At 47.0% G+C, this 115,343-nt stretch carries 104 protein-coding genes, 1 tRNA gene, 1 other RNA gene, 2 pseudogenes and 1 riboswitch (1 of these 109 running past the window's edge); of the genes and pseudogenes, 53 read left to right on the forward strand and 55 right to left on the reverse strand.

Annotation, left to right across the window (positions count from 1 at the left end):
• Positions 1-80 precede the first annotated feature (80 nt).
• From T325_RS05575 to T325_RS12340, 3 genes are all read right to left on the reverse strand, one after another.
• Complete coding sequence (locus T325_RS05575) at positions 81-1,136, reverse strand: alpha/beta hydrolase (RefSeq protein WP_143058355.1); 1,056 nt, start codon at positions 1,134-1,136, stop codon at positions 81-83.
• Positions 1,137-1,667: 531 nt separating this feature from the next.
• Entirely contained in the window at positions 1,668-2,423 is a 756-nt protein-coding gene (locus T325_RS05580) for an ABC transporter permease (RefSeq protein ID WP_036911265.1), read from the reverse strand.
• Between the two features lie 16 nt (positions 2,424-2,439).
• Positions 2,440-3,030, reverse strand: a complete 591-nt coding sequence (locus T325_RS12340; protein ID WP_051949729.1) for an ATP-binding cassette domain-containing protein — start codon at positions 3,028-3,030, stop codon at positions 2,440-2,442.
• Positions 3,031-3,115: 85 nt separating this feature from the next.
• Here T325_RS12340 and T325_RS05590 point away from each other — a divergent pair, with 85 nt between their 5' ends.
• From T325_RS05590 to T325_RS05600, 3 genes are read left to right on the forward strand one after another with little or no spacing between them, the layout of a single operon-like run.
• A complete protein-coding gene (locus tag T325_RS05590; RefSeq protein ID WP_036911267.1) occupies positions 3,116-4,090 on the forward strand; it encodes an agmatine deiminase family protein in 975 nt (324 codons plus the stop codon).
• Positions 4,087-4,971: a carbon-nitrogen hydrolase gene (locus tag T325_RS05595; protein ID WP_036911269.1), complete on the forward strand. Its 885-nt coding sequence runs from the start codon at positions 4,087-4,089 to the stop codon at positions 4,969-4,971. Before T325_RS05590 ends, T325_RS05595 begins: the two co-directional genes overlap by 4 nt.
• Positions 4,972-4,996: 25 nt before the next feature.
• Positions 4,997-7,189, forward strand: a complete 2,193-nt coding sequence (locus T325_RS05600; protein WP_036911271.1) for a glutamine synthetase III family protein — start codon at positions 4,997-4,999, stop codon at positions 7,187-7,189.
• A gap of 60 nt (positions 7,190-7,249) precedes the next feature.
• Here T325_RS05600 and T325_RS05605 read toward each other — a convergent pair whose 3' ends face one another.
• From T325_RS05605 to T325_RS05690, 18 genes are all read right to left on the reverse strand, one after another.
• Positions 7,250-8,371, reverse strand: coding sequence for an MraY family glycosyltransferase (locus tag T325_RS05605; protein WP_231622194.1), 1,122 nt, complete (start codon positions 8,369-8,371; stop codon positions 7,250-7,252).
• Complete coding sequence (locus tag T325_RS05610) at positions 8,359-9,483, reverse strand: MraY family glycosyltransferase (RefSeq protein ID WP_081911063.1); 1,125 nt, start codon at positions 9,481-9,483, stop codon at positions 8,359-8,361. The genes T325_RS05605 and T325_RS05610 overlap by 13 nt, the downstream gene beginning before the upstream one ends.
• Entirely contained in the window at positions 9,484-10,242 is a 759-nt protein-coding gene (locus T325_RS05615; protein ID WP_036911273.1) for a glycosyltransferase family 2 protein, read from the reverse strand.
• 16 nt (positions 10,243-10,258) lie between these two features.
• A complete protein-coding gene (locus tag T325_RS05620; RefSeq protein ID WP_036911275.1) occupies positions 10,259-10,954 on the reverse strand; it encodes a glycosyltransferase family 2 protein in 696 nt (231 codons plus the stop codon).
• A 5-nt stretch (positions 10,955-10,959) separates the two neighbouring features.
• Complete coding sequence (locus T325_RS05625; protein WP_197051320.1) at positions 10,960-11,661, reverse strand: glycosyltransferase; 702 nt, start codon at positions 11,659-11,661, stop codon at positions 10,960-10,962.
• Between the two features lie 61 nt (positions 11,662-11,722).
• Positions 11,723-12,919 (reverse strand): hypothetical protein, encoded by a 1,197-nt coding sequence (locus T325_RS05630; protein WP_103915155.1) that lies wholly within the window; start codon positions 12,917-12,919, stop codon positions 11,723-11,725.
• A complete protein-coding gene (locus T325_RS05635) occupies positions 12,897-13,766 on the reverse strand; it encodes a glycosyltransferase family 2 protein (RefSeq protein WP_081911064.1) in 870 nt (289 codons plus the stop codon). The genes T325_RS05630 and T325_RS05635 overlap by 23 nt, the downstream gene beginning before the upstream one ends.
• Positions 13,767-13,778: 12 nt before the next feature.
• On the reverse strand, positions 13,779-14,762 hold the full coding sequence (locus tag T325_RS05640; protein ID WP_051949732.1) for a glycosyltransferase family 2 protein: 984 nt from the start codon (positions 14,760-14,762) through the stop codon (positions 13,779-13,781).
• Entirely contained in the window at positions 14,759-16,255 is a 1,497-nt protein-coding gene (locus tag T325_RS05645) for a capsular polysaccharide export protein, LipB/KpsS family (protein ID WP_036911280.1), read from the reverse strand. Before T325_RS05645 ends, T325_RS05640 begins: the two co-directional genes overlap by 4 nt.
• A 13-nt stretch (positions 16,256-16,268) precedes the next feature.
• Positions 16,269-17,687 (reverse strand): lipopolysaccharide biosynthesis protein, encoded by a 1,419-nt coding sequence (locus T325_RS05650; protein WP_081911065.1) that lies wholly within the window; start codon positions 17,685-17,687, stop codon positions 16,269-16,271.
• Positions 17,688-17,689: 2 nt separating this feature from the next.
• Entirely contained in the window at positions 17,690-18,970 is a 1,281-nt protein-coding gene (locus tag T325_RS05655; protein WP_036911520.1) for a DUF4910 domain-containing protein, read from the reverse strand.
• 6 nt (positions 18,971-18,976) lie between these two features.
• Positions 18,977-19,603, reverse strand: coding sequence for a hypothetical protein (locus T325_RS05660; protein WP_036911284.1), 627 nt, complete (start codon positions 19,601-19,603; stop codon positions 18,977-18,979).
• On the reverse strand, positions 19,576-20,169 hold the full coding sequence (locus tag T325_RS05665) for a YdcF family protein (protein ID WP_036911286.1): 594 nt from the start codon (positions 20,167-20,169) through the stop codon (positions 19,576-19,578). The genes T325_RS05660 and T325_RS05665 overlap by 28 nt, the downstream gene beginning before the upstream one ends.
• Positions 20,170-20,172: 3 nt before the next feature.
• Positions 20,173-21,234 (reverse strand): N-acetylneuraminate synthase family protein, encoded by a 1,062-nt coding sequence (locus T325_RS05670; protein ID WP_036911288.1) that lies wholly within the window; start codon positions 21,232-21,234, stop codon positions 20,173-20,175.
• A gap of 14 nt (positions 21,235-21,248) precedes the next feature.
• Positions 21,249-21,986: a cytidylyltransferase domain-containing protein gene (locus tag T325_RS05675; RefSeq protein ID WP_197051321.1), complete on the reverse strand. Its 738-nt coding sequence runs from the start codon at positions 21,984-21,986 to the stop codon at positions 21,249-21,251.
• Positions 21,980-22,762: an SDR family oxidoreductase gene (locus tag T325_RS05680; RefSeq protein WP_036911292.1), complete on the reverse strand. Its 783-nt coding sequence runs from the start codon at positions 22,760-22,762 to the stop codon at positions 21,980-21,982. The genes T325_RS05675 and T325_RS05680 overlap by 7 nt, the downstream gene beginning before the upstream one ends.
• Before the next feature lie 11 nt (positions 22,763-22,773).
• The gene (locus T325_RS05685; protein ID WP_036911294.1) at positions 22,774-23,865 is read right to left on the reverse strand and encodes a hypothetical protein; all 1,092 of its coding nucleotides are present in this window, start codon (positions 23,863-23,865) and stop codon (positions 22,774-22,776) included.
• A gap of 32 nt (positions 23,866-23,897) precedes the next feature.
• Complete coding sequence (locus T325_RS05690) at positions 23,898-24,428, reverse strand: UpxY family transcription antiterminator (protein WP_177172066.1); 531 nt, start codon at positions 24,426-24,428, stop codon at positions 23,898-23,900.
• Between the two features lie 652 nt (positions 24,429-25,080).
• Between T325_RS05690 and T325_RS05695 the strand changes: the two genes are divergently transcribed.
• Positions 25,081-25,488 (forward strand): energy transducer TonB, encoded by a 408-nt coding sequence (locus tag T325_RS05695; protein ID WP_036911298.1) that lies wholly within the window; start codon positions 25,081-25,083, stop codon positions 25,486-25,488.
• A complete protein-coding gene (locus T325_RS05700) occupies positions 25,488-27,038 on the forward strand; it encodes a tetratricopeptide repeat protein (protein ID WP_036911300.1) in 1,551 nt (516 codons plus the stop codon). Before T325_RS05695 ends, T325_RS05700 begins: the two co-directional genes overlap by 1 nt.
• Here the strand turns inward: T325_RS05700 and T325_RS05705 are convergent, their stop codons facing one another.
• On the reverse strand, positions 27,039-28,973 hold the full coding sequence (locus T325_RS05705; RefSeq protein ID WP_231622196.1) for an ATP-binding protein: 1,935 nt from the start codon (positions 28,971-28,973) through the stop codon (positions 27,039-27,041).
• Complete coding sequence (locus T325_RS05710; RefSeq protein WP_036911304.1) at positions 28,939-30,447, reverse strand: HAMP domain-containing protein; 1,509 nt, start codon at positions 30,445-30,447, stop codon at positions 28,939-28,941. Before T325_RS05710 ends, T325_RS05705 begins: the two co-directional genes overlap by 35 nt.
• Before the next feature lie 120 nt (positions 30,448-30,567).
• On the opposite strand from T325_RS05710, the gene T325_RS05715 reads away from it, so the two are divergent.
• Positions 30,568-32,676 carry a prolyl oligopeptidase family serine peptidase gene (locus T325_RS05715; protein WP_036911305.1) on the forward strand — a complete coding sequence of 703 codons (2,109 nt, stop codon included), beginning with the start codon at positions 30,568-30,570 and terminating at the stop codon, positions 32,674-32,676.
• A 141-nt stretch (positions 32,677-32,817) separates the two neighbouring features.
• Positions 32,818-35,193, forward strand: a complete 2,376-nt coding sequence (locus T325_RS05720) for an ABC transporter permease (protein WP_036911306.1) — start codon at positions 32,818-32,820, stop codon at positions 35,191-35,193.
• On the opposite strand, the gene T325_RS05725 is transcribed toward T325_RS05720, so the two are convergent.
• Entirely contained in the window at positions 35,180-36,199 is a 1,020-nt protein-coding gene (locus T325_RS05725; protein WP_051949733.1) for a TerC family protein, read from the reverse strand. The genes T325_RS05720 and T325_RS05725 overlap by 14 nt on opposite strands.
• Positions 36,200-36,332: 133 nt before the next feature.
• Between T325_RS05725 and T325_RS05730 the strand changes: the two genes are divergently transcribed.
• Both T325_RS05730 and T325_RS05735 read left to right on the forward strand, forming a co-directional pair.
• A complete protein-coding gene (locus tag T325_RS05730; RefSeq protein ID WP_036911308.1) occupies positions 36,333-36,950 on the forward strand; it encodes a CatA-like O-acetyltransferase, family 2 in 618 nt (205 codons plus the stop codon).
• A gap of 95 nt (positions 36,951-37,045) precedes the next feature.
• The gene (locus T325_RS05735) at positions 37,046-37,702 is read left to right on the forward strand and encodes a porin family protein (protein ID WP_036911309.1); all 657 of its coding nucleotides are present in this window, start codon (positions 37,046-37,048) and stop codon (positions 37,700-37,702) included.
• A 23-nt stretch (positions 37,703-37,725) separates the two neighbouring features.
• Here T325_RS05735 and T325_RS05740 read toward each other — a convergent pair whose 3' ends face one another.
• A complete protein-coding gene (locus tag T325_RS05740; protein WP_051949734.1) occupies positions 37,726-38,733 on the reverse strand; it encodes a S66 peptidase family protein in 1,008 nt (335 codons plus the stop codon).
• 245 nt (positions 38,734-38,978) lie between these two features.
• Here T325_RS05740 and cysK point away from each other — a divergent pair, with 245 nt between their 5' ends.
• Positions 38,979-39,926: a cysteine synthase A gene (gene cysK / locus T325_RS05745; protein WP_036911310.1), complete on the forward strand. Its 948-nt coding sequence runs from the start codon at positions 38,979-38,981 to the stop codon at positions 39,924-39,926.
• Here cysK and T325_RS05750 read toward each other — a convergent pair.
• On the reverse strand, positions 39,914-40,642 hold the full coding sequence (locus T325_RS05750) for a tRNA threonylcarbamoyladenosine dehydratase (protein ID WP_036911525.1): 729 nt from the start codon (positions 40,640-40,642) through the stop codon (positions 39,914-39,916). The genes cysK and T325_RS05750 overlap by 13 nt on opposite strands.
• Positions 40,643-40,948: 306 nt before the next feature.
• Positions 40,949-41,135, reverse strand: a riboswitch (cobalamin riboswitch).
• 227 nt (positions 41,136-41,362) lie between these two features.
• Between T325_RS05750 and T325_RS05755 the strand changes: the two genes are divergently transcribed.
• The 3 genes from T325_RS05755 to T325_RS05765 all read left to right on the forward strand — a co-directional run bounded on the left by T325_RS05755 (position 41,363) and on the right by T325_RS05765 (position 42,919).
• Positions 41,363-41,746 (forward strand): DUF2023 family protein, encoded by a 384-nt coding sequence (locus tag T325_RS05755; protein WP_036911311.1) that lies wholly within the window; start codon positions 41,363-41,365, stop codon positions 41,744-41,746.
• 26 nt (positions 41,747-41,772) lie between these two features.
• Positions 41,773-42,267, forward strand: a complete 495-nt coding sequence (gene fldA / locus T325_RS05760) for a flavodoxin FldA (RefSeq protein ID WP_036911313.1) — start codon at positions 41,773-41,775, stop codon at positions 42,265-42,267.
• A gap of 103 nt (positions 42,268-42,370) precedes the next feature.
• Positions 42,371-42,919, forward strand: a complete 549-nt coding sequence (locus T325_RS05765; protein WP_036911315.1) for an MptD family putative ECF transporter S component — start codon at positions 42,371-42,373, stop codon at positions 42,917-42,919.
• On the opposite strand, the gene T325_RS05770 is transcribed toward T325_RS05765, so the two are convergent.
• Positions 42,887-43,822 carry a bile acid:sodium symporter family protein gene (locus tag T325_RS05770; RefSeq protein ID WP_036911527.1) on the reverse strand — a complete coding sequence of 312 codons (936 nt, stop codon included), beginning with the start codon at positions 43,820-43,822 and terminating at the stop codon, positions 42,887-42,889. The genes T325_RS05765 and T325_RS05770 overlap by 33 nt on opposite strands.
• 162 nt (positions 43,823-43,984) lie before the next feature.
• The gene (locus T325_RS05775) at positions 43,985-44,440 is read right to left on the reverse strand and encodes a hypothetical protein (RefSeq protein WP_051949735.1); all 456 of its coding nucleotides are present in this window, start codon (positions 44,438-44,440) and stop codon (positions 43,985-43,987) included.
• A 254-nt stretch (positions 44,441-44,694) separates the two neighbouring features.
• On the opposite strand from T325_RS05775, the gene T325_RS05780 reads away from it, so the two are divergent.
• Together T325_RS05780 and T325_RS05785 are read left to right on the forward strand one after the other, a co-directional pair.
• Positions 44,695-45,081: a RidA family protein gene (locus T325_RS05780; protein WP_036911531.1), complete on the forward strand. Its 387-nt coding sequence runs from the start codon at positions 44,695-44,697 to the stop codon at positions 45,079-45,081.
• 9 nt (positions 45,082-45,090) lie between these two features.
• Positions 45,091-45,291 carry a DUF4250 domain-containing protein gene (locus T325_RS05785; protein WP_036911317.1) on the forward strand — a complete coding sequence of 67 codons (201 nt, stop codon included), beginning with the start codon at positions 45,091-45,093 and terminating at the stop codon, positions 45,289-45,291.
• A 100-nt stretch (positions 45,292-45,391) separates the two neighbouring features.
• Here the strand turns inward: T325_RS05785 and T325_RS12690 are convergent, their stop codons facing one another.
• Together T325_RS12690 and T325_RS05790 are read right to left on the reverse strand one after the other, a co-directional pair.
• Entirely contained in the window at positions 45,392-45,499 is a 108-nt protein-coding gene (locus tag T325_RS12690; RefSeq protein WP_156097647.1) for a smalltalk protein, read from the reverse strand.
• Between the two features lie 91 nt (positions 45,500-45,590).
• Positions 45,591-46,058, reverse strand: coding sequence for an HU family DNA-binding protein (locus tag T325_RS05790; RefSeq protein WP_036911319.1), 468 nt, complete (start codon positions 46,056-46,058; stop codon positions 45,591-45,593).
• Positions 46,059-46,797: 739 nt separating this feature from the next.
• Here T325_RS05790 and T325_RS05795 point away from each other — a divergent pair.
• The 12 genes and pseudogenes from T325_RS05795 (at position 46,798) to T325_RS05845 (ending at position 58,047) form a co-directional block, all read left to right on the forward strand.
• The gene (locus T325_RS05795) at positions 46,798-47,781 is read left to right on the forward strand and encodes a DNA adenine methylase (protein WP_051949736.1); all 984 of its coding nucleotides are present in this window, start codon (positions 46,798-46,800) and stop codon (positions 47,779-47,781) included.
• Positions 47,782-47,801: 20 nt separating this feature from the next.
• Positions 47,802-48,506: a MutH/Sau3AI family endonuclease gene (locus T325_RS05800; RefSeq protein ID WP_081911067.1), complete on the forward strand. Its 705-nt coding sequence runs from the start codon at positions 47,802-47,804 to the stop codon at positions 48,504-48,506.
• Positions 48,507-48,513: 7 nt separating this feature from the next.
• Complete coding sequence (locus T325_RS05805) at positions 48,514-49,845, forward strand: hypothetical protein (RefSeq protein WP_036911323.1); 1,332 nt, start codon at positions 48,514-48,516, stop codon at positions 49,843-49,845.
• A gap of 3 nt (positions 49,846-49,848) precedes the next feature.
• Positions 49,849-50,718: pseudogene (locus T325_RS12915) on the forward strand (site-specific DNA-methyltransferase); the annotation flags it as partial.
• A gap of 417 nt (positions 50,719-51,135) precedes the next feature.
• Entirely contained in the window at positions 51,136-51,879 is a 744-nt protein-coding gene (locus T325_RS05815) for a hypothetical protein (RefSeq protein ID WP_036911325.1), read from the forward strand.
• Positions 51,876-52,580: a hypothetical protein gene (locus T325_RS05820; protein WP_036911328.1), complete on the forward strand. Its 705-nt coding sequence runs from the start codon at positions 51,876-51,878 to the stop codon at positions 52,578-52,580. Before T325_RS05815 ends, T325_RS05820 begins: the two co-directional genes overlap by 4 nt.
• A gap of 24 nt (positions 52,581-52,604) precedes the next feature.
• Positions 52,605-52,859: pseudogene (locus tag T325_RS12920) on the forward strand (ATP cone domain-containing protein); the annotation flags it as partial.
• 950 nt (positions 52,860-53,809) lie between these two features.
• Complete coding sequence (locus tag T325_RS05830) at positions 53,810-54,268, forward strand: hypothetical protein (RefSeq protein ID WP_036911332.1); 459 nt, start codon at positions 53,810-53,812, stop codon at positions 54,266-54,268.
• 203 nt (positions 54,269-54,471) lie between these two features.
• Positions 54,472-54,612: a hypothetical protein gene (locus T325_RS12695; RefSeq protein ID WP_156097648.1), complete on the forward strand. Its 141-nt coding sequence runs from the start codon at positions 54,472-54,474 to the stop codon at positions 54,610-54,612.
• A 172-nt stretch (positions 54,613-54,784) separates the two neighbouring features.
• Positions 54,785-55,231: a hypothetical protein gene (locus T325_RS05835; protein WP_156097649.1), complete on the forward strand. Its 447-nt coding sequence runs from the start codon at positions 54,785-54,787 to the stop codon at positions 55,229-55,231.
• Positions 55,222-57,540 (forward strand): YfjI family protein, encoded by a 2,319-nt coding sequence (locus T325_RS12345; RefSeq protein ID WP_051949737.1) that lies wholly within the window; start codon positions 55,222-55,224, stop codon positions 57,538-57,540. The genes T325_RS05835 and T325_RS12345 overlap by 10 nt, the downstream gene beginning before the upstream one ends.
• Before the next feature lie 60 nt (positions 57,541-57,600).
• Positions 57,601-58,047 (forward strand): DUF5675 family protein, encoded by a 447-nt coding sequence (locus tag T325_RS05845; RefSeq protein ID WP_036911336.1) that lies wholly within the window; start codon positions 57,601-57,603, stop codon positions 58,045-58,047.
• Positions 58,048-58,331: 284 nt separating this feature from the next.
• On the opposite strand, the gene T325_RS05850 is transcribed toward T325_RS05845, so the two are convergent.
• Positions 58,332-58,862, reverse strand: a complete 531-nt coding sequence (locus T325_RS05850; protein WP_036911338.1) for a flavin reductase family protein — start codon at positions 58,860-58,862, stop codon at positions 58,332-58,334.
• Between the two features lie 153 nt (positions 58,863-59,015).
• Here T325_RS05850 and T325_RS05855 point away from each other — a divergent pair, with 153 nt between their 5' ends.
• The gene (locus tag T325_RS05855) at positions 59,016-59,489 is read left to right on the forward strand and encodes a GNAT family N-acetyltransferase (protein WP_051949738.1); all 474 of its coding nucleotides are present in this window, start codon (positions 59,016-59,018) and stop codon (positions 59,487-59,489) included.
• Between the two features lie 112 nt (positions 59,490-59,601).
• Here the strand turns inward: T325_RS05855 and T325_RS05860 are convergent.
• Positions 59,602-59,675 (reverse strand) — tRNA-His (locus T325_RS05860).
• A 198-nt stretch (positions 59,676-59,873) separates the two neighbouring features.
• Here T325_RS05860 and T325_RS13010 point away from each other — a divergent pair.
• Positions 59,874-59,936, forward strand: a complete 63-nt coding sequence (locus T325_RS13010; RefSeq protein ID WP_369794038.1) for a DUF6486 family protein — start codon at positions 59,874-59,876, stop codon at positions 59,934-59,936.
• Between the two features lie 86 nt (positions 59,937-60,022).
• Here the strand turns inward: T325_RS13010 and secG are convergent, their stop codons facing one another.
• The 7 genes from secG to rlmN all read right to left on the reverse strand — a co-directional run bounded on the left by secG (position 60,023) and on the right by rlmN (position 66,248).
• Positions 60,023-60,424 (reverse strand): preprotein translocase subunit SecG, encoded by a 402-nt coding sequence (secG, locus tag T325_RS05865; protein ID WP_036911340.1) that lies wholly within the window; start codon positions 60,422-60,424, stop codon positions 60,023-60,025.
• 5 nt (positions 60,425-60,429) lie between these two features.
• Positions 60,430-61,191, reverse strand: coding sequence for a hypothetical protein (locus tag T325_RS05870; RefSeq protein ID WP_036911342.1), 762 nt, complete (start codon positions 61,189-61,191; stop codon positions 60,430-60,432).
• A gap of 6 nt (positions 61,192-61,197) precedes the next feature.
• Positions 61,198-61,731, reverse strand: a complete 534-nt coding sequence (locus T325_RS05875) for an LptE family protein (protein ID WP_051949752.1) — start codon at positions 61,729-61,731, stop codon at positions 61,198-61,200.
• 58 nt (positions 61,732-61,789) lie between these two features.
• Positions 61,790-63,031 (reverse strand): sigma-54 interaction domain-containing protein, encoded by a 1,242-nt coding sequence (locus T325_RS05880; protein ID WP_036911344.1) that lies wholly within the window; start codon positions 63,029-63,031, stop codon positions 61,790-61,792.
• A 66-nt stretch (positions 63,032-63,097) separates the two neighbouring features.
• Positions 63,098-64,102: a lysylphosphatidylglycerol synthase transmembrane domain-containing protein gene (locus tag T325_RS05885; protein ID WP_036911346.1), complete on the reverse strand. Its 1,005-nt coding sequence runs from the start codon at positions 64,100-64,102 to the stop codon at positions 63,098-63,100.
• Positions 64,099-65,184 carry a PdxA family dehydrogenase gene (locus T325_RS05890; protein WP_036911348.1) on the reverse strand — a complete coding sequence of 362 codons (1,086 nt, stop codon included), beginning with the start codon at positions 65,182-65,184 and terminating at the stop codon, positions 64,099-64,101. The genes T325_RS05885 and T325_RS05890 overlap by 4 nt, the downstream gene beginning before the upstream one ends.
• A 20-nt stretch (positions 65,185-65,204) precedes the next feature.
• Positions 65,205-66,248 carry a dual-specificity RNA methyltransferase RlmN gene (rlmN, locus tag T325_RS05895; RefSeq protein WP_036911350.1) on the reverse strand — a complete coding sequence of 348 codons (1,044 nt, stop codon included), beginning with the start codon at positions 66,246-66,248 and terminating at the stop codon, positions 65,205-65,207.
• 135 nt (positions 66,249-66,383) lie between these two features.
• On the opposite strand from rlmN, the gene T325_RS12570 reads away from it, so the two are divergent.
• Positions 66,384-70,070, forward strand: a complete 3,687-nt coding sequence (locus T325_RS12570) for a DUF4922 domain-containing protein (RefSeq protein WP_081911071.1) — start codon at positions 66,384-66,386, stop codon at positions 70,068-70,070.
• A complete protein-coding gene (locus T325_RS05905) occupies positions 70,063-71,334 on the forward strand; it encodes an MFS transporter (RefSeq protein WP_036911352.1) in 1,272 nt (423 codons plus the stop codon). Before T325_RS12570 ends, T325_RS05905 begins: the two co-directional genes overlap by 8 nt.
• A 45-nt stretch (positions 71,335-71,379) precedes the next feature.
• Here T325_RS05905 and T325_RS05910 read toward each other — a convergent pair whose 3' ends face one another.
• Both T325_RS05910 and T325_RS05915 read right to left on the reverse strand, forming a co-directional pair.
• A complete protein-coding gene (locus tag T325_RS05910) occupies positions 71,380-72,300 on the reverse strand; it encodes a serine O-acetyltransferase (RefSeq protein WP_036911355.1) in 921 nt (306 codons plus the stop codon).
• 74 nt (positions 72,301-72,374) lie between these two features.
• Entirely contained in the window at positions 72,375-73,241 is an 867-nt protein-coding gene (locus T325_RS05915) for a hypothetical protein (RefSeq protein WP_143058352.1), read from the reverse strand.
• Between the two features lie 366 nt (positions 73,242-73,607).
• Here T325_RS05915 and T325_RS13015 point away from each other — a divergent pair, with 366 nt between their 5' ends.
• Entirely contained in the window at positions 73,608-74,669 is a 1,062-nt protein-coding gene (locus T325_RS13015) for a rhodanese-like domain-containing protein (protein ID WP_091767993.1), read from the forward strand.
• A gap of 87 nt (positions 74,670-74,756) precedes the next feature.
• Here T325_RS13015 and ssrA read toward each other — a convergent pair.
• Positions 74,757-75,157: a transfer-messenger RNA gene (gene ssrA / locus T325_RS12575) on the reverse strand.
• 169 nt (positions 75,158-75,326) lie between these two features.
• Between ssrA and T325_RS05930 the strand changes: the two genes are divergently transcribed.
• Genes T325_RS05930 through T325_RS05965 form a run of 8 tightly spaced genes read left to right on the forward strand, consistent with a single transcriptional unit; the run spans position 75,327 to position 83,293 of the window.
• Positions 75,327-76,115, forward strand: coding sequence for a polysaccharide biosynthesis/export family protein (locus T325_RS05930; RefSeq protein WP_036911360.1), 789 nt, complete (start codon positions 75,327-75,329; stop codon positions 76,113-76,115).
• An 8-nt stretch (positions 76,116-76,123) separates the two neighbouring features.
• A complete protein-coding gene (locus T325_RS05935; RefSeq protein WP_081911072.1) occupies positions 76,124-77,689 on the forward strand; it encodes a GumC family protein in 1,566 nt (521 codons plus the stop codon).
• An 18-nt stretch (positions 77,690-77,707) separates the two neighbouring features.
• Positions 77,708-78,856, forward strand: a complete 1,149-nt coding sequence (locus tag T325_RS05940) for an EpsG family protein (RefSeq protein WP_036911363.1) — start codon at positions 77,708-77,710, stop codon at positions 78,854-78,856.
• Between the two features lie 53 nt (positions 78,857-78,909).
• Positions 78,910-80,166, forward strand: coding sequence for an oligosaccharide flippase family protein (locus T325_RS05945; RefSeq protein ID WP_231622198.1), 1,257 nt, complete (start codon positions 78,910-78,912; stop codon positions 80,164-80,166).
• Positions 80,153-80,917, forward strand: a complete 765-nt coding sequence (locus T325_RS12355; RefSeq protein ID WP_051949740.1) for a glycosyltransferase family 2 protein — start codon at positions 80,153-80,155, stop codon at positions 80,915-80,917. The genes T325_RS05945 and T325_RS12355 overlap by 14 nt, the downstream gene beginning before the upstream one ends.
• Positions 80,914-81,786 (forward strand): alpha-1,2-fucosyltransferase, encoded by an 873-nt coding sequence (locus T325_RS05955; RefSeq protein ID WP_036911365.1) that lies wholly within the window; start codon positions 80,914-80,916, stop codon positions 81,784-81,786. The genes T325_RS12355 and T325_RS05955 overlap by 4 nt, the downstream gene beginning before the upstream one ends.
• Positions 81,787-81,797: 11 nt before the next feature.
• Positions 81,798-82,610: a glycosyltransferase family 2 protein gene (locus T325_RS05960; RefSeq protein ID WP_036911368.1), complete on the forward strand. Its 813-nt coding sequence runs from the start codon at positions 81,798-81,800 to the stop codon at positions 82,608-82,610.
• 56 nt (positions 82,611-82,666) lie between these two features.
• Entirely contained in the window at positions 82,667-83,293 is a 627-nt protein-coding gene (locus T325_RS05965; protein WP_036911370.1) for a sugar transferase, read from the forward strand.
• Here T325_RS05965 and T325_RS05970 read toward each other — a convergent pair.
• The gene (locus T325_RS05970) at positions 83,290-83,757 is read right to left on the reverse strand and encodes a lipocalin-like domain-containing protein (RefSeq protein ID WP_036911372.1); all 468 of its coding nucleotides are present in this window, start codon (positions 83,755-83,757) and stop codon (positions 83,290-83,292) included. The two genes, T325_RS05965 and T325_RS05970, sit on opposite strands and share 4 nt — an antisense overlap.
• Positions 83,757-85,238 carry a capsule assembly Wzi family protein gene (locus T325_RS05975; RefSeq protein ID WP_036911374.1) on the reverse strand — a complete coding sequence of 494 codons (1,482 nt, stop codon included), beginning with the start codon at positions 85,236-85,238 and terminating at the stop codon, positions 83,757-83,759. The genes T325_RS05970 and T325_RS05975 overlap by 1 nt, the downstream gene beginning before the upstream one ends.
• Positions 85,239-85,907: 669 nt before the next feature.
• Here T325_RS05975 and T325_RS05980 point away from each other — a divergent pair.
• Positions 85,908-86,792, forward strand: a complete 885-nt coding sequence (locus T325_RS05980; RefSeq protein WP_036911550.1) for a hypothetical protein — start codon at positions 85,908-85,910, stop codon at positions 86,790-86,792.
• Positions 86,793-86,798: 6 nt separating this feature from the next.
• On the opposite strand, the gene T325_RS05985 is transcribed toward T325_RS05980, so the two are convergent.
• The gene (locus T325_RS05985) at positions 86,799-87,305 is read right to left on the reverse strand and encodes a histidine phosphatase family protein (protein ID WP_036911376.1); all 507 of its coding nucleotides are present in this window, start codon (positions 87,303-87,305) and stop codon (positions 86,799-86,801) included.
• A gap of 95 nt (positions 87,306-87,400) precedes the next feature.
• Between T325_RS05985 and T325_RS05990 the strand changes: the two genes are divergently transcribed.
• Complete coding sequence (locus tag T325_RS05990) at positions 87,401-88,093, forward strand: HdeD family acid-resistance protein (protein WP_036911378.1); 693 nt, start codon at positions 87,401-87,403, stop codon at positions 88,091-88,093.
• 4 nt (positions 88,094-88,097) lie between these two features.
• Here T325_RS05990 and udk read toward each other — a convergent pair whose 3' ends face one another.
• Both udk and T325_RS06000 read right to left on the reverse strand, forming a co-directional pair.
• Positions 88,098-88,712: a uridine kinase gene (gene udk, locus T325_RS05995; protein WP_036911381.1), complete on the reverse strand. Its 615-nt coding sequence runs from the start codon at positions 88,710-88,712 to the stop codon at positions 88,098-88,100.
• A 19-nt stretch (positions 88,713-88,731) separates the two neighbouring features.
• Positions 88,732-89,754, reverse strand: a complete 1,023-nt coding sequence (locus T325_RS06000; protein ID WP_036911383.1) for an endonuclease/exonuclease/phosphatase family protein — start codon at positions 89,752-89,754, stop codon at positions 88,732-88,734.
• A gap of 181 nt (positions 89,755-89,935) precedes the next feature.
• On the opposite strand from T325_RS06000, the gene T325_RS06005 reads away from it, so the two are divergent.
• From T325_RS06005 to T325_RS06025, 5 genes are all read left to right on the forward strand, one after another.
• Entirely contained in the window at positions 89,936-90,190 is a 255-nt protein-coding gene (locus tag T325_RS06005; protein WP_013064062.1) for a type B 50S ribosomal protein L31, read from the forward strand.
• A gap of 84 nt (positions 90,191-90,274) precedes the next feature.
• A complete protein-coding gene (locus T325_RS06010) occupies positions 90,275-91,192 on the forward strand; it encodes a DNA/RNA non-specific endonuclease (protein WP_036911384.1) in 918 nt (305 codons plus the stop codon).
• Between the two features lie 145 nt (positions 91,193-91,337).
• On the forward strand, positions 91,338-91,889 hold the full coding sequence (locus T325_RS06015; RefSeq protein ID WP_036911386.1) for a glutathione peroxidase: 552 nt from the start codon (positions 91,338-91,340) through the stop codon (positions 91,887-91,889).
• 1 nt (position 91,890) lies between these two features.
• The gene (trxB, locus tag T325_RS06020) at positions 91,891-92,823 is read left to right on the forward strand and encodes a thioredoxin-disulfide reductase (protein ID WP_036911388.1); all 933 of its coding nucleotides are present in this window, start codon (positions 91,891-91,893) and stop codon (positions 92,821-92,823) included.
• A gap of 416 nt (positions 92,824-93,239) precedes the next feature.
• Positions 93,240-94,823 carry a hybrid sensor histidine kinase/response regulator transcription factor gene (locus T325_RS06025; RefSeq protein ID WP_051949743.1) on the forward strand — a complete coding sequence of 528 codons (1,584 nt, stop codon included), beginning with the start codon at positions 93,240-93,242 and terminating at the stop codon, positions 94,821-94,823.
• Here the strand turns inward: T325_RS06025 and T325_RS06030 are convergent.
• A complete protein-coding gene (locus tag T325_RS06030; protein ID WP_036911390.1) occupies positions 94,753-96,177 on the reverse strand; it encodes a sodium:solute symporter in 1,425 nt (474 codons plus the stop codon). The genes T325_RS06025 and T325_RS06030 overlap by 71 nt on opposite strands.
• A gap of 101 nt (positions 96,178-96,278) precedes the next feature.
• Between T325_RS06030 and T325_RS06035 the strand changes: the two genes are divergently transcribed.
• From T325_RS06035 to T325_RS06055, 5 genes are all read left to right on the forward strand, one after another.
• A complete protein-coding gene (locus tag T325_RS06035; protein ID WP_036911392.1) occupies positions 96,279-97,640 on the forward strand; it encodes a TrpB-like pyridoxal phosphate-dependent enzyme in 1,362 nt (453 codons plus the stop codon).
• A 55-nt stretch (positions 97,641-97,695) separates the two neighbouring features.
• A complete protein-coding gene (locus tag T325_RS06040) occupies positions 97,696-98,250 on the forward strand; it encodes an RNA polymerase sigma-70 factor (RefSeq protein ID WP_036911394.1) in 555 nt (184 codons plus the stop codon).
• Between the two features lie 39 nt (positions 98,251-98,289).
• Complete coding sequence (locus tag T325_RS06045) at positions 98,290-99,279, forward strand: FecR family protein (protein ID WP_036911397.1); 990 nt, start codon at positions 98,290-98,292, stop codon at positions 99,277-99,279.
• Between the two features lie 109 nt (positions 99,280-99,388).
• The gene (locus tag T325_RS06050; protein WP_081911074.1) at positions 99,389-102,754 is read left to right on the forward strand and encodes a TonB-dependent receptor; all 3,366 of its coding nucleotides are present in this window, start codon (positions 99,389-99,391) and stop codon (positions 102,752-102,754) included.
• Between the two features lie 36 nt (positions 102,755-102,790).
• Complete coding sequence (locus T325_RS06055; RefSeq protein ID WP_081911075.1) at positions 102,791-104,356, forward strand: RagB/SusD family nutrient uptake outer membrane protein; 1,566 nt, start codon at positions 102,791-102,793, stop codon at positions 104,354-104,356.
• 120 nt (positions 104,357-104,476) lie between these two features.
• Here T325_RS06055 and T325_RS12365 read toward each other — a convergent pair whose 3' ends face one another.
• From T325_RS12365 to mfd, 7 genes are all read right to left on the reverse strand, one after another.
• A complete protein-coding gene (locus T325_RS12365) occupies positions 104,477-105,091 on the reverse strand; it encodes a formate/nitrite transporter family protein (protein WP_051949744.1) in 615 nt (204 codons plus the stop codon).
• A gap of 419 nt (positions 105,092-105,510) precedes the next feature.
• A complete protein-coding gene (locus tag T325_RS06065) occupies positions 105,511-106,293 on the reverse strand; it encodes a uroporphyrinogen-III synthase (protein WP_036911402.1) in 783 nt (260 codons plus the stop codon).
• The gene (locus tag T325_RS06070; protein WP_036911404.1) at positions 106,287-107,513 is read right to left on the reverse strand and encodes an MFS transporter; all 1,227 of its coding nucleotides are present in this window, start codon (positions 107,511-107,513) and stop codon (positions 106,287-106,289) included. Before T325_RS06070 ends, T325_RS06065 begins: the two co-directional genes overlap by 7 nt.
• A gap of 15 nt (positions 107,514-107,528) precedes the next feature.
• Positions 107,529-109,628, reverse strand: coding sequence for a TonB-dependent receptor (locus T325_RS06075; protein ID WP_036911405.1), 2,100 nt, complete (start codon positions 109,626-109,628; stop codon positions 107,529-107,531).
• Between the two features lie 21 nt (positions 109,629-109,649).
• Positions 109,650-110,669 carry a uroporphyrinogen decarboxylase family protein gene (locus T325_RS06080; protein ID WP_036911407.1) on the reverse strand — a complete coding sequence of 340 codons (1,020 nt, stop codon included), beginning with the start codon at positions 110,667-110,669 and terminating at the stop codon, positions 109,650-109,652.
• 148 nt (positions 110,670-110,817) lie between these two features.
• The gene (locus tag T325_RS06085) at positions 110,818-111,243 is read right to left on the reverse strand and encodes an Hsp20/alpha crystallin family protein (protein WP_036911409.1); all 426 of its coding nucleotides are present in this window, start codon (positions 111,241-111,243) and stop codon (positions 110,818-110,820) included.
• A 109-nt stretch (positions 111,244-111,352) separates the two neighbouring features.
• Entirely contained in the window at positions 111,353-114,754 is a 3,402-nt protein-coding gene (mfd, locus tag T325_RS06090; protein WP_036911411.1) for a transcription-repair coupling factor, read from the reverse strand.
• A gap of 116 nt (positions 114,755-114,870) precedes the next feature.
• Between mfd and T325_RS06095 the strand changes: the two genes are divergently transcribed.
• Positions 114,871-115,343, forward strand: partial view of a polyprenol monophosphomannose synthase gene (locus tag T325_RS06095; RefSeq protein ID WP_036911414.1) — the 5' portion only. It continues 274 nt past the right edge of the window; 473 of the gene's 747 nt are visible here — the first part of the coding sequence; its start codon is at positions 114,871-114,873; the stop codon falls past the right edge of the window.

The following is a 115,343-nucleotide window of genomic DNA, read 5'->3' on the forward strand; positions in this document are numbered from 1 at the left end:
CCCTGCCCCTGACAAGCCGTAAAGCTTACCATCAGAGCCAGCATCAATATTATGTTTCTTCTCTTTCGCATTGCCTGTTATCAGAAGTTCTTGCGGACGCCTTGCCATTCTGGGAACTTCAGCTTCAGATAGTCATCATCGAGGAAGAGAGCCGACTGACCAACAAGTCCCTTCAACTGCCAGTCGAGCCACTTCACGACAGCCTTGGCATAATTGCCGCCAAACTTCTCGTAGTAGGTGCCGCTGTGGCCGTCCTTCGAGTTAAGCATCACCACAGGTATGTTATCAGCTATACGCTCATAGTCTTTCTGGGCATTTGCATAAGCAATGTCGCCAGGACCACCAATCATATAGAACATGGGCTGATGCAGATTCTTCAGATTCTCCTTCGTAGAACCCATCATCTCCATATCGCCGATACCTGAGTTAAGCATCACGCAGGTCTTGATACGGGGGTCGTATGCCACGCCCAATACTTGAGCGCCACCACACGACTGGCCCATGGCAGCCACGCGCTGCAAATCGAGGCAATGATAGTACTCTGAGCCTTGAGCAGCATTCTGCTCTGTCAGCCAGTCGAGCACCTCAAGCAGCATTTTGGGATATGTGCGGAACTGTGGAACTGCGGGCTGCTGTTTCTTGGCTTTCTTGGCGGCCTTGGCAGCCAGCTCGCGCTGACGGGCCTGCTCCTCCTGACGGGCCTTCAACTCCTCAGGCGTCAGGGGCAGAATTTTCTCACCATTGGCCATCACCACCTCACCTTTTGTTTCAGGATAGGCCGACTTGAGCACGCCACGCCACTGGGCCATCACATCTTCCTCATCATAGGGACCGATAGCTGCAGCCACATAACCATAAGAGGCCACCTCGCTGAGCAACAGACGCATCTCGACGTTGTTATTGAAGCAGGCGCCGTTGGCATATACAATCACAGGCAGGGCACCCTGACGGGCCACCACATCCTTCAGGTTCTGGGGACGATAAACGGTGAAGCCTGGGCATGAAGCGTCGCCTACAACCTCAGACTTGAAAGGACCTGTACCGCCCTCTTCTACCACTTGCTTCTGAACGGTCTGAGCATCCATCAGCCCCACACTCATAGCGATCATCATCGCTGATAAAAAAAGTTTCTTCATTTTCGTAATATTTTAATTCAGTTTTTTTATTGGGTTTATAATTAATTCGTTTAGTTTGCAAAGTTACTAATAAGCAAACAAATATCCAAATAATATCTGTTTTTTTTGAGCAAGCTCCCACTTCGAGCGCAACTCGACATTTCCGAGCAGGATGATTCTCCGATGCGAAAACTCCAGACAAAGCAACGCTCATAACTCGCGCAAAAGTCAGAAAGCAATCAATCGGTCGCAAATACGCGAGTTTTGAGCTGTTTTGTATCTGCCTGAATACATGGTTGTTACAAAATATTGTCAGGATATCATACTGGGAAAACCCTTAAAATGCCCGATTTTCGACCTTTTTTCACCCTAAAAAGCCACAGCTTCAGACCGACTAAAGTGGGACTTTACTCCGAGCAAACCCCTACTTTACTTACTTGAAACTCCTACTTAGTCGTAATACAACTCCAAAACGCCCTAAAAAGCCTCCCAGTTTCTCTAGATTAAGAAAACTGGGAGGTAGTTTTTCTGACATATATTCTTTACAATCTGCTATAGGTTTTCGCTAAAAGACCACACTTTCTTATCTGTCAAGAGAATGGTAAGTCCCAAGACAAGCACGGAAGCTGAGATGCAACCTATCGTCATAAAGAGCATCATCGCGAAAGCGTTGACAGGAGTGAGACCGCCCAACAGCAGACCCACCAGCAGCAAAGGCATTGAGGCGAGAGCGAGCTGAGAGAGATTTACCATCGTGGGCTGAACAACAGCCAACAGAGCGCTACGCATAAAGGGCTGGAGAGCCTTAAAATGGGGAGTACCATTGCCACGTAGGAACTCGTAGTGCTCTTTATCTGTTTGGATGGCAGAGAGATAGGTGCTGAGTCCACGAACAAGCATCGAGACAGAGTGGCCCATCAGAAGCGACATCACGGGTACGAACCAACGGACATCAAAAGCTTTAACGGGCAGAACGACAGCTAACAGCCACATGCCTACCAGAAAAACGCCTAGGAACAAACCTAATGCCACAGCAGGCAGCATAGCCCTACCCTTCAGCTCACATCGTTTCAGCACGAGCCACGATCCTCCCAAAGCCATTGCCACAAGCCAAGCCATAGACAACCAGACGCTGTCGACCCTTATCAGCACCCACACCAGAAGGCAGAGCGCCAGCAACTGGGCTGCCATACGGCCAATAACCATCAGGAATCTGACAAGTTTCTTGGGCTCAAAAAAATAGAGCGCCCCAGCAGGAATCAGCAACAGCAGAAGGGCGAGAAAAGTATGTAATATCAATATCTTCATTATATTTATATAGGTCTTATAATCTTACAATCATATCTGCATATTCTATCATCTGAGGATGACGGCTTGCAACGAGCACCGTCTTGCCCATCGCTGCCTGCGCCTTTAGCAGTTGAATCATACGCATCGACAGTTCTGGCGTAAGAAGGGCCGTTGGTTCGTCAGCTATCACAATAGGCTTATTCTCTGCGTCTCTCAGCGTCTGTTCTGCCAGCAGCATGATTTCTTCTGCGCTAAGAGGTTTTGGAGCAATAGCTTTGTCTGCTGAAGGCAAGACGGCGTTCCAAACGGCATATTCGTCTGCGGTTTGTTCTTCAACAGGCTCAGATTCCGTGATAGCATGCGCCAGAAGCTGCATCTGCTGGGGCAGATAGACCATCATCTTGCGGAAGGCATGGGCAGACAAGACTGTCAACAGCTCACCATCGACGCTCACAAAGCCCTCTTTTACTGGCTGAAAGCCCATCAGCGCACGCAGCAACGTAGTCTTGCCAGAACCCTCAGGCCCTGTGACACAGGTCAGCTCGCCATCTTTGGCAATCAGCGAAAGCCGTTCCACCAGCACTCGCTCGCCCACTTCGATTGTGGCATCCTTAAATTCCAGCATGCTTAATATTTTCTGCAAAGATACACATTTTTCACTATTCACTATCTACTATTCACCAAAAAAGTTGTACCTTTGCACCAAATTAATGATAATGGACGTAAAAGCCGATACAAAGAAGTGGCGCTTACCAGCAGAATGGGAGCCTCAGTGGGGTGTGCAGCTTACTTGGCCGCACGCAGGAACAGACTGGGCTCCGATGCTCGAAGAGATAACAGCCACCTACAAGGAGATGGCCTGCGAGATTGAAAAACGCGAAGAACTGCTAATTGTCGGTGAACCATCTAACGACACTTGGGCTAGAGATCACGGGTTCATCACCCTCGTTGATGACGAAGGCCACGCCCGTCTGCTCGACTTCTGCTTTAACGGCTGGGGCGAGAAGTTCGCCGCTGAACTAGACAACGCCATCAATCGCAGACTTTATGACGAAGGAAAACTGAAAGGCGAATATGTGGACTGTCTCGACTTCGTGCTCGAAGGCGGTTCTATTGAGAGCGACGGCAAGGGCACGGTGTTCACCACTACGGGCTGTCTGCTGGCACCTCATCGCAACCAACCTCTTAGCAAAGAACAGATAGAAGAGCGATTGAAACGTGAACTCCACGCGAAACGCATACTCTGGATAGACTACGGCAACCTGACGGGCGACGACACCGACGGGCATATCGATACATTAGTACGCATCTGTCCAGAAGACACCTTATTATATATGGGGTGTGACGATCCTGACGACGAACAGTATGAGGACCTGAGACTGATGGAGGAACAACTGAAGACCTTCCGCACGCTTGAAGGCAAGCCATATCGTCTGATGAAACTGCCAATGCCCCGCCCTATCATCTTTGATGGCGAGAGACTGCCCGCCACGTATGCCAACTTCCTTGTAGTGAACGGAGCAGTGCTCTGTCCCACCTATGCACAGCCCGACCTCGATGCAGAGGCCCTTCGGGTGACTGGCCAGGCATTCCCTGACAGAGAGATTGTGGGCATCGATTGTAGAAGTATCATTAAGCAGCATGGCTCGCTCCATTGCTGCACCATGCAATACCCCAAAATATGAAAGAACTGAAGATTGGATTTCTACAGCAGCACAACACGGCTGACACGCAGAATAACATACTGCGTCTTGCAGAAGGAGTTAGCGACCTTGCCAAGCGAGGCGCCCAGTTGATTGTATTGCAGGAGCTGCACAACTCGCTCTACTTCTGTCAGACGGAGAGTGTTGACAATTTCGACTATGCAGAGCCCATCCCAGGCCCTTCAACCAAGCTCTTTGGCGAGATAGCCAAGCAGTTTGGGGTGGTTATCGTGACCTCGCTCTTCGAGAAACGGGCATCAGGGCTCTATCATAACACGGCTGTTGTCATTGAAAAAGACGGCTCGATAGCCGGCATTTATCGGAAGATGCACATTCCCGACGATCCAGCCTACTACGAGAAGTTCTACTTCACTCCTGGCGATTTGGGATTCCATCCTATACAGACCTCAGTTGGAAAACTGGGTGTACTTGTCTGTTGGGACCAGTGGTATCCGGAGGCAGCACGTCTGATGGCCCTACAGGGCGCCGACATGCTGATTTATCCTACAGCCATCGGCTATGAGTCGAGCGACACGCCCGAGGAACAGCAACGCCAGAGAATGGCTTGGCAGACAGTTCAGAGAGGACATGCCGTTGCTAACGGCCTGCCCGTCATTACCGTCAATCGTGTAGGCCATGAGCCCGATCCTTCTAGTCAGACAAACGGTATCCAGTTCTGGGGTACATCGTTCGTAGCAGGCCCTCAGGGCGAAATCATCTACGAAGCCTCTACCGATGAGGAAGAGAGTATCATCGTGGAGCTCGACCTCGACCACTCAGAACAAGTACGTCGCTGGTGGCCATTCCTCCGCGACCGCCGCATCGACAAATACAGCGACATCACCCGCCGTTTTATAGACTGAAATATTTAAGAACTAAATCATAATTATGAGCAATCAACTAAGATTCCAAGTTGTAGAAGAAGCTTTCAAAAAGAAGGCCCTTGAGGTGGCTACACCTTCTGAGCGCCCATCAGAATACTTCGGGAAATATGTATTCAACCGCCAGAAGATGTATAAATACCTGCCTGCTGATGTGTATAACAAGCTCATCGACGTTATAGACAATGGTGCCCGTCTAGACCGCAGTATTGCCGACGCCGTTGCTTTAGGTATGAAGCAGTGGGCACAGGAAATGGGAGTCACCCACTATACTCACTGGTTCCAGCCCTTAACGGAGGGAACGGCCGAAAAGCACGATGCCTTCGTGGAGCACGACGGAAAAGGCGGTATGGTAGAGAACTTCAGCGGAAAGTTGCTTGTTCAGCAAGAGCCCGATGCCTCATCATTCCCAAACGGCGGCATTCGTAATACCTTCGAGGCTAGAGGCTACTCTGCATGGGATCCGACATCGCCCGTATTCATTATCGACGACACACTCTGTATCCCAACGATTTTCATTTCATATACAGGCGAAGCACTCGATTATAAAGCCCCGCTTCTGCGTTCGCTCCACGCTGTAGGAAAGGCAGCGACCAACACTTGCAAGTATTTCTATGATGACGTCAAGAAGGTGCAGGTGAACCTAGGTTGGGAGCAAGAGTACTTCCTTGTTGACGAAGGTCTCTACTCTGCCCGTCCTGACCTAGTAATGACAGGTCGTACGCTAATGGGACACGAAAGCGCAAAGAACCAGCAGATGGACGACCACTACTTCGGCACAATACCTGATCGCGTACAGGCCTTTATGAAGGATCTGGAAATTCAGGCCTTGGAACTCGCCATCCCTTGTAAGACCAGACATAACGAGGTGGCTCCTAACCAATTTGAACTCGCACCAATTTTCGAAGAGTGTAATCTGGCCGTCGACCACAACATGCTGCTTATGTCGCTCATGAAACGTGTAGCCCGCAATCATGGTTTTCGCGTCTTGCTCCACGAAAAGCCCTTCGACGGCGTCAACGGCTCGGGTAAGCACAACAACTGGAGCCTATCTGCTGATAATGGTATCCTGCTCCATGCACCAGGCAAGACACCTGAAGAGAATCTGCGTTTCGTGACCTTCATCGTAGAAACCCTAATGGGTGTATATCGCCATAACGGACTGTTGAAAGCCTCCATCATGAGTGCAACCAATGCCCATCGTTTAGGGGGTAATGAAGCACCTCCATCCATCATCAGCAGTTTCCTTGGCAAACAGCTGACGGAGTTGCTTGACCACATCGAACTCTCAGACAAGGAAGAACTCTTTGCGCTGAAAGGCAAGCAGGGCATGGAAATCGATATTCCACAGATTCCTGATCTGATTATCGATAACACCGATCGCAACCGCACATCGCCTTTTGCATTTACTGGCAATCGATTTGAGTTCCGTGCTCCAGGGTCTTCAGCCAACTGCGCCTCAGCCATGATTGCTCTGAACTCTGCAATGGCAGAGGCCCTGAACTCTTTCAATAAGCGAGTTGACAAGCGTATCGCTAAAGGCGAGAATAAATTGTCAGCCATCGTTGACGTGCTTCGCGAAGACATTAAGACATGTAAGCCCATACGTTTCGACGGCAACGGCTACAGTGATGAATGGATAAGAGAAGCTGCCCGTCGTGGACTTGATGTAGAGAAGTCATGTCCCAAAATCTTTGAGCACTATCTCGATGACTCAAGCATCAAGATGTTTGAATCGACAAAGGTTATGAACCGCAAGGAGCTTGAGGCTCGCAATGAGGTAAAATGGGAGACATACGTGAAGACTGTACAGATTGAAGCTCGCGTCATGGGCGACATGTCGATGAATCATATTATCCCTGTATCTACTCATTACCAATCACAACTCATCAAGAACGTTCAGGGCATGAAAGACGTATTTCCAACTGATCAGGCTAATCGTCTCTCGGCACGTAACATGAAACTTATCCAGGAGATTGCTGAACGTACTGAACGCATTGAGCAACTTGTAGAGGATCTGACCGATGCTCGCCGAGTGGCTAACCGTATATACAACATACACGAGCGTGCTATCTCATACCACGATACGGTATGTCCGAAAATGGATGCTATCCGCTATGAAATCGATCATCTAGAGATGATTGTAGAAGACGGACTCTGGTCACTCCCCAAATACCGTGAACTACTCTTCATCAGATAATAAGAAATCCCGCTCCAAAAGAGCGGGATTTCTTATTTTACTAGAATACTGTAGGTAATCCTATTCATATATCTTTCGATGGTTCTTATGAATGAAATAGTTAATCGTATAATCGAAAATTAACCATACACCTAAGTCAATCAGAAATATCCATGTACTTCCCAGGTGTAACCATACACCCAACATCGTCACAAGAACAATGAGCAGAGATGTCATAATGAGCACAGCCATGACCCAACGGGCACTTAATCCTGTACGAAGTAGTTTATGATGTATATGATTCTTGTCTGGCAAGAACGGATTATGGTGATTCTTCATTCTTGCAATAACCACCCTTACTATATCAAACATAGGAAGAAGCATCGTTGAAAGACCGATAATCAAGATATCACGAGGGAACGCTTTGCCCGACTCACTTGCCATTGAGATCAGAAGGAAACTAACAAGATAGCCTAAAGTCAAGCTACCTGTATCACCCATAAATATCTTATGTCCTTTTTGTATGTTACCATAGACATTATAGACCCAGAAAGGCAACAGGATTCCCAACATACCAAAAGCAAACAGGATGAAAAGACATTGACCTGTTACCGCAGCCGCCAAACCAAACGTACTAAGGGATATCGCACAGATGCCTGCAGCCAAGCCATCAATACCATCAATCAAATTGATAGCGTTAGTAACATAAACAACTGCGAATACCGTTAACAAAATACCTATGCATGCTGGTATCTCATTTATCCAGAAAAGTCCAGCCAAATCGTGAATCCATACACCTGACAGAGGAAAGAGCAAAGCACATACAATCTGAACTAGGAACTTTGCTTTATACGTGACACCTATCAGATCATCAACAACACCCACAAGGAAGAGCATCATCATGCCAACAAAGAGCAAGACAAAACGAATGAATACGATATCGAGATGTACTATTTTATAAGGAATGCCTAGCATCACCCAACAACCAACTATCAAGCAGACACATATTAGGAGAATAGGAAGAAAAGTAATGCCTCCCAAACGTGGAACAGGCGTATCATGCATTTTGCGAAAGTCTGGGATATCAAATAACCGTTTACGGTGACTCAATATCAATACTCTTGGGATAAACAGCCATCCCAATACAGCCGACAGCAACAAAGGTGCTGCCACCGACAACAATGTCATCATCATATCATCCATTCCTGCTCTACCCAACTATCACGATTTTTATTCTTAAAATAACTAATCACCACTTGCAGCACAAGCCAGCAAGCTACGTTTCCTACCAACAACAAGGACAGGTTCCAGTCAAGCCATACACCTACAACATTCAACACGATAAAGAATGCCGATACCAGCAGAATGGTGATAAGGACATTAAACGGTCCCATTCCTCCCATCATCAGACGATGATGAATATGATTGTTGTCACGAGAAAATACACTACGATGATTTACCGTACGCATTACAGCAACGCGTAATACATCAAACATTGGAATCAGCAAAGTGCCAAAACACACCATAATTATACCTTCAGGCAGGGTATAACCGCCTTGACGACTTAGTGCTATCACGACAAAACTCAGCATGTAGCCAATGGTCAGGCCACCAGTATCACCCAAATAGATGTTACGCCAACCGATACGCCAACCCATCACGTTACGGAAAAAGAATGGGAATAGCATACCTACCATTGCTGAACAAATCATTAACAAAAATGGCATATCTGCAATCAGTGACAACGCGCCCAATACAGAAAAGGCTATCATAGCCATACCAGATGCTAGACCATCGACATCATCCAACATCGGAATTGCATTAGTAATAAACATCACCGTCATCACCGTTCCAAATAGGCCTATCCAATAGGGAAGTTCATATATACCCAATAAACCATGCAAATCATCTAACCACAATCCCGATAATGGTATCAGCAATGCAGCCAAGAACTCAATAACCAACTTAGACACTAATGATACCCCTATAAGGTCATCCATCACACCCAACAGATACATAGTTGTGAGCCCTGCTATAGCAAAAGTAAACTGTACAAATGTGTCTTCATCTTCGCCAGATAACAATGTACGCCAATCGAACATCAAACACGATACAGCCGCCAAGCCAACACTAACAACCAAAATAGGGAATAGCGACACACCACCTAAACGGGGTACATTTCGATGCCCTTTATCTGTATAGCGAGGGGGGAGGTTCAAATCCTTTTTCACACTAACCACCAAAATACGCGGTATGATATACATTGCTAAACCAATAGATAGTAGCAATGGAACAAAAAGTGATAGATATAACATTTAGTTCTTGATAAATTCGTGAAGTTTATATATATAACGAAGACTCAGTAGGAAGATGTTGGAGTGAACACCATGTGCGCGCAATGCGCGCAGATGTTCTTGCATAATCTTTTTACGACTACTAATACCCGCAGTTGAGACTCCTCCCGTACGCATGGTAACAAAGTCTTTCTTGATATATTTTATTTTGATACGATGGATGAATATCAGTCTTAGCAGATTCTCAAAATCCGCAGCAATACTATATGAAGTGTCAAAACACCCATACTTCTCATAAATAGACTTACTACAATAGAAAGAAGGGTGAGCTGGCATCAATCCAAAACGCATAAGAGGGCGACGAAAGACAGATGATGAATAGTAACGAACACACTTTGTCACATCGTCGCTCTTCACATAATGGATATCAGCATAAACTGCATCCTGTTCTCCCAACAAAAAATTTCCCGCAATGGTTTGAAGTACATCTACAGAGGTATAGAAATCATCAGAATTCAGAATGCCAATAATGTCACCTGTTGCCATAGAAAAGCCTTTGTTCATCGCATCATAAATGCCACGATCCGGTTCACTGACATATTTCATTTTTCCTTCAAACCTAGGCTCATATTCTTTTATGATATCTAATGTACCATCAGTCGAGGCGCCATCAACCACAATATATTCATAACCTTGCCATGTCTGGCGAAGGATACTCTCCATTGTGTCTCTTAAAGTAGCCTCACTATTATAAGTAGCTGTTATTATTGATATTTTCATAAATAAGGTGTCTTAACTATATATGTATCAAATCGCAGATTATATGCCATCTGAAGTCCAATTTCTGCCAAAAGGAATAAGGACTCGAGGCAGAGGCTGTAGAGGCATTATCGCCATGACGGTTATAATGCATCAATTTATCAGGGATAAAACAAACCGAATATTTGAATGCAGCCACATTACCAATCCATATATCGTGCATAGGAATATCAGCAGGAAACGGTAGAGAAGCTTCCAGAACATTTCTACGAAAAGCCATACAACAGCCAAGATAACCGTTTTTAAGCAGCAGATTATACCATTTCCCAGAACGGGTACGATTTACTGTATAGAAAGAATTACAGATAACATTATCATCAGCATCTACTATCATATTATCACTAACCACGCAATCATATTTCTGCAGATAGTTCATGGTAACAGCCACCTTTTCCGGCATCCAAACATCATCTTGATCTGCTAGGAAAATATACTCACCCTTTGCCTGTTCCAAAGCTCTCTCAAAATTCCAAATTGGAGAATGCCGATGAGCACCCTCAACCACCCGAAGTCGAGAATCATTTAAACGCTTCAAGATTGCCAAAGTGTTGTCTGTAGAGCCGTCATCAGCGATTACAATCTCATCCTCTGAACCTAACTGGTTCAAGATAGAAATTATTTGGCGTTCAATAAAGCGTTCACCATTATAAGTAGCAATGCATACTGATATCATTGATATTATTTTATCAAATATTTAATAAACATAAAACTCTTGGTGCGAACTGTCAAAGCCAAAGTATGTCTTAGCACCTCCACGTCCACCATTTTTTTTATATGGTGGTTCTTACGAGCAGCACGTGCACCCTCGATATAAAACTGATACCTCCTGAACAACTTGCCAGTCTCCGTCTCATCATTTGAAAAGGACTGATGAGCGACACTTCCTACCCTATAAAAGGAATCTGACACAAGCCCCAATCTGGAGAAAAAATCAAAATCTGCAAAATCAAGCCGAATGTCCGCATTATAACCTCCAACCTGTTCAAATGCCGATAACCGTATACAAGCACCACTGTTGACTGGCAGGTAGTCATCTAATTTGTAGACACCTTCCGGAAGTTTCTCCCAGCGTTTCCAACGGAATCCCCGACGAATCGGAGAAAAGGGCAGACTGCAAGCATAAAGAATCTGAGGAACAAACAGACTGATATCCGAATGGGCACTCAAAGCCATCTGTAATATGCTAATATAATCTGCTTCAAACTTCGTATCCTCATCTAACAATAACACTGCATCAATATCGCTCAAGTGTTTGGCGATCGATGCTCCATAGTTATAGGCAGCAGACACGCCTCCGTTTTGAGAATCGTGATAATAGCAGACCACATCACTCTCATAGCACTTATTCTGAGGTATTGGAGAATTCTCGTATAGCAACACTCTCAGTTTGGGGTAATGACTTAAGAGCGTACGATATACATTCGACTCATGAAAGTCAACATTATACAGAACTACTATCGGAAAGATATTCATCTTGTGAGAGTCTACAACAAATAACTAATGCCAATATAACCACCGTCATTCCTATGGGATTATTGACATACGAGTTAAAACATGACTGGAGGTATATCATAAGTGTTGCGGTCACCCAGAAATCAACCGTTTCCTTGAATCTAGCAGGAACAGACTTAGCCAACGAAAGAATCATGACCAACAGCGATCCCCAAAAAGCCAGGCCAAGAATTCCCTGCTTATGGAATATCTCCATATAAGCCACCTCCATGTGAACAGAACGCTCGTCTACACCATGACCAAAACCGTGACCAATAAATATAGACCATGGCGTCACTTCATCCATAACCTGATGGAAGGTCACAATACGGGTCACGTCTGATTCTTCACGATTCTCCTGAAACATTTCCAAGAAAGAGAACAGGTCCATAACCTCAGCCACCTCGTATAACAAGAACAAAATCAATATTCCTGCTACAATTTTAGTCATATCTATATGATGAGTCTTGAGATAATATACTAACATTCCGAATGCCAATAGTACATAGAAGCCGCGTACATAGGTTAAGACGATTGCCAGAATCGTCAACGCCATCCAGATGTATTTTTTCTCTTTATAGAAACCCACTGCTGCTATCGGAAGAAATATGAATCCTTTATAGAAAATGGCACATCCAATTCCACGAAAAGAGAAAGAGTCATTCTGCAGAGTAATATATGCCACCTCATAGCTGACGATCCCCGTCACATCTGTCAGAAACAGATAGAACAGATAGAATATCGTCATAATTTTGCCAGCCAAAAGAAGTAGTTTGAATGCCCTATTCATCATCTTCTCGGTGGATAACACATAATAATAGAACAGAATTATATAGAAATATATTAGAGGTTTGATATCATCCATAATGGCCTCGTTCTCAGAGCCCATCATTAAAGCCCAGAAAAACGAGAAGACTAATACACCCGTAAACAATAGTAAAGACCAAAGAATGGCCTTGGGGAAATCATCTGACCTAATAACGAAGAATATACTGATTGTTACAGCAATCAGATAGTTTACCATTCTCATGGTCAAAAAGCCCGCCACTGGCAACAACTGTCCACTACCCATCAGGAAGAGTTCCATCAGGACAATGTAACAAAACACACGCAGATATCTATTATCAGTTATTTGCTTTTCTTCCATTTCTCTTTATGAAACCAATAAGATAATAGCACCAACGCATATTCAGAATTGGTGACAGCATCTTGCCAATCTTATATTCTTTACTGTTTAAGAGCGTCTGATACTCGTCGCTCTCTACAGGATTAAAAAAATAATTCGCATAAATATCCTTATGATTCTCCCAAATCTGCTGGCGAATACGAGCATACGCCTTGAATGAGTTGCGGTTTCTTGATTCATACTTCATTCTATAGAAGAAAAGATATTCATCAATACGGTGAACAATATCCTCCTCTTTCAAGAACGACAACCAGAAATCCCAATCCTCCAGTCCCTTAACCATCTTAGGGTTATAACCCATTGTTTTATCAAAGTCTCTTTTGCGGAATAAAGCCGTGCAAACTAAGACGTTTCGGCAAATCATACGCCGATAGTCGTACTCTGGCAATTCGTAGTTTGTGTTTTTTGCACCAAAAAGTCGGGTATTTGTACACACGACTTTTACCTCTGGATGCTGTTCTATATATCCAACCGTTTTTTCAAGATAGGTTTCCGCGATTTTATCATCTGCATCCAAAGGCAGGATATATTTACCACGACTCTGTCGGATAGCCGTATTACGAGCCACGCTTACACCTTCATTAAACTTATCAATATAATAGAATCGCGGATCATCCTCGCAGAATCCTTTCATCTTTACCAAGGAATCATCGGTAGAACCATCGTTAACTACAATACACTCAAAGTTTGAAAATGTCTGTTTACTGACACTTTCCAAAGTCTCCAGAATAAAACGTCCTTGATTAAAGCAAGGAACGATAACGGACACTAACGGTTTTTTGTTATTCTTACTTACTGGTTTACTCACAGACTAAATGACTCAGAGAAAATGAAATAATAATTTAAGATAAGGTATTGCCAAAGGCACGGGCACCAACAAGTGCAGATCACGAAGTTGCTTACGTATGTCCATACCATCCATCATAAAGCTCTGCCCCCACGACGTTTTCATCATTTGACGCTGCTCTGAGTAAAAGCTATGCAACAGTTCTGGAGCCTCTTTGTGAATTGAGTCCAATGTAATTATCTGAAAATTATGAATGAGGTTATGGACATCCTTACTGTTCTGCAACTGATGTAATACGGCGAAATTGCACATCTCTTTCAGTATGACATTAATGCAATGGCATCGACGCTCATGATTACGCTTCACAGTGATACTCCCCTCACGTATCTTATAAATATATGTCTCATAACCAACTGCATACAACGACTGTGCAAGACAGGCTATCTGAAAGCTCCACAATTCGTCTTCATGGATAATACCCTCACGGAAACGAAGGTTATGATGGTTCAAGAACTCAACCCTATACAACTTGTTTACTGAAAGCATATACCATTCCATTTTGCGATAGGCATTCAACACATCATTACCATAAAGCACGGTTCTATTCTTCAACAATAGGGGAGCCTTTGGCATATCAGAACCTGTAATTTTATAATCGCCGATAATCAGGTCATATGTATTCTCCTTCAATGGACCTACAAGCATACTGATACAGTCGGGTGTTATTTCATCATCACTGTCCAGAAAATAAACATAATCACCCGTCGCAGCATCGATGCCTGTGTTACGAGCCGCCGATAGTCCACGGTTCTTATCATGACGGACAATTCTGAAACTTACAGGTCCCTGATAACCATGCAACTTGTTTTCTGCTACTTGCATGCTGTTATCAGTTCCGCAATCATCAACCAAAATACACTCAAGATTGCCTTTCCATGTCTGGTTCATGACACTGTCAATACACTCCTCGATATAAGGAGCCACATTATATATAGGAATAACTATCGATACTTTCATCGTTTAGGCCAAGGAAAATTCAACAATCCGTTATTAAACTTCGTACCCAATATGCAATAATAGAAGTAATACAACTGAAAAAGCCAATCCGAATGATGGATTTTAAAATACGACGTAGAAAAGAAGTCCCATCGCATATGCCGGTATCTCACATCAATATCAATATTACTCTCATCGACCGAATATTTGCGATCAAGTACGAAGTAGGCATATTTAAGCGCCCCCAAACGCTCCTTAGCAGGAAGATCGGTATTGATGGCTGATACTAACTCATCACGGTTCTTCATGTGATAACATGCCCCTGTCATCTCATAGAAAGAACGTCCTACAAGAATTGACGGTTTTCCCCAATAGCTGGCCTCTACTCCTGTAGAAGAACCGAAGGTTATCACTTTGTCACACGCATCCATCAGCGCATAAGAGCTTACCTTACTATCTGGTGGGATGATGGTGATATTGGGGTGCTTCGACAAATTATAGAGATCCGTATGAGCCTTGTGGGTGACCCCTTTCAGATTCGGGTGTATTCTCAAATAAAAATGTATAGATGGCTTTGCATGCTCAAGCATAAATTCGATAGCTTCATACTGAGAAGTGAACAAATTTCCTTTTTGCCACTCATCGCCTAATGCCGCTATCTCGTCTTGCGAAGAGTTGTAAATAGCGATATTAGTCAATGATACATCAAAGCCCTCTGGCAACAAGTCCTTCTGCTGATCCTTTGTATAGACCCGCGTGTCAAAAACAAGAATTCCATTGCGCCGTTTCTCATAGAATGTCGAGGCTTTACGGGTCTTCTCTTCTAATGATTCTGGTGAGTTTTTCCACAAGTCCTCCACCATTCTGCCATAGAGTTCAATGTTCAACGGCCATTCACCTACGAACCTTATCTTCTTGTATGGCTCAATATGTCCGCCAACACCTTCAAGAGAGACGAATTTTATACCCATAACCTTGGCAATGTCGTAGAACAGGCGATTCTCAAAGAGTCGACCATTATATATCAACACTTGATCGGGCTTTAACTCCGTTAACAGCTGATATACATAATCCACAAAATCACAGAGGTTATTAATCAAGGGAAGCGCCCACCTGATAAACCCCTCCCAGTTGGCCATATCCAGATCGCGAGTGATGTCATAATACATCGAAAGCACAGAACTACCGATTTCTACGCCTCGATATTTAAACACCCTAATAGACTCTGATTCTCCAAAATCCAGAGATCTGTCCTGATGTGCCATATCCTCATAATGAATGGGCATCATGTTCACGCCATTACCATACTTCTTCTTATATTGGTCATACATATAATGGCAGAACTTACAGATGCTGCGATGGCCACTCAAATTCATAAAGCAAGCAGACAATGCGCAATGGCAATAGCCCAGATAGACTGTATCGCCTTCTTTTTTACTCGTCAGGATATCATCAAGAATGATACCTGCATGAGGAGCCTCCAACGAACAAGAACTATAATAAAACTTCTTCATCTAAATATTTAAATCATACCAACTCGTTCAGCTTATACCGACGATAGAAAAAAGAAAGCACTCCAAACATTACGATAGTCAGAACCACTTTCTGCCAAATAGTCACATACATCAGTGTATTAGCTAATACAAGATCAATAATCATCATGAACAGAACAGCAAAAATCAACCTGCGATCACCAAGCCATTCTTTCACACTTTTTTTATAACTCTTCACAAAGAAAGGAATCATCAGCTGACTCCAATATGAAATAATCGTAGAATAAATAGCTACCCGATATCCCCATACGGGAATAAATGCCGCACACAAAACCAGATTCAGGACACCAGGAATAAATACCAGCCACAGCAACTGTATCGTATTTTTCTCAATAAACACAGGTGTACTCATAAACACATAGAACGAGAACACCACGTTAGCAAAACAAAGCAAACTGGCTATATGACACGACTGGGCCAGACTGGCGTTTCTAATCAGCAACGCATATATCTCGGGCATCCATACACAAATGCAGAATGTAGTAATCAGCGCCACTACCTGACATAGGAAATACAATTTACGATATGATGCAAAGTTCGAACTGCGATAGGCTGTCTGCATCTGAGGCACTAGTGCCGTCACCAGCGCAGAAGTAATCACTACGGCATAATCGCCCATGGTACTACCATGACTAAACAGTCCTATGTCATCATACGAGATGTTATACTGGCTCATCACGATACGGGCAGAACTTGTGAGAAGCACAAAGCCCAATGTGTGTGGCACCAACGGAAGAGCAATCTTCAGCATCTCTTTCACACGTTTTTTGTTCCTGTCAAGAATCGGACGGATGTCAAAATCGACCCATACGAACTTCACGAAGACCGTAAACGTGAAGATGACCGAAACGGTTCCTGCTGCAACAAGGCCCCAATACCCCAGACGGAGATAGTAAATCATCACAAAAGAGACTAACATCCCCATCACAGATCCCAACAGATTTGTAAAGACCAATGGCTTTGGATTCTCCCTTAATGGGAACAGATGCTGCGCTAAAAGTCCATTTGCCAGCAAAAAAATAGGCATTGATCCCATCAGACATAACACCAACTTACCCAATGAGACATTCATAGGTAGAGTGAACATCAGGATGCCCATGTTTAGCAAGCCAAACAAGCATGACGACAATAGGATAAGCATCAACACCCTACCCCAAACAAAATTGTAATGGTTGGGATACTCGTAATAGCTATTTGTCAAATGCACATGCAGACCTAATGGGGCTATAGACACAAACAGGCTTGTATATGATCCCATTACGCCATTAATACCATAATCATACGTTGTCAGAAACGGAGTCGTCAATGGAAGTATGACTATGCTCAGTAACATGGTCAACTTAGGTACTACACCGTAGTATATTGCGTTTGTAACAATCTTCTTTGTCGACATTCCTATTTGACTGATAATAATTGATGTGCCATCAACTTGTCTTTAATCGGGATAAGTTCATCAATGGGTATATTGAGAATATTGCTTATTCCAATCAAATCGTTTTTACCATCAGCGTATGCAATGAAATGCTGCATAACGCGTGCAGCATCATAAGTACCCTTCTGACTCACAGTGGGATACAAACCACGTTTACCCAACTGAGGCTCACACTTACACGTCATCTGGTAGTAATAGTTGTTCTCCAAGGCATTAATAACCTTCACCATCACCTCATAAGCTCCCTGCAGTCCCTTCGGACTAATCAGGTCCATATTATCCGCAGAAGTATGGTACTCAGGATATTCATGATACTTGCTGCGACAGAATGCACAAACTGGCAAATCAACGCCAGCAGAGCCATATTGTCGCTCATCTGAAGCACGCTTCATGAATGTATAGCGGATATAGTTGGGATAGTGAAACTTCAGTACGTTCTCCAACACGCGATCGGTCAGCGTATTTTCATACTTGGTCGATACGTAAGAATAGGTGCGGTCGTCCCCCACGCAACTCAACACGAAGCCGGCCTTCACATGCCGCTGCATCATGTCCAGATTCCTACTCAAGTATGTGATTGAACCTATGGTCTCCGGAATAAACACGAAACGATAAGTATAGCGGTGCGATGGCAAACTTTGCAGATACTTGATTAGCGCTGTCTGCACACAAGGGCCCGAGAGTTCATTATTCGCCATTGAGGGATGGCAGAGGTAGGTAGAGAAGAAAATCTCATCCTCGGTCTCTCCTGACAGAATAAGTTCGCCATACGTCAGGCTCCCCTCTTTCAAGGTGCTATCGATACATACTTCGTACTCGTCATCGTTGAGTGTCTGCTTCTGACGCTCTGACATGCAGAAGCCCCACCTCTCTTTATAATATGATGTGACATAAGGAATCCAATCGGGCTGATCGGGCTGTGTATAAACATGCTCCAATAGTTCCTCGCGACTCACCATCCGATGAATGGGAACAGAGTAGCCTAACACATGCAGGTTACAATCTTTGAAGTCAACGATTGTTTCACCACGTTTATTCTTAATCCATCCACCATTGATATTCCACTCCTTGGGCACTGTCCAATCGAATACTTGTGTCCCCGAGGGCACTTCAAACACTTGTATCTCAGGCACCACTTCACGAATCATCTCCAACGACTGACGAAAGCCATTGCCTGTGATACTGCGACAGATAGGGAAAAGTTTCCCCGCCAAATCGTAAATTGCTTGTCCTACGTTTTTCACTTCCAATTAAATCGCATTTATGGCCGCATAGCAATTGCGCAGAGCCAGATGACGATGAATACTGAATCCATTCTTGTTCACACCATCCACATCGTGATATTTTCCCACATAGATACGATCACCATTATGGTCTGTGTCGCAACACCACACGAAATCATGATACCACAAATACGCTCCTGTCTGAAAATAATAGGCGAAGAAAGTGTAGGCACAGAGAATGGCCGTTGGGAATATCATATGGTTCTTCAGCAATTCCTCTGGCATGACTGCACGTGATTCTTCTACCACTTGTTTCTTCACAAGATACCAACGTGCCTCCAAAGACTGGTCGATGAAGGATTCATGCATGTACCAGTCCTGATTATAGAAACAGGGTTCTGCCTCATCAGGATTAACGCCAAAAGCATCTCTCAACGTGCGAAGGGTTATCTTTTGCTTGCCGAAAGATGGTGTACCAAGCACCAAAAGATAGTCTTTTGCACACTTATTCAATATATCAAGCGGATAGTTAAACTCTGGAACTGTCAACTCCACATCTTCTCCAAACCGTTTGATAAACGGTCTCAACTCATCGGGTCCGATAAAATTGGCTCCAAACAACTGCTTTATCTGCTCAATTGTGTCTCTTTCCATTTCTGATAGTCAATCACTTCCTCAGCTGTGGCCAAATGTCCCATAGCCGAGTACCTTTCTATACGGTCTATTTCAGCCTGAAGACGATTAAAGCGGGTTCCCCAACCTTTATCTTCAAACCATTTCAAGTTTCTAGCTGGCGCATTATAGAGTGTAATGCCGCTCTTGGTGTCAAGCACCTCTCGAAGGAATGTCAGGTAGGCACGATACTGATGTTCATGCGATGCCACCAAAATCAGCTTTTTCCATCCATATTCTTGCGCCATGCGAACAACTTCTACAGCCTGTTCACGTGTGTTTAGCGATTTGTCTTCATGGATTATATCCTGTTCTGGCATGCCTTCTTTCAGCATCAAAGGCAAAATTTCTGAGAAGGGATAACTGCCATAATCATAATCAACGATATTACCACTGAACACGATTTTAGACGCCATTCCTTGTTTATAAAGGCTCACCGCTTGGCGGAAACGGTCAAAGCCGTCGCCTTCAAGCAGGATAATGGCATCCGATGGCGTCAGACAGTCATTATCGACAATCGCTAAGATCTTTTCTCTGTCTGTTATCATCGATTAAATATCTTCCCAGAAGATGGGATCGTTGGCTGGAATATCCTTGTTTACAGCCTTGCCAATAATCGTATCTTTGAACTTGGGTGGAATACCCAATGCAGGACGAAGGACATCGATGTCTGCTTCTGTAATCACTTGTCCCTTCTTCAGCGCATTCTTAGCATACAGACAACGGCGCTGTACGAATACGGTCTCACTTTCCTCCGCCACAACTTCCTTTCGAGTGCTACCCATAGCACGTTCCACCTCACGGATTGAATCAACCATGAACTTAAACTCATTGGGCTCCATTGAGTGAGGATGATCAGGGCCCTTATCTTTCTTATTCAGAGTGAAGTGCTTCTCTATCACACGTCCACCTAGAACTACAGAAGCCAAAGCTACTACGTGGCCGGGCGAATGATCTGAATAACCTGTCAGACAATCATAGGCACTCTGATATGTTTTCAGCACATTCACATTGGCGCTGTCTATCTTCGAAGGATAGTTGGTAATACACTGCATCAGCACCAAATCCTTATTACCAGTCTTCTCAATGGTACGCACAGCCTCATCGATTTCCGACATAGTAGCATCGCCTGTAGCCAACATCACGGGCAATCCCTTACGAGCTGTATAATCAAGCATCTCAAGCCAAGTAATCTCACCAGAGCCAATCTTAATAAATGGCAGGTTCATGTCTGCACATAGATCGACAGCCTCCTTAAAATAGGGCGATGTAGAGAAGTCAATGCCCACATTCTTACAATAGTCGGCAATTTCCTGATGCCACTCTATAGGGAACTCTACATCCTTGAACACTTCACTTACCGTACGTCCCCAAGAGCCGTGTACACCATGAAGCGTCATCTTTGAGAATCCGCCTTCAGAAACGATGCTCTCGGCCTTGAAGGTTTGGAACTTGGCGCAATCAGCACCCGCCTCCTTGGCTGCATCAATCAGGCGCTTAGCCTTATCTAAACTACCATCGAAGTTTCCTCCGATCTCAGCGATGAAATAGGTAGGATAATCCGGACCTATCATCCGGTTACCAATTTTGATGTTTTTGTTAAATGTCAGCATATCTTGTTACGTTTTTATCTTCTTTGAATCAAATCATTTTCTTTTTGTTCTACATCCTTGTTCAGCTGCCACACTTCGGGATGAGCATCCAGATACTGATAGACCTTCTGGTTTGGAATAGGCTGCCCGTCATATAATTCATCATATACGCGCTGTGCCAGTTCGAAATCCTTATCTGTATCTACCGTCAGGCGATAGACACCTGACAACGACAGATGATAGGGAATTCTGTTCACCCTAAACAATTCCGGATGGAGATATAAGTAAGGTGTCACGTGCTCACGCTCGCGGTCTGACGAAGCCTTCAAATAGGCCTCATACAAACCTTTTGCGTAGAAAACCTCAGCTCCTGTACCCAAAGGTGCATCTTTCGACGACACATAGTCAAAGCCGGGCAAATTCTCGATCTGAGCATCCACCTGCTGCCAATCTACAAAGGGGTTATCGCTCGTGGCTCTAACCACAATCTCAGGCTCATAGGTTTTAATACAATTATAGAAGCGCTCTAGCACATTGTCTTCACTTCCTCGGAAACAGGGTATTCCCTTTTCCACGAGGAATGACTCTAGTGCATCATTGTTTCTGCCCACAGGGATGGCAAACACGACCTTGTCGATATTGCGACAAAGACTGAGTCTTTCGAACACATGCTCCGCTATCGTTTTGCCCGTCTTGCCTAACTTCATGACCACCTTATCGGGAAGTCGTGAAGAGGTCAGGCGCGCTTGAACCACACATAGTGTCTTTACCATATTGTCCATCCTCCATCAACTTGAATGTTCTGGCCTACCACATATTTCGAGGCATCTGACGCCAAAAAAAGTACGGCACCACGCAGATCATCGGGATCGCCCAGACGATGCGAGGGATTCTTCTCTCTAAGTCGGTCAGCAAACACCTTATTCTCCTGGACCTTTGGTGATGGGAACGGACCTGGCGAGATGCTGTTTACCCTAATACCACGATTGATCAGATAGGTACCGAAATAGCGGGTCATCTGAATGACGCTCGCCTTACCAGCGCAATAGTTCACTGGAATGAGCGAAGACTCACAAGGGGCCTCGTATACAGCCAGATAAGGCGATACGATGCCATACATCGAGGCTATGTTTACGATAGAGCCACCCTCCTTCATATACGGCAGCACCTCACGGATGCACTTATATGTGCTACCCGCAATACCGTCAATACATTTCTCCCAGTCTTCATCTGTCAGGTCTTCCGACTTTTTGCCGATACCGGCATACTGAGCGGCATTGTTAATGAGCACGTCGATGCTTCCTGCCTCTTCAGCCACATAACGGAATGCCTCACGGATACTCACCGAGTCCATGATATTTATCTTCACGAAACGAAGCAATGTGTCCGTGCCGTATACCGACACGAACTTATCGTGACTCGTACCTGCCACATAGACCAATGCTCCTGCGTCAGACAGCGCAGCCACCATAGCCTTACCAAGATGCCCGCAACCACCTGTTACAACAGCTGTCTTTCCTTTCAGAGAGAATAAGTCAAGCGTATGCATACCTGTTCTGATTATTTCTTTTCCAAACCTAACAAGGGCTTCAACTCTCCTTCCTCATACAATATCCAGGTCGTTGTACAGAGAAAAACAAGAAGAACAAAAATCATAACGATGCGGCTACGCTTCGGACCAGCCTTCACTGGGGGAACCGTTGCATTCTGCAAGATGGTGAACGCAGGAGTATCCTCCTGCACTTTTGCCTTAGCTGCCAACAGTTGAGCACACAGGGCATTGTAGTTGTTGTATAGCAACTGCATCTCGTTCTCCAATTTGTTCTGCTTCAGACGAGCACTCTCCAACACCACATTCTGGTTAGAGTCCATAAAGTCGGCATATATATCACAGATACGTTCATACTTCACTTTAGCGTCTTTATGCAACGACTCTACATAGGCCAGATCGTGACGAGCCTTCTGCGTTCGGTAGTCTGTCAAGGCGCCCTGCAACCGGACTCTTACAGAGTCAGCTATCGTGGCAGCAACCAACGGATCCTGATCGGTCACTTTAATGGTTATCACGTCCGAGCGCTTTTCAATAGTACAATCAATACTACCACCGATGGCATTCATGATCGAACGCTGAGCACCAGTAAGACGGAACGGGTCTACCTTCTCCTTCTTCTCTGGTTCATCGGCTTTTTTCGACTTGAACAATCCGAAGAAAGCCTTTTGCGCTTCAGTCCACCAAGGCGATTTCTGCTCATTGTCCAGATAATCGTAATATGTCATCACGCGATCATCGCCGTCTTTCTGAACTTTGATATCGAACAAAGAAGTCTTGAAGGCCACAGAGCTCATCAATTCTGGATACAACGATGGCGTAATGGCATCGCCCGACTTTGATGATCCGCCGATATTCACACCGAATGAGTTGGCAATCGAGGCCAGAGCTCCCATACTGCCACTCGAGGCCGTCTCAGGAGCAAGCATCACCTCTGCCCGATAATAATCAGGTAATCCCATTGTAACAAGACAGCCAACAATAAAAGCCGCAGGAAGCGTCTTATAATATAACTTCTTGCGTTTCTTCATCGCAGCCAGTATTTTCTGGGCGTTTGTCTTTTGCTCCTGCGAATCCAGGGCATTATTCTTCTGTTCTTCCATAAACATTTTGGATATAATGATAACTACTTTTTTCAGTCTTCAAGCGGAAAAAGAAAAGCCGCCGGCAAAAATGCGATGGCCACCGCCGCCACATTCTCAATCTGCACAACAACGCACTTATTCTTTTTTACGCGTTTAATCGTACCCTCTACACCAGCAAAGTCGCCTTCAACGACCTTCACCTTCTGCCCCGGCTTCCCTGCAAAATCCAGATTCTCCATATAGAACACACGGTCGTCGTTTACAGAGGCGACTTTTATAAAGTTGTCCATCTCTTTATCTGGCACTGTCAGCACATCCTTACGTAACACATTGTTCCGATTGTCAAGCACAGGCTTCATGATATAACGAAGCGATGTCAGTTCTCGACGCGTCATCTTCAATTCAGTAATATTCTGCTGACTGGAATGGACGAAAATCAGATTACTGATAGCGGGCTTTAATTCACGGTGGCGAGGATGTCTACCTTCAATATGTTTCCACTGCATAGGAATAAAACACTCTATACCAATAGAATCGAGATATTCTTTCGCTTGAAGCTCACGCGAGTATGTCACTCGCATAGGAAACCAATGTATTTCTTCCGTTTTAAGCATGCAGAAACTATTTCAGAAAAAGACAAAGAAGGGGGACACCGCTTCCTTGCATGCGGCGCACAAACGATTCATTTCCATCAAGTACAGTATCCATATAGCACTGGCATTCAGCGACTTCTGAGTACCGAGACCACCCGCTCCATGTTCGGCTTAGCCATCCTTATAGGATGAAGTGGGTAGTTTTTCGGCACAAAGGTACAAAGAATTATCGACAATCATGCGAAAAAAAAGCATAAATTCATAAATTATCCAATAATATCTTCCGCCACTGTTTTAAGCCACTCGCCAGTCGATATCAGAAATATGTTTACACCAAGAGTTTTTATAAGAAGTCAACAAAAAGACTACATAACAAAGTAGGCGTTTTTTTCATATCGAAAACAGAGTTTTCCCCTAAGGAAAACAGAAGTTTCCTCCGTGGAAAGTCTCACTTTACTCCAAGCAAACCTTTTTATACCATGACATTCGGAAGCCGGTTTTTCCTAATCTTTAACCAACATTTTCAGTATGTGTGTAATAATATGTAATGTTTTTCTTGGAGCATTATGGTTTTTTCACTACTTTTGCAGCGTCCGGACAACTAATGAACAAATTGTTGAACCATTAAAAAGAAAAGAAAATGAAGAAAGTATTATTTATGGCGCTGACGGCCCTGTTCTGTTTCTCGACAGCGAGCGCACAGAAGACCGTAATAGCTCAAAAAGATCAGAAGGTATATGAATATGACAAGTTGGAAAAGCAGCCAGAATTTCCTGGAGGCACAAACGCCCTGTTCAGCTATCTTCAAAAGAACGTAAAATACCCTGCAGACGCTCAGAAGCAGAAAATAGAAGGCAATGTAGTCGTGAGCTTTGTAATTGAGGCTGATGGTTCTGTAGGCGAAGCGAAAGTTATAAAGGAAGCATTCCCTTCACTTGACGCCGAAGCTCTCAGAATCGTGACGGCCATGCCTAGATGGAAGCCTGGCACGATTAACGGCCAACCAGTTAGAGTAAAATTCGCCTTCCCTGTGTCTTTCCGACTATAATGAAATATCTCATCTCTATATTCATCGCGCTATTTTTGGGGGCTTGCTCGCAAGAGCAGCCCCAAAGCGCTTTCTTGCTCGAGGCTGAGCAGATGATATCTCAGCATCCGGATTCTGTACTGAGAATGCTAAAACCATATTGGAACGACTCTACAATGACAGAGGCCGATCACGCATTGTTCGGGTTGCTCTATACTGAAGCACTACACCGCACAGGCCTGTCGACAGAGAGTGACTCGCTGATACTTGCCAGCAGACGATTCTATGAGCAGAGAGGCGACAAACCGAGAATGGCAAGAGCACTTCTTCATCACGCTATCGTACTCTATCGTCAGCAACACCCACACGAAGCTGTCCTGACGATGAAACGAGCAGAATTAATATCCAAAAATACGTACAATCCGGAATTCAAATGCTATCTGTATACAGTACTTGGAGACGTTAACGACAATGTAGGAAACTACCCACAGACGATAAGATACTACAAACTGGCACTTAAGACGGCAAAGCAAAGCCAAAACAAAGAGTGGAGAGTGAGAGCACTGAACAATATCGCACAGACTTTCGACGCACTGGGTGAAACCGATAGCTTGAAATACTACACAGAACAAGCCAAGCCTTACACACAAGGGATTGATGGTGAGATATACGCTACCTATTTGACCAACAAAGGTAGCTATCTGTTGCACAAGAACAAGCGCGACGAGGCCAAGAGCCTATTGTTGAGAGCCCAACAGAAAGCGCCATCAGACAGGGCTGCCAACCTATTGGCAAACATCTATCTGACAGAAAAAGACACAGTCAGCGCAGCCCTACAATGGTATCAGCTGGTAAATTCGTTCTCACCCGACGTGTGCATCAACTCGTACAGACAGCTGATAGACTATCTGACAGCCTGCGGAGAAACCAATTATGCAGCGGAGTACAGCAAACGACTGAATGAAGTATACCAAGAACTGTATCAGCGCAATGACGTTGCGAGTATCATAGCTCTGCAGACACAGTTTGACAAGCAACAGAAGGAGCGACACCAGTATCAGACCACCATAGCACTTCTATCGGCCATCATACTTCTGGTGCTTATTACAGGCACGCTTTTCTGGTACAATCGTAGACGCATAGATCATCTGAACGCCATCTATCTGGAGAGTATGAAGAAATACGACCTGACACGTAAAGAACTCACCAAAGTGCGACGTCAACGGGAACATGAGATTAAAGAGAACTCGGAACAATTGAAGCCCATTGTCTCACGACTACATACGACGGCTTTAAAAGGCAAGCATGCTACTAATGAGGATTGGGACGAGTTGTCGCAATGCATGTACACGCTAAGCCCCAACCTCCAGCTATTGCTCTCGCCCCTGAACGCTAAAGAACAACACGTATGTCTGTTGATACGCCAAAACTTTCTACCTACGGAAATAGCTATTCTAACTATGTCATCACCCCAAACAATAACAAACATGCGCGTAAGACTGCTAAAAAAACTCTTCACAGAGATTGGTGGCGCTAAAGACTTCGACACAAAACTGAGAACTTTCGAGTAATTACAATGGCAATTCGAAGATAAAGCGACAGCCCTCAGTATATTCATCATCGAGGAAGAGGTCTCCTCCAAGATTCACTGCGTGACGTTTTGTCAGCGGAAGTCCCAAACCAAGTCCCTCTGTAAGATCATCAACCTTAGTGAAGAACTCGAACATGGCATCGCGATCAGCCTTTGCGATGCCTTTTCCCGTATCTTGGATAATAAAGCGCACAGTAGTATCTGTAGGCGACACGATAATCGTAATATGTTGGCCATCGGAATATTCTGCAGCATTGAAAAGCAGCTCACGTAAAGAGCGCAATAAGTACAATTCGCTAGTCTGAATTGTGAAAAGGTCTCCTACAAAAGTCTGGAGTTCCACATGTATATCAGGATAATGAAGATTGGTATAATAAATAGCCTTACGAGCCACTTCGTTACACGATACCATATCAGTCTGTAGGTCGTTGAGTTCTTCGGACCGACCAGTATCAGAACTGTCGATAAGCATCAGCACCATGCGTTTGAGGGCACGCGAGTTATGATTCATGGTGTCAATGATACTCTTTTGTTCCTCTGCCGACAATACTGTAGCATTGTCTGAAGTATCGCTAAGCACCTGTGAAAAGCCCATGATGATGTTGAGTGGTGTACGTATCTGATGACTAACATTCTGAATGAAGACACTTTTCTGATGATCGGCTTCCACGGCCATGTCAGTAGCACGCGAAAGTTCTTCATTGAGAAGTCGGGCCTGCTCGTTAGCATAGCGCACACTACCCATATGGACTTTGAGTGAATTGAGCATTGTGGCAAAGCTATTTTGTAGACGCCCCATGATGTCCGGGCGATGACTATGGGGAATATATACCTCCATATTACCCGATATGACTTCTTGCGTTTTTGAGAGTAGTTCATTAAGCGGATGAATAGCATGAGCGACAGTTCGGTTGCACAAAACAACAATAATGACCAATCCGATAATGAATAGAGGTATTACAATGAAATAGAAAAGACGGTGATATCCAGCCAACCCAACGCTTTCTGGACAGACAATGGCAAGACTCCAAAGAGTACCTGGTACGGGCTGATAACACACGAGTGTAGACTCTCCCTCTAAGTTAACAACCATGTGTCCCTCGCAGCCCTCAGTCATTTCATGCCCCAAGGCAATGATATCAGCATGACTACTGGGATTGGCATCTCTGAAAATTGTCTGATTGAAAAGGCGCGTTGAGTCGGGGTGAATCAGGTATCGGCCATTTTCATCGACCATCATGAAATAGGATTTGGGATAGGGTTTCAACTCATTCATAGTTCGAGCAAGACGCAGCAGTGAGAGATCAGAAGAGATAACACCTATGCAAATACTGTCAGACCTATAGAGAGGACGCCCATACGAGGCCAGGGCACCTTTGAGAACGACGTCAAGCGAGTCGACCTCATCAATATAGGCCTCCCAACTAGGAGCATTCATCACTCGTGGACTTTTATACCACACCTTAGTGAAATATTCGTAAGGTTGTTCGATAACGGTAGTTAGAGCCTCACCCTCTCTGATGGTATAGGCAGAAAAGTAGCGACCATAACGAGGAAACATGTTGGGCTCAGCACTAATAGAACAACCATCTATATGCGGATTAAGGCGCACGATACGGTTTGAGAAAGTCAATAATGAGTCGGGGTGGAACGAGCGTTCAACTAGCCAAGCATTATAATTAGTTGCAGTCTCAATGGCAAGCAGGTTTCGCCGGAGCTGCTGCATAGCAGACTTGAGCACCGCATTGGCACGTTCACCAGCTTCCTGACGGATAATGCGACGCGACTGACTGAAGAGCACCGTCAACGACACACAGAAAATTAACATGGTTAAAATAAGCACGCCGAAACTGAGTTTGGCTGAGAACGACTTACGAATACTAAACATGGTCAGCCTCCTTTCTTCTTTCCTCATCCGACATTGAGATGAAACTGTTCAGCTGTTCTGTGATGGTTTTACTATACTCATGTATCTCGTTTACCAAACGTACAATCTCTTTCTTGTCCGTTGTACTATCTGTCTCGGTCAATGCACTGACATTCCTGAATATTGCCTTGGCAGGAGCCACCATCTGGTTTGTCATGTTGTGTAGGAAGGCCATTTTCATACGTTGCGCTTTCCGAGCTTGTCTGTAGGCAATACGCAGTACTTCACTACGTCCTTGCATAGTAATCTTCAGTTTGTCGAGCTCGCTCATCTGGTTGTTCAGCGATTGCTGCATGAGTTGGAAGTTCTTCTGCAAACGTCCAATCTCGTCAAGTTTATTACTATCTGGTATAGGTGCGTTATAGTTGCCTTCGGCAATCAATTTGGCCTTTTCTGAAAGCATAATCAGAGGGTTGAGTCGATGACGGATAACGGTGCGACAGAGGAAAAACAACAATAACAGTCCAATGATAGCAATAGCATGCATGTAATAGAGCAGATTGTTGTATTCTCCCAAAATATCGGCTTCTGGATATACAATAGCCGCACTCCATCCAAGTTCTGTAGGCGGACGTCCCGTGATACTCACACGCTTGAAGGGTTTAAAGAATCCATAGAGTTCATTACCTTCAAGTCGAAACTTACGATAACCTGCTTCGCCCGAAAGCATCGTCTCAACAGCATCCGTAGCTGCTTCATCGCCCATCTTACGTGAAAGCGCAAGAGCCGTCTCACGCATGAGTTTATTACCAAAGGGGTGGACAATGAACGTACCATCACAATCGAGTAGCACGCAATAGGAATTCTTTGAAGTTTTGGTCGCTGAGATAATGCGCGACAACTGACTGAGCGATATATTAACGCCAATAACACCTATGATGGAGTGATCTTTTCCACGAAGAGGCAGACAGAATGTAAGGAGTGGTTCCATATGAGCCTTCTCCATACCCACAAGGGGATTCAGCCATTCCGACTTACCCGAGGCCATCGGAGTCGTAAACCACGATTGTTCTGTGTAAGGACGATTTCCGAATTCTTTTTCGTTAACGATGAAGGAACTAACATAGGGAACACCAGCACTATCGGCACGGTGAACATATACCATGAATTTGTCGCGTGACTGATAGTAACCCGGCTTGAATGCGATGGCACAGCCCACGACATAAGGATTTGTCTCAACAAGTTTCCGACTGTAAGTATACATGGCGTCGGGATTGTCGAGATGGGGCAGCAAGCTGAAATACATATTGCCAGCAGACTGTTCGACACTCAGCAGTATATTGTCAATGTTCGACACTGTACCTTCCAACGTCTGTACGGCCTTATGGAAGGCCTCTTCCCTCACAGCCTTTTTGGAATAATGAAGCATGATAGACATCGTAACCACAAGCAGAATAGCCATGGAGAAGACGACCATCAGACTGATGCGAACAGACAATGCTCTACTGATAAATTTCGGCATTCGAAGCATATTCGGACGCAAAAATACAAAAAAAAATCGATAACTGTATGAATTATTGGTTAAAAAATACATATTTTGTGTATTATTTCGTAACTTTGCAACATAAAACCAAACTTTAACATGAAAAAAATAGGTATTATCAGTATGGCTATCATGGTCACCACTATGGTGCAGGCCCAAAGCAGCATGCAGTATCCCCAAACCGAGAAAGACAACACTGTTGACGAATATTTCGGTGTAAAAGTAAGCGATCCTTATCGTTGGCTCGAGAATGATACCAGCGCACAGACGACTGCGTGGGTAGAGGCAGAAAATAAGGTAACGAGCACCTATCTTCGGAAGATTCCCTTCCGCGACAAGTTGCTCAAGCGGCTCACCGAATTGTCCAACTACGAGAAAATCGGCGCGCCCAGCAAACATCACAATAAGTGGTATTTCTCACGCAACAATGGTCTGCAGAACCAGAGTGTCATCTACGTAATGGACAAACTGGACGGCAAGCCTCGCATATTCCTCGATCCCAACACATTGAGCGCCGATGGTACAGTGGCTCTGAAGTCCATTTCGTTCTCGAACAACGGACGCTGGGTTGCCTACGCAATCTCTCGTAGCGGATCAGACTGGCAAGAATTCTACGTAATTGACGTCAACACCGGTCAACTCACCAACGACCACATTGAGTGGGCCAAGTTCTCAGATGCCACATGGCTGGGAGATGGATTCTACTATAGTGCCTACGATCGTCCCATCGAGTATAAGGAATTTTCAAATTTGAATTCAGGCCACAAGATTTATTATCACAAGATAGGAACCTCACAGAGTGACGATGTGTTATTTTATCAGAACCCTACTGAGCCCATGCGTTTCTATAATGTTGAGATCAACGAAGACGAAACGGTGATGTATCTTTATGAGAGCGGTGCAGGTGCAGGCAACATACTATACGTAAGAGATCTCCGACAAAAAGATGCCCAGTTTGTCAAAATGACCAGCGATATGAACTACCAGTATTCGCCCATCTACAGTAATGACGACAAGCTCTACATCTACACCAATTACGGTGCACCAAAGGGACGAATCATGATGGTCGACATCCACAAGCCTGGCATCAATGACTGGCAAGAACTCATTCCCGAACAACAGAATGTTCTAGGCAGTGCAACAGTCATAAATCGCCAGCTAGTGCTTACCTACTCGCAGGATGCGTCCGACCACGCATTCATCTATGGTCTCGACGGCCAAATGCGCCACGAGGTCAAACTTCCTATGGTGGGTAGCGTAAATTTCTCAGGCAACGAGAAGGAGTCTGACTGCTTTTACACCTTCACCTCATTCACACAGCCCGGCACCGTCTATCGCTACGACATCGATGCCAACCTGAGCACGATCTACGCACAACCGAGAGTAAAATTCCGTTTGCAGGACTACGAGAGTCGTCAGCTATTCTTTGAGAGTAAAGACGGCACACGCATCCCCATGTATATAACTTATAAGAAAGGTATGAAACGCAGCGGAAAGAACCCAGTCTACCTATATGGCTACGGAGGCTTCAACATCGCCCTTACCCCTAGTTTTTCGTCTACCCGCATCCCCTTCCTCGAGCAGGGCGGCATCTACGCACAGGTCAATCTGCGTGGTGGTAGCGAATACGGCGAAGAATGGCACTTAGCAGGCACGAAAATGCAGAAGCAAAATGTATTCGACGACTTTATTGCCGCAGCAGAATACCTCATCAAAGAGAAGTATACCTGCAGCGACCGACTGGCCATTGTAGGCGGTTCTAATGGCGGGCTACTCGTAGGCGCCTGCATGACTCAGCGCCCCGACCTCTACCATGTAGCCATTCCACAGGTCGGTGTCATGGATATGCTACGCTATCACAAATTCACCATTGGATGGAACTGGGCCAGCGACTACGGCACCAGCGACGATTCGAAGGAAATGTTCGAGTATCTGCGCACCTATTCGCCCCTTCACAACTTGAAGCCAGGCATCTCCTACCCTGCCACGCTCGTCACCACAGCCGACCACGACGATCGTGTAGTGCCAGCCCACTCATTTAAATTTACAGCCACCCTGCAAGAATGCCACAAAGGTCTGAATCCAGTTCTCATCCGCATCGATACAAAAGCCGGGCATGGTGGAGGAAAGCCCTTAGCAAAGGTCCTTGAGGAGCAGGCCGACATCTACAGCTTTATCCTCTTCAACATGGGGATGAAGTTCAAATAAGACAAGTTTCTGTCTAAAAATCATACGCAGGGGTGTAAAATTATTAGACGTTTTACATCCCTGCTGTGTTAAAAGCTTGCAGAGAAAAGGATATACTCATATCTTTGCATCAGAAAAATATTTTTTAAAGAGAGATAAGATATGAAGAGTTATTTCAGATTTCTATCGCGCAACAAGCTCTACACATTAATTAATGTGGCAGGGTTAGTAATATCGCTGATGTTCATCATTCTGATAGGCGATTACACTTGGCGCCAATACAGTATCGACAGTTGGCACAAACATGCCGACCAGATCAGCCTGATAGGCTATCAGGACATCTTCTACATGTGGCCGCAAGCAGCCGAAGAGATTAAAAGTATGTGTCCAGAAATAGAAAAGACCTGCTGTGTATTGAGTCAGAACGGACGCATCAAGCACGGACAGGCGGAAGTTAAGAATGCCGAGAACGAACATGGTATCATCATGCTGACCGACTCGACCTTCTTCAGCATGTTCGACTTCGAACTGACAGAAGGCGACAGACGGACAGCCCTTGACGCTCCAGACAAATGTGTGATTACCGAACGACTCGCCAAGAGTCTGTTTGGCGACAAGAACCCCATCGGTGAATCGCTACAGATCATTGGCGATCATAATTTGATGCTGGGTAGTGAGGATCCCTACGACAGCACATTGGTCTATACGGTAAGTGCTGTGGCTAAGAATCTGGATCACACCGTTCTGCCCAACGAGACACAACTCATAGCCAGCATGCAGCGCTATCCGCAAATCATGGGTTTTCAGTTACAAAATGAATACTTCGCCTACACTGGCAATGGAACTCCCAAGGCTTTCTTCCAACTGCATCCCGGCACATCGCTCGATAGTAAGATTAAGGTTATACAAGACCATCTTTCCAAGAATTACTCAAGTTTCGTGGATCATAGTAAGGTGAGTTTCACCCCCCTTACTGATATTATGTTCGCCCCACAGAACAAAGGCATGGGACTACTGAAAGGCGACAAAATGCGACTTCGCATTCTGTTGGCAGCCGTGCTTGCCATCCTCTTCTTTGCCATCACTAATTACATAAACCTGACGGTAGCCAATACAGGCTTCCGAGCCAAGGAGATGGCTACAAGGAAACTCTTCGGCAGCAACCAACACCAAATTTCGCTGAAACTCGTCGCAGAGTCTACTCTCTTGGTAGCCATTTCCTTTGCCATCGGTCTGGTTTTGGCAGTCTGCTTCCAGGACGATGTTGCCAATTTATTTAAAGGTAAGATTGATCTGATAAACGATATCAGTTGGGGCACTCTGAGTGTCTGCCTAGGCTTCATTCTGCTGCTTGGCATCATCTCTGGCGTGTTACCCTCATGGCATATCTCACGCTTCCAGCCAATCGACATCGTGAAGGGCAGTTTCCGTTTTCATTCCAAGATGGTACTCGGTAAGATATTTATTATCCTGCAGAACGTAGTGACTGTAACCATGCTCACAGCAGCCTTAGTCATCTGGCTTCAGCTCAACCACCTCATCCATGCCCCACTCGGCTTTAATACAGAGAACATATACAGCATATACCCTCCCTTCGATAAGAGTGGAGAGGTAAGAAACATGCTTGAGAAGATGCCTTTCGTCGAGGAAATCGGCGCCCTTAACGGCACATCACTCACTTTGTACAGTAACTCTATGTCAACGATTAAACGCGATGGGAAGGATATACATATACAAAGGAGCATGATGAACAAAAAAGCCTTCGACATCTTAGGACTGAAAATAAAGAAAGACTTTGGCGCAACTAATGGCGGTGTTTATCTGAATGAAGAAGCTATCAGACAACTGGGCTATACAGAGGATACTCGCGAGATTGACTGGGGAAGAGGAGAGAAAAGTCCCATATGCGGTATCCTTTACGACTTCCATTGTGTTAACGTGTTGAAAGAAGTAGAACCTTTCGCAATCATCTATTTAGAAGAATTCAAGGAACCCTCTTATTACTACCTCATCGCAAAAACCAATGGTGATAAGAAGGCCTTAGCAGCTTTCCAGGATATGTTCAGGAAAATGGATATACCCGAGGAACAGCTCAATGGATATGCTAACAGCTTTGATTATTTTATCGCCGAGACTTTCGCTGATCAGCAGAACACGCTGAGAATCATTACCCTCTTCACGTTCGTTGCCATCATCATCTCTATCATGGGCTTCATCGGTATGTCACTTTTCTTCATCCGTCAACGCCAGAAAGAGATAGGTATTCGCAAAATCATGGGCAGCACGTCGCACGAGGTTATGATGCTGATGCTACGCACATTCTGTGCCCCATTGCTGGTTTCTTTCATCATTGCCATCCCACTGTCATGGTACATCATGCATGATTGGCTCACCAATTTCAGCTATCGCATAGAACTAAAACCGTGGATATTTATCATCACCTGTATCTTTGCCCTGCTAGTAGCCGTGCTCTCCGTTGGTCTGCAGATCATCAAGGCTGCAAGAACCAATCCCGCAGAGAGTATTAAGACTGAGTAGGCGCCTGTTTTTCTACGCACTTGGTAACCACGTACGACAGAAGCATCGCCCCCACGAGTACGCCAAAGATGATAGACAGACTTGTAAGAATGGGTATCTCAATGTGAGGCATGTTCAGCTTTAGCCCAAACCAAACAGCCAGAGCATTGACATACTCATTCATAGCCAGCAGCATCTTCACACCCACGAAAATCAGGATAATGCCCAGTCCATACTTCAGGTACTTAAAGTACTGAGCTATAGCTGCCAACGCAAAATAAAGGGCACGCAGTCCCAAAATGGCAAAGACGTTCGAAGTTAGGACGATAAACGGGTCGCGGCTCACGCTGAACACAGCTGGGATGCTGTCTACCGCAAATGCCACGTCGGTTGTCTCAATTACCAGCAGCGCTATAAAAAGAGGGGTAGCCAACAGGACACCTGCTTCGTTCCTGACAAAGAACTTCTCATCGTGCATCTCACCCGACACAGGAAAAAAGCGCTTAAACACCTTTACGATAAAATTGTTGGCAGGATCTGTCTGTTGCTCATCGTCATGACCGAACATTTTAAAGCCCGTGTAGAGCAGGAAGAGGCCAAACAGTCCCAGTACCCACTCGAAACGTTCCACCATAGCAGCACCAGCGAAGATGAAGATACTGCGCAGCACCAGCGCCCCAAAGATACCCCAGAACAGCACCTCGTGCTGATATTTGCGCTCTATGCCGAAAAAAGAGAAAAGCATCAGGAACACGAAGAGGTTATCCATCGACAGCGATTTTTCTATCAGGTAACCCGCCAGAAACTCCATAGCCTTGTCGTGAGCATTCACGGGATAGAACAGATAAATACCCGCACAGAACACGAGCGACACGCCTATCCATACAGCGGTCATTCTCAATGCCTCTTTCACACTAACAGCATGCTGTCCTTTTTTGCCAAACATCTTCAGGTCGGCAATGAGCATCAACAGCACAAGCACATAAAACACTATCCATGCCCACAAGGATATACCCATTAAATTCATATCGTCATAATTTTGGGTGCAAAGATACAATTAAGAAACCGAATGACCAAACCTTTCCCGAAAATTTGGCTGATTCAGAAACTATTCTTACCTTTGTAACTTCAAACAATCAATAACAAAACAATGATAATAGATGAAACAAGAAATCAACCCTAAAGAAACAAACAGGGCTCACGCCTTTGAAATGTGGATGAAGTCGCCCATGCCCATGGTGACACTTACCAAGACCTTCGACGTGACACACCTCTACAAGGCGAGCAAGCGCAGAAATGTGAAGTTCAACACCCTCCTGTGTTGGTGCATTGGCCATGCCGCCAGCAAGATGACCGAGTTTTATCTTCTGCCCGAACAAGGCACACTCTTTCAGTACGACCGTCTGGCTATCAACGTCATCGTGAACAACAAAGAGGGTGACATCAACTCGTGCGACATCCCCTACTCCGACAATTTCGACAAATTCTGCACCGACTATACCAACCTCACGCTGACCACCAGTGCTTCCTGTCAGAGCATATTCGACGAAGAGGCCGCCATCATCGGCACGTCAACCGTCATGGCTACCGAACTCGACTGCATCGTCAACCAATACAGCGGCATCTTCAACAACCCCTTTCTGGCATGGGGGAAATACCGCAAAAGTTGGTTGAGAACTACTCTTCCAATCTCGTTTCAGTTCCACCATGTACAGATGGATGGTGGTCATGCCGCCCGCTTCCTCGAAGAGCTGCAACAAACCATCAACACCATTTAATTAGGGTTTTTCCACGCAAAAGTAGGGGAAATCCTTTGGCCGTTTTCAGCAGAAGGTCTATCTTTGCAGTGTGAAACTTTAAAACATTGACGTATATGAAAAGAATAATTATCGCCTTGATGAGCCTCGCGCTCACAGCACCTGCCTTTGCACAGCACGGCAGACCTCATTATTATAACCGTACGACAAACAACTCACGCCATTATGACCATCAGATGTATTATGGTCTGCGGCTTGGTGTAGCTTTTTCAACAGTCAATTCCGACGATCAGTACCTTAACGGCAGTTCTGCCAAGTCGGGTCTTGACATCGGTGCTGTTGTAGGGCTGCAACTGGGCTACCGCTCACCAGTCTTTTTCGAGACGGGGCTCTCATACATCGAGAAGGGTGGCGACGGCCGCTATCAGGGCGACAAGTTCAGCTACAGTCTCAATTACCTTGAGGTACCTATGGTGTTGAAATACAAGTACGACGTCGATCGTTCGTTCAGCATCCAGCCCTTCCTCGGCGGCTTTATGTCTGTAGGTGTGGGCGGAAAAATCAAGGATTTCGGAATGCGTCAGGCCTTCAGTTCGTTCGACGACGACGCCTTCAAGCGTTTCGACGGCGGTATCCGTGTAGGCTGCGGCATCCAGTACGATTTTCTCTACGCCGAAATGGGCTACGATTTCGGATTAGCCAACATCTCTCACGATTACTTCGACACCTCCCACACTGGAACGCTCTTCACCACCATCGGTGTAAACTTCTGACAGACAATGTTTATTGGGAAAACTCAGGCTTTCATAAGGAAAGGCTCGGATTTTTCGACAACACACGGTTGCTGAGTGCCGTGAATGTTGAAAGTGAGCACGGAGCCCTCGGGGGTTACATCGAGTGAACACGGAGCACCTTCTATCATCGGCAGACTTATGTCGCTGCCAGCGGGAAAACCGCAGCAAACGGGAATGTCATACCCTTGCAGATGGGCTACCAACATCTGTTCTACGCTACCAAAACTAAGGTCGTACCTGATAGAGTTGAACGAGCCGAAGATGATACCCTTCACGTTCTTGAAGTTCAACTGCAGTTGCAACATGTAGAACAAGCGGTCGATGTCATGCAGAGACTCTTCGCATTCTTCGATGAAGAGGATGATGTCCTGATTGTGCGACAACTGGAACTTGGTGCCCGCAATGGCAGCATAGCTGGCAAGGTTGCCCCCGACAAGTATGCCCTCGGCGTGACCATATCGGTTATTAGCATTGGTAGGAATCTGATATTGCGGCAGTTTTCCAAACAACAGGTCACGGATAAGAGCTGTCGACAGGTCTTGATGACTGCCGATGTGAGAAGCCATAGGGCCGTGAATACACATCACGCCCGCACCAGTAAGCGCATAAAGCAATGTGGTGATGTCACCATGGCCGATCAGCCACTTAGGGTGTTGCTGGTAGAACTCAGGAGGAATACGGTTCAACAGATGGATAGAACCGTAGCCGCCACGTGTACAGATAACCGCCTTGATGCGCTCGTTCTCGAATGCCCATCGCAGGTCGGCAGCTCGCTCGTCGGCAGTACCGGCATAGGCTTCAACATTCAGACAGGTGGTATTAGGTCCGATGACAGGGCGAAGGCCCCAATTCTCGATGACAGCCGCAGCATGCAGAATGGTTTCCTCTGCCATCCAATAGGCCGGGGAAATAAGCGCCACTTCATCGCCTTCCTTTAAAAATGGAGGTTGAACATACTCAACATCATGGTATAACACCTCTTTCAGAGATCTTTCAATTGTTTCAGTCATTTCGAATAATTTGTATTTGGCGCAAAGATAGCTATTTATTTCGAGATTTGCAATCGTTTTCTTTAAAAAACGAGTAGGTCATTAACATTTTTTATGCGTCATATAGCGACATACCATATTTATGGTATATGAAATCCCATACTCGGGGGATTGTGGGAATGAAAAGAATGTCGTACCTTTGCACCATCGAATTAAAAGAAAAGTTTTTAGATTAATAATTAATAATAAATAATAAGGTAAGGATTATGAGTAAGATTGCAAAACAGCTGACCGAGCTCGTCGGCAACACCCCACTTTTGGAGCTCAACAAGTATTCACAGGCTAAGGGACTTGAGACACCCGTGATAGCCAAAGTAGAGTTTTTCAACCCCGGCGGTAGCGTAAAGGACCGTATAGCACTGGCCATGATTGAGGATGCAGAAGAGAGAGGGCTGCTGAAGCCTGGCGCCACCATCATCGAGCCAACAAGTGGAAATACGGGTGTAGGACTGGCACTGGTATCAGCCGTCAAGGGCTACCGACTAATCCTTACCATGCCTGAGACCATGAGTGTGGAGCGTCGTAATCTGGTAAAGGCTTACGGTGCTGAAGTACGCCTCACCTCTGGAAAAGACGGTATGCCAGGTGCCATCCGTGCCGCTGAGGAGCTGCGTGACTCTATCCCTGGAGCCGTGATTCTGCAGCAGTTTGAGAATGCCGCAAACCCCGCTAAGCACTATGCAACAACAGGGCCTGAGATTTGGCGCGACACCGACGGACAGGTAGATATCTTCATCGGCGGAGTAGGTACTGGTGGCACAATCAGCGGTACTGGTAAGTACCTGAAGGAACAGAACCCCAACGTAAAAGTGATAGCCGTAGAGCCAAAGGCCTCACCCGTACTGAACGGCGGTCAGAGCGGTCCTCACAAGATTCAGGGTATCGGTGCAGGCTTCGTGCCCAAGACTTACGATGCCGAGGTAATCGATGAGGTGTTTGACGTAGAGAACGATGACGCCATCCGTACCGGTCGTGAGATAGCTCAGCAGGAGGGTCTGCTGGTAGGTATCAGCGCTGGTGCTGCTCTCTATGCAGCCACAGAGATTGCCAAGCGTCCGGAGAACAAGGGTAAGAAAATTGTGGTGTTGCTGCCCGATACCGGCGAGCGCTACCTGTCGACGGTGCTCTACGCCTTTGAGGACTATCCCTTGTAAATATCCTCTATCACAAGGGCGCTCAGCGTAAAGCCGAAGACGGCGGTGATGTGAACCACAGAGCCGTTTACTTGAGCCTTCGTAGGACATTGTTCTGTGGTATGGCCCAGATTGGTCAGGAGCTCATCGCTGTAGACACACTGGAACTTGCGCTTGGGAAACTGCTGTTTCGACTTGAACTTCTTTCTCAGCGCACGTGCCAGTGGATCGCCCTGAACTTTCCAGAATTCAGTCACTTTGATGCGGGTAGGATCCATCTTCAGCGCCGCCCCCATCGATGAGTATAGCTTTGCTTTTGTCTGACAAGCCGTCAGAATGAGCAAAGCTTTATCTTTCAATGAGTCGATGGCATCGATAATATAGTCATAGTCATCAAGGCTGAACTCTTCAACCGTCTCTTGCGTGAAAAACTTCTGCAGCGCCGTAATCTCAGCCTCAGGGTTGATGGTGAGTAGACGCTCCTTCAACACCTCAACCTTTGGCAGTCCGACAGTCTGGGTGGTAGCCATCAGCTGGCGGTTGATATTAGTGGAACACACACAGTCGCTATCTACGATGGTCAGCTGGTGGATACCGCTGCGCACAAGTCCCTCTGCACACCACGAACCGACACCACCGACACCGAACACGATTACGCGTTTCCGCGCAATACGCTCCATTGCGTCAGGGCCCAGAAGCAGTTCCGAGCGGCTGAAATTATCATGGTAAAGCCCCATCATTCAGTTACATTTATTAATGACAATACTAAATTACGGGTGCAAATTTAGTTAAAATCCACCGGTATTCATTCTTTTATCCGAAGGATTTAATAAGTTTTAATTAAGCCTTGTGGTTATAGTATCTGATAAGGAGAGCTACACCAAGGAAACTCAATAGGAACTCAAGGGCCACAATACCAATGTACGTCATAACAATAAAGTTTAAAGCAACACGACATCTGCCGTGCTTTGACGACAAACCGAGCGTGTTGTGGTTATCCACTAAAAGTTACTTGCGCGTCACACCCTTACATCGAGAGCATTCAGCATATAACCGAAAAAGGCTGGTCTTCAGACTTTCCTCCACTCTCAAGCGCCTTCTCACCCAAGTGGGCAATGGCATATATTGCTTAAGAGCCATAATGGAGTTCACTGCTGCGGGACAGTCGGAGATTCACACTCACATTCCCAATTAATCGCGGCTAAGCGAACCTTTACGGGCAACGCATCTCTGTATTGCGCTACAAAGATACGACTATTTTCTGAAACCCGATGTTTTTTCTGAAAAAATCACACGCGGATAACGTTTTTTATACGTCGACGGTACCCGAATACCTAGAAATGATTAATCTGTTTTTGAGCATATTAGGCGGGCGAAGTGCTTAAAACACCGCGTTTTAGGTATTGTGGAATCCAAGGATTCGCCGTACCTTTGCAGCCGGATAAATGATAGTAAAAATGACGAGAACAACAAAGACTATTCCTACAGAGATGAAGGTGCTGATGAACCACATCTACGAACTCAATAAAGGCGTGCGCCAGATGGTGCTGTTCACATGTAACAAGCGCTACGGCGAGCAAGCCGTTTCTCGCTTGGAGAGCCAAGGCATTCCTTATGTGCTTCAGCCTGCCGGACAGAAGAACCTGAACGTCTATTTCGGGCGCCGCGAGTGCCTGGATGCCATCCGACTCATCGTCACCCGTCCGCTCAACCAGCTCACGCCCGAGGAAGACTTCATTCTCGGTGCCATGCTGGGCTATGACATCTGCGCCCAGTGTGAGCGATACTGCAAGCGTAAGGGTGAATGCAAGTGTGAGGGCGACTGCATCAATAAGAATTAAGTTACATATATAATATAAACAGTAGAATGAATACAACAATTGTTATCTTTGGTTCCTCAACAGGAACATGTGAGGCTATCGCAGAAAAGATTGCCTCGAAACTGGGCTGCGAGGCCGTAAACGTACAGGACCTTACAGCCGACATCGTCAACAACAACCAGAACCTGATTCTCGGTACATCCACATGGGGCGCCGGAGAGCTACAGGACGACTGGTACGACGGTCTGAAGACCCTTCAGAATGCCGACCTTAGCGGTAAGACTATCGCTTTCTTCGGCTGTGGCGACTGCTCTTCCTACAGCGACACTTTCGTAGGCGGCATGGGAGAGCTTTACAATGGCATTAAATCGAGCGGTGCCCACTTCATCGGCAGTGTCGACACCGACGGATATACCTTTGATGACTCCGAAGCCGTAATCGACGGTAAGTTCATCGGCCTGCCCCTCGACGACATCAACGAGGACGACAAGACCGACAACCGCATCGACGCCTGGCTGGCCGCCATCTCTCCCGCACTTTAGTTTAAAATGAGTTCATAAAGTATTTGTTTAGTTTGATTAGAGGGCTTGCCGTGAGGTAAGCCCTTTATGCAGGACATTTTATTTTTTCTAAATTATCATAGATATGAAAACAACCAACTATCGTGGCATCATAGGATTCACCGTCCTGTATGCCGTAACATCATTCGCGTGTGCATTCACAGGTTTCATTCACCCCTGGTGCTGGATCGTGGCTTTCCCGGCCCTCGCCGCCCTTCTTGGCGCCTACTCTTACTGCGAGGTGGCCGTCAGATGGCGTAAGTTCGGCGTAGGCACGCTGCTGTCTGTAGTGCTTGGAGGCTTTCTGCTGGCTATGGGCGAGTGCGACCTTACTCAGTCCGGACTGATGGTCGTGGCGGGTATCGTTTCCGACGGCGTACGTCTGTCGCTCGGCAACGATGACATCCAGTCGCTCCGTTTCTCCTACCCCATTCTCTCTGTCGGACTTATCGCATGGATCATGAAGTTGTGGACCGATACGGAGTGGTATATCCAAGGTGCAACCGAAGAGCTCAATGCGGCCTATGCTCAGGGGCTTGAGCAGCTTTCAGGCGTATGGGGCCTGGCTCTCGCAATAGCCGCCACCGCCATTGCAGCCTATTTAGGCGTCAGAATCCGCCTGCGCCTGGTATAGCTTTGCCACAAGGGCACCACTGATATTGTGCCACACGCTGAACACTGCGCCTGGTATCGTGGCAAGCGGATAGGCTGCGAAATGAAGCACCGCCAGCGACGATGCCAGGCCGCTGTTCTGCATACCCACCTCGACACTCAGTGCCACGCATTTGGGCCTTTGCAGATGCAATAGCCGTCCCACGAGGTAGCCGATGGAGAGCCCCAGCAGATTATGAGCCACGACGACCAGCACCACCAGCAGCCCGCCGACGAGAAGGCGCTCGGCATTGTGCGACACGATGACACCAACCACCAGCGCAATCACCACCGACGAGAAGGCAGGCAGATAGGGCGTCACGGCCTTGGTGAGCTGAGGCAGATAGCGCTGGCACAACAGACCCACGACGATAGGAGCAATCACCACATAGACAATGCTCAGAAGCATGCCCATGGTGTCAACCCCGACCATCGTTCCAGCCATCAGCCACACCAGCAGAGGCGTCATGACGGGTGCCAGCAGTGTTGATACGGCCGTCATACCAACCGAGAGCGCCAAGTCGCCCTTGGCCAGATAGGTGATGACGTTCGAAGCCGTGCCACCAGGACAGCAGCCCACAAGAATCACGCCCAGTGCCAGCTCTTCCGGCAGCGAGAACAGCCATGTCAGCGCAAAGGCAAGCAGAGGCATCACCGTAAACTGCGCCAGGCATCCCGTCAGAATATCCTTCGGTCGGCTCAGCACAATCCTGAAATCGCGGGGCGAAAGCGTCAGACCCATGCCGAACATAATGACTCCCAACATGGGATTGATGGCCCACGTACTAATCCACGCAAACGACGACGGCACCAGCAACGACAAAGCAGCAACCGCCAGCACCATCAAGCCCATCCAGCGGGCTATGAAATCACACACCTTCTTCATCATAACGGCGGCAAAGATAGTCATTTTCCTGCCCATTCCCGCTATTTCTGCGAGAAAAATCCCGATTCTGCAGAAAAAAATACGGAGAGTCCCAAGGCTGAGACTCCCCGCAGGTCCTCCGAGAGAGAGAGGCATATATAAATAGCAAACAAAACCGTTCACTTATCTGTGCGGACCGTGATGGCGCGGCTCATGACGGTGGTGAGGTGCATGGCGCGGATCATGACGGTGGTGAGGCTTCGGATGGTGGTTGTAGAAGTGGCCCCTCTTGTAGTGAGCGTAAACCGCAAACGCCCATCTGCCCGACTTCCACATTACGGGACGATAGAAGTGGTTCAGCCCCCTATACCTGTCGTACTGCCATGGTGTGAGCACGCAGCGCAGTTTAGCGTCTCGGCGGTCCCACCAGCTGCCATACACGTCGCTGCGGCTGTTGAGACTCATCATATAGTCGAGGTTTATATCATACACGTCGTCGTACTGTGCAGGCGTGAGGTTCAGCTCGTAAGCCATCTTGTCGCTCAGAAACAGAGCCTCTTTCTTGGCTGTCTTGTAGCTCATCGCATTGGCCGTGACGGTCATCACCATCATCATCGCCATCAACATCATTTTCTTCATAACCTTTATCTCCTATACTTTAAAAGTTCAACATTTGTTTCTTGTTTACATCGGCAAAGGTCGCAACTTTCGGTTTAGAAAACAAAGGAATATTCCTAATTCAGACGGGTGATTTCCCTATTTCGCGGTAGGGAAATCAGAATTTCGAGGTGACAGACCATGAAAAAACAGGTTTCGAAAGGCGTTTTCTGACACATTTTTCGTATATTTGCACCCAGCTTTACGATACATATAAAAAGAAACAGACAGGAATTATGAAAGAAAAGATTCAAACCGGCGCCGGCAAGGCACCGGCGGCCATCGGCCCATACAGCCAGGCAATCCGAGTGGGCAGCCTCATCTACACCTCTGGTCAGATACCCATCAACCCCGCCACCGGCGCACTTGTAGAGGGCGGCATCAAGGAGCAGACCCGCCAGTCGCTGCTCAATATCAAGGCCATCCTCGAAGAGGCAGGCGTGACGCTGGACAACGTTGTGAAGACAACGGTATTCATGGCCGACATGAACGACTTTGCCGAGATGAACGCCGTCTACGCAGAATTCTTCTCAGAGCCCTACCCCGCACGCTCTGCCGTTGCCGTGAAGTCGCTGCCCAAGGGCTCGCTGGTAGAAATCGAGGTTGTATGCTCGGCTATGTGATTTCAGGAAATGGAATACTTACCGAAAGACCCTGCCATACTGGTGTCGAGCGTCAACATGCTGCTTCGCGACGAGGAGTTCGACACGCTTGAGGCCCTGTGCTATAACTTCGGCACCGAGCCCGACGATGTCAAGCGCTATCTTTTCAACCACGGCTTCGTTTACAGCGCCGAGCAGCGCCAGTTCCGCCCGATAGGTTACGATGAATAGAATGCCCCTGTGACATTTCAGAAAGAATAGAAAAAGAGCATCCATCTCTGTGGGTGCTCTTTTGCAGTTTCAAGAATCATTCCTGTTCAGCGCTCGTCTGTCATGCAGGCGTATTCCCCATACACGATACCGTTCCGAGGGCGGTCAGAGCCGCCGTGAGGATTGATATGACGACCTGAATGACGGTCTTCCAAGTTTCTTTCTTCATGGTGTCTTAAGATTTTGTTTTTCACTTTTTCCTTCGTTTTTGCCATTCATGCGAGCATGACGGCACTCGCTTCATCGAGATGTTCATGGTGTTAGTTGCCGCCGTTCTGCGAACCGCCGCCGTTGCCCTCGGGCTCATCGGTATAGTCGGTGAAGTTCTTGGGCAGCTCGGTCACGTTGCCGGCCTTGGTCAGCTCGCTGCGGGTGAACTCCCCGGTGGCACGGGCACGCATATAGACGCTGTCAATGTGCTTCGTGGTGGAGAAGTCGGCCGACGTGGGCGCACCGTTCTTCTTGGTCCTGATGCCTACACTGAAGATGGCCAGCCCCTCCAGCTTCACGGCCTTGCCCTCCAGCATCAGCTCGCGGATGCAGCCGATCATGTCCGTCAGCACGCCCTTGATGGCCCCCTTCGAGTACGGCGTGTTGTGCTCCGACATGTGCTTTGCCAGCTCGTCGACGTTGATGGTCTTGCCGATGGTGACGGCACGAGCGAACCACTTGCCATAGGCCAAGCTGTTGAGATTCTTGTTTTGATACTTACGATAAAATACGCTCATAATAAATGTGTTATTTTCATAGTATTAGACTACCTGTGCAACCAGCTACATCGGGTGGCCGCCTCCCGCCTTTTGTCTCCATTTGCGACGCGCGCTTCTCGCTCCTTTTGACGATGCATTTCCCTAATGCTCTGCAAAGGTACAACATTTTTCGCCAGATTCCAATTTTCGGGCATCTGTAACCCGTAAAAATCTGTTAACGAAACACAGATATTCCCTTAAAATATGTAAACGCTTCGATTAACCGAGAGCAGAGCAACAACGTTTGTTTCTCTCTGCCGAGCGTGAGAAAGGTCGAGCAAAGCTCAACGATACATTTACGCCGTTCAAACGTATTGTTTAGCCACTTCAAATGTACCGTTTACGATTTACGAACCACCGCCACTGGAAATCGCTTTGTCCCACCGCCACATTGGCTTCGCCGAAATGGCTAAGGCTCGGCATAGCTCAAACGAGCTCGGCTCCGCACTCGCCACATCGCCACTTTGCCACAATGCCACAATAAGCCCCTGAAACCATACACGCTAATACTTTAGAATAATAATATAATATATTATATTATTATTCTAATTATAATCTATCCCCCTTTTCGCCACCTTAATGTGACAAAGTGGCAAAGTGGCGAAATGGCGGAATGGCAGATTGTATTTTTATTAAATTATGTGTAAAAATGTGCCTGGTTGTGAATAATCTCACAAATTCTATGTATCTTTGTAACCAAGAATCGTAGATAATATCAATGACAGAAATACGTTCAATAACAGCAAAGGCAAAACCATTTATAAAATGGGTTGGCGGCAAAGGTCAGCTCATTGAACAATTGGATGCGCAGCTACCAGCTGCCTTTAATAACTGGGAAGATGTTACATACATAGAACCTTTCGTGGGTGGAGGAGCTATGCTCTTTTATATGTTGCAGCAATATCCCAATATTCGTCATGCGGTCATAAACGATGTGAACCCTGATTTAACGACTTGCTATCGTACAGTAAGGGACATGCCTGAGGAGTTGATAAATTCCTTAATGGATATCCAGAATGTATACAATGCCCTTCTGACAGAAGAGGCTCGCAAGGATTTTTTCCTCGCAGTCCGTGATCGCTACAACGAGAAGAATCTTGACCCAATAGAAAATACCACAAAGTTTTTCTTTCTCAATCGAACTTGTTTCAACGGTCTATATCGAGTTAACAAGAAAGGTTTTTTTAATGTTCCGTTTGGTAAATACACCAATCCGCAGATTTGCGACCCTGCGACTATCAGAAAAGATAGTGAGCTGCTTCAACGTGTAGAGATATTGACAGGCGATTTCGAAGCCACCTTCGATTATGCTCAGGGCAACACTCTATTCTATTTCGACCCTCCTTATCGTCCACTAAGTGATACGTCCAGCTTTAACGATTATGCAAAAGAGGCGTTTAATGATGATGCACAGATTCGCTTGAAGGAATACTGTGACCACATAGACGATGCAGGCTTCCAATTCATGCTCAGCAACTCAGATTGCAAGGGAAAGAATGAGGCAGACAACTTCTTTGATGTGCTTTATAGAGCATATTTCATTGAAAGAGTATGGGCTTCACGAAGCATTAACTCTAACCCCAATAAGCGTGGAAAACTGACAGAGATTCTTGTACATAACTATGCTGCAACTAAGGTACAGCCCAACGTTGAATATGCGCAGGTGGAATTGGAACCAATTTATGCAGCGGAAGAAGTTTAACCACATAATGCCGTAGTCCTATGATTAGTAGTAAAGTAATCGAATACATGCGCCCTTTATTTGATATTATCAGCAATTCTAAGGGCAAAACCATTGGAGAGATAAAAGACGAATTGAACATCGAACGTTCTAAGATGGTTAAGGGAGCATCTGGCCTGATAGTTGAAAACCTGCTTGGTATTGAAAACAATAATCGTGACGAGGCAGACATCCCTGAGATTGGATGTGAGATAAAAATCCTGCCGTTGCAGAAGAATCGCGATGGTTCCATCAAAGCCAAAGAGCCTACGGCTATTCAGATGATAAACTATATGGAAGTTGCTAAAGAGACTTGGGTAACCGCCAAACTTAGAGGCAAGATTGCTCTGACATTCTGGGTTGTCTATTTGGCAAAGAAGAATGGTAAGGCTCTTAACCAAAACGATTATGTCATTGTTGACTATTTCTTGGATCATCCATCAGATGTTCAGAATGGTGTATTCAAAACTGACTGGGAAGAAATACAAAGCTATATCAAGGAGGGTCGTGCAGATGAATTGTCTTGTAGCATGGGTGTATATCTGGAACCAAAGACTAAGGGTGCCAATAATCAAGACAAAACGGATGCTCCTGACGGAAAAGGTGGTATAACAAGAGCACGTAGAAGAGCTTTCTATTATAAAAAGAACTATACCAATACCGCTATAATACCCAATCTTGATTTATCTTCGATAAAGAAAAAGTGATATTACTATGGATAAGTTATCTAACTTCTGCTCTGAAATAAAGGCTGCTATAGGCGAGGCAGATACCTTGTCTGTGGCTGAAGCGAGGACTGTAGTCAAAAGTATCAACGATTTCCTTTATACCAACTATCCAGGTATTGGCACTACTCTGGAACTTGGTGAATATAGAGAGTATTTCTCTGACTTTCATAAGTTCTGGGAGACACATCACAAGGAAATACTTGATTGCAAGATAGATGATGAAAAGTGCGAACAAGTGGCTGACGCATTACGTGCCATATATGTAAAAACAGATGGTGACGCATTTAGTGAGTTGTATGATACTTGCGGTTTGAGTAAGCCTGAGATCTGTCGCGTAAGGTTCTTAACAGCAAATCAGGACTTTCGAGGCTCATTAAACTTTTCTAAAGTGGCAAACGTATTTTTGTCAGATAAGACTATTTTTGATGAAGATGTTATTTTCGAGCATCCTGACGATTTTTTGCATAGTATTGGCATCTTATCTCTTTCTCAGAATGACAAACGAATATCTTATGCAAAAACAATTGCAGGATTTCTACTTAACAAGGGAACTTCACCTTATAATCTAATTGACTTATATAAAAGAGACGTATCTCTTTTAAGAGAAGCTATTATCGGATGTGAGGGTTCTGGTTATGGCAACAAGAAAACAGACATGTTTCTTAGAGACATGGTTGTATTGGGTGTTTGGAAAAACGTGTCAGGTTTTGACAAGATAGACGTTGCTAGTGATATTAATACGATTAAAGTTGCTTTAAGGACTGGAATTATAAAAACAGAGATTCCTTTAGTTTCAAGTTTCCTTGATATCTTCTGCTATCAATATAGTTACATTGATACAATGAATGCTCTTGCATGGCGTAAAGTTTGGGAAATATGGAACAAAAAATATCCTTCTGAGTGTATTGACAGTCCTTGCCTTATCGACTATTTTGTCTATAATGTAATCGGAAAACAATTCTGTAAGGAGATTTTATATTTGTTTGAGTGCGAGACAAAAGAACATACTTTTTTTTGGCATTCACATCAAAATAGAAGATGTCAAGTATGCAAAGACAAAGGACTAAAAAATAATAAAGCGACTCGTATTGACCAGATAATACCCTGTGCGAGTGAAGAGGGTTATATTGCTATAGAAAATTCAGAATATGTAAGATCGTTGCCAGAGGAACAAAAATTTAGCGAATGTCCCTTCAAGGATATTTGTCAAGAGAACCGATACTTGCAACCGCCAAAATCCATCAGCATTTTGGGACAAACTGGATGGGCTACGGCATATGCAAGAAAGAACGAAGGTGGTGGAGGATTAATGGCATAGCTTATGAAACCTTATTATAAATCTCCCAACCACGATTTCAATCTTCTTCATGGCGATACATTTGAACTGCTGCCACAGTTTGAATTTAAATTCGACATGATATTTGCCGACCCACCATATTTCCTGTCAAGTGGCGGTATCAGCGTGCAGAGTGGAAAAGTTGTTTGTGTGGATAAGGGTGACTGGGATAAAAGTATGTCTCAGGAAGACATCAACGCCTTTAACATGAAGTGGCTGTCGCTGTGCCGCGAGAAACTGAAAGACAACGGTACGATATGGATTTCTGGCACATACCACAACATATTTTCTGTAGCCAATAGTCTGACGCAGTTAGGCTACAAGATTCTGAATGTTATCACATGGGCAAAGACGAACCCACCACCCAATATCTCCTGTCGCTATTTCACCTACTCGACGGAGTTTATCATTTGGGCAAGAAAGAAGGAGAAAGTGCCTCACTACTATAACTACGAGTTGATGAAACACATCAACGGCGACACACAGATGACAGATGTGTGGCGACTGCCTGCTATTGCTCCTTGGGAGAAGAAATGTACGAAGCATCCTACCCAGAAACCATTGGGCCTGTTGAGTCGTATCATTATGGCATCAACTGAACCTGGTGCATGGATTCTTGATCCCTTTGCTGGCAGCAGCACAACTGGTATCGCAGCAAACTTACTTGGCCGCAGGTTCCTTGGTATAGAGCAAGAGGAAGAGTTTGCAAGAATCAGCATGGCTCGTCGCAAAGAGATTGAGGACGGCAGGACGTTTGCCTCCTTTAAAAAGAAGATACCCGATATCGTCAAGGCCGAGGATACTCAGACAGATTGTTTCATGTGCAATGAACCTATCATAGAACGACTTCCATTCTTACAGGATGAATCAGCTGCGACAAAAGATGATGTATTTATGTATGCCGTTGGCGGCTCATATCGCAAAAAAGCGGAGCCTATAGGTAAGCTGGCAATAGGTATCAAAGACGGGGCTTTGGATAGTGTCAACATCAGCAACATCGGCTATATTATGTTCCACTATTGGAGCAATGAGAAGGCTACACCATATAAACTTCTCAGAACTCCAAGGCTTGTCAGCAAACAGAATATACCCAGTGGATACTTGCTTCGTATAGGAAATGGTGCAGAAGAATTCCTTTTATTGAATTACGACCCCAATAAGCCTGCTGAAATAGAGAGCTATGATATTAAAAAGGTAATGAGAAAAGGCAAAGGCAGGTACTTGCCATTCGTTGCCTCAATAAGTGACATTAAGAATAAATAGCATGCAACAATGATAGAGACTCACATATTGAAACTTGATCCGCCTTACCAGATTATTCATGCTGGCGGAGAGGTGGGATTGCACATTGCAACACTAGTAGTGACAAAGGAATCTGAAACGGAGGACGGAAAATATGCTATAGAAACCCATAGCCATCCCGTCGTGTCTCTTGTTAGCAAAGTCTTTAACACTATTGGAGAGGCTGGTAAGATGTTTTCTTCGGGTGAGTATTCCGAGGGTATTATCTGGAACAAGGTCGAACTGCCTGATGTTGATACGTTCTGTATGGAAGGAACACGCGCCATCTCTCTGGATTTGTTGAATTGGGTTTATGCTGGGGCATTAGGTGGAAATACCAGAGGTCATTTACTGAGGCTGGGTAATATTATAAGAGGATTGAAACGCCTGGGAGTAGGTATAGAGTTGCCCTTCGGTTCTAAAAAGGATATGAAAGAACTCAATAGAGTGGAATTAGACATAGACGATTCATGTGCAGACAAATTCCCGCCAACTATTGACGGAGGTAATAATTTCTGTCATTTCTGGCTTGAATATGATGGTAATGTTGACCACGCGGTTGAAGAGTTGAGCTTTCAGGCAACCGAATATGTAGAAAATGTTTTCCCGGCAGAATGGAAGGTCGCGTTTAAATTTTTCGCTGAAGATGAGCGACTGAAGCCAATTGCCGAAAAACTGAACCAAAGAGATTTTCACTATGAGCGTGTAAATTGTTGCCCTGAGGAAGAGGTATGAGTTACAAGGTTTCAATGATGTATTATGGCAGTCGTCTTCGTCCTGTTGAAGAAGTCGTTTCGGAGGCTATGGAGGCAGAGGACTTTTCTGTAGTCAATCATTACCTTACTTTTCTATTGGCACATGCTTGCGACACTCAGGACTATAGGCTACGCAGACAATGTGACCTGATAAAGACGGCTCACGGAAAACCGCCATTCAAGGGGTCTCCAACATCCAGCAACAATCTGCCACAACAGCGTCATCCTGCTCTTGCTGCAGTTGCTCCCAATCAGATATTCGTCAAGAACTATAACGGCAAGCCAATTGATTTTGAGATGCTGCGCAAACTACTCTATGACTGCTATGTTGTTAACGTCCGATTCAAGTATGATTGGTATGCACCATATAAATTCTTCAACGACATTCGTATTCTCAACGATACAGGACTGAAGCCCTTTGCTAAGCAGATGAATGCCTGGTATAAGGATTTGGCTGACAGCCATAAATGTGACGCGGAAGCACTGAGTGACTGGAATTGTGGCTATACTGGTGAAACTCACCATAACCTATGGAGCTTGGATGTCTTCTACAACAAAAGAATCGGCAAGAAACAAACCACCAAAGGCTTTCAGAGGCTGCTCACTCACATCGAAGCACTGAAAGAACAGTTAAAGACTATACCTGTCATTACGAATTCCGATAAAGACGGGATTCGCTGACATAATTATAATTATAGTAACGATATGGAGATTAAAAACGTCACAATCACAAAGCGTGACGGTTCAAAAGACCGTTTCTCGTTAGACAAGATTATGAGCGCTATTTGTAAAGCGTTCGAGAGTGTCAATGAACCAACTGATTTGGGCACTGTGTCAAAAATCCTTAGTCATCTGGATGTAAAAGATAATACTCAAGTTGAGGACATACAGAGCCAAGTGGAAGCTGCCCTTATGAGGGAAGGACATTACAACGTTGCCAAAAGCTTCATTTTGTACAGGCACGATCGTAGGCACTATAATACAGGACGGCCCAGCGTGACACAACTATGCCGACGATTGACGGATAATGAGTGGATTTATGCTTTTAGGGAAGCGCAAGAAAGAGCAAGCATATACATAGACAATCCAAACCAATATGTCTGTGTATTCTTCACGACACTCTTCTCCCTTTTGGGTAACGAAGTGCCTTCGGGAAAGATTGCATATTACTGGAAAATGTTACGCAAACATATTGTCGGATTGAAAATACCTGCGTTACGAACCATTCAATATAACATTGAGCGCTTCATGAAATGGAAGGATAATGCAATAAAATGGGGGCTCAGTAAGGCTGAGAAAATCAAGTTCAAAGCTTGGTCGGCATTACAGAATGTATTGGAAAAGCTCTTACCAAATATTGAGCCCAAGTTGGTGACAGTTGCATATTGATAGCAGGCTCACCCTACCAAGCATTTATATCGGAATCAGAAGTATCTGGTTCCGTTTTTTTTGCGTAGAATTTAAGTGATATTAAACGCAAAATGTATTCGGCAAGAAAGAAGTACCTTTGACCCCACAAAGCAAAGCGGTCTCATAAATACCTGATAATAAAGCTGTTCGAAATCAGAATTACTCCAGCATCGGACTTGTATTTTTATTTGCAACGTGTTTTCACTATCTTTGCGCGCCCTATCGAGGGAATTCCGGCGTTATTTCCCGCTCGTATCCCTAAGTTATCCCGCTTATCCCGAAACGGACGAAGTATTGTGAAAACACGGAAAAGGGCTGAAAAAAGTTCTGTAATTTTGCATCAGTAAACCTGAGTACAGGATTCGGACTATTATAAAAAGGTATTAACAATTAAATGGTCGATTAGGAGCGACCGGTTGAGTGAAGTGAACGAGAAGAAAGTCCTATAGGTGAAAAGACGTCAATTTCAGACCTTCATCTTCTCTCGCGAACTCAACAAAATGAAAATTTTATTAGAGAAAGGTGACAGCGAAGAACAAATAAAGATGGCAGAGGCTCTGCTGGCAAATAAGTTAGTAAGTGCCATTGAGACCGTGACCTACAAGTGCCAGAAGGTACAGAAGAGCGACGATGAGGTGGCAAAGGCTGTCATCGTGGTTGTCGGGCTGTTTGGCGTATGCACCCAGTGGACGGCTGTGTATAGGGTGTTGGTGGATTTTTGCGGTTGGGAAAGTGACATTGCAAAATTCTCCCAGCGCATGAACACGCTATTAAAAGATGTACGCCTGACGCATCGGTGTACCTATCAGTCAATCCAGAAACCGCTATCATCAAGCAGCATCCTTAGAAAGAATTATCAGGAGTGGAAGAAGTATAAGGCTCCTAAGGGTGACAGGGTGTTCCCACGCCAGATGTTTATAGCTGAAAACCTGCTGAAATTACTTTCAATTAGTGCTTAAATATACGATTGAGCGGTGAAATATACTATCTCAAAGTCATTACAAACAAGGCATTGATATTCACCCTACCTTTGCAATCAAGATTGCGAGAACAGGCTGCACCTCAGCAAAGAGCTAACTCTCTGCGTTCGGTTTGCACTGTCCTTGCAACGTCAAACAATTTAAAGGTCGTTTAAAGGAGCGACGTTAAGCAAAATAAGAAGATGTCACGTACACGTAACACTATCACAATGGCAAGAGGCACTATCGCTGAGAATGCACGTCGTCAGCTGTCGCTGATCAACCGGTGTCAGATGCCGAGAAACGTGAAGAGAGACTGGCGCTTCATGGGTCACAGAATCTAAGAACAATAGGATTCGGGCCCGAATCTCGAAAGAGAGAAAGGACAGTCAAACAAACTACATTTTTCAACAATCCGAGTTGAGGCGAGCACGATGAGGGGAGTCCCCGGGATAATTTGCGCAACCTTCTTTTCTGAACGCTCCACTCACCTCGCTTAACAACAAGGATTAAGAAATGAAACCATCTTTTTTCAGACCACAGATTTTGCAGCAGAACGTCCAGATGGACGGCAGTATCAACTTCATGACCAACGGCGACATCAACGTCTATCCGTGCCCTTGGGAAGATGAGAAGCAGGTGACTGGCGGTGAGCGCGTGCGCTACCGTGCTGGCATCGAGGTGGATGCCGATGGGCGTACCCGAGTGAAGCGCTACAACGACGGGCTTCAGGGTCCAAAGCACGATGTGCTCTATGAGACGCCTCACGGGGCAGTAAAAGTTACCCGTCCGCTGTATCGCAGCGATAACGGTCGCCGACGACTGAAAGACGAGTATGTCTACGTCACGTTCAAGTTCCCGAAGAAGTACGGGCTGGCACTCACCAAGGCGCTCTATGAAGAGGAGGCCGATCAGATTATGTCATACCTAAAAACCAGGAAGGAGGAAACAATATGGAAGTAATCCGCAGGATGATAGCACTCAATCCGCGTCAGACGAAGGAGCAAACCAGGGCTTTCGTACAGACGAGCCCGCTCGCTGACTACGATGCGCTGACGCAGTCGCCGAGGTTGAAGCAACTGGCAGAGCGTATCAATACCACTCAGGATGACGAGCAGCAGCGGAAGCTGAAGGGCTGGTTGCCGTTTCGCTGTCCGCACTACACGCGATTCCGTGACAACCAGCGCGACCGTGAGCACATTGACCCTGAGAGTTTCACCTGGCAGACGTGTGTAGATATTGACGATGCCTCGCTCGTGGAGGAAGCTAATATGCGTGCGGAGCAACTGGATATCGAGATTGGCGGCGAGTGGCAGGGCATGATGCTGCACAAGGACTACTCGGCTCGCAAGAAGCTGCACATCGATATCCGGCTGCCGCTGGGAATGACGGTGCCTGAGGCGCAGCGTGCCTACTGCAAGGCGCTTGGCGTGGCTCCCGACACTTCGTGCTTCACGCCTGAGAGGTTTATCTACATCACGCCAGCGGAGTATGAGATTTATCGGGCCGACGGGTGGTATGAGGTGCTTTCGGATGATGAGGTGGCCAAGCGCAGGAAGGCGTATACCGACAGAGGGCTGAGCATTGACGGGCGCACAGAGGACGGCTCTTACTTTGACCCGGGCGATGACGGCGGGAATATCGTTTCGAGCGATACGCCCCCTGACACTCCATCCAAGTTTCCACAGAAGTTCAAGGGCGTGGCTTATACCTCGATTATTGCCGAGTATTGGCGCAGAACGGGCGGTGAGCCTTCTGAAGGTGAGCGCAACAAACGGCTGCACCAATTGGCGGCCAACCTGCGAGCCATCTGCGACAACTCGGAGGAGTGGCTGCTGGAGGTGATGCCCAGTTACAAACTCACGGTTCAGGAGATGCGCAGCATCATCCATTCGGCTTGCAAGGAACCTACCAAGGGCTCGCGCTTGATGGACAGGATTGTGAACGCGCTCGAAATGGGCATCTCGTCGGATGAGACAGAGGATGCTGAAGCGGTGGCTGAAGAGACTGGCGTGAAGGTGAATGTCAGGACGCTGCCCATCGGACTGAAGGAGAGTCTCGTTGGTGTGCCGGCATCGATGCACATGCCTGTGCTGTGTTCGGTGATGCCGATAGCGGCTGCCTACGCTGACCAGGTGGAGGTGGAGTATTGCGACGGCAACGTGCACCGACTGGGGCTGATGTCGATTATCCGCGGTGAGCAGGCTTCGAACAAGAGTGTCTGTAAGAATGCCGTTGACCTGTGGAAGCGTCAGCTGGATGAAGAGGATGCCCTGGCCCGTAAGCGCGAAGAGGAATGGAAGGAGCGCAAGAAAGGTCGCAAAGCCAACGAAAAGGCTCCTGAAGACCCGCATGTGCAGATTCGTGTGGTGCCGGTGACGGTCTCGTGTTCTACGCTGCTGAAGCGTTTCAAGAATGCGCGGGGACACACCATCTACTCGTTTGGTGAAGAGCTGGACACGCTCCGGAAAACCAACGGTGCCGGCTCGTGGTCGTCGAAATACGACATCTATCGTCTCAGCTTCGACTTCGGTGAGTGGGGACAGGATTACAACTCGGATCAGGCTGAGAGTGGCGTGGTGAACGTGGCCTATAACTGGACGATGCTGGGCACCAACGGAGCCTTGCGGAAGTGCTTCAAGCAGGACAATATCGAGAATGGTTTGTCGTCGCGCATATTGGTGGCAGAAATGCCCGATAGCGCGTTCTCGAAGATGCCGAAGTTCGGCAAGCGCTCGGCTGAGGACGAAGCGAGGATTCAGCAAGCCGTCACCCGTCTGCGTGGCTTTTCTGGTCTCATGGATGTGCCTCGTCTGCGTAAGGCCATCGAGGCATGGGCGGAGGAGAAACGTGTGGAGGCTGCTAAGGACATCGACCATGTGAAGGACACCTATCGCAAGCGTGCGGCTGTCATAGGCTTTCGTTGTGGAGTGATTTTCCATCTGTTGTCGGGCTGTGCCAGGGAAAGTAAGGCTTGTCTGGACTTCGCGCTGATGATGGGCGAGTATTGTCTGCAACAACAGATAAAGACCTTTGGCGAGGCGCTCCGCAATGAGTATGTCAACGCGCAGGACGAATGTCAGCGATACGGCGCAAACCACTCTATATTCGACCAGCTCTCTGCCTCGTTCACGATGGATGACCTTCGGGCGCTGAAGCGTGGCTACTGCGGTGAGTCGGCCCTGAGAAACATCATCACCCGCTGGCGTCGGGACGGTTGGATAGAGAAGACAGATAGCAAGCACTGGCATAAAGTGAAAGTGGAGAACTGAAAAGTGCCACAACGCCACTTTGCCACATTAAGGGCATTCGCCCTTGAACTTACAACAATTATGGAATTAGTATTAACACGCATAGCAAAACGCAAGACCTATACGATAGGCAAACTCTACATCGTAGAGAAAGTAGATGATGAGTATCTGGCAGGAGAAAAGCAAACTTACTTCTGCGACACCCTCGAGCCCACCTGGCGCGACTACGCCCACGGAGGCCGCAAAATAAAAGGCTGTTCGGCCATCCCCGAAGGACGCTACGCCGTAGTCATCTCATGGAGCCCGAAAATGAAGGTCTGGCTTCCCATCCTCCTCGGTGTCCCAATGTTCAGCGGCATCCGCATCCATGCCGGCAACACCGCTGCCGATACCGAAGGCTGTATCCTCGTAGGCCAGAACCTGAAGAAGGGCATGGTGCTCAACTCAAACATCTGGCTCAAGCGCCTGAAAGACAGAATCGTCGAAGCCAAAGCCAAAGGCGAAGCTGTTTGGATAACCGTCAGGTAAAACCTATTCTCTATCATTCAAGGTTCCCGATTAATTTCGGGGGCCTTTTTTTCACAACAGACATAATGCCATGGTGCGGTAATCGTCTGCTTCTTGAACAACTGGAAATCGTAGCACCCTCCATCCGTGCTGCCGCCTCATTCCAGGCTGATGTTTCCGAGTCCCAAACGGCTATGATAAAGAATACTACTCCCAAGGCAAACTCAACAGGAAAGCGCCGTGGGCTTTGCAGTAGCTGCTGCAGCAATGATTTCAGTTTCGTATTCATCTTAAATCTTCAGTTGTTACTTGTCGGATTTCAGATATTCATCATCCCTTACCAGCACCTTCTCGATCTTGCCGACGTACATGGTGTGGTAGTCGCCCTGCGGATAGCTCTGGTCGATGGTTTTCTGATAGATGATGCCATCCTGCTGGATTTCGGCAGCGTAAACCTTCTTGCAGATGAACACCAGCTTGGCCTCCTCGAAATAGACGGTGTTATCGGCATAGACGGGCGTGAGTCCGGCCTTGGCTATCTTATCCTCGTCACGTCCTGACGTGCTGCCCAGATAGGCCATCTGCTTCTTGAACGACTTGTCCATGACACAGAGCGTGAAATACGGCTCTTCGTCCACAAACTCCTTAGTGTAACGCGACTTGCGGATGTAAACAACAGCCGAAGGATCGTTGTTTCCCCAGAGGCATCCCAGATGCCCCCAAGAGGCTGTCATCGTGTTACAACTGTGCTCGTCGCCAGCAGTTATCAGCATCCATTCACCACCAATGAGGTTGAACGGATTAAACTTCAAATCCTTACAATTAATCTCTTGCATAGTCAATTCTCCTATAATAATATTCTATAAATATGCTCGATGGAATTCTGTTGCTTATTAGTATATCATGCAAATTTCATTGGCAAAGGTACGTGTTATTTGGGAAATTTCGCTATCTTTGCATCCGTATTTAACAAATGTTGGTTTTATAGTATGGGACTTGTTTTTGAAATCCGTGATAAAAATGATAATGAAATTGCCAAAAGCCTGATTCGAGAGTACTCGACGATTAAAGGTGCAGAGCAATGCTTCGTATCCCTCGACAAAGAATTGGCAGATTTGGATACCTATTATTATGGTGGCGCTTTTATGATAGGTTATGAGGATGATTTTCCTGTTGCTACACTTGCTATCAGAAAGATAGATGACAATACCTGTGAGTTAAAGAGACTATACGTAAAGCCCGATTATCGTGGAAGAGGCTATTCACGACTTCTTGTAGATGCCGCCCTGGATCGGGCAAGAAACCTTGGCTTTCAGGAAGTAAGGCTCACGACCAAGCCTGCTGTGATGCCAGTAGCGTACGGGTATTATAAACGTATTGGATTTGAGGAACTAGGGAACGAGAATGGAACAGTTTCCATGAGTTTCTCATTAACAGACAGGCACGGGATTCTGGAATTTTAACACAGAAAGATGAAACAAAAAAGACATTGCCTTTCGACGATGTCTTCTTTTATTTCTGATTGGCACTGCTCACAAAAAAAGACATTGCCTTTCGGCGATGTCTCTTTTCGAGGGTGCCCGGTGGGACTCGAACCCACGACATTCAGAACCACAATCTGACGCTCTAACCAACTGAACTACGGGCACCATTTACGCAGTGTGAAAAACCACGCTTGCTGGTTTTGCGGGTGCAAAGGTAGTCAGATTTTTCGAGACTGCCAAACTTTTCGCCGATTTTTTTCAGTGAAAGTTGTTTTTTCCCTTTTCCACCAATGTCAATGCTCCCCGTGATTCGAAGAAAAGCACCTGCACCGACCTCAACGGCCGACAGGGGCATTCCTTCTGATTGCCACCATTGCAACTGCCGTATCGACCGCCCTCGGCACAACGAGCTGCATGAGTGTGTAGGGTGAGAAAAGAAAAAAGTCCTCGGACGATGAACGTCCGGGGACTTTTTGTTAACCTCTTACAGTGATTTCAGGAACTGCAGGATTTTACTTTGCAGGCTGGGCGGGAGCCTCAGCTGCGGGAGCCTCAGCTGCGGGAGCCTCGGCAGCGGGAGCTGCGGGCTGGGCGGCATTAGCGGGCTGCTGGCTTGCACCGAAACCGGGAAGGTTGTTTGGATTGGTGGCAGGAGCCTGGTAGTTCTCCATTACAGAGCCGCTACCGCTGGCCTGAGGAGCTACGTAAGCACAAGCTACGCTGATCACTACCATGAAGGCAGCAAGGCCCCATGTGGCCTTCTCGATGAAGTCGGTGGTCTTGCGGACACCGCCGATCTGGTTGTAACCAGAGAACTGAGAAGCAAGTCCGCCTCCCTTTGATTCCTGAATGAGCACGATGCCAATCATGAGCAGGGCTGCAATCACGATGAAAATTACAAATAATGTGTACATCTTTTTTACTTTATTTTTTTATTATTATTTATTATCAGCTTCTCTAAAAAGCGTATTTGGTCTGCAAAGTAAGCATTTTTTTTCGGAAATTGCAAACTTAATCGCTGAATTATTTCAAGGGCTTTCGAATATCTGCCTTGTTTAACATAAATTCGGGCCAAAGTTTCGGTAAAGTACTCTTCTCCAACCTCTTCTTCGGGTGTATCGGGCTCTGTTTCGGTCTGAGGCGTCAGCAGCGGACCTTCGTTGAGTATGATGCGCCCCTTGTCAGAATTTATGAACGAGTCTATCAGGTCTTGTCCAGGCATCTGAGGCAGCTCGCCAGGCATCGGTTCGCCCTCGGGTTCGCTCTCCATCAGATAGGCAACATAGTCGATGGCGGCATCGGCTGGTGTGGGCTTGCGTTTGGCTTTCTTGGGCTCTTCGTCGTCTTTGGGTATGGAGCCGAGGAAGTTGTCAATCAGCGAGATTGTGCGGCTGGTGCCCTGGGGCTCGGCGGCGGGAGCGCTGGCGGGCTTCTGGGCTGGACGCAGCTGGTAGTGTCGGCCTTCAATCATGTCGAACAGCACGCGGCGGTCGGTGATGTAGATGGCTGCACGGCGCAGTTCCTCGTCGAACGTGGGGTCGTGGAGCAGGAAGAGATTCTGTAGCAGCAGCAGGCGCGCCGTCTGGTAGTAGGGATAGAGTGCCAGCGTAGAGCGCAACTCGTAGAGCGTGTCGCGGTCTAAGCGTTCGGGGTGCTTGATGAGCTCGGTTATTCTCTCCATTCTTTCTTACCAGTTGGCTACGGTTGCGTTGAATATCTGGTCGATGATGGCATCGAACATCTTGCCTACGAGTTCCTCCTGTACGGAGTTGAGCGAGAGGGTTGAGTCGTAGCTCTCCTGAGCCGTGAACTGCTGTTCGAAGTCCTCAGCGTGGTTTGTATTGTTGGTAAACCTCACGTTGACGGTGATCGAGAGCTCGGTAGAGGCTGAGTAGCCCTCGGCGCTGACGGCCTTGTTGCGCTGCTCGTAGCGGATGATTTCGCCCTCTATCTTCAGGTCGCCATTGCGCTTCACCTGTTCCAGCTTGGTATGGCTGGCGTACTCGTCTTTCAGACGGTTGTTGAACATCGACCCCATAGGTGCCCACACATAGCTGGAGCGCACGGGAAAGTCGGCGATCTGGATGGTTTTAGTCTTGTTATAATCGATGCTGGCGCCGTTGAACTTATAGCTCACGGAGCAGGATAAAAGTAAAAGGGCAACAAGGTAAAGGGGTAGAACCTGGCACAGTTTTCTGCCAACACCGGATTGCCTTATCATTGAGAAAATCTTATCTTTCATCTTTTTACTTTTTCTTCTTACTTTCCACCCCACCCGCTCAGCTGTCGAGTCCATACTGCTTCAGTCTGCGGTAGAGCGTGCGATCGCTGATGCCCAGCTCCTGCGCGGCTTTACGGCGGTTGCCGTGGTTGCGCTCCAGGGCTTTCTCGAGCATCTGCTTGCTCACGTCGTTCAGGTTCAGGTTCTCGGGCTCCCGTTCGGGTTCTACATACTCCTCGGCAAAGGCGTCCTCGGCCATCGGCTGCATGGGCTGCATATGGCTGATGGGCTGTATCGGCGCCAACTGGCTGCCTCCTGATATCTGCGTGCCTGCGCCTGCTGCTCTTGTGCCCTGCACGTCGTCGAGCTGCTTTTTCAGCAGCCCCATCTCGCGACGCATGTCGTTCACGTTTCCGCGCAGTTCGAAGAGTATCTTGTAGAGTATCTCGCGTTCGTTCTCAAACGAGTGGTCGCCCTCGCGATGGATGGTGGCCAGCTGGGTGGTCTCCTGGTCCTGCGGAATAAACTGGCTCAGCATGGCTGCCGTGATGTTGCGTTCGGGCGAGAGGATGCTGATCTGCTCGGTGATGTTCTTCAGCTGACGCACGTTGCCGGGCCACTTATACTTCATCAGCAGCTGCTTGGCGCCCTCGTCGAGCACCACGCGGTCCATCTTGTACTTCTCGGCCATCTGCATAGCAAACAGGCGGAACAGCAATACGATGTCCTCGCCACGGTCGCGCAGAGGCGGTATCTGGATGGGTATCGAGTTCAGGCGATAGTAGAGGTCCTCGCGGAAGCGGCCCTCGCTGATGGCCTGACGGATATTCACATTGGTGGCTGCCACGATGCGCACATCGGTCTTGCGCACCTCGGTGGCTCCTACGGGTATATACTCGCCCGTCTCGAGCACTCGCAGCAGGCGGGCCTGAGTGGCCAGCGGCAGTTCGCCCACCTCGTCGAGGAACAGCGTACCCTTGTTGGCCACACCGAAGTAGCCTGGCGAATCGTTGATAGCGCCCGTAAACGAGCCCTTAACGTGGCCGAACAGCTCGGAGTCGATGGTACCCTCGGGGATGGAACCGCAGTTGATGGCGAAATACTTCTCGCGGCGGCGGGGAGAATTGTCGTGTATCACACGGGGGATAATCTCCTTACCCACTCCGCTCTCGCCGACGATGAGCACACTAAGGTCGGTCGGCGCCACTTGCAGAGCGACGTCGAGCGCATGGTTCAACGCTTCGCAGTTGCCTACGATGTTGTACCGCTGTTTGATTGTCTGAAGTTCAGAAGTCTTCATTGAGCTGACAAAATTACATATTATTTCTGAATTATCTGCAATTTTGGCAGAATTTTAACACAAATATCATTTTTCGCGCTTGTCGAACTTGATCAGCGCCAAGCCGACGGCCGTCCAGATGAGTTCGCGCACACGCACCAGCAGCGCCACGAAGATGCCCGCCTGAGCCGACAGGCTGAGTCCCTCGGTAGACATGAGGAAACCGCCCTCGCGGCCACCCAGTTGCAGAGGCATGAAAAAGAGCATGTTGGCGAAAAGCGTGGTGAAGGCGTAGATGAGCACGCATTGAGGTATCGTCACCTCAGGCATGATGACCAGCAGGATGAAGTATATCTCGAGCGTGGAGAACAGACGGCAGCCGAGTTCGAGCAGCACGGCAGCGACAAACGTGCGGGGATTCTGATTGTGAAGCGCCGCTATCTGAGCATCGACCTCGGCCAGCTTATCCTTGTTGCGCTCCACATAAGGCTGAGCCCACTTCTTCACCATCGGGAAGTGGCTCAACAGCTTCATACCCGTCACGGCAATACCTTTACGATAGCCCCGCTGGAAGAACCAGATGGCCAACAAAGCCACGGCTGCGATGATGGGCAGCAGAATATAGGTGATGGGGGTCATCTTCTGTGTGAACAGATAGAGAGGCACCGAGAGCAGCCAGAACCAGAAATGGCTGTAGATGTGGGTCATCACGAAAAGGATGACCGACGACGAAGCTTTCTGACCGCCGATCTTCGGCGAGAGCGACATGATGCGATAGGGTTCGCCACCCATCAGTCCGCCTGGCGTAGCATAGTTGAGCGCAAAGGCCGAGACGGTGATTTTATAGAGCCACCAGAAGCCCACCTTGCACTTACGGCACACACCATGCTCGTTGCCGATGCTGTTGATAATGATATACCACGAGGCGGTGTTGAGCATGTAGAGCACGCCCCAGAGGGCTATCACGGCGAGAAACCAGTAGCCGGCATGCCTGACGCCAGCCCATACTTCGTGGAAGTCGAGCTGTGTCACCATCACGATCAGCACTATCAGACCGAAGATGAAAAAGCCGTTCTGGTATTTCTTCTTCATTCCTTCGTTTCAGCAGGAGCAGCAGGCTGCGCTCCTGGCTGGGGTTTCTTGAACAGGTCCTTGGCCTTGGGCATGGCAAAACGGGCCTTATCGCCGTCTTCGCGCTTCTCATGATAGAGTTTCGGCAGCGGATGGGCGAAGGGGGCATCATAGCTGATGCGGTTGCGATACATGTCGATGGCCGTATAGATGGCATGACGCAGCGAGTGTTCGCTAGCGACACCCTGTCCGGCAATATCGAAAGCAGGACCGTGGTCGGGGGTAGCACAGATGGCGGTGATGCCCGCCTTCAGTTTAACGCCATACTCCTGAGCAAGGGTGTCGAAGGCCGCCACAGCCTGATCGTCGAACATAGCCAGAACACCATCGAACTGCTCATACAGGTTATTGCCGAAGAAGTCGTCGGCTATGTAGGGGCCAAAGGCCTGAACATGCTCTTTCTCCATCGCCTCGATGGCGGGACGGATGATTTCATTCTCTTCAGCGCCCTCCTGAGGATTCAGCGCCAGCACGGCGATACGGGGGTTGGAGATGCGGAAATCGCGCTTCAGACTCTGATGGAAGATAACGGCCTTATCGACCAGCCTTTCCACAGTAATCGACTGAGGTACATCCTTGATAGGCAAGCGACTGGTTACCAAACCGATACGTACGGCATCGCACACCATCAGCAGCAGTGCCTTGTCGTCTTTCGAAGGATTGGGGTTCGGCTTCACGGGTGCCATCACCAGCACATCGTAGAGTCGCTTCACCATATCTTCCTTGGCGCGCTGCACAGCTTTACGAGCTGCCTCTGCCGACTCGTCCGTGGGCTGACCGAACTCCACCTTCACGTCATCGTCGAAAGCAGCCAACACGTTCAGACGCCCCTCGCGGGCCTCCTCGGCGTTGTTGATGGCATTGAACGGAATATCCAGATTCAGTGCCTTACGATGATAGGCTGCCACCTTGGGCGAGCCATATATAATAGGTGTACAGAGCTCAAGCATCATGGGGTCTTCAAACGTTTTGAATATCACCTCATAGCCTATGCCGTTGGTATCTCCGTGCGTGATGGCCACGCGAATTCTTCTATCTTCCATATTTGTCAATTATCGTTTTATCATTTCTCTTTCAGCCCTCCCTTGGCGGCCGTCGACAGCAAGCCACACGCGGCAAAGATGTCTTGACCACGGCTGGCGCGTATGGTTGTAAAGACACCGTGCTTCGTCAGATAATCCCGCAGCGCCTCCATACGTTTCTCGTCGGCACCGGGCAGGTCTACGTCTGGTATCTCGTGGAAACGGATTAGATTCACCCTGCATTCCAAGCCCTGCAACAGCTTCACGATCTCACGGGCGTGAGTGGTGGTGTCGTTGAGTCCGGCAAAGCAGATGTATTCAAACGAACAGCGGCGCTGGTGGGTGAAATCATATTGCTTCAGCAAGTCGACAACCTCGGTGATCGACATCTGGCGCTCGGCAGGCATCAGCCGCTGGCGCTGCTCGGGCAGCGGCGAGTGCATCGAAATGGCTACATGGCACTCGCTCTCATCAAGGAAACGCTTCAGTTTGCCCTTTACGCCCACGCTGCTCACCGTGATGCGGCGAGGGCTCCATGCATAGCCCCAATCCTGCGTCAGCACCTCTGTGGCACGCAACACGTTGTCGAGGTTATCCATCGGCTCTCCTTGTCCCATGAACACGATATTGGTCAGCGTCTCACGCTCTGGCAGCGCATAAATCTGGTTCAGGATGTCACCAGCCGTCAGACTTCCCTCGAAACCTTGCTTACCCGTCTGACAGAACAGGCAGTTCATTTTACAACCTACCTGACACGACACGCAGAGCGTGGCTCTGTCGCCATCAGGAATGTATACCGTCTCTACGAATTTCGAAGCGTCGCCTACAGGGAAAAGATACTTGATGGTGCCGTCTTTGGAGCGCTGACAGTCTATGGGGTCCATCGCGCCGACAGCATACTGCTCAGAGAGCCGCTCGCGGTTGGCTTTCGAGATATTGGTCATATCATCGATACTCCTCACGTGCTGCTGATACAGCCACTTCGCTATCTGGGCGGCCGTAAACTGGGGCATACCCAGCTCTTTCACAGCAGCCTTCAGTTCTTCGAGCGACATGCCAAGCAAAACTTTCTTTTCGATGTTCATTGATTTCAAATTTGCTGCAAAGGTACGAATTACCAAGTGAAATACCAAATTTATTTGGATTTTCCATTCATTTATTTGGTATTCTCGAAAAATTATGCGAAATTTGCACCTTAAATAAACGACTAAATACACCCCATGAGAGAAAAAATTGATTGTTTTTTGCCTTGCGACGACATTCAGGCCACTCAGCACACTGTTTCGCAACTGAGAGGCAGCAAGACTATTCAACATATCTATCTGCTTGTCACAGAATCGCTTTCAGACAAGGACGCCAGAACCCTCTCTGACTGCAAACAGATTCTCGTCGACAATCTCTGCAGCAGCAATACCATTGCCAGCATTGCCGAAAACGCACAGGCCGACTATGTGCTGCTACAGACGAAGCCTCGCCAGCTGCAGATGGGCGACGGAGCCCTCGACCGCATGCTGCGCATTGCCTCTGACTCTGATGCCGCCATGGTCTATGCCGACCACTACGACATCACCGAAGCCAAGCGACAGGATCACCCCGTCATCGACTATCAGAAGGGCAGTATACGCGACGATTTCGATTTCGGTTCGCTGTGGCTGATCAAGACGTCTCTGCTCCACACCTTCGCCATGCAGGCTGGTGAGCACGATTATCGCCACGCCGGGCTCTATGCCCTGCGCCTCTTTCTGAGTCGCAACGGTCAGCTGTTCCACATCAATGAGAAACTCTACACAGAAGAGGAGACGGATACCCGAGCCTCTGGCGTGAAGCAATTCGACTACGTGAACCCTGCCAACCGCGACGTGCAGGTTGAAATGGAACATGCGGCCACAGCTCATCTGGCTGAAATAGGCGCTAAGATAGACCCTTCTTTCTATCGTCGCCCAGACTTCAACGAACAGGAGTTCGAGTTCGAGGCCTCTGTCATCATCCCCGTTTACAACCGCGAGAAAACTATCTGCGACGCGGTGAACAGCGCTCTGGGGCAGAAAGCCAACTTCAAGTTCAACGTCATCGTCGTTGACAATCACTCTACGGACAAAACCACGGAGCTGCTGCGTTCCTTCCACGATGAGCGACTGGTGCATATCATTCCAGAGCGCACGGATCTGGGCATTGGCGGCTGTTGGAACCAGGCCATCAACGACGACCACTGCGGACGCTTTGCCGTTCAATTGGATTCCGACGACCTCTATTCTTCGCCCAAGACACTGCAGCAGATAGTAGACTGCTTCTATAAGCAGAACGCTGCCATGGTGATTGGCTCTTATCGCATGTGCGACTTCGAGCTGAACACCCTACCGCCAGGCTTGATAGACCACCACGAGTGGACTGACGAGAATGGGCCCAACAACGCTTTGCGCATCAACGGACTGGGCGCTCCGCGTGCCTTCTTCACCCCTTTGCTGCGCCAAGTACGATTTCCCAATACATCGTATGGTGAGGACTATGCCCTGGGGCTCATCTTCTCACGCCACTACCGAATAGGCCGCATTTTCAGCGAGCTCTATCTCTGTCGACGCTGGGGAGGCAACAGCGATGCTGCCTTGAGTATCGATAAGGTCAACGCCAACAACCTCTACAAAGACCGTTTGCGCACACTCGAGATTATGGCACGCCAACAGATGTTGCAGGGCAAGCAGGAGCTGATGAACGACTCACCACTGCTGCGCTTTTTCAACCGCCAGCTCGAGAAGTGGGACGATGCACGGAACCGCTATCATGATCTGCGCAACGCCAAGAGCCGCGAACTCGTCATGGGGGCATCGAACATCCATGTACAGTGGAATCCTGCCCGCATGGTGTCAACAGGAGCCAGCATCGACAAGAAGGCCATTGCCGAGCGCCCTTGTTTCCTCTGCGAGCGCAACCGTCCCAAGGAACAGCTCAAGAAATCTATCGACAGTCAGTATGATCTGCTGGTCAATCCCTTCCCCATCCTGCCCATCCACTTCACCATTCCCAGCGTGAAGCATGAGCCACAGCTCATTCGCGAGGCTTACGGCAAGATTCACAAGATACTTGGGGAGTATCCAGAACTCATGGTGTTCTACAACGGTCCGAAATGTGGAGCCTCAGCCCCCGACCATGCTCATTTCCAAGCAGGTACCAGCGGCATTCTTCCATTGCAGATGTCGTGGAAGCGACTGAGTCACAACCTTACGCCGATTATCAGTCTTAACGAGGATGAGGGCATATCGCTGATTGACGAATATCTCTGTCCTGCTTTGCTTATCCGCAGCCGTTCACAGTATGGCGACGAACAACTGTTCCGACGCCTCTACGAAGCTCTGCCGCAGCGTGAAGACGAGACAGAACCTATGATGAACATTGTGAGCTGGCGCCACGATGACGAGTATCTTTCGGTGGTTTTCCCACGTCGCAAGCATCGACCAGACTGCTATTATGCTGATGGCGACGCTCAGTTCATCATATCTCCAGGAGCACTCGACATGGCGGGACTTATCATCACTCCGCGTCAGGAAGATTTCGAGCGCATCACACCGGAAATGGTGCTCGACATCCTAAAGGAGGTATCGCTGACACATGACGAGTTGCAGCAGGTCATCGCTAACCTGAAGAGCAGTGAGCCCGAGAAGCGCCCCATGCTCAACGCCCAACTCTCTATTCAGAAAGAACCTAGCGTCAGCGTTGGCATCATCACTGCCGACAAAATATCGTTCTCGCTCAACAGCCCTTATATCGCCAAAGGCGAGGTCATCACTGGCGAGCAGACCGTTAAGTTCTCCGAGGGCGGCATTCTGTGGCGAGGCACACTCTATCGTAACCTTACCTTCAGGCCACAGGAAGGCAATGCATCGTTCTCTCTGCAAGATGTCACCATCGGTGTCAACTTCCATTGGGAGCGCAAGGAGACACAAACCTTCGAAGGCACCCTGCGCATTGTCGTAGAGGCTGACAAGATAGTGGCAATCAACGAGTTGCCAGCAGAAAAGTATCTCACCAGCGTCATCTCCAGCGAGATGTCGGCAACATCATCACTCGAGTTTCTGAAGGCTCATGCCGTCATATCACGTTCATGGCTACTGGCTCAGATGGAGAAGCGCCAGAAGCATCAGGAAGGAACTGACAGTTTCTTCTCGTTTATCAAGAAAGACGATGAGCTTATCCGCTGGTACGACCGCGAAGATCATACTATCTTCGACGTATGTGCCGACGACCATTGTCAGCGCTATCAGGGTATCACCAAGGCCAGCAATAAACATGTTGAGGAGGCCATTCGCGAAACTCGAGGTCAGGTATTGGCCTACGACGGCGAAATCTGCGATGCCCGTTTCCATAAATGCTGCGGTGGCGAGACAGAAGAGTTCCAATATTGTTGGGAAGACACGCCCAAACCTTATCTTGTGAGCTTCAGCGACCCTTATTGCAACACCAGCGACAAGCATATCCTTTCGCAGGTTCTCAACGATTTCGACCAGGAGACGCCCGACTTCTATCGTTGGACGGTGGAATACACGCAGGAGCAGCTTTCAGAACTCGTGAACCGTAAGCTGAAAGACGATTTCGGACTTATCGAGGACCTTGTCCCCCTCGATCGCGGTAAGAGCGGCCGCATCTGGCGCCTCAAGATTGTTGGCACCAAGAAAACCTTCACCATCGGTAAGGAACTTGAGATACGTCGCGCACTCAGCGAGAGTCACCTTATGAGCTCTGCCTTTGAGGTGGAGAAGCAGAACGGGCGTTTCATCCTTCACGGCAAGGGCTGGGGACACGGTGTGGGTCTTTGCCAGATTGGTGCCGCCGTGATGGGCGAACAGGGCAAGAGCTATGACGAGATTCTTCTTTTCTATTATCGCAATGCACAAATAGAACGTCTATATGAGTAAACAAAAATCCCCCTGGGCTTGGGTGCCCACCCTTTATTTTGCCGAAGGCGTGCCTTACGTGGCCGTTATGACCATCTCGGTCATCATCTACAAGCGCCTCGGCTTGTCTAACACCGACATCACGCTCTACACTTCATGGCTCTATCTGCCTTGGGTCATCAAACCTCTGTGGAGCCCTTTTGTTGACATGTTGCGCACCAAGCGCTGGTGGATTATCACCATGCAGATACTGATTGCCGCCGCCCTGGCAGGCATCGCATTCACTATTCCTGGTCCTTTCTGGTTGCAGGGGTCACTGGCTTTCTTCTGGCTGATGGCCTTCTCGAGCGCCACCCACGACATTGCAGCCGACGGTTTTTATATGCTGGGGCTCAACCAGCACCAGCAGGCCTATTTCGTAGGCATACGTTCCACATTCTATCGCATAGCCACCATCTTCTCATCTGGTTTGCTGGTTGGTTTGGCTGGCGCCCTTCAGGTGCTCACACGCAGTATCCAGTACTCGTGGAGCCTTGTATTCTACCTGGTAGCGGGCCTCTTCATCGCCCTGTGGCTTTACCACAACTGGGCTCTACCACGCCCTGCCGAAGATGGTGAGAAGACACAGAAGACAGCCCGCGACATCATACGCGAGTTCTGGCTCACGCTGGTCACTTTCTTCCATAAGCCCCAAATGTGGGTAGGCATCTGCTTCATGCTGTTCTACCGCATGCCAGAAGGACTGCTATCTAAAGTGAGTGCGCTTTTTCTGGTTGACAGCACCAAAAACGGCGGCTTAGGGCTCTCAGACGGCGAGTTCGGCCTTGTTCAGGGCACTGTTGGCGTCATTGGTCTCACACTTGGTGGCATTCTTGGCGGCATCTGCGCCAGCCGCGACGGACTGAAGCGCTGGTTATGGCCTATGGTGATGGCTATCACGATACCCGATATCGTATACGTCTACCTCTCCTGTGCCCTGCCCACTGATCTCATCGTCATCAACATCTGCATTTTCTTAGAGCAATTTGGTTATGGCTTTGGCTTCTCAGCCTATATGCTCTACCTTATCTATTATAGTCAGGGTGAGCACAAGACTGCCCATTACGCTATCTGCACCGCCTTCATGGCCCTGTCGATGATGATACCCGGGCTCTTTGCGGGAGCCCTTCAGGAGAGTGTAGGTTATCAGGGGTTCTTCCTCATCGTAATACTCTCCTGCCTCATTACCTACCTCGTGTCATCGCTACTGAAGATAGACCCAGAGTTCGGAAAGAAAAAGGCATAAAGAAAGGCTTCCAGTTTTTGGAAGCCTTCTTTATTCTTACACATATTATATTCCTGCACCGTCTTGGAATCCAGCGTCAACAGCCTTGCTCTGCAGTATGCGCGAGTTTGGCGGTACACTATGCGTCAGCCAGATGTTACCACCAATCACCGAGTGGTGTCCGATGGTGATGCGGCCAAGGATAGAGGCGTTTGAGTAAACCGTCACATGATCCTCCAGAATCGGGTGGCGCGGCACATTCAGCATATTGCCGTTCTCATCATACTTGAAACTCTTGGCACCAAGCGTCACGCCCTGATACAGACTCACGTGGTTGCCAATGATGGCCGTCTCGCCTATCACGACACCCGTACCATGGTCTATCGAGAAATATTCGCCTATCTTCGCGCCAGGATGAATGTCGATACCCGTTTTCGAATGAGCTAACTCTGTGATGATTCTTGGAATCACGGGCACCTTCAGCTCATGCAGTCTGTGGGCCACACGATAGTGCGTCATCGCATTCATGACAGGATAGCAGAATATCACTTCACCATAGTTCGAAACAGCCGGGTCGTTGTCAAACATCGCCTGCACATCGGTATACAACAGTCGCTTAATCTCTGGCAGCGTGTCGATAAACTCCAGCGCCAATCGCTCAGCCTCGTTATATACCTGTTCCTTGGTGTACATCTGCTCACAATCCTCACAGAACTGCAGTCCGTGGGCAATCTGCTTGGTGAGCTGAGTCAAAAGCTCCTCCATGTGAACACCTATGTAATACGAACGTATGGTCTCGTCGGGCTGTCGCTTGTTAAAATAGTCAGGGAAGATGATGCTTTTCACCAGCTTTACAATCAGCTTCACCTGCTCTACCGAGGGCAGCGGAGCCACTGTGGCAGGCATCATGCCAGCCTCATTCTCACTGTATTTCGACAGCAGTGCCACGTTCTTGCGCAGCGTTTCATTCTGTTTCTTTTTGTCCATATCGGTGGCAAAAGTACGAATAAAAGAGTAAAAACGCAAAAGATTTCGTTCTTTTTTCTATTTCAGAGTCATTTTCAGAAAGGAAAATCGATATCCGGCCCCCACTCGTCATCAATCCTGACGATTATTTCAACCAACATCTCAGAGCTCTCATTGTCGAAAAGATTACCCTTACAAACCGTCACGCTGTTACGCTGGACAGGGAGGCGTGAGATTTTCTTCTCGGTCAATGGGGTAGCTGATCCCTTTTCATTTACAGAATAAGTCCTTATAGCAAGATCTATCGAATCTTTCTCCGCACTTGGAATCATATAGAATCCAAATTGCTTGTCAGCACTATTCACATCCTGCACAACGGTCTGATTGGTATTTGTGCTTCCATACCCCGTCAGTCCGTCAAACGTTCCTTTGCTACCTTTATAGCTGAATATCATCTGGTTCATCTCCGCAGGTGCCTTATCGACTGGGATAATATTTATGCGCGACACAATCCTGTTCAGCGTCAGGTCCTCCACAACAGCCTCGTCACCAATCTCCAAGTCCCTAGCGCACCAGAAGGTGTCGCCTAAATCACTTCCTGAGATTGATACCCTTTCGTTTTTACTGAAGGAAGGGTTATTCGAGGCGCTATGCCCCACTACAATAAGATAATAATGTCCCCTCTCTAGCGTGAAATAGGCATTTCCAAAACCATCGCCGTCGACTTTCTGATTCACATACGCCACCCGTTCGCCCACATCGTTATATATATGGAAACACAGCCTTGAACACACATCCTCAATCGACCCCTTCGTTTTTGCAGGGAACGACGCCTGCTCATAGCTGACGATGCGCAGCATCACGTTAGCATCATTCGTGCCATCCTCATCGTTAACTACCATCTTCTCACACGCTGACACCAGCAGCGTCAGCACAATCAGCACACACAAGTTTTTTTTCATTTTGATACTCATTTGTCTGTTTAGTTTTTTTGCTTTTTACATTTTACTTATTACGTTTGCAAAGGTAACAAACAATTTTGAATTATACAATATTTTGGAATGAAAATTTTCATAATACCCATAAAAAAGTAACGTTTCTTGGTAATAAAAGACTTTCCCCGTAACAAACTACAGGTTTATAAGCCACAAACCCACACTTTCCTCCGAGCAGAAACAGAAACAGTTATACCAGCATGGTGTCTGTAATCATGGTGCCCCAATGTGTTTTTTATAAAATATACACGAGAACTATTGCACAATTCAATTATTTTTTTTACCTTTGCAAACAGTTAAGTCCACACGAAAGATAAACGAATTGCTTTGAATATGATGAAGAAGATTTTCACACTATTACTTGCCTCGATGGGGCTGACGACAGCCTGTGGGCAACAGACTTTCGAAAATGCCGACGTAGAGGCATTCGCCAAGCTGACAGGCAGCAGCGACGTAATACTGCTCGACGTGAGAACGGAAAAAGAATTTAACGAGGGGCACATTCCCGGGGCTCTGAACATCGACCAGGCTGAGGGCGATTTCATGGAGAAGGCCAAACAGGCACTGGCTAAGGACAAGACCATCGCCGTATATTGCCGCAGCGGACGACGCTCGGCTAATGCAGCAGGCCGACTGGCTGCCGAGGGTTACAAATGTGTCAACCTGCTGGGAGGCATCATTGCATGGAAAGAGGCTGGTCGTGAGACTGTTGCAGCCAGTAAGTACGAGATGGATGTTTTTAATACCAAAAGCGGTAAAGAGGTAAAGATATATGCCCTGCTCCACGCAAGTATCCGCATGACTTACGACGGCAAGGAGATAGAGATAGACCCGGTGACGAAGCTGGGCAACCGCACCACCGACTATCAGGCCATGCCAAAGGCCGACTACATTTTCGTGACTCACGAGCATGGCGACCACTTCGATAAAGAGGCCATCGCCCTGCTCACCACAGAGAACACGAAACTGATAACCAACAAGCGCTGTGCCGACATGATAGGCTATGGCGAGGTGATGGCTAACGGCGACGCGCTGACGCTGGCCGACGACCTGAAAGTAGAGGCGGTGCCTGCCTATAACTACACAGAGGGGCACCTTCAGTTCCACCCCAAAGGACGCGACAACGGCTATATCCTGACCATCGACGGTCTGCGGATCTACATCGCAGGCGACACGGAAGACATCCCAGAGATGGCGGAACTGAAAGACATCGACATCGCATTCCTGCCCTGTAACCAGCCCTACACGATGACACCAGAACAGTTGGCAAAGGCTGCCAGAATGGTAAAAGCCAAGACGGTATTTCCCTACCATTACGGTCAGACAGACGTAACATCCCTACCCCCAGAGCTACAGGCCGACGGCATTGGCGTGAGGATACGCCACTACGAATAGCGGCTAACTAAATCCAAGAAAAAAGCCATATTTCTTTCTAATAACACAAAAAAAGAGAGCCTTCACGAGGCTCTCTTTACGATATTCTTGTGGAGCTGGAGGGAGTCGAACCCTCGTCCAAACAGGGAAACCATACGCTTTCTACACGCTTATTCCAGCCTTCGGTTTTCGAGTAGCAGCAAGACCTGGACCACCAACTGCGACCTTAGCTCCAAAAATTTCATCTGAATGTCGGAGCCCAAACAGACTATTTCCGATTTAACCTGCGCCGCTGAATCTTTGGATTCGGAACAACATCCTCGGAGCGACGTCTCGTTCTCTCACCTTGTAAGAGAATAAAGCCAGTAATCTACTGTACTTCGATTAGGCAGCGAGAGCGTAACGTGTTTCGCCAATTAATTTTTCCCTGACTCAGATTATGGAGGGAACCAAGAAGCCTCCGCGTGCTTACGTACCATCTCAACCCGCTGTCAAATCCAGTCAACCCCAAGTCTTGAAAAGTAGTAGCGAAAAAGCGCTCACTAGCGATTTCAGCGTGCAAAGATACGATTATTTTGTGAATAAGCAAGTTTTTTCACAGATTTTTAGTAATTTTGCAGTCGTTATCTATAATAACTACGCGCGCAAGAGCGTTTAAATAAATAAAAAAACGAGAAAATGAAGTTCAGAAACATGATACTGGTGGCGGGAGGAGCAATGCTGATAGCATCGTGCGCCACGCCCAGAAACTACAACTATCTGCAAGACCTGCAGAACGGGCAGAAGATAACCACCTCGACAGATGGTACGATACGCTTGCAACCTAACGACCAGATAACGGTGCTTGTGAGAAGTAAGGATCCAGAGATGGGCAACCTTTTCAACAAGGGCATCATTACCAACCTGAAGGCCGGTCTTGCCGACCAAAGTCTTTATATGATGGGCTACACCATAGGGCCTGACGGCTGCATCGACATGCCCTCAGCAGGCAAGATAAGCATTTCAGGGAAAACACGCTTTGAGGCACAGGAGACCATTCAGAACAAACTTCGCGATTCGGAACTGCTAAAGGATGCCAACGTAACGGTAGAGACAACAAACATGACCTATACCGTGATGGGGGAAGTGAACGAGCCAGGCAACTATCAGATAGAAAAAGATGTCATAACGCTGTTTGAGGCATTAGGAAAGGCGGGTGACATCAATGTATACGGTAAGCGCGACTCAGTGATGGTGATACGTCAGATAGGCAAGGAAAAGAGAATATACAACCTATCCCTGAACTCTGGCAAGGATATCTTCAGTTCTGATGCTTACTATATACAGCAGAACGACGTCATCTACGTGAAGGCCAACGATACGAAAGCTCGCCAGTCGAAGACGCCAGGCAACGAGAGCCGTACGCTGAGTTTCTGGCTCACGCTGGCATCTGTATTGACAGCATTAGGAGTAGCAATTTTCAAGTAAGAAGAAAAATGGGAAAAGACTTTATTAAGATATGCATCAGTAAATGGCGTTGGTTTGCGGCGTCGACGGGAACGATGTTGGTGCTGGCCATTATGTTTCTGCTCGTTGTGCCTCCAAAATATGAAAGGCAGGCCACCATACTGATTAAAGACGAGACAAGTGGAGGCGGACTGCTTTCGTCGATGATGGGAAACATGGGTATGCTGGCTGGTATGGCAGGCCTCAACATATCATCGAATGTACTCAACGAGATGGAAATCATCAAGTCGCCAGGCATGCTGAGCAAGGTGATAGACAGAATAGGGCTTGAGGTGCGCTATCAGGCCTACGACGGACTAATGAAGCGTGATTTGTGGCAAGAGACGCTGCCTATAAAGGTCAGCCTTCCTCAGATAGGCAAAGACGAAGCCGCCTACATGAAGATGGATTTGAGGAAAGACGGCACCTACACGCTCTACAAGCTGCGCAAGAACGGCAAGAAGCTATCTGGCGAAGCCATCGGCAAGGTTGGCGAGGTATGCCAGACGCCACTTGGCAAGGTGTCAGTCATCAAGACAAAAGACTTCGACAAGAGCTTCACTGAGGACGATGAGATGACCATCCGCATCACTAAAGAGCGTCGCTACGACATCATCGACCGTATACAGAAACAACTGAGCGTAGACCTTGCAGACGACCAGACATCGCTTATCAGTATATCCTGTCGCAACCAGATAGAGGCTCGCGCAGAACTCATCATTAATACGCTCATTGAAATCTATCAGGAAGAATGGCTAAAGGACAAAAAAGACGTGGCTGATGCCTCGACATTGTTTATCAATGAACGCATAAAGGGCATTGAGGCAGAACTCAGCGGACTTGACTCAGACATAGCGCAGTTTAAGGGTCGCAACTTGTTGCCCGACTATGAGGAGGTTGCAAAGATGTATATGAAGAATGCCTCGATAGCCTATGAACAGCAGGTGAAAGCAAGCAACTACCTATACATGCTGCAGCAGATGCGTAATGAGGTGAAAAACATCGATGGAAAGAACATCGTATTGCCAGCTAACCTATTACCAGACAACCAGAATGTGGCACTGGAGATTGCAGAATATAACAAGCTGCAAACCAAACGCAACTCTATGGTGGAAAACAGTAACGAGAACAACCCGTTGGTAAAAGACCTCGATTTGCAGCTGAAAGGCATGCGGGGGGCCATTATTAACTCCCTCGATCAGGCTGTTAATCAGCTAAAGGCCCAACATGCGGGTGCTACCAACCAAGAGCTCAAACTGAAGGGCGAGATATCAATGGCACCTGAAAAAATAACGAAGATACTGCCTGCAGAGCGCAAGCAGAAGATTATTGAGGCATTATACATCTATCTGCTCGAGAAACGTGAGGAAAATAATATCACCCACGTATTCAACGCTCGCAACATGAGACTTATTTCACCTCCTATCGGCGACTGGAAGCCAGCGTTCCCCAAGAAAAGTACAACAATCATAGTTGCCATACTCATAGGACTGATACTACCGATTTTAGTTCTTTTCCTCAAAAGAAATATTCGAAGTATACTCGAAGAAGCATAACAGACCAAAAGAGAAGGAATGGCGATAATCTTTATCTTTTTCGCACTATTTCTTGGTGTACACTATATCTCCAAGACATTCAGCAATCCAGGTAAGGCACAGCTTTTCCAGCTCATCGTTTGCTTCATCCTACTCTTCGGATTCTTCGGATTTAGAGATATTACGGTACTCAATGACACATCGCACTACTATGGATTCTATTATCAACGAGCTCATGTTGCAAGATACCTGAACGAAACGGTTTTCGCATATCACGTGACAGATAAGTTTGAATATGGATTCCAAGTACTATGCCACATATTGATAAAATACGTGTCGAAGAACCCCTACACCATCATTATCCTGTCAAGTCTTGTTATCACTATAGGTGAACTCTGGTTTTTCAACCGTCATTCCAGACATATTGCCAAGATGTGCTTCTACTTTCTCATTGCCAACCTGATGTTCATGCACTACTGTATCATCCGTCAGGCATTAGCTATCTTGCTATTCTATGCAGCTTTCGAACAGATGGACAAGAGCATCAGGAAATATCATCTGCTGATAGCCTGTGCCTGTCTGTTCCATATCTCAGCAATATTTCTGTTTCCCCTGCCCTATATCCGCAAGATACACCCATCACGACGCACAATCATGATTGTCGTTGGCGCGTCAGTGATATTCGCATTTACCGTTTTCGAGATACTTGCTCTTCTGGGCATGCACGATCATCCATATTACAAGGCAGCCATACAGAGGGAGTCAATATCCATAGTAGGACTCGCAGACTTGGTCATTCTGCTGTTCATACTGGGCACATGCGTCTACATTCACAGAAAAAAGCGATACGAACAGATTGAAAATACTTATTTATGGATAGGGATAACGATGCTGTGTGTGAGTATCATTTCTCTCGTATTTTATCCCATTGCCCGTGTGAACGAGTATTTGTGGCCATTTCTGATGCTCCTGCTCTTGAGATACATTGACCCCACAGTACTGAGAAAACAATATCCATGTAGAACAGAAGGTGCCCAGAATCTGTTAAGATTAATAGTAATTATCGTCTTTGTAAGCAAGATGATAGGCGTAAACACCTTCCGTCCCGAGTGGTTACATGTAGATGAATATAAATTCTACGACTTCGAGAAGCCAGTCCACACATATAACCTTTATCCTCAAGAATAACCATGAAAGAATCTCTCATTAACAAATTAAAAGCCTCAGACATTGCCTTAAGAATGACAAGAGGAGCTCTCTGGTCTTTTACAGGAACGGCTCTCGGGAAGTTCTTCGTTTTGCTGACAGGCGTCATCTGTGCCCGTATACTGGGAAAAGAGGGATTCGGAGAACTTGGGATCGTAAGGTCGACACTTGGCATGTTCATCATTCTTGGTTCTGGAGGAATAGGAGTAACTGCCACGAGGTTTATTGCGGCCTACAGGGAAAACGACAAAGAGCACGCCGCTGCCATCTACCGCCTGTCGAATATATTTGCCACTACGTTAGGAATTGTCACTACGTTGCTGCTCATAGTATTGTCTAGCCTACTGGCAGAGAACATACTGAACTCGGAAAAGTTGACCTTCACTCTGATAATAGGTACTACCGTGCTCATAATGTCTATTCTGAACAGTTCTGAGAGCGGTACATTAGCAGGATTTGAGGATTTCAGATCAATAGCCGTCAATACCCTTATTGCAAGTATAGCGGAAGCTGTCGGCATGATTGTCGGAGCATACTATTTCCAACTGAACGGTGCCATATTAGGATTTGGCTTAGGCGTGTTTGTACTATACCTAACGAATAAACGGTCTGCAATCACTTGTTTTAAGGAGGCTGGCATCCATGTAAAAGGGGCAAGTATAAGGAAAAATGACTGGCAATTAATATACAAATACAGTCTGCCCGCTACACTATCGGCATTGATGGTGACTCCTGTATTCTGGCTTATACGGTCAATGCTTATCAACACAGGAGGTTATGGAGAACTTGGTATCTTCGAGGCTGCCGACCAGTGGAAAGTCATCCTGCTATTTGTTCCTGGGGCTGTGTGTCAGATTGTCCTGCCTATCCTGTCGAGCATCACAGACTCACGACAATTCAAAAAGGCTCTGTTGGGAAACCTCTTACTGATTGGAGGCATATCCACAACTCTCGCCTTGCTGGCGTGGGTGTCAGCACCTGTCGTCATGCCTTTCTATGGTAAGACATTTGACAATCCGACACCTCTGGCTTATCTCGCCATATCCACCATTCCGACTGCCATTTCACAAATTCTGGAGATGACGCTTTACAGCAAAGACAAGATGTGGTTAAGCCTTACCTTCAATATACTCTGGGGCGCCACCACCATATTATTGACATGCCTTTTCCTACAAAGAGGACAAGGTGCGGCAGGAATTGCGCTGGCCATATTGGTAGCATATACCATTAAGATGGTGTGTATAGGAGGCTATCTATTCACAATCAAATCAAATCACCATGCCCAAATTTAGCATTATCATACCCACCTACGAGCATACAGAGCTTCTAGAAAGAGCACTGCAATCCGTGATAACGCAGAATCTTGTGGATTGGGAGGTCATTATCAGTGATGACTCTATAAGCAATGACGTAAAGGACTATGTAGAGAGCTTGCGAGATGAACGCATCAGTTACTTGAAGCACAACAAAGGCGTAACAGCAGCTGAGAACTGGAACTTCGGGATGCAAGCTGCCAAAGGCGATTATATGATATTGATGCATCATGACGAGGCTTTTACAGTGTCTACACAACTTCAGTGTATCGCCCAAGCATTTGAAACGGGAGTTCAGGTGGTGGTATCGAATATAGAAATAGAGAAAGACGGAAAAACATCAAAAGGAAGACCTCGATGGCTGAAAAAGCTGGCTCTAAGAAACCCATCGTTATTGTTGCTTTGCAATGCTATCGGGCCCACGGCCTGCATGGCTTTCAGACAAGAGCGGAAACAGCCTTTCAACAGCCAGCTATCGTGGTTAGTGGATGCAGAGTGGTATTACAGAATGCTGAAAGGCGCTACGACCCTGTTTCTGGGAAATATTTCCATACGATCGTATCACGGTCATCAAGGGCAACTGAGTTTAGAGATGAACGCGCTGGAAGCCTTTAAGCACGATCAGGCCACGATTAATAAGACCCACAGCAGCGAGCCCTGCGTGAGATATATGACAATCCTTTACGGATGTCTGATTATGAGAACAAAAAAAATATTTTGCAAGATATGAAGATTGTGAGGATTTCAGGAGGGCTGGGCAACCAGATGTTCCAGTTTGCGCTCTACGAGGCATTGCGCAGGCAGCATCCCGAAGAGGAGATGCTGGTAGACCTGCACGGCTTCATTGGCTATAAGAAGCATCGGGGCTTCGAACTGCCCAAGGTGTTTCATGTGGCCTACGAAGAAGCAACACTTGGAGAGATTGCGAAGGTGGCCTACCCCTACCCCAACTATCAGTCGTGGCGCATTCTGAGCAGAGTGCTACCATGCAGAAAAACCATGCTGAAAGAGAAGCCCGATTTCAGTCTGGAACCAGAAGCGTTAACTCGTCCCGGGGACACCTACTACGATGGTTACTGGCAGCACGAGGAATACTTCGACAGAATCAGCGGCGATATTGTGAGACTGTATCACTTTCCTGATTTTGAAAACGATAAGAATCAACTTGTGGGCAAAATGGCATTAGAGACAAACAGTTGTGCCATACACATCAGGCGAGGAGACTACCTGACAGATCCTCTGCGACAAGGTACGACCTCACTGGATTTCCCCCTTAGAGCCATTAAATGGATGAAAGAGAACAAAGCTCCTGAGCAATGGCTGGTATTCTCTGATGATATGCCATTAGCCAGGGAATGCCTGAAAGCCGTTTTGCCAGAAGAGAGAACCTGCTACGTAGACTGGAACCAAGGTATCAGAAGCATCAACGACATGCACTTGATGAGTCTATGCAAGAATCACATCATAGCCAACTCCACTTTCTCATGGTGGGGCGCCTGGCTATGTCAGAGAGAGGACGAGACTGTAGTGGCGCCTCATGAGTGGATGAACAGAAAAAACGTGGTGTCGCCAGCAGTAAAAGATTGGATTAAATTATAAAGAGACTGATCGTGAAATTCTCTGTATTGATAGCCGTTTACGACAAGGAGCTACCCTCGAACCTGAGACAGAGCCTTGACAGTATCTTCAACCAGGAGATGCCTCCCAATGAGATAGTGCTGGTGGAAGACGGACCCATAACACAGGCTTTGGAGCAGGTTGTAATGGACTACACCATCATGTATCCAGAACTGAAGGTAGTGAAACTGGAACACAACGTCGGACTGGGACTGGCATTGTCAGAAGGACTGAAGCACTGTAGCTATGACATCGTGGCGAGAATGGATTCTGACGACCTGTCGCGCCCAGAGCGCTTCAGCAAGCAAGCAGCCTGGATGGAGTTGCACCCTGAGACTGATGTCATAGGATCGTGGGTAGATGAGTTTTCGGATGATTCATCGAAAATCATCTCAACCAGAAGATTGCCTGAGACGCACAGCGAACTGCTCAGATTCAGTCGTTACCGCAACCCAATGAACCATCCTACAGTGATGTTCAGGAAAAAGGCGGTACTGGAGGCTGGAAGCTATCGTCACTGTCCACTATTTGAAGATTATGACTTATGGGTCAGGATGATGCAACATGGAGCAAAATTCCATAATCTACAGGAATCGCTACTATTATTCAGACTAACCACACAATTGTTTGATCGAAGAGGCGGAAGAATGTATATCAGACAGGAGTTGAATTTTCAACGGAAGATGTACCATATGGGACACATTACACTGAGCCGACTGATAGTAAACTGTATCGTGAGAACATTGCTCAGACTCATACCCAATGGCTGGCGAAAATTTGGTTATTTATTTTTCCTCAGGAGATAATAAAACAGAGAAGAAGACGTTATATTATAAATTAATGTAGAACTAAAGATTACTGAATGGAGCATAATTACCCGTATATATATGATGGTATGAACGCGTTTGAGAAAGAGGTGAAGCGTTGGCTTGACTTCTTCTTGGCAACATTATGTCTTATCATCTTCTCTCCCCTATTCCTTGCATGCTATATTGCAGTAAAACGTGGCAAAGACGGGCCCGTGATTTTCAAGCAGGAACGCATTGGACGCTTTGGCAGACCTTTTTATATCTACAAATTCCGCAGTATGACTGTCGATGCGGAATCTGAAGGTCCGCAGTTAAGCAAGCAAAGAAAAGACAAACGCCTGACTAAGGCGGGAAAGTTCCTACGTAACCACCATCTTGATGAACTGCCTCAACTTTGGAACATATTCGTGGGTGATATGGCTTTTATCGGTCCGCGACCAGAACGCAAATTCTACATAGACAAGATTATGCAGCACGATCCACGATACACGTATCTGTACCAAATCCGACCAGGCATCACATCGATGGCAACGCTTTATAACGGCTATACAGATACGATGGAGAAGATGCTGAAGCGTCTGGAGATGGATTTAGACTATCTGGAACATCGCTCATGGTGGCTTGACGCTAAAATATTGGGATTGACGTTTCTGAAAATCATATTTGGCAGAAAGATCTAGTATTTGCGGAATTCCATCCTACCTGAATACGGATCCCTACTGACGAGCACCATTCTGCTAGACGTCAGTTCCTCAATCTGGAACAACTGTCCATTAGCATTATTGATGCCATAAGGCATAAGATAGGCAGACACAGTCGTATCTGTATTCTCTATCATACGATCTCCGTTGTCACGATCGACAAAATAGAATTTGTTTAGTTTCAACACATCGCCATTGCGCTCAAAACTGGCAATGATATCCTGATTAACTTTTTTCACATCGCGCAATTCGAGGATACTTCCCTGGAACGACCACGTGATACCGCTATTACGCATATCAACCTTTCCCATGGTACCACAGAAAACATCCTCCCTTGACGTCATCTGCCAAAAGCCGTCCAGGTTGCCATTATCAGAACCATCCACGTCGCAGGCCGTCAAAACCAATGCTACACCTATTATATATATGAAGAAACGTTTCATTATTTTATTGTTTTTACAATCGAAAGCTGAATGCCGTAATTATCACCACGAAGCTTACCGGAATCCATTGCGAAGGCGCCATTCAGGCTCCAGCCTTGCCTCATGCAATAACTCACCTCTGCCAATAGACTCGTGTTCTCCTCTGGATTAGGAGGAAGATAGTAGTAAGAGCCATAGCTTTTCTGCCAAGTAGCCAAAATACGATAGTGAAGATTTGACAATGGAGTACCACTAAGTCCTAAATGCCATGCCACAAAGCGATTATGACAGACCTCAATATTGCCATCACAGTTATATAGAGGTGAGAGATAAAGTGGATTTCCCATCACTTGTCCCCAATGCTGCCAACCTGTGAATAAATGATGATTGTAGTAGTTGTCACGCCCGCTGATTTGGTGATGTATGTTTGAGGTTTCATCATGATAAACAGGTCCTGCCTGATATTTTGTATAAAGATATTCAATCACGATGTTTTGTAACCAAGGATTATGTTTCAACTTGAGTTCAGCACCCGACATCCAGTCTTTAAAGTCATAACGCATATACTTGTCACCACTCTTATTGAAATGCGTCAACATAGAATGGTCCTCAAAGAACTGATCAGCATAGAGTCCAAGATTCCATGCAGGCTGGTCGAAATTCAGACGAGCCACCCAGGAGCCAAGATGATTACCCTCAGCATTCTTAAAATCGCCATCGGTCGCATCAGAGCCACTCATGAATAGTGCATTTTTAAAAGCTTTCAGACCACCATCATTCTTATAAACTTTCTCCACACCGTTTTCATAAAGATAGGATGTGCCACCAAACTGAGTTGCCAACTCCAGCCCCAACTCCAATGTAACGTTCTTGGGGCCTACCTTCAGATAACCCGCCTTGCTGTGGTAGAGCGTACCATCGGTATATCGCTGTCGGGGAGCAACGAACTCCTTCTGCCAGTTGTCGTCAGTAGTCTTACCAAATGCGACATGCCCCTTCAATGCCAACCAGTTCCCAGTGATTGGAATTGTCCAATAATCAGGTAGGGCTATCCTAACCTGAGGTATCGGACGAGCGTTGATACCCAAGGTCTGAGAGCCTGTGCTGAGTTCCTGATTCTTCAACTCCATAGGATACTCCTTGGCACCAACGGTAAGGACCCCTTTCTGCCAGCGCCCTTCTACATAAGCCTGTTGCACCACCAACGTACTTGTAAAGCCCGTTGCCACAGCCACATCCACGCCATATCCCAAGCCCCAGCAGCGGCCATCGTCAGCAGAAAGAGGACGCTCCACGGCTCCACGCACATAACCATTAGTTGTTTTCAGGCTACTGAGTCCGTATTTATTGGCATTGAGCCACAAAGGGGTATTGTCGCCTGCAGATAATGTAGTCTGGAATCCCACTCGATACTGCAAACTGTCAGTAAGCGAAAGTCTCTCTTGTCCAGAGGCTACAGAGACACCACACAGGCATATTATGATTGGCAATAATCGTCCCATATTCGGGACAAAGGTACGAATAAGTAAGTACAATACCAAATAATTTAGAGACTTTTCGAACTTACTCCTACTTACTCGTAAGGAAACTATGAGTTAGTCGTAATGAAACTCATAGTTTCCTTACGAGTAAGTAGGAATCAGTTAAACTACCCCCGCCCCATGTTTTCCTTTTTTGATTCGGTGTTTTTTTTCGAATCCATCACTTTTCGTCGTAACAGACTGATATACTGATGTTTAATACAAGTGATAGATTCTTATCATCTATCACTAATCTTTATGCTCTTATTGTATATTTTTAAACGTCTGGAAATAAGGATTTTACAAATAGCAGGCGTCATACACAAAAGTAAAACAACTTGTTTTACCTTTGAAAAGACTATCTCTTTCTATGTAAAAGACGGCACTTTAGAAAGTAAAACAACTTGTTTTACTACGACTACACCACCTTCACGCGTATACACACGTATATGTTATAATTGTAATACTCACTTTTTATCCCGCACTTCCTACACCTAAATCGGGTGTGGGGAGTGCGGGAAGTGCGGGTTGTTTTTTATAGGGTTTTTCCCCTTTGAGTTTAGGGAAAATCCCTTGCATGGATGACAATTTTGTTGTTCCTTTGCAGTGTGAATAATAAAATGAATGTCTCACCATCTAAATGATACGATTATGAAGAAGATGTTTTTCGCACTGATGATGATGTTGACCACCACGATGGCAGCAAGTGCAATGAGCTATGAGCAGGCCCGCAACGAGGCATTGTTCCTGACTGACAAGATGGCTTACGAGCTGAACTTGACAGATGAGCAGTACGAGGCAGCTTACGAAATAAACCTCGACTACCTGATGGGTGTTACAGGGCGTTCAGATGTGTTTGGCACATACTGGGAGCGTAGGAATCTGGACCTGAGCTATATACTGTTCGACTGGCAGTGGAATGCCTACATTGCTGCCAGCTATTTCTATCGTCCACTTTACTGGGAGGCCGGTTATTGGCACTTTGGCATCTATCTGCGCTATCCGCACCGCGACTACTTCTATTTCGGACGTCCTCACTTCTATGCCACTTATCGCGGAGGGCATGCTTGGCACGCACATGGCACTCATGGTTACTACTATCATCACAAGAGCCACTATCGTCCTAGCCACAGAGAGCACGTAGGAATGCATGATCGCTGGAATCGCGGAGATTTCCGTACGCCGCCACACAACAGTTCTACACGCGTAACTGGTCGCCATCATGATAATCGCAGCAACAGAGTTGGTTACGATAATCGTCGTCCAGACAATCGTCAGATGGAGAACCACAACAATCGCCAAAACGAGAGCCGTCCCAATCGCCAAATAGAGAATCGCCCAGAGAACCGCTCTAATAGCGGGAACTTTGGAGGACACCGCGGAAGCAGTCCTTCGAGAAGCGTGAACCACGACTCAGGTTCTTTCAGCCACAGGAGTTCAACTCGCAGCAGTTCCAGCTCGCATAGTTCCCACAGCTCACACAGCAGTTCTAACTCTTCACGCTCTGGCGGAGGACACTTTGGAGGTCGCAGATAAGAGCAATCAGAGTTCGAGCGTACGGACTTCAGCATTCGACATGCGCTGAATCTCGCTCATAGGTTTATTATAATATACTGCCTGTACAGCCTTATTAATAATTCCATGGCCTACAGCCAGCACCTTCTTTCCAGGGAAAGTCTTCTTGACATAAGCGATAAATTCGCCAGCCCTGGAAAGAAGGTTTTCTAATGTCTCAATGTCGTCTGGCCATATTTCGCCTTTCAGGTCAGGGATGAAGCGTCCGGTGAATCCCCCCCAGTCACGTTCTCGCAGAAGATGTGTTGTAACCACCTCGATATGATGGGGAGTTGCAATAATACGGGCTGTATCAATAGAGCGTTTCAAATCGCTGGCGATGATAACATCCAACGGGCGGTCCTGCCATTCCATACTCAACTGCCGAGCCTGAAGAATGCCATTCTCATTGAGTTCTCCCTGGGTCTGTCCCTGCATTATCTGGTTGGCATTATCTACCGTTTCTCCGTGTCGTGCTAAATAAAGAATAGTCATATCATCTTTAAAATTTGCTGCAAAAATACACAAATATTTGCTGATTCCACCTTATTTTCGTATATTTGCACCGTGAATTTTGAAAAAAGACAATTATGAAGATACTACAAAGCTCTATTTTCCGTTCCATTTGCGCCATCGCAATTGGTATTTTATTGATAAAATATCCCGACAATACCGTTACATGGATTACAGTTGCCATTGGTATCCTTTTCCTGCTTTCAGGTGTTATCTCGCTGATAGTGTACGTAAATGCACGAAAGAATGTTTCAGAATACAAAATAACCGATACTGATGGCAAAGTGATTGCTGGCGAGCAGCCTACATTTCCCATCGTGGGTGTGGGCAGCCTTATTCTTGGAGCACTGCTGGCACTTACTCCAAATATATTCATCACTGCCCTGATGTATATTATCGGGGGCATCTTAATTCTTGGCGCCATCAATCAGTATATGAACCTTATTAACGGACGTAAATACGGTAAGATCGGTTTTGGCTACTGGGTATTCCCCTCACTGGTTCTGCTTACCGGACTCTACGTCATCATTCGCCCTATGGCTCCAGCCAGTACTGCGATGCTGATTCTTGGCTGGTGCTCACTGCTCTATGGTGTGACGGAAATGATTAATTCGCTGAAGTTCCATGCAGATAAGCGCAAGGCAGCCCAAATACAGGAGATTCCTGTAGCAGAAGAAGTTGTGGAAGAAAAGACTGCTGAGACTATTTCAGCAGAAGAGGGTGCAGAAGAAGCACTCCCTTCTGATGATAGTGTTCCAACTATACAATAACTTTTCAGACCCCAGTAACGATTCCTTCAATATAAGAGCGAAGGATATGAATGCCGGTCTTGTTGTCACCTCCCCAAGGGATAATAAGATCGGCAAATTTCTTTGTGGGCTCGATAAATTGTTCGTGCATAGGTTTCAGAACTTTCTCATAACGATCGAGTACCATATCGACAGTACGTCCACGTTCCACCACGTCGCGACGAATGTTTCGAATCAGTCGAACGTCATCGTCTGTATCCACGAAAATCTTTAAATCCATCATATCGCGCAATTTCTTATAGTGGAGCGCCATGATACCCTCAATAATGATGACAGGCTTGGGTTCTACGTGGATAGTTTCCTTCAGACGGTTACTCTCAATATAAGAGTAGGTGGGCTGCTCGATAGCCTCACCAGCTTTTAGTTTCTTTATATGTTCTGTTAGCAGTTTCCAGTCGAAAGCGTCAGGATGATCAAAGTTGATAGCCGCACGTTCCTCTGGTGTGAGATTCGTCGTATCATTATAATACGAATCCAGTGGTACTACTGCTGCACAGTGAGGTGGCAGCGCCTTGGCAATTCGTTTTACGACGGTGGTCTTGCCTGAACCCGTTCCGCCCGCAATTCCGATAATAGTCATATATGATTCTGATTTGTTTTTATTTACTCAAATAGACCACTGTAGGAAGATGGTCGCTAAAGCCATTAAGCCACTTACCACCAGCTGTGGTTCGCAGAGGACTGCCCCAATAGTCACCAGGCCCCTGCAACATATAGTCACGACGGAACACCTGATGCCCCTCAAAAGTAAGGCCCTTCTGCACTAGAAGAGACTTAGACAGGATAATCTGATCGAACAGATTCCAGGCTCCCTCATACATCAGCGTACCATCGCCTGCTGCCAGCGTGTTCCACCAGGGATTATATAATCCTCCATTCTCTACTTCACTTATCTCCCGATGGGCACCTAGACATTTTGCCATTGAGAGATCTTGAGGATCGTCGTTCATATCTCCCATAATCAACATTTTCACGCCAGGGTCATCTCTTAATAACGAGTCTTTCACCGCTCTGAGCTGTAAACCGCCATCCTCTCTAGCAATAGAAGGTGCACCACGTGATGGCAGGTGATTCACGATAATTGTCAGGTGTTCATCTGCCAAGGTGCCACTCACTACCAAGAAGCCACGGGTAGCCCGACCAGCATCTTCAGGTCGCGTATACACGTAAGGTACAAGTTTCACATTTCTTACTGCGAAAATTTGCGGATTATAAAGCAAGGCACAGTCTATGCCACGCTGGTCAGGGCCTTCGATATGTACAAATTTGAAATTACGTTCTTTCAATGGGCCTTCGTTACAGAGGTCTTCCAAACATTTAGCATTTTCGACCTCAGCCACACCTATAGCTGCACAACCCACATTGGGCAAGACATCAGTACCCATATCAGAAAGCACCCGCGAGAGATTCCTCAACTTATTGACATACTTATCACTTGTCCAGTGATAAGAACCCTCAGGTAGAAATTCATAGTCGTTCTTCCCTGCATCATGACAAGTATCGAATAAATTCTCAAGATTATAGAAACCAATACCATAAGCAATCTTTTTCTTCGGGCCTTTCGCCATGCATACCCCGAAGAAAAGCAATAGGGTCAGCGTCAAAAATCCAATTCTTCGCATATTATAGTGTATTTGTTTGCAAAAATACCACAAAAAACTGAGTCAACAAAGAAAAAAACACAAAAAACATCACTCAGAGTAAAATTAAGTCGATAAAGTTTGTTGGTTCAAAAAAATCTTCGTACCTTTGCAGCCCAAAAGTTCGAGATTTAGTTTTTAAACATTAATATTCAAATTTAAAATGAAAAAAGGTATTCATCCAGAAAACTATCGCCCCGTCGTATTCAAGGATATGTCCAACGGCGATATGTTCCTTACGAAGTCTACTGCAAAGACAAATGACACTGTAGAATTCGAAGGCGAAACTTACCCAGTGGTAAAAGTCGAAATTTCAAGCACCTCTCACCCCTTCTATACAGGTAAGAGCAAGCTCGTTGACACCGCAGGTCGTGTTGATAAGTTCATGAGCCGCTACGGTAAGGCTGCGAAGAAGTAAGATAAAACCGCAAAATTTTAAAAGGTGCGTCCACGGTAGTTGCATATGCCTTGGTTGCACCTTTTCTTTTTAAATCGACTCTTTATGAAACGACTATTCTACCTGATTCCTCTATTCATGCTTGCCTCTTGCGGAGGCAGTAGCGAAGACGGCCCAGAGCCAACGCCAACACCAGGCCCTGTTGAATCTACTAACATCAACAAGAACGATGCTTCGCAGAATGAGTATTTAGCCCTTTTGGAAATGCCCAAGACCAAAAGCGGTAGTATTGTTGTTACCCATACCGTCGAAGGCTATGGTGTAAACTACTCTTTCGAGTGGGATAGCAGTCTGAGAGCACAACGCTGGACATGCTATACGCTTAACAAAAAAAACATGGCCTCTAATGGTAACACCCGTAAAAGCCTGTGGCCTGAGGGAGACCCTTGGAATTACGATCCAGACATAGCAACTGCCCAACAGCAGGCTACGTATAATGAATTAAGTAAAAGCTATTTCCCTGGTACCAGCGCATACTACGAGAAAGGCCACATATGCCCCTCAGCCGATAGACTTTACAGCAAGGACGTAAACGAACAGACCTTCTTTATGACCAACATTCTACCTATGGTTGCTAAGTTCAATGGAGGTATTTGGAGTATGATGGAAGCTCGTACCCGCAACTGGGCTAATGGCGCCGATGAGTTGTATGTGTGCAAAGGTGGTACTATTGACAAGAGCGAACAGATTCTAGGTAAGACAATTAACAATCACATTGTACCAAAGTTTTTCTTTGTAGCTCTACTTCACAAGAAGGGCGACACATACAAAGCACTTGGATTCTGGGTAGAGCACTTAAATGAAGACCACTCAAATGATAATCTTGGTGACTACGTTGTCAACATCGACAAACTGGAAGAGTTAACTGGTATCGATTTCTTCTGCAATCTGCCAGACGACATTGAAAACCAGATAGAAAGTGTATCACAAGAAGATGTCAAGTCCAGCTGGGGGCTTAGATAGTAAATAGTGAAAAGAGAATAGTGAATAGTTAAAAGTTAAAAAAAAACAAGACCCCATAACTTTTCACTTTTCACTTTTCACTTCTTTTTTGTATCTTTGCGCAGTATTATAGTCGCAAAGATAAATTAATCTATCAAGAATAGGAATGAAAACCATTTATGACTTCACTGTCAAAGACAGAAAAGGCAAAGACGTCTCTCTAAAGGAGTACGCTAATGAGGTGTTGCTGATTGTCAATACAGCAACCAAGTGTGGACTTACCCCGCAATATGAAGAACTGGAGAAGATCTACGAAAAGTATCACTCTAAGGGATTCGAGATTCTCGACTTCCCCTGCAATCAGTTCGGTCAGCAAGCTCCTGGCACCGATGAATCAATCCATGAATTTTGCAAATCCAATTTTGGCACAGAATTTCCCCGTTTCAAGAAAATCAAGGTGAAAGGTGAAGATGCAGATCCACTCTTCAAGTTTTTGGCAGAGCAAAAAGATTTTGCCGGATGGAATGAAAGTCATCCCATCACTGCCATTATCGACGATCTACTCACAAAAGAAGACCCTGACTATAAATCAAAACCCGGTATTAAGTGGAACTTCACCAAATTCCTCATCAATAAGAAAGGTCAGGTAGTAGCCCGCTATGAGTCCACTGAAGATTTCTCAAAAATTAAAGCAAAAATCGAAGAACTGCTTAAATAATATGGAAAAGACAAAGTGTCTGATTATAGGCAGCGGCCCTGCAGGATATACCGCAGCCATTTATGCTTCACGTGCTAATCTTAATCCAATTGAGTATAGTGGCATGCAGCCTGGCGGTCAACTTACACAGACCACCGAAGTAGAAAATTTTCCAGGTTATCCTCAAGGGATCGATGGCAATCAGATGATGATGGATCTGCTTGAACAGGCACAGCGTTTCGGTACAGATGTGCGCATGGGAACCATTGTGAAAGTAGACTTCTCAAAGGCCCCTTATGTCTGTACTGCCGATGATGGTACACAGATTGAAGCCGACACTGTGATTATAGCCACAGGAGCCTCAGCCAAGTATCTTGGACTTGACGACGAACGCAAATATAATGGACAGGGTGTTTCTGCCTGTGCTACCTGCGATGGTTTCTTCTATCGGAAGAAAACTGTTGCTGTAGTTGGAGGTGGCGACACTGCCTGCGAAGATGCTCTATACCTTGCTGGGCTGGCCAAAAAAGTTTATCTGATTGTGCGCAAGCCCTTCCTGCGCGCCTCACAAGTCATGCAACAGCGTGTTAAAGAGCGTGAGAACATCGAAATACTCTTTGAGCACAACACACTTGGCCTCTTTGGTGAGAATGGTGTTGAAGGGGCTCATCTTGTAAAACGCAAGGGCGAACCCGATGAAGAGTTGGTTGACATAGCCATAGATGGCTTTTTCCTTGCCATAGGACACAAGCCCAACACCGAAATTTTCAGTGACTGGCTGGACATGGATGAGATAGGGTATCTGAAGAAGATTGACGGAACCCCCCGTACAAAGATTCCTGGTGTGTTTGTCGCTGGCGATTGTGCAGACCCTGTATACCGTCAGGCCATCTCTGCTGCCGGTTCTGGATGTCAGGCAGCCATCGAGGCAGAACGTTATCTATTAAATAAATAAAAAGGATCCCCCATTAACAGGGAAAAGGCTCGTTTCACAACGAACCTTTTCCATACTTAAAAAACTAAATTAATCAACCATAAACCTTAACCATTAAAATCTTGATGCAAAGATAATACAAGATTTAGAAAAACATGTTTAATTTGCGATTTTTGATGTTTAAAATGCGTTATTTAACGTATTTTCTACTAAAAATCACGATTTTTAAACGTTTTCGACCATAAAAAAGCTCTTTTTGTCGAAAAAAATATTGTAATTCGTCGAAATTATCTATATTTGCACACGGAAACATAAAATTATCAATCATGGACGGTCGCATACTATTAACCACTTTAATTGTGACCATGGTGGTCATAATCTTTTTCGCAGGACGTCGACTATACCTGCGCAATATGCAAGTGCGCAGACGTTTGCAAATGAGTTACATCTTCACCAACATCACCCACGAACTGCTTACCCCCCTTACCGTCATTTCTGCTTCTGTTGATAAACTGCGCGAACAAGTGCCTCAATTCAGCCACGATTACGACATGATGCAGCTTAATATCCAGCGTATGGTACGACTACTGCAACAAATTCTAGAAACCAATAAGTCTGAGGCAGGCGAACTCAAACTCTTAGTAGCCCAAGGCGACGTAATGCGATACATTCAAGAAGCAGCGAACTGCATCGAACCCTTGCTGGCTCGCAAGAACATGCAATTTAATATCTCATGCATTCCCGAGAGTATGATGGGATGGATAGATACAGATAAACTCGACAAAATCATATACAACCTTCTCTCTAATGCTGCTAAATACACAAACGAAATGGGCACCATCTCACTACATGTACGTACGAGCGAGCATTATGACAGAATTCGCATCGAGGTGAGTAATACAGGGAAAGGCATATCGCCCAAGATGATGAAGCAACTTTTCCACCGCTTCCACGATGGTGACTATCGACAATATCACACCACTGGAACAGGCCTTGGGCTTGCCTTAACACAAGATATGGTCCATCTGCACCATGGTACCATAACTTGCGAAAGCGAAGCAGACAAACTGACGACCTTCATCGTCGATCTCCCCATCTCCAAGGAAGCATTTTCTCCCGAAGAAATTTACGATAGTTCCAATAGCGACTTCATCCTTCCCAAAAACACCATTAAGAATTTTGACGCCCTCATTCCTGATTTCAATGCCGCCCCTGAAATTGACGATCTTATTGACGAAGATACATATAAAATTCTTATCGTTGAAGATAATGCTGAGCTACTCATGCTCATGCAACAGTTACTCCGTCCCTACTATCGCATATATATCGCACCCAATGGTATCGAAGCACTGAAGATAGTCCACGAAAAAGAACTTGACCTCATTATCTCCGATGTGATGATGCCCCAAATGGATGGTATCCAGCTCACACAGGCCATCAAGGGCGATTCCAACTATTACCACCTACCTATCATCCTACTCACAGCCAAGACGCAAGAGGAAGACATACAGAAAGCCCTCGAGATTGGAGCCGACGAATATATCACTAAACCATTCCACCTGCGCGATCTCAAGTTACGCATCGATAATATTATAGAAAACAGACGTCGCAGGCAACAAGATATTATCCAGAAAACAGAAGAAGAGACTCTCAAGACATTCCCCAAGAGTTCACCTGAAGAATTGTTTCTCAGCCGTGTTCTGGAATATATTCACATCCACCTTGAAGACGAAGAATACGATCGCAACTCACTAGCTTCCGACATGGGAACCAGTGCCTCCACCCTATACAACAAACTGCGATCCATCACAGGTATGAATGTATCTGCTTTCATCCGCGATGTACGTATGAAAGAAGCCAAGAAGTTGGCTGAACAAGATCCGAAACTACGTGTCAGCGATTTGGCTTATAGCGTCGGCTTTCACGATCCCCGTTATTTCGCTACCTGTTTCAAGAAGCAGTTTGGCATTCAGCCGAAGGAATTCCTCGAGAGCTTACAGCAAGCAGAGCCAGAAAGGTAAACATACCATTCATCATCAGTAGTTCATATCCAAACTTGTAGCCTGTTTGTTCGAAAGTCAGTACGTCTATCGCATAACAAATCAATGGCGAAGCTATACAAACATAAGGCACCCACCTGTCCTTCGGCGTGCGTTTTGTCAGTAATCCAAAGGCAAAGAGCCCTAACAATGGTCCATAGGTATAGCCACACATCACGTATATCGCATCAATCACACTTGTTGAGTTCAGTAGTCTGAACAACAGTATCATTATTACAAATAACCCACTGATAGCTAAATGAACCTGCTTTCTTAACTGTTCATCACCCGCTCTTCCTCTGATATCAACGCAATAACTCGTGGTGAGCGATGTCAATGCAGAGTCTGCACTCGAGAACGATGCCGCCACTATACCAATTGTGAAAGGCAGCACGACCGAGAGGCCGTTTTCAGCCACAAAAGTAGGCAACAGCGCATCACCCGTTTCCTTTCTTCCCAACATCACCAGCAAAACACCCAATGACAGAAAGAGCAAATTGGCTGGTACAAAGGCCACGCCATAAGAACACATATCCTTTTGCGCCTCACGCAACGATTTGCACGTCAGATTCTTCTGCATCATATCCTGATCCAGCCCTGTCATCACTATGACGATAAACACACCACTCAGAAACTGCTTCCAGAAATTTTGTTTCGTCACCCAGTCATCTATCACGAACATCGTACTGTGGCTGTCTGCTGCAATAGCCTTCACGGCCTCAGGCATCGTCATGCCCAATTCTCCAACGACCTTATATATAATAAGTAACAGAGCCGAAAACAAGCACACGGTCTGAAATGAGTCCGTCCACACCAGCGTACGTATGCCCCCACGTCGGGTATAGAGCCATATCAGTGCCACCATCCCCGTCACTGTCAAAGCAAAAGGTACGCCCCATGCATCAAACACGAATCGTTGTAAGATAATACATACCACATAGAATCTCACCACCGCCCCCGTCATCTTCGACAGCAGAAAAAACGAGGCTCCTGTCTTATATGCCCTTGGTCCCAATCGCTGTCCCAAATACGAATAGATAGTTGTCAGATTTAACCTATAATAGAGCGGCAAAAGTAAAAAAGCGACCACCACATAGCCTAAAATAAAGCCCAGACACGTCTGCATATACGTCATTCCCGATGTCGTCACCATACCAGGCACACTCACAAACGTCACACCCGATATTGAAGCACCCACCATACCAAAGGCTACCATATACCAAGGCGAACGACGATTTGCTCTGAAAAAAGTCTCGTTCGTAGCCTGTCGCCCAGTCAGTCTGCTGATGAGCAGCAACACTGCAAAATAAACCAATATTGTTACAATAATCCACATAATCGGGTACAAAATTAAAAAAAAACGGCATAATCCGTATAATCCGTGCCAAAAAAGTGTTATCTTTGCAGGCGGAATTCCTAATTCTAAAATCAATCATTATGGCTAAACAAAAGAAATTCATCCTCCAAGAGAGTGAGATTCCTACACAATGGTACAACATTCAGGCCGACATGCCCAATAAACCCATGCCGCCCATCCATCCAGCAACCAAACAGCCTTTAGGCGTTGACGACTTGGCACACATTTTTCCACGTGAATGCTGTGTACAGGAACTCGATACAGAACATGCATGGATTGACATCCCTGAGGATGTGCTCGAGAAATACAAGTATTACCGTTCGACACCACTAGTCCGCGCCTATGCCCTTGAAGAGGCACTCGGCACTCCTGCTCATATATATTTCAAAAACGAGAGTACCAATCCTCTGGGATCACATAAGATCAACTCAGCCCTTCCTCAGTGCTACTATGCCAAGCAGGAAGGCACGACCAACGTCACCACCGAGACTGGTGCAGGCCAGTGGGGTGCAGCACTCTCTTATGCCGCAAAGATATACGGTCTCGACTGCGCTGTCTATCAAGTAAAGATCACCATGCAGCAGAAGCCCTATCGTTCTAGCATCATGCGTACTTTCGGTGCCGTTGTTGAGGGTTCTCCATCCATGTCAACCCGCGCTGGTAAGGACATACTCACCAAAGACCCCAACCACTCTGGTTCTCTGGGCACAGCCATCTCCGAGGCTGTCGAACTCGCCACTACCACTCCAAACTGTAAGTATACGCTGGGCTCCGTACTCAATCATGTAGCCATCCACCAGAGTATTATCGGTCTGGAAGCAGAGAAGCAGATGGCGATGGCTGGCGAATATCCCGACATCGTAATTGGCTGTTTCGGCGGTGGTTCCAACTTCGGCGGTATCGCCTTCCCCTTTATGCGTCATAACCTGAAAGACGGCAAAAAGACAGAGTTCATCGCCGCTGAGCCAGACAGCTGTCCGAAACTCACACGCGGTCAGTTCCGCTATGACTTTGGTGACGAGGCAGGCTACACCCCTCTGCTGCCCATGTACACTCTGGGCCACAACTTCAAGCCCTCTAACATCCACGCGGGTGGCCTTCGCTATCATGGTGCAGGTATGATTGTGTCACAGTTGATTAAGGATGGTCTGATGAAGGGTGTCGACATCCCACAACTCGAGACTTTCGAGGCAGGTATGCTTTTTGCCCGTACCGAGGGTATTATTCCTGCTCCTGAGAGCACCCACGCCATCGCAGCAACCATCCGCGAGGCTAAGAAATGCATTGAGACTGGCGAAGAGAAGGTTATTCTTTTCAACCTCTCTGGTCACGGACTCATCGACATGCCGTCATACGAGGCTTACATTAAGGGCGATCTTCAGAACTACACTGTTACCGACGAGATGATTGCCGAGAACCTTGCCGAACTCGACAAGCAGTAAACTAATAGTCCCCAGCGCAAAGATGCGCTGGGGGATTATTCCTAGAACTACTAATATGATTAGCCAAGACATCATTGAAGAACTAACAGAAGGTAACCAGGAGGCTTTTCGCATCATCTTCAAAGCCGCCTATCCCCAAGTGCGGGCCTTTTCCTTGGGTTTGCTGAAGAATGATGCCGATGCTGATGACATAGCCCAGCTCGTATTTATCAAGTTATGGACCAAGCGCGCCATGTTGGCCCAGGTCAAGAACTTCGACACCTATCTTTACACCATCACTAAGAATACGATTCTCAACCACATAGCCTCTCGCAAAGCACTGATGATAGACATTACGGACATACCAAATGTCTCTACCGATAATGCCTCACCTTTAGATCAGATTGAGGCCTGCGACATGCAGCTTCTCATAGACATGGTGGTAGGGAACATGCCCCCTCAGCGACAAACCGTCTACAGAATGAGCAGAGAAGACGGTCTTAGCAACGACCAGATTGCCGAGACATTGGGACTCCAGAAGAAAACAATCGAGAATCACCTCAATCTGGCATTAGGAGACATCCGTAAAGTGCTAAAATTCTTTATTTTACTATTATTAGGTTGGGGGTAAAAGGTTTTTTATTTGTCATATATATAAATAAGGTAAAGAGTGAACAGGTATTTCCATCATATCGTCAAGTATTTCTTCCATCACGAAGTATCGGATGAAATCACATTGAGAGTGCATAATCGTATGGCACTCACTCCCAACGATGCCGACAACGCCTTCCGCGAGTTGTGGAACGAATGCGCAGAAGCATCAGCCGACGATACATCCCTCGATGATGCCTATCAGAAGTTAACATCGGCATTGCCTGGAGGGAGTCCATTCACCATCAAGCACCTTTCTTGGCTGAAGATAGCAGTCATTTGGGTACTACCTCTACTGATGCTGGGTGCCGCAGCCTTTTACTATGCCTCTGCACTCAGACAGACCAAGCTCTATTCCGATGTTATCTTCATGCACAAGTTCACTCCTTACGGCGAGCGTAGTATGGTCATTCTACCCGATGGCTCCAAGGTGTGGCTCAATGGCGGCAGTTCGCTGGTCTATCCGTCACAATTCACGTCAGCCGAGCGCAATGTCTGCCTCTCTGGTGAGGGATATTTCGAAGTTAGGAAAGACAGCCATCGACCATTTACAGTGGATATCAACCAGATGAAGCTGAAAGTACTGGGTACCACCTTCAACGTATTCTCTTATCCCGACAACCCACAGATTGTAGCCACCCTCGAAACAGGTAAGCTACAGATCAACGTTGACAACCAGAGGAAATCCTATGTACTATTACCCAACAACCAGTTGGTTCTTGACTCCAAGACAGGCGAAGTAGAAGTTCGCCAAGTCAACGCCGCCGATTTCTCCGTATGGCGCATCCCAGCCTTGTATTTCGAAGAGACCAAGCTTATCTATGCCCTCCAGCAGATAGAGCGTACCTATAACGTCAATATTCATGTCCAGAACAGCCATTATAATAATCAGACCATCAGGGCTCATTTCAATTCCGACGAGACCATCGAGGGCATCATGGCTGTTATCAAGATGCTGATTCCGTCGTTAAACTATGAAATCAACGGCAACGATATCTTTATCAAATAATCATTTTTAGGCTTTTTAACAAAAAGAGATTGGGTGTAACGATTACATTTATTGTCCTTAGATTACATTCAACTAAAATTTTTTTAATCATTCTAATTTAAAACCTAAGATGAAAAAGAGAGTAAAATGTGTACTTAGGATTGCTGCTATCATGTGGTTAGCAGGAAGCCTTTCTCTTCAGGCTCAGAACGTATCGTTCAACAATGAGCTCTTAACCTTGAAAAAAGCTTTCGAGAAAATCGAGTCTGTAAGCAACTACAAGATTGCATACAACGCCTCGAAGCTTAACGTCAACAAGAAAGTGCTTCTTAACCAGAAGAACAAACCGGTGCCTCAAATCATTGAAGAACTACTCAAGGACACCGACTACACCTTCGATATGAAGGGTAATCAGATTATCATCGTTCCGAAGAATCAGAAAAAATCAGAGAAGAGCACTAGCAAGCAGAAGATTACAGGTTTTGTGCTCGATGAGAACGGTGAAAGCGTGATTGGCGCCAGTGTCTCTGAGAAGGGCACCACCAACGGCACCGTTACCGATGTGAATGGTCACTACGAACTGACCGTTCCCAAAGGCAGCACCATTCAGATCAGCTACATAGGCTACCTTTCTCAGAATGTGAAAGTTGGCAGCAACAGCCAGATCAACATTAAATTAGTTGAAGATTCCCATAGCCTCGACGAAGTGGTTGTGGTAGGCTACGGCCAGATGAAGAAGAGCGACCTCACAGGTGCGGTAACCTCTGTAGCCGTCGATCGCGACAAAGCCGTGTTTAATAGCGGCATCGATCATCTGCTACAGGGAAACGCTCCTGGTGTATACGTCAATGGTGGCGACTCACAGCTGGGTGGTGTCATCAACGTGCGCATTCGTGGTACCTCTACGCTGAATGGAAACAAGGAACCCCTTTATGTTATCGACGGCATCATCATGAATGACGCCACCGAGGACGTGGGCAACCCCAATAGTGGCGGTGGTACGGGTAGTGACCCCGTACAGACCACCCAGAGCGGACTCACAGGTATCAACCCGCAGGATATCCAAAGTATCGAGGTTCTCAAAGATGCCTCTGCCACAGCCATCTATGGTTCACGCGCCTCTAACGGCGTGGTGCTCATCACCACCAAAGAAGGTAAGAGCGGCAAGGCTAAGATCAACCTCTCGGCAGGTCTCTCGTTCGATCAGGCCAGCAAGCACATCAATGTGCTCAATGCCGAGGAGTATATCGCCTACCGCAACGAGAAAGACTCGGAAAACGAGGAAAGCTTCTACAGCGCCGACTTTCACCCCGTGACCCGCGACTGGCAGAAGGAGCTCTTCCACACCTCTATCACCCAGTCATACCGTTTGTCAGTAAACGGTGGTAACGACAAGGCCAACTACTACGTGGCAGGTGGCTATTTAGACAACAAAGGCATCATCCGCAACACCGGACTGACCCAGGCCGATCTGCGCGTGAACTATAAGTACAAGCTCAACCAGAACATGTCGCTCAAGGGCACATTCAGTATGACACGTCGTGTGAACGACATGACAGCCGGAACCGACGGACAGGGTGCACAGCGCACCAGTCTCACCCGTCATGCCATCCTGGCAAAGCCTTTTGCCGAACTCGACCCCGAGGATAATAACGACAATGACAACGACCTGCAGCTGACACCTACCAACTGGCTCACCGACTACAAGGACCACTCGGAGGAGAATCGCACCATGGCCTCGATTGCCTTCGACTATAAGCTTATCAAAGGTTTGACCTTCCACCTGATGGGCTCGTACGACACCCGCGACAAGAGTCGTTCGCGCTGGTACAGCACTGGTGTATATACAGGAATGAAGGTGAACGGGCAGTTGGGCTACAGCGAACTGCGCAGCCTGAAGAAAGCGTTGGAGGCTCTGTTCTACTATGACTATACGCTGAACCGTGTGCACCACCTGTCGGGTACTGCCGGTGTGACCTACGAGCGCCGCGATGCCAACCGCTATGGCATGCTGGGCGAGGACTTCTCAATCATGTCGCTGGGAATCGATGGTATCGCCTATGCCAACAAAACCTATACCAACAGTCACTCGCTGACCAACGAGACCACTGCCTCATCGCTCTTGCGCATGAACTATAATTATATGGACCGCTATCTGGTGACACTCACAGGGCGCGTGGATGGTTCGAGCAAGTTCCAGAAAGGCAACCGCTACAGTTTCTTTCCTTCAGTGGCATTGGCCTGGCGTGTGAACCAGGAGAACTTCCTGAAGGACAGCAAGTGGCTGAGCAACCTGAAGCTGCGTCTGGGTTGGGGTATGACTGGTAACCAGAGTATTTCAGCCTATGCCACACAGAACACCTATGGTAACGTGGAGTATGCCACTGGAGGCGGTCAGAACACAGTAGGGCTGCACCCCAGTAAGATTGCCAACCCCGACCTGAAATGGGAGGCAACCACACAGTATAACGCAGGTATCGACTTCGGTATTCTGAAGAACCGACTCACCCTAAGCGTTGATGTCTATCACAAGGAGACTAACGACATCCTGCAGTCGATGAACACCGCCGTTTCTACGGGTTATAGTTCTATCTACGTGAACTGCGGCTCTATCCAGAACAATGGTGTCGAGGTGGCTCTCAACGCTGTGCCCGTGAGCACCAAGGACTTCACCTGGACCATCGGTGCCAACATCTCACATAACAAGAACCGCATCACCGACCTCGGACTGCCAGTCACCAAATATGGCACTCACTACTACGAGGCTTACTACGGCACCAACCTGTCGTACTATGCATCAGCCGCCTTCCCTGTTAACATATTCATCAAAGGCAAACCCATCGGACTGTTCTGGGGTTACAAGACCAACGGTATCCTGCAGAGCGACGAGGCAGCCAACGGACTGGTGTATAACGGCAACGAATTGAAAGCTGGTGATATCGCCTATATCGACACCAACGAAGATGGCATCATCAATACCGAAGACCGTGTGATTCTGGGCGATCCTAACCCCGACTTCACCTTCGGTTTCAACACTTCAATTAGCTATAAGGCCTTCACGCTGAGTGCTCAGTTCCATGGTTCGGTAGGCAACGAGGTGGTGAACGCCAACAAGCTCGACAACACCAACACCTATTATGATTACAACATCCTATCAGAGGCCTACCACAATGCCTGGCGCCCAGAAAAGCCCAGCACCACCTACCCACGCATCGGCGTGCCTCTGAGCGAGCTTACCGACCGATTGATAGAGGATGGCAGTTTCCTGCGTATGGGTAGTCTGAGTCTCTCCTACGATGTGCCATTGAAGCGCTCTAAGCTGATTAAGGCGCTGCAGGTAACACTGACCGGACGCAACCTTTTCACTATCACCAACTACTCAGGTTACAACCCCGATATCAATAGTTTCTCTAACGACCCTAAGCGTATCGGCATCGACTACGGTAGCGCACCTATCAACCGCTCATACAGCTGTACGCTGAATGTGACATTCTAACAACATCAATCACCAATATAACAATACGAAAGAAAAATGAAAAAGACTATCATATATGCATGGGGATTGCTAAGCGCCATGGCGTTTACATCCTGCAACTCCCTGTTGGAAGAGGATACCGACTCTTTTCCATCTGCTAACGTTATCTATGCTGACGACAAGGGCGTAGAAGCCGCCTTGACAGGATGCTACCACGGACTAACCAGCTACAACGTGTTCCAGTCGGACTATCACACCATTTTCTGTACTGCCGGCGGCACGATGAACAATACCAGTTCGTCGTACAATGACTCGAAGGCCCAGCGCACCGAGCCCGATAATAAATATGTAGGCCGCCACTTCAAGACCTGCTACACCGTGATATCTGACTGCAACGACCTGCTGAGCAAAATCGACGCCAGCGGTGCATCAGAGCAGCTGAAGACACGCGCCAAGGGCGAGGCTCACTTCCTGAGAGGTATGATTTACTTTAACTTGGTGCGCGCCTTCGGCGGTCTGCCCATGCGTCTGGAACCTATCAACAGCAAAAACCTCGACATACCACGCTCCACAGTGGAGGAGACCTATCAGCAGGTGATGGCCGATCTGGAAGAGGCTGCCCAACTGCTACCTGAGGAGAACCCTACCGAGGGACGCCCCAGCAAATATGCCGCTCACGCCTTATTGGGAAAAGTATATCTGACGCTGGCCAACGGCGAAGAGGGCTCACCCTACTGGCAGAAGTGCATCGACGAGTGCATGAAGGTATATGGACACTATCAGTTGGTGCCTCTGCAGGTACTCTACAATGCCCAGAACCGCAACACCGCCGAATCGATTATCGAGATACAGTTCTCGGATATCAATGGTAACACCTGGACACAGGGCATCGCCCCCGATGTGAGCGACTACACCCCCAACTCGCAGAGCAATCCCTACGGACGCTATCGCCCCTCAAAGTATATCTTCGACACCTGGCGCGAGCAGTATCCTGGCGACCCACGCATCGAACAGGGCATCATCTACGACTACTATACCAAGAATGGTGGTGTGGATACCGTTACGATCTATCCTGCCTATACCAGCGATAAGGGGAGCAGTCGCATGTGGCCCTACCTTAAGAAGTTCCTCGACTCTCGCTATGTGGCACAGTATGCTCCACAGAACTTCATCTATCTGCGTTATGCCGACGTGTTGCTGATGCTGGCCGAAGCCACCAACGAGGTGAGCGGCCCCGACAAGGCCTATCAGTATGTGAACGAGGTGCTGGCACGTGCACGCAACAGCGCCACGCCTGCCTCAGCCGAGCCAGCCGACTGGAGTGGCATGACCAAGGAGGAGTTCCGTCATCGCATCATGTATGAGCGTTTCTTTGAGCTGTTGGGCGAAGAGACAGAATATTTCGACATGCGTCGCCGTGGCCCAGAGTTCATGCTCGAATACTGGAAGGCACATAATGCACACCCAGCCAACTGTCCTAACCCTTCATCCACCAAGTATAAGGAGGACTACTTCGTGTGCACCCCGGAAATGGCCAAGCGTGCCATGCTGCTACCCTTCCCCACGCTCGAGATCAACTCGAACAACGCCATCACCGATGCCGACCAGAATCCTGGCTACTAATGCAGCCCCTAAAATTATCGATTCACATTATATGTTATTATTTTAGTTAGTTTATTAGAGAGAGCCCCGTCAGGATCATTCCTAACAGGGCTCATTCTTTTCTTCGGTTTCATTCACACTTTAGTTCTTTGGGACGCATATCGTGGTCCATCTATATAAGTTACACCCCACAAAGTTACCCATTACCTCTGAAATATATACCATGAGTACGCTCGTATTCATCACCTGTTCAGCTGGTGAAACAAGAAAATAGAACGCATCGGCTATAGAGTGTGCAAATCCACACAAAATGAAGACAGGCACGCCTAACACTAGCGGCAGCATTTTGCCCTTTCTAGCAAACTCCACCGCTGTGGTCATGATAAATCCACAACCAATGGCTAGTAGAAAGCACGCCCAGGGTCCCTTGACCAGTCGCCCTGCTAGAATCTTTGCTGCGGGCTCCACGCAGTCAGGCTGCGCATAGGCAATCATCGACGCAGACAACAGACAGCCAACGATGTTACCCACCAACACGGTAAAAAGCATCGTCCAATCGCCTTGGCGCCTTATGAAACCAGCCGTGCCCGTATAGAGTTTCAGTCTATAATACACCACAGTTGTCAGGCCAAACGCGAACAACACGGCACCAGCCACTCCTCCCACACGAAGGTTCACAACGCATCCTATTGAAATGCATATTCCTGCCAAAATCGCCAGCAGAAATGTATCCCTAATAAATTTTATATCTTCCATATCAGGAGACAAAGTTAGCGTTTTTTGCCGAATAATCTATAAAAAAGCGCTTCTTTTTGCAAAAATAATGCAAAAAGCTTGCACACTTCAAAAAAAAAGCATACCTTTGCACCATGTTTTTCATAGTATTAGATTTAAGGTTAACAACAGGGGCTCGGCGGAGTCCCGCTTTTTTTTGTCTTCATTCGAAAGAAATGAGATAAAACATAGTTTTAATGGTTTAGGTTTTTATGGTTGATAATTTAGTATCAAAGCAGGGGTCCACAGTGATGTGCACCCCTGTTTCGTTTTCTTATTCGAATGAAGTTCCACTCTGTGCCGAAAAAAAAGTCAGAGTGACGAGAAGGCGAAAAAAAGCACCAAGACCACTAAACGAAAAGCACAGATATTTGATATATTCACCAGTATACGTTAAAGAGTCATACCACGCTGGCAAGGTATTCGACATAGTCAGTAAAGCTGTGATGACAGGGCGATGTGCCTGCCACATCAAGAGCGACCTCTTGGGCGCAACGGGTGGTGTAAGGTCCAAAGGAGTAAATAGGCACCTCAACTGGTTGACCTTGAGCAGCGGCAAGTGAGAGAATCCGGGAGAGAACATAGGCTTCGCCGCCACTTGTGATTGCAATGGCATTCACAATGCCACGACAAAGAGCATCAGCCAGATTGGCACAGCGTTCCTGGTCAATAGTCGAGGTGCGATAACAATAAACGGGAGTAACAGCAACTCCCATGAGGCGAAGGGCACTGAGAAAGTCTGTAATGGTGGTGGTGGGAACGGGTAGCCCGCTGAACTGAGGCAACAACACAGCTACATGCTTAGCCGAGGGCGAGGACTGAAGCTGTAAGGCCTCTACGATTCCCATCATGCTAGGTTTGGCATAACGCAGGACGGGCTCTACACCAAGCAACCGAGTAACAGAAAGCTGATCGCGACCGATGGCGACAACACGCCCTTCAAAGTTAGTCCGAGACAGGTCTGACGAGGCAAGCGCTCGCACAGCCGTGAGACTTGGACAGACAATATAGTCAAAGCTGGTCAGACACCTACAGAACTCTAGAAAGGCGCCATCTGGGGGCAACACAGAGGTACGGATAAGGGGTACGAATAGGGGGCTGAAGCTTACTGGCGACATGCTGATGGCTTCGCGAAGACGGTTGTGATAGGAAACTGGAGCTGTGAATAGTATGCGTTTTACCATTTGGCCAGCATCTGATTGGGTTTGAACACACGAATAACGTAGAACAGGCTGATGAGTGCTATGCCCAATTCGATGAGATATAGTCCACGATAGTCGAGCCACTCACCAACGCCACCTGAGATAATTGAGATGAGCGAAGAACTGAGATGAACCACAACCACCTGGATGGTGAAATCGGTTCCCTCACGACCTTCGCGTACACAATCCATCGCCGTAGTATAAACCACTATCGAAGCAAAAGCATGGCATGTCTTAACCAGCAGCAAGCCACCAACGATCATCGGTAGCGTGGGTGTGATAAACGTGAGTAAAATGAAATATAGCGGTGCGGTGACAATCATGAATGCCACCAGCAAACGAGCTCGATACATGCTGATGCGACGGATGAGCAAATGGGCCACCCAGGCCATCACAAACGAGGTGGCTGTGCCCACCATACCAAACCACACACCAATTTCCTTCATATTATAGCCCAAGTCGACCATATATGGGCGTACGTTGGCAATAATACCGATGATACCCATGAAATAGAGTAGCAGAAAAATGACATGGGGAATGATTTCGCGACGCGAGAAAAACCACATAAAATCCATGAGCTTAGCACGCTGCTTGGGCAAGCGAGGCTCTATCCGAATCTTCTTATTAAACTGCAAAGGCACAACCATCAGCCAAGCCACCAGACCCAACAACGGGAACACCACGCTCCAGCCAAAGTGGTCAAGCATCACGATGAAGATGCCACTACCTAAGAACGCACCAGCATAACGGCCCATCGACTGCATACTGTTTACAGCACTATGGTCGCCCTTGCTAAAAGCACGTACTGCTAACCCATCGGTAGCAATATCCTGCGTGGCTGATGCGAACATTGAGATAAATACTAGTACGAAGATAAAATAAATATCGGCTGAGATGTCAAGGAATCCGATGCACATGATAGACAGAGCATAGATGGACTCCATGAGCAAAATGAATCGACGGTAGCTAGCCAAATGCGAACATTGACGGTCGACCATTGGTGCCCAAAGGAACTTAACAAGCCAGGGGATATGTACCAAATGCAGCAAGCCAATAGTAGCCAGGCCGTAGTTGGCCTGGCGCATAGTTACCTGCATGGCTGTAGTGATGAAGGTAGAGGGAATGAACTGCGCTATGTATAGACAGAAAAACGTGGCGAGATTCAATCTCCTTACATTATCTACGCTGGTGGTTGTTGCCATGTAATTATTTGTGGATTAGAAATTTAACTCGATTGTGGTTCCAAATGTCAATGGCTTGCCTGCCTGGGCGTAGTTGCCTGATGATGACTTGAAGCCATAAGCCATATAGTTGGTATCTGTCAGGTTCTTGCCCCACAACTCCCAAGTAACAATACCTTTGGTAAAGGCAACCTTAGCGTTGAGGGTTGTATAGAAGTCCTGACTGACGAGGTTATCCTCTGCCCAGTAGATACGACCCAGACCTCGAAGACCAACATTGAACATCACGCGATCCAGCCAACCTGTTGGATTGATGGTATAGTTCGCATCAACGCTCAGCGTGTGGTTGGGCACCATAGGTAAGCGATTGTTGGTATAGCTTACCGTAGCACTCTTTTCATAAGAAAGGAAGCGGGCGTAAGTATAACCATAGTTAGCAGTGAACTGTAAGCCCTTTGCAGGACGCGCTACAATGTTCAGCTCAGCGCCCTTGCTATCAGTATGACCAGCGTTGGTTGTGATATTGCCTACACCAGCAATGGTAGAGGTAATCTGCATGTGACGCCAATCGATATAGAAGAGGTCAGCACTCACGGTGACCAGGTTGTTCAACAGGTTGATACTGGCACCTACCTCGTAGTTCCAGCTATACTCGGGCTCATATGAACGCTGATCGGCCGTAGAGAACGATTTGTTGAAGCCACCTGGCTTGTAACCACGTGTTATTGATGCATAGTAGAGATTATCCTCTGTTGTCTGGTACTGCAGGGTGAACTTAGGTGTTACCTGTGTAAAGTCCTTACTACTCTCGAAAGATTCACCTGTTGCCGATGACATCTGACTGAGATTAACTAAAGTATAACCATCGCCTGGCAATGGAGAAGCCGTTACCTTCAGGTTGTCATACTTGGTCTTTGCATGCTCGTAATCGAGACGGATACCAGCAGTAGCTGAGAGACCACGCCAGATTTTATAGGTACTCTGATGATACAAGGCCAGCGAACTGGTAGGTACACAATAGTTTGTATGACTGAGCGAATAAGCCGAAGGCGAGTAGTTATCGACTGTACGATCTACGTGCTCCATCATACCAAAAGCACCAATCACCCACTGATATCGGCTATCATTGCTCGACTTGAGGGTGAACTCCTGTGACACCATGTTTTGATGGCGGGCATTTTCTACAAACGATTTGTCGTTGATAGTAAAGTCCTGATCAATAGCCTGTTTAGAGTTGATATACTGGAACGAAGTCTGACTATTGAAGCTGACAACAGGACCTGTATAGGTGATGCCCAATCCGTTGGTGCTGACCAAGCGACGGAATGAACTGTAGCGGTTGTATTTGATATCTTGCAATGTGTTGGTAGCAACATCCACAGGAGCATAGGGATAACCACCCTGATCGCTGTAGGTAAATTGGCTGTTCAGTCGAATCAGCCAATTGTCGGCAGGCTTATAGTAGAGACCGATACGTTCCTCGGTCTCATTCATCTTGTCCACCTTCTCATCGAGATAGCTGTTGCGGAAAGCACCATCATTGTGATGATAGAGAGCACCAAAGGTGAAACCAAACTTGTCGGAGAGCTTAGTGTAATTAGAAATCTGCGTACGCAGGTCGTTATAGCGACCATATCCCAAGCGTACACGGGTATTCTGATATTCCAATGGATTGCGGGTGCTGATATTCACGATGCCGCCAATGGCATTACGACCATACAGCGTGCCCTGAGGACCACGCAATACCTCAACAGAAGCCACATCTCCCAAATCGCAATCGAACGAGAGGGGCTCGTAGAAGGGCATACCGTCTACATAGAAGCCGATTCCCGTACCATCCGACTTATTACCTACACCGCGTACAAATACAGGGCAACTGGCTCTCGAACCGTAATCGGGCATGTAAAAGTTGGGAATAACGGCAGTGAGCTCCTTTATGCCTGTAATCTGCAAATTGCTGAGCTGGCGGGCCGACAAGGCAGTACACGATACTGGCATGAGATTATACTTGTTCGTTTTGAATGCGCTTACCACCACCTCGTCAAGATCGTAAGAACGGGCTGTAGTGGTGTCAGAGGGTATCAACTCGGGGCTTTCGACGGCCAACAGTGATGTTAAGAGTAATCCTAAAAACATATTCTAATTTATTAGTTATTATTATTTCTGTTTAAACCATGAGGTAACGAAACGCACGTTCTTAAGCGGTGTGTCTTTATGCAGACCATGCCCCAGATTAAATATATAGTCGGGGTAAGTGTTGAAAAAGTCCATATAAGTCTGCAGATGTTGGGCGATGACAGCTTGAGGGGCAAACAACAAACGGGGATCCATATTACCTTGAAGACCTAAAGCGGGTGAAACTATGGCGCGAGCTGTTGAGAGTGGCGTATGCCAGTCGATACTCACGAAGTCGCAATCATCTTTTGTCAACACCGAAAGCCCTGTGCCAAAACCTTTTGGAAAGAAAATGACCGGCAGGCCACAATCGCGGGCCGCCGCTGTGATACGACGCACAAAAGGCAGGATCAACGAAGTATAGAGCTCGACGGGTATCACACTGGCAAACGACTCGAATATTTGGAAAGCAGAAATTTTATGAGCCGCCTGAAGACGCACATAGTATTCTGATGCACTTGTGAGGGCTTCGAGCAACTGTTCTGTTTCTGAGCGGTGGGTGTAGAAATAACGCACCACATCGGTAAACTGCATGCTCTTGTCGCGCCCGCCAAGCATATAGCACAGACAGGTAAGCGGACCGCCACAGAAGCCTATTACAGGAGTATCATCCGTATTCTGGCACTGTATCTCATCAAGGGTATCGGCCACATGCATCAGATTGGAGGGATTGAAATAGAGCAAAGATGCGGGGGAATCTAAGTCCATCAGCGGATGAGGGAATACGGGGCCATCAGTAGTCCATTCGACTTGAACACCCAATGCCTCAGGAACAACGAGGATATCACTGAATAAGATGGCGGCATCCATACCCATATCGTTGATAGGCATAAGTGTGACTTCGGCGGCCATCTTAGCATCGGCCAAGATAGAATGGAAAGGCTGTTTCTGGGTGAGGCAGCGATAACGGGGAAGTACACGACCTGCTTGACGCATCATCCACATGGGAGGGCGCAGAGCAGGTTGGTGATTAATAACAGCTATAAATGGGTTGCTACACATAACTATATATTCGTCCTTGTGTTAAAATTGCGGTGCAAAGGTACTGCTATTCGGTATATTGTACAATCCCTATAAATGAGGATTTTAACAAAAAAGCCGCCAGACCAACGTCTGACGGCTCAAAAACTAAAAACAACAACTAAAAAACTTATACAATATCTATCTGACGAGAAAGTTTAGCCTTCTCCACTATCACCTTGGGGAGTTCAATAGTGAGTACACCATTGTCTACACGAGCATGAATATCCTCCTTTTTTACATCGTCAGGCAGAATCAAAGTCTGCTCAAACTTTGAGTATGAGAACTCACGTCGCAGATAGCGAGTGTTCTTGTCCTCATCCTTTTTCTCACTCTTACTCTCCATCTTAATGATGAGGTTACCTTCATCGTTGATATGCACATTGAAATCCTCCTTTTTCATGCCCGGAGCGGCGAGTTCTACGGTGTATGCCTTGTCGCTTTCTTTCACATTAATAGCAGGAGCCGTAGCATTGCACTTCGGCATAAAATCGGTATCAAACAAATCATTGAACACACTTGGAATCCAACTGTTGCTTCTCATTACTGGCATCATAATCTTTACCTCCTAATTCTATTTTAACGATTATACATGTTATTTTTTATGATTGCCTTTCGGCTTTCACTCAACAACATGCAAGGGAAATGCCAGAAGCCCTTATGTGTCAATCTGACAGAATCTGACGACAGATTGACAGAGCAGAGACTACAGTAGGTACGCTGGTGATAACGACGGAACGCTTACCTTTGACCTCACGGAAATTGCACTGACGGGGGTGGGCAGCTACATAGCTGAGTACGCGTCCGAAGGCCTCGCTCTGATAGTAGGGACTATCATTATGGCTCACAAAGTAGAGGTACATATGTTGCTGTTTGAGCATAATCTTCTCAATACCCAGTTGCTTTCCTGCGGCTCTGAGGGGCACTACTTCGATGAGTTCTTCGGCCACGGGGGGAATTGCGCCGAAGCGATCGACAAGACGTTTGCGATAAGCCTCCAAATCGGATTCAAGACGGGAACTGCCCGCCAGATTATCTAATTCGCGATAGAGCAACATGCGTTCTGAGTCACTAGGTACATAAGAATCGGGGAAATACATCTCAATATCGGATTCGAGGGCACAGTCGTCTACAAAGAAGGAGGCATCCCCCTCTTCCCCCCCAAGAACCTGCCAGTCCCCCATCTCTTGAAGGGCTTCTGAATTGCGCAGTTCTGTCATCGCCTGATTCAGAATCTTCTGGTAGGTCTCATAGCCCAAATCTGAGATAAAACCGCTTTGTTCGGCGCCCAGCAAGTTGCCTGCACCACGGATATCGAGGTCTTGCATGGCAATGTTAATACCTGAACCCAGGTCGGAGAAGTTCTCTAAGGCCTCAAGGCGACGACGGCTATCGGCAGGAAGTGCAGCAAGAGGAGGTGCTAATAAATAACAGAAAGCCTTACGATTGCCTCGTCCCACGCGACCACGCATCTGATGAAGGTCGGAAAGCCCGAAGTTGTGGGCACCATTGATGATGATGGTGTTGGCATTAGGGATGTCGATACCGTTCTCGACAATAGTCGTAGAGAGTAGCACATCATAGTCGTAGTTAGAGAAATCGAGAATGATTTGTTCGAGTTGCTCAGGCTTCATCTGTCCATGACCAATGGCCACACGGGCATCGGGGATGTATTTATGGATGAGTTCCTCAATATGCTGGAGTTCGCTAATACGGTTGTTGACAAAATATACCTGACCATTGCGCGACATCTCGAAATTGATAGCATCGGTGATGATCTCGACTCCAAAGGTATGGATCTCGGTCTGAATGGGATAGCGGTTAGGCGGCGGTGTCTGGATGACACTGAAATCGCGGGCACCAACGAGCGAGAATTGGAGGGTACGGGGAATAGGCGTAGCCGACATGGTAAGGGTATCAACGCTCGACTTCATCTGGCGCAATTTCTCCTTAGTAGAGACGCCGAACTTCTGCTCCTCGTCGATGATGAGCAGGCCAAGGTCCTTGAATTTGACGGTCTTGCCGATTAGCTTATGCGTTCCTATAATGATATCTATTTTGCCATCAGCAAGATCCTTGAGCACCTGAGTGGTCTGTTTCGCAGTGCGGGCACGAGTAAGATAGTCGACACGGACGGGCATATTCTTGAGGCGCCCCATAAACGTGCGGTAATGCTGGTAAGCCAATACAGTGGTGGGCACCAGAACAGCCACCTGTTTGCCATCGGTAGCGGCCTTAAAAGCGGCGCGCACAGCCACCTCGGTCTTTCCAAAGCCCACATCGCCACAGACCAGACGATCCATAGGCTTTTCCTGCTCCATATCAGCCTTCACCTCCTGCGTAGCTTTGAGCTGGTCGGGTGTGTCCTCGTAGAGGAAACTTGCTTCGAGCTCCTGTTGCAGATAGGTATCACGACTGAAGGCAAAACCCTTCTCACGACGGCGCTTGGCATAGAGTTTTATCAGGTCACGCGCCATATCCTTGATGTGATTTTTAGTACGTTCCTTGAGGCGTTCCCACTGGCCTGTACCCAAGTTGGAGAGGCGTGGAGGCTCGCCGTTGTCCTGCGACTTGTATTTCGACACCTTGTAGAGCGAGTGGATAGACACATAGATACTGTCGCCATGCTGGTAGAGAATCTTTATCATCTCCTGATAGCTGTCACCTTGAGGCATGCGGATGAGACCGCCGAACTTACCCACACCATGATCTACATGCACCACGTAGTCGCCGATTTCGAACTGCTGAATCTCCTTCAGCGTAAGGGCCATCTTTCCGCTACGGGCCTTGTCGCTCTTGAGGTTATACTTATGGAAGCGGTCGAATATCTGGTGGTCGGTAAATACGCAGATGCGCAGATCATCGTCGGTAAAGCCCTCGTGAATGGTGTTCTGAACAGGCGTAAAGGCAATGGTCGACTTCTCAGCGAAGATATCTTTCAGACGCTCGTTCTGCTTCTGACTGTCGGCACATATATATATATGATAACCTTGAAGGAGGTAATCCTCAAAGGTCTTAATGAGCATGTCGAAGTTCTTGTGAAAAAGAGGCTGGACGGAGACGGAGAATTTAAGAGTTAAGAATGTAGAATTTAGAGATGAAGGACGATGACCGAACTCTATGCGACGGAGCTCATTGGCATCGCTCATGAACTGAGCTCCTGTGACGAGTTGGTTCTCGCGCTGCAACCGGCGTTCTATCTCACGGCGCTCTATCTCAGTAGCTCCCTCCATCTGCTCTGTACGTGCCTGAGCCGAGAAGCCTTCCTGATAGGCACGGTCTATGGCATCGCGCACATAAAGATAGTCTTTGGTGACCAGCACCATGTCGCGAGGCACAAACGAAAGGAAGGACACTTTCTCTTCGGAAACGCCAGAGAGTTCGGGCACTACCTCGATGCGGTCGCGATGGTCTTTAGACAATTGGTCTTCTACCTCGAATGTACGGATAGAGTCGATATCATCGCCAAAGAAGTCGATACGATAGGGATACTCACAACTGTAAGAATAGACATCGAGAATTGAGCCGCGCAGGGCATACTGGCCTGGCTCATAGACATAGTCGACCTCGCGGAAACCAAACTCGTGGAGCGTTCTCTCAATATCGCCAACAGCAATAGCCTGGTCTTTCTCAAGCACTAATGTACGGTCATCGAGACTCCGCTTCGACACCACCATCTCGGCCAATGCTTCAGGATAGGTAATGATATAACCAACCCATCCACCTGTCAGTCTGGCAAGGACCTCGGTACGCAGGATCTCAGAGGCTGCATCACGCTGGGCATATTTGATGGCACGGCGATAGCTGGAGGGGAAGAACAACACCCGCTCCTCGCCCATCAACTGGGTGAGGTCGTGATAGAAATAGCCAGCCTCCTCGGCATCCTGAAGAACAAAAAGCAGACGTTTCTGACACTTCAGGGCCAAACTACCAAAGAGCATTGGTGCACTAGAGCCCAACAGACCCTCAAGGAAAACCGTTGTAAACGAGGATTTCCCCAACTCAGCAGCCAGTGCCGACACTTGTGGCAACTTGGCGTAAAGATTCTCTAATTCCTGTATATTCATTGCAAATTCAGGTGCAAAAATACAAAAAAAACACAAATAGAGCATACTTTTCACTTTTCACTTTTCATTTTTCACTTCTTTTTCTTAACTTTGCACCATCAAAAGCGTAGAAAGTTATGTACGAAAGTGACAGTATAGTCATCATACCTACTTACAACGAAAAGGAGAATATCGAGAAAATCATCCGTGCGATATTCACCCTTGAGAAGTGCTTCCATATTCTTGTGATCGACGACGGATCGCCTGATGGGACAGCTGCTATTGTACGCGGTTTGATGGCTATGGAGTTCGGCAACCGCCTATACATGCTGGAACGTAAAGGCAAACTAGGACTCGGCACTGCCTACATTGCTGGTTTCAAATGGGCATTGGAGCATCATTACGACTACATCTTCGAGATGGATGCCGACTTTAGTCACGACCCTAACGATTTGCCAAGGCTCTACAAGACTTGTCAAAGCGATGGCTATGACGTGGCCGTGGGAAGTCGCTATGTGAGTGGCGTAAACGTCGTGAACTGGCCTATAGGCAGGGTGCTGATGAGCTACTTTGCGTCGAAATACGTACGCGTGGTGACGGGATTTCTGGT

Source organism: Prevotella sp. FD3004 (genome assembly GCF_000746155.1).
GTDB lineage: Bacteria > Bacteroidota > Bacteroidia > Bacteroidales > Bacteroidaceae > Prevotella.

What these genes read in the sequence shown, in the direction of transcription:
- T325_RS05575 (WP_143058355.1), bottom strand. Translation starts at nt 1,136, where the DNA reads ATGAAGAAACTTTTTTTATCAGCGATGATGATCGCTATGAGTGTGGGG.
- T325_RS05580 (WP_036911265.1), bottom strand. Translation starts at nt 2,423, where the DNA reads ATGAAGATATTGATATTACATACTTTTCTCGCCCTTCTGCTGTTGCTG.
- T325_RS12340 (WP_051949729.1), bottom strand. Translation starts at nt 3,030, where the DNA reads ATGCTGGAATTTAAGGATGCCACAATCGAAGTGGGCGAGCGAGTGCTG.
- T325_RS05590 (WP_036911267.1), top strand. Translation starts at nt 3,116, where the DNA reads ATGATAATGGACGTAAAAGCCGATACAAAGAAGTGGCGCTTACCAGCA.
- T325_RS05595 (WP_036911269.1), top strand. Translation starts at nt 4,087, where the DNA reads ATGAAAGAACTGAAGATTGGATTTCTACAGCAGCACAACACGGCTGAC.
- T325_RS05600 (WP_036911271.1), top strand. Translation starts at nt 4,997, where the DNA reads ATGAGCAATCAACTAAGATTCCAAGTTGTAGAAGAAGCTTTCAAAAAG.
- T325_RS05605 (WP_231622194.1), bottom strand. Translation starts at nt 8,371, where the DNA reads ATGGATGATATGATGATGACATTGTTGTCGGTGGCAGCACCTTTGTTG.
- T325_RS05610 (WP_081911063.1), bottom strand. Translation starts at nt 9,483, where the DNA reads ATGTTATATCTATCACTTTTTGTTCCATTGCTACTATCTATTGGTTTA.
- T325_RS05615 (WP_036911273.1), bottom strand. Translation starts at nt 10,242, where the DNA reads ATGAAAATATCAATAATAACAGCTACTTATAATAGTGAGGCTACTTTA.
- T325_RS05620 (WP_036911275.1), bottom strand. Translation starts at nt 10,954, where the DNA reads ATGATATCAGTATGCATTGCTACTTATAATGGTGAACGCTTTATTGAA.
- T325_RS05630 (WP_103915155.1), bottom strand. Translation starts at nt 12,919, where the DNA reads ATGGAAGAAAAGCAAATAACTGATAATAGATATCTGCGTGTGTTTTGT.
- T325_RS05640 (WP_051949732.1), bottom strand. Translation starts at nt 14,762, where the DNA reads ATGAAAGTATCGATAGTTATTCCTATATATAATGTGGCTCCTTATATC.
- T325_RS05645 (WP_036911280.1), bottom strand. Translation starts at nt 16,255, where the DNA reads ATGAAGAAGTTTTATTATAGTTCTTGTTCGTTGGAGGCTCCTCATGCA.
- T325_RS05650 (WP_081911065.1), bottom strand. Translation starts at nt 17,687, where the DNA reads ATGTCGACAAAGAAGATTGTTACAAACGCAATATACTACGGTGTAGTA.
- T325_RS05660 (WP_036911284.1), bottom strand. Translation starts at nt 19,603, where the DNA reads ATGGAAAGAGACACAATTGAGCAGATAAAGCAGTTGTTTGGAGCCAAT.
- T325_RS05665 (WP_036911286.1), bottom strand. Translation starts at nt 20,169, where the DNA reads ATGATAACAGACAGAGAAAAGATCTTAGCGATTGTCGATAATGACTGT.
- T325_RS05670 (WP_036911288.1), bottom strand. Translation starts at nt 21,234, where the DNA reads ATGCTGACATTTAACAAAAACATCAAAATTGGTAACCGGATGATAGGT.
- T325_RS05675 (WP_197051321.1), bottom strand. Translation starts at nt 21,986, where the DNA reads ATGGTAAAGACACTATGTGTGGTTCAAGCGCGCCTGACCTCTTCACGA.
- T325_RS05680 (WP_036911292.1), bottom strand. Translation starts at nt 22,762, where the DNA reads ATGCATACGCTTGACTTATTCTCTCTGAAAGGAAAGACAGCTGTTGTA.
- T325_RS05685 (WP_036911294.1), bottom strand. Translation starts at nt 23,865, where the DNA reads ATGGAAGAACAGAAGAATAATGCCCTGGATTCGCAGGAGCAAAAGACA.
- T325_RS05690 (WP_177172066.1), bottom strand. Translation starts at nt 24,428, where the DNA reads ATGCGAGTGACATACTCGCGTGAGCTTCAAGCGAAAGAATATCTCGAT.
- T325_RS05695 (WP_036911298.1), top strand. Translation starts at nt 25,081, where the DNA reads ATGAAGAAAGTATTATTTATGGCGCTGACGGCCCTGTTCTGTTTCTCG.
- T325_RS05700 (WP_036911300.1), top strand. Translation starts at nt 25,488, where the DNA reads ATGAAATATCTCATCTCTATATTCATCGCGCTATTTTTGGGGGCTTGC.
- T325_RS05705 (WP_231622196.1), bottom strand. Translation starts at nt 28,973, where the DNA reads ATGAGGAAAGAAGAAAGGAGGCTGACCATGTTTAGTATTCGTAAGTCG.
- T325_RS05710 (WP_036911304.1), bottom strand. Translation starts at nt 30,447, where the DNA reads ATGCCGAAATTTATCAGTAGAGCATTGTCTGTTCGCATCAGTCTGATG.
- T325_RS05715 (WP_036911305.1), top strand. Translation starts at nt 30,568, where the DNA reads ATGAAAAAAATAGGTATTATCAGTATGGCTATCATGGTCACCACTATG.
- T325_RS05720 (WP_036911306.1), top strand. Translation starts at nt 32,818, where the DNA reads ATGAAGAGTTATTTCAGATTTCTATCGCGCAACAAGCTCTACACATTA.
- T325_RS05725 (WP_051949733.1), bottom strand. Translation starts at nt 36,199, where the DNA reads ATGAATTTAATGGGTATATCCTTGTGGGCATGGATAGTGTTTTATGTG.
- T325_RS05730 (WP_036911308.1), top strand. Translation starts at nt 36,333, where the DNA reads ATGAAACAAGAAATCAACCCTAAAGAAACAAACAGGGCTCACGCCTTT.
- T325_RS05735 (WP_036911309.1), top strand. Translation starts at nt 37,046, where the DNA reads ATGAAAAGAATAATTATCGCCTTGATGAGCCTCGCGCTCACAGCACCT.
- T325_RS05740 (WP_051949734.1), bottom strand. Translation starts at nt 38,733, where the DNA reads ATGACTGAAACAATTGAAAGATCTCTGAAAGAGGTGTTATACCATGAT.
- cysK (WP_036911310.1), top strand. Translation starts at nt 38,979, where the DNA reads ATGAGTAAGATTGCAAAACAGCTGACCGAGCTCGTCGGCAACACCCCA.
- T325_RS05750 (WP_036911525.1), bottom strand. Translation starts at nt 40,642, where the DNA reads ATGGGGCTTTACCATGATAATTTCAGCCGCTCGGAACTGCTTCTGGGC.
- T325_RS05755 (WP_036911311.1), top strand. Translation starts at nt 41,363, where the DNA reads ATGACGAGAACAACAAAGACTATTCCTACAGAGATGAAGGTGCTGATG.
- fldA (WP_036911313.1), top strand. Translation starts at nt 41,773, where the DNA reads ATGAATACAACAATTGTTATCTTTGGTTCCTCAACAGGAACATGTGAG.
- T325_RS05765 (WP_036911315.1), top strand. Translation starts at nt 42,371, where the DNA reads ATGAAAACAACCAACTATCGTGGCATCATAGGATTCACCGTCCTGTAT.
- T325_RS05770 (WP_036911527.1), bottom strand. Translation starts at nt 43,822, where the DNA reads ATGAAGAAGGTGTGTGATTTCATAGCCCGCTGGATGGGCTTGATGGTG.
- T325_RS05775 (WP_051949735.1), bottom strand. Translation starts at nt 44,440, where the DNA reads ATGAAGAAAATGATGTTGATGGCGATGATGATGGTGATGACCGTCACG.
- T325_RS05780 (WP_036911531.1), top strand. Translation starts at nt 44,695, where the DNA reads ATGAAAGAAAAGATTCAAACCGGCGCCGGCAAGGCACCGGCGGCCATC.
- T325_RS05785 (WP_036911317.1), top strand. Translation starts at nt 45,091, where the DNA reads ATGGAATACTTACCGAAAGACCCTGCCATACTGGTGTCGAGCGTCAAC.
- T325_RS12690 (WP_156097647.1), bottom strand. Translation starts at nt 45,499, where the DNA reads ATGAAGAAAGAAACTTGGAAGACCGTCATTCAGGTCGTCATATCAATC.
- T325_RS05790 (WP_036911319.1), bottom strand. Translation starts at nt 46,058, where the DNA reads ATGAGCGTATTTTATCGTAAGTATCAAAACAAGAATCTCAACAGCTTG.
- T325_RS05795 (WP_051949736.1), top strand. Translation starts at nt 46,798, where the DNA reads ATGACAGAAATACGTTCAATAACAGCAAAGGCAAAACCATTTATAAAA.
- T325_RS05800 (WP_081911067.1), top strand. Translation starts at nt 47,802, where the DNA reads ATGATTAGTAGTAAAGTAATCGAATACATGCGCCCTTTATTTGATATT.
- T325_RS05805 (WP_036911323.1), top strand. Translation starts at nt 48,514, where the DNA reads ATGGATAAGTTATCTAACTTCTGCTCTGAAATAAAGGCTGCTATAGGC.
- T325_RS05815 (WP_036911325.1), top strand. Translation starts at nt 51,136, where the DNA reads ATGATAGAGACTCACATATTGAAACTTGATCCGCCTTACCAGATTATT.
- T325_RS05820 (WP_036911328.1), top strand. Translation starts at nt 51,876, where the DNA reads ATGAGTTACAAGGTTTCAATGATGTATTATGGCAGTCGTCTTCGTCCT.
- T325_RS05830 (WP_036911332.1), top strand. Translation starts at nt 53,810, where the DNA reads ATGAAAATTTTATTAGAGAAAGGTGACAGCGAAGAACAAATAAAGATG.
- T325_RS12695 (WP_156097648.1), top strand. Translation starts at nt 54,472, where the DNA reads ATGTCACGTACACGTAACACTATCACAATGGCAAGAGGCACTATCGCT.
- T325_RS05835 (WP_156097649.1), top strand. Translation starts at nt 54,785, where the DNA reads ATGAAACCATCTTTTTTCAGACCACAGATTTTGCAGCAGAACGTCCAG.
- T325_RS12345 (WP_051949737.1), top strand. Translation starts at nt 55,222, where the DNA reads ATGGAAGTAATCCGCAGGATGATAGCACTCAATCCGCGTCAGACGAAG.
- T325_RS05845 (WP_036911336.1), top strand. Translation starts at nt 57,601, where the DNA reads ATGGAATTAGTATTAACACGCATAGCAAAACGCAAGACCTATACGATA.
- T325_RS05850 (WP_036911338.1), bottom strand. Translation starts at nt 58,862, where the DNA reads ATGCAAGAGATTAATTGTAAGGATTTGAAGTTTAATCCGTTCAACCTC.
- T325_RS05855 (WP_051949738.1), top strand. Translation starts at nt 59,016, where the DNA reads ATGGGACTTGTTTTTGAAATCCGTGATAAAAATGATAATGAAATTGCC.
- secG (WP_036911340.1), bottom strand. Translation starts at nt 60,424, where the DNA reads ATGTACACATTATTTGTAATTTTCATCGTGATTGCAGCCCTGCTCATG.
- T325_RS05870 (WP_036911342.1), bottom strand. Translation starts at nt 61,191, where the DNA reads ATGGAGAGAATAACCGAGCTCATCAAGCACCCCGAACGCTTAGACCGC.
- T325_RS05875 (WP_051949752.1), bottom strand. Translation starts at nt 61,731, where the DNA reads ATGATAAGGCAATCCGGTGTTGGCAGAAAACTGTGCCAGGTTCTACCC.
- T325_RS05880 (WP_036911344.1), bottom strand. Translation starts at nt 63,031, where the DNA reads ATGAAGACTTCTGAACTTCAGACAATCAAACAGCGGTACAACATCGTA.
- T325_RS05885 (WP_036911346.1), bottom strand. Translation starts at nt 64,102, where the DNA reads ATGAAGAAGAAATACCAGAACGGCTTTTTCATCTTCGGTCTGATAGTG.
- T325_RS05890 (WP_036911348.1), bottom strand. Translation starts at nt 65,184, where the DNA reads ATGGAAGATAGAAGAATTCGCGTGGCCATCACGCACGGAGATACCAAC.
- rlmN (WP_036911350.1), bottom strand. Translation starts at nt 66,248, where the DNA reads ATGAACATCGAAAAGAAAGTTTTGCTTGGCATGTCGCTCGAAGAACTG.
- T325_RS12570 (WP_081911071.1), top strand. Translation starts at nt 66,384, where the DNA reads ATGAGAGAAAAAATTGATTGTTTTTTGCCTTGCGACGACATTCAGGCC.
- T325_RS05905 (WP_036911352.1), top strand. Translation starts at nt 70,063, where the DNA reads ATGAGTAAACAAAAATCCCCCTGGGCTTGGGTGCCCACCCTTTATTTT.
- T325_RS05910 (WP_036911355.1), bottom strand. Translation starts at nt 72,300, where the DNA reads ATGGACAAAAAGAAACAGAATGAAACGCTGCGCAAGAACGTGGCACTG.
- T325_RS05915 (WP_143058352.1), bottom strand. Translation starts at nt 73,241, where the DNA reads ATGAAAAAAAACTTGTGTGTGCTGATTGTGCTGACGCTGCTGGTGTCA.
- T325_RS13015 (WP_091767993.1), top strand. Translation starts at nt 73,608, where the DNA reads ATGATGAAGAAGATTTTCACACTATTACTTGCCTCGATGGGGCTGACG.
- T325_RS05930 (WP_036911360.1), top strand. Translation starts at nt 75,327, where the DNA reads ATGAAGTTCAGAAACATGATACTGGTGGCGGGAGGAGCAATGCTGATA.
- T325_RS05935 (WP_081911072.1), top strand. Translation starts at nt 76,124, where the DNA reads ATGGGAAAAGACTTTATTAAGATATGCATCAGTAAATGGCGTTGGTTT.
- T325_RS05940 (WP_036911363.1), top strand. Translation starts at nt 77,708, where the DNA reads ATGGCGATAATCTTTATCTTTTTCGCACTATTTCTTGGTGTACACTAT.
- T325_RS05945 (WP_231622198.1), top strand. Translation starts at nt 78,910, where the DNA reads ATGACAAGAGGAGCTCTCTGGTCTTTTACAGGAACGGCTCTCGGGAAG.
- T325_RS12355 (WP_051949740.1), top strand. Translation starts at nt 80,153, where the DNA reads ATGCCCAAATTTAGCATTATCATACCCACCTACGAGCATACAGAGCTT.
- T325_RS05955 (WP_036911365.1), top strand. Translation starts at nt 80,914, where the DNA reads ATGAAGATTGTGAGGATTTCAGGAGGGCTGGGCAACCAGATGTTCCAG.
- T325_RS05965 (WP_036911370.1), top strand. Translation starts at nt 82,667, where the DNA reads ATGGAGCATAATTACCCGTATATATATGATGGTATGAACGCGTTTGAG.
- T325_RS05970 (WP_036911372.1), bottom strand. Translation starts at nt 83,757, where the DNA reads ATGAAACGTTTCTTCATATATATAATAGGTGTAGCATTGGTTTTGACG.
- T325_RS05975 (WP_036911374.1), bottom strand. Translation starts at nt 85,238, where the DNA reads ATGGGACGATTATTGCCAATCATAATATGCCTGTGTGGTGTCTCTGTA.
- T325_RS05980 (WP_036911550.1), top strand. Translation starts at nt 85,908, where the DNA reads ATGAAGAAGATGTTTTTCGCACTGATGATGATGTTGACCACCACGATG.
- T325_RS05985 (WP_036911376.1), bottom strand. Translation starts at nt 87,305, where the DNA reads ATGACTATTCTTTATTTAGCACGACACGGAGAAACGGTAGATAATGCC.
- T325_RS05990 (WP_036911378.1), top strand. Translation starts at nt 87,401, where the DNA reads ATGAAGATACTACAAAGCTCTATTTTCCGTTCCATTTGCGCCATCGCA.
- udk (WP_036911381.1), bottom strand. Translation starts at nt 88,712, where the DNA reads ATGACTATTATCGGAATTGCGGGCGGAACGGGTTCAGGCAAGACCACC.
- T325_RS06000 (WP_036911383.1), bottom strand. Translation starts at nt 89,754, where the DNA reads ATGCGAAGAATTGGATTTTTGACGCTGACCCTATTGCTTTTCTTCGGG.
- T325_RS06005 (WP_013064062.1), top strand. Translation starts at nt 89,936, where the DNA reads ATGAAAAAAGGTATTCATCCAGAAAACTATCGCCCCGTCGTATTCAAG.
- T325_RS06010 (WP_036911384.1), top strand. Translation starts at nt 90,275, where the DNA reads ATGAAACGACTATTCTACCTGATTCCTCTATTCATGCTTGCCTCTTGC.
- T325_RS06015 (WP_036911386.1), top strand. Translation starts at nt 91,338, where the DNA reads ATGAAAACCATTTATGACTTCACTGTCAAAGACAGAAAAGGCAAAGAC.
- trxB (WP_036911388.1), top strand. Translation starts at nt 91,891, where the DNA reads ATGGAAAAGACAAAGTGTCTGATTATAGGCAGCGGCCCTGCAGGATAT.
- T325_RS06025 (WP_051949743.1), top strand. Translation starts at nt 93,240, where the DNA reads ATGAGTTACATCTTCACCAACATCACCCACGAACTGCTTACCCCCCTT.
- T325_RS06030 (WP_036911390.1), bottom strand. Translation starts at nt 96,177, where the DNA reads ATGTGGATTATTGTAACAATATTGGTTTATTTTGCAGTGTTGCTGCTC.
- T325_RS06035 (WP_036911392.1), top strand. Translation starts at nt 96,279, where the DNA reads ATGGCTAAACAAAAGAAATTCATCCTCCAAGAGAGTGAGATTCCTACA.
- T325_RS06040 (WP_036911394.1), top strand. Translation starts at nt 97,696, where the DNA reads ATGATTAGCCAAGACATCATTGAAGAACTAACAGAAGGTAACCAGGAG.
- T325_RS06050 (WP_081911074.1), top strand. Translation starts at nt 99,389, where the DNA reads ATGAAAAAGAGAGTAAAATGTGTACTTAGGATTGCTGCTATCATGTGG.
- T325_RS06055 (WP_081911075.1), top strand. Translation starts at nt 102,791, where the DNA reads ATGAAAAAGACTATCATATATGCATGGGGATTGCTAAGCGCCATGGCG.
- T325_RS12365 (WP_051949744.1), bottom strand. Translation starts at nt 105,091, where the DNA reads ATGGAAGATATAAAATTTATTAGGGATACATTTCTGCTGGCGATTTTG.
- T325_RS06065 (WP_036911402.1), bottom strand. Translation starts at nt 106,293, where the DNA reads ATGGTAAAACGCATACTATTCACAGCTCCAGTTTCCTATCACAACCGT.
- T325_RS06070 (WP_036911404.1), bottom strand. Translation starts at nt 107,513, where the DNA reads ATGGCAACAACCACCAGCGTAGATAATGTAAGGAGATTGAATCTCGCC.
- T325_RS06075 (WP_036911405.1), bottom strand. Translation starts at nt 109,628, where the DNA reads ATGTTTTTAGGATTACTCTTAACATCACTGTTGGCCGTCGAAAGCCCC.
- T325_RS06080 (WP_036911407.1), bottom strand. Translation starts at nt 110,669, where the DNA reads ATGTGTAGCAACCCATTTATAGCTGTTATTAATCACCAACCTGCTCTG.
- T325_RS06085 (WP_036911409.1), bottom strand. Translation starts at nt 111,243, where the DNA reads ATGATGCCAGTAATGAGAAGCAACAGTTGGATTCCAAGTGTGTTCAAT.
- mfd (WP_036911411.1), bottom strand. Translation starts at nt 114,754, where the DNA reads ATGAATATACAGGAATTAGAGAATCTTTACGCCAAGTTGCCACAAGTG.